This window comes from Pedobacter chinensis (assembly GCF_003339865.1).
Taxonomy (GTDB): Bacteria; Bacteroidota; Bacteroidia; order Sphingobacteriales; family Sphingobacteriaceae; genus Pedobacter; species Pedobacter chinensis.
The window spans coordinates 634,387-749,729 of sequence record NZ_QPKV01000002.1 but is presented as its reverse complement, the minus strand read 5'-3'; the positions used below and the strand labels follow the sequence as shown (position 1 = coordinate 749,729).

Here is a 115,343-nt window from a genome sequence, read left to right as displayed (position 1 = left end):
TGCAGATGCGGAGCATTATGTTTCATTGCACCGATAAAACATGCAGCCCATCCGGCAGCAAACAACTGTTCAGGATTTGTACCCTTTCCATTACTGCCCGGAGCTGAAAGTGCGGTGTCCAAAAGTCCGTCTTCACTTTTAGCAAATCCTTCTCGTCCGCCATTCACATGTACTTTTCCTGTATAAAGAACTTTATTGATTACGATATTCAAGACATTTGCTGATTCTATTACATTTTGATTTTCCATTTTTTTAAAATTTAATTGTGATTATTTATGATTTGATTTTTTTGGATTTTAACATGTTCTTTTTTAGAGATTAATTTGGTTTATCTTAAGGTTTGCCGGCCATCATATTGGCCTGAATAATAGCATCTGCAAAGGCTTTGGGTGCTTCTTGAGGAAGATTGTGCCCAATGCCACCTGGAAGATTATAATGTGCGTATTTCCCTTTAAACTTAACAGCATAAATGCTTGGATCTGCATGCGGTGCGCCATTTTCATTACCCTCAAGTGTAATGGATGGAATGGTTATTACCGGAGCTGTAGCCAGAATTTTTTCGTATTTATCATACTGACGTTCTCCGTCTGAAAGCCCCAACCTCCATCTGTAATTGTCGATGACAATAGCAACATGATCCGGATTGTTTAATTCAACTGCTGTGGCTTCAAAAGTTTGCTCGTCAAATTCCCACTTAGGAGAGGCTGTTTGCCAAATGAGCTTTGCAAAATCCCTTCGGTTAGCTTCATAACCAAGGCGACCGCGTTCAGTTGCAAAATAAAACTGGTACCACCACGATAGTTCTGCTTTTGGAGCAAGTGGTTTCTTGTTGACTTCCTGACTGCCAATCAGGTATCCGCTTACAGAAACCATTGCTTTACATCGCTCCGGCCATAATGCGGCCATAATATTTGCCGTACGTGCTCCCCAGTCGAACCCTCCAATTACAGCATCATTTATTTTCAAAGCATCCATCAGTGCAATAATATCTGCAGCAATTGCCGACTGTTGCCCGTTTCTGGGGGTTTTCGCTGAAAGAAAAGCAGTTGTTCCATGACCTCGCAGATGAGGCACAATTACCCTGTATCCATCAGCCGCAAGCAAACCAGCCACTTCAGCATAGCTGTGGATGCTATAAGGCCAGCCATGCAAAAGAATAACCGGCTGTCCGTTTACAGGACCAACCTCCGCATAGCCTACGTTTAGTACGCCGGCATTAATCTGTTTTATTTTTTTAAAAGATGCAGTTGATGATTTAGTCTTCCTGCTGCCGGTTGAATTTTTTGGTATCTCCCGGGCATTGAGCAGATTTAATCCAACAAATTCTGCTGCAACAACCGTCATGGCGGCCATGCCTAAAAAGCGCCTTCGACTGTAATTAGATTCGTTTTCCATAATTTTAAATCTTTCATAACTAAAGCTGTTGATTCTATATCAATCAGTTAGGTATGACAAAATTAATTAACATGGGTACTGAGGGGAACCTGAATAGGTGTGAACCGGACATAATGATGTTTCAGTTATACATTTCCAGCTTTGACATAGGTTATGGCGCGGGAATGTGATGTTAGGATTTGGTTCTGGTATCCTAACTTTTAATAGCTAAAGCTTTAAGATTATCTTCGATGAGGACTTCGTGGCTCCCGCCCAATGTCATTAGCTTGAGGAAAAAACAAAAATAATTGTCATTTCTGAACGCCTTTAAGCATGCTAGTCAACCTTTTGAGACGCTCGTCATTGCGAACTGAAGCAGCGGCTTGCGAGGTGGAGTGAAGCAATCTTTCCATACTGAACGATTATGCTACAGCAAAGTAGATTGCTTCGTCGTTCCTCCTCGCAATGACGTTTCGGATGATGAACCCGCATAAACGTACTCGTCATTGCGAACTGAAGAAATAGGCAAGTGAAGTAGAGTGAAGCAATCTGTCCAGTATTGTAACTGTAGCAAAATAGATTGCTTCGTCGTTCCTCCTCGCAATGACGTTTCGGATGATGAACCCGCATAAACGTACTCGTCATTGCGAACTGAAGAAATGGGCAAGTGAAGTAGAGTGAAGCAATCTCTCCGGTATTGTAACTGTAGCAAAATAGATTGTTTCGTCGTTCCTTCTCGCAATGACGTTTCGGATGATGAACCCGCATAAACGTACTCGTCATTGCGAACTGAAGAAATGGGCAAGTGAAGTGGAGTGAAGCAATCTGTCCAGTATTGTAACTGTAGCAAAATAGATTGTTTCGTCGTGCCTCCTCAATAACGGAGTTCTGTGGGACGCATGTTGAAAGTTTAAGATAAACTTCGTTGAAACGCTCGTTATTACCTTAACAGCGGAAGCTTTAAGATTTCCGCCTGCGCGGAAATGACGGCAGTGTATTACAGCTCTTTGCATAAAACAAATCCTCGTTACACATTCCCAGGTTCAGGAAATGATGGAAGGAGAAATGTTAAAGCTTTTGCAGAAAATTAATGTACCACTGCTTGAAGAGACACATATCAATGGTTGTTACAGAGCGTTAATTTAGATAGCATATCCAATAAATAATGAGCTATCGGATTGGATAATCGAGCTTTTCTCAAAGACTCATCCCGCCATCCATAATGATTTCGGCACCGGTAATAAAGCTGGCTGCATCTCCTGAAAAGTAAGCGACCATTTTAGCAACGTCTTCAGCTGTTCCTATTTTCTTCAATGGAATCTGATCTATCATCCAGTTATTTACCTCCTGAAGTTGCGTTTCACTAAATCCAACCTTTTTCATGATTTCAGTTTGGGTTGGTCCCGGGCTAACGCTATTAACGCGGATTTTACGTGGTGCCAGCTCAATCGCAGCGATTTTCATCAAGGAGTTGATGGCAGCTTTGCTTGAGGAATAAATAGAAGAGTTTGCGCCGCTCATATTTGCGGTGTTTGATGACAGAAAAACAACTGATGCACCTTCGTTTAAAAGCGGGATAAATTTGCTCAACGTGAAATAAGCTCCTTTGAAATTGACGTTGATGATATTGTCAAAGTTCTGCTCTGTTGCATTTTCAATCATTGTCATTTCAAGCACACCAGCATTAATAAACAATATATCGATTTTGCCATATTTTTTGCTTACCTCATTTGCGAGTTTTTCTATCGCGGCTAACTGCCCCTGATCGGCAACCAGACCGGTAACACCAAGTTCAGCTGCGGCCTTTTGAACGGCATCTGCTCTTCTTCCTGTAATGATCACTTCAGCACCCTGTGCCTTTAATTCCTTTGCAGCGGCATAGCCTATACCACTGTTTCCTCCGGTAACCAGAGCCTTTTTTTCTTGTAGATTAGTCATTTTAAAAAAAAAATAAATTATTGATGCAAAAATAAATCAATATTGATATACTTTTGTAAGTAGTATAACAGAGTATACCAATATGGAAGATGAAAAAAGGAATAAGATAGCCAGTGAAGTGTTGTCAAACCCGCGAAATCAGCAGGAAGAAATACAGGCTTTACAAGACACATTATACGTTCTCGGAGGGAAATGGAAGCTGCCCATCATCAATTCGATTTGCAATGGAAATAAAAGATTCAGGGATATTGAACGAAGCATTCCAGGAATTACCACACGAATGCTTTCCAAAGAGCTAAAGGAGATGAGTGCAAATCAGCTGATCAGGCGAACAGTAATAGACGATATGCCTGTATCAATAGAATATACGGCCACCGACTATTGCAGATCTTTCGGTGATATTATCCTGGAAATGATCAAATGGGGGAAAGCTCACAGATCACGCCTGAAAAGCAACAATGACGATTAATTAATTTAATCTTCTTTAAAAATCATGTGCATAATCATTTTTTTGCGCTCATTTATAAGTGCATTGAAGTCCTTACCGGAGATTTGAAACAATTGCCGGTAGAGCGGTGCCATAATCAACGGATATGACAATAGTGAAAACAGGTTCATCAGGAAATGAATGGGGTTAATTTTTTCAATTGTTCCTTTTTCCATTTCATCCTGTACCTGTTTTAAAAAATTATTAACGGGACCTGATTGGATGTTGTTCATCAATTCCTTTCCCAGCGTATTAATTTCGGTGATCAGGAAAGTTTCCTGGTAGGGGAAAGCAATCATATCCTTCAGAAAAACAGTTATCAGATGATCTATCTTTTCTCTAAAAGGTTTTTCAGACTCCATACATTCATCCAGCCGCTGACTCAGGCCCTGCATGGCTTCCTGAAATACGGCAGCAATCAACAGATCTCTGGAGCGGAAATAGTAATGCAATGCTGTTCTGTTAACTCCTGCTGCATCAGCTATTTCCTGAGTGGTGGCATGAAGCTTGCCTTCAGCAAACAATAATCTTTTTGCGGTGTCTTTAATGAGCTGTTCTGTACCGGTATTTTTAAGTGGCATGTTTTTAAATTGGAGCTTTTTAACTTAAATTAATTCTGCTGTTTATTCCGATCTCACTGGTAAAATACTCATCATGTGAAATAACCAATAAAGTACCCTCAAAACTTTTCACTGCTGAAGTGAGTACCTCAAGGCTTTGTACATCGAGATTATTTGTTGGTTCATCCAGAATTAAAATATCGGGTGCATGATTACTTACCGACATGCAACACAAAGATAGCTTCATTTTTTCGCCACCACTTAATCCCTCACATTTCCTGTCGAATGCTTCCCGGTCAAACTGTGAATAGATCAGCAAAGCCTTAATCTCATGTTCCTCTAATCCGCTGCTATTGTATTCCTGAACCTGTTCATAAATGGTAAGTTTAGGATTAATCATCGTGTAATCCTGATCGAGGTAAAGATAAGAAAATTCCGGGCTCATGTAGTTGCCAGTTGCAAGTTCAAGCTGGCGGGTAATTATTTTTAACAAGGTTGTTTTGCCTGCTCCATTTTCGCCTTCAATTTGTACACGGTCGCCAGACCTGATCTGGAAAGTCAGCCCTTTCCATAAGAATTTGCCATCATAGCCGAAATTTATGTTCTCTGCATCGATCAGAACTTTTCCAGGGTGCAGATCAGAAGATCCGATATTAATCTTTAGTACCTGATATTGTTGAATCTGAGCTCTGGTTTCCCGGATGGTATCTGCCAGGTTGGATATTTTTTCATTGTGTGCATCTAAAACCTTGGCTGTACTTCTTTCTGATTTGCTCTTTAATCCGCCTGCAATAATGCGGGGCAATGAATTGCTCTGTCCGGCAGTTTTGCCCCTCGATTCTTGTTTCTGCCTTTGATAGGCCATATCCTGAGCTTTTTTCTCTGTTTGTTTTAATGTTTTGGATTGTTCATTTAACTGGGCATGAAGTGCATTAACTTTTTCTGCTTTTTGCTGACGATAGAATTCAAAATTCCCTCCGAAAACCTCAATACCTTTTTTACTAAGTTCGAGGGTTTTGTTCATCAGGTTTAACAATGTTTTGTCGTGACTAATTACCAGAATTGTAGCCTTGCTCTGCAGGATGGAAGTATAAAGTTTTTTACGCGTTTTAGCATCCAGATGATTGGAAGGTTCATCCAAAAGAATAACATCGGGGTGATGTATGTCAATGCCTGCAAGAAAGACTTTTGTTTTCTGTCCGCCGCTCAGTGTGCCAAGCGGCTGCTTCGGACCGAAATTTCCAAGCCCCCATTTTTCCAGTGCTTTGTTAACTTTTTCCTCAATTTCCCAATCATCTTCCAGATCGGTAAAATGCTTTGGATCAGCATCTCCTTCCAGAATTGCATGCAACGCATTGATTTTTTGTTCTACTTCCAATGCACCCGCAATTGAAAGATCATCGTATTCGCCCAGGTGCTGAGGAACATACCAGGGCTTTTCGGCATAAAAAATTTCTCCAGAGGTGGGTTGGATTTGACCTGCAATAATTTGAAGCAACGTCGATTTTCCGGCACCATTAATCCCCACCAATGAAGCTTTCTCTCCATCGGCAATTGAAAGATTAAGTTCATGAAAAAGTTCTTCGTTATCCGGATGTATGTAGGAGAGCGATCTGATCGTTATGCTCATCATGTTTTTAATAAAGAAATGAATAATGTTTTTGCAAAAATAAAACATATTATTCATTTTTGTTTAACAAAATTGTTAAATAAAAATATGATTTTTTTTCATGGAATTAATATGGCTTTAAATTGAATATTGTCTGCTTCAGGTTTCAATCTGTCCGGTTCAGGGTTTTGATCGTTTTCCCGATGTATACTTTGATATAATTTCGATTAAAATAATAACATGGATGTACCATGTAAAACTCGTAAAGAAGATTCCGGTTAATCCTGTTATTACTGTATTTTTATATCTGGTTTAACAAAAAAGCCATTATGACAAAAAGCCCTTTAAAAATTTCACCCTCTATTATCTGGATAAGTTCCATTTTTCTGGGGCTTTTATCCTCTGTTCCACAAATTGCGCAGCATCACTTCAATCTCGCAGAAGCTGCCGTTAATGCAGGTATTACCGCAACATTTGCATTGTTGATGTGGTATTTGAACATTTTTATGCTTTCCAGAAAAGTTAAAAGCCCTGTTAAACAAGGGATTTCATATTCAAAACTATTGAAAAGCCTTCTTATTGGTATTTTGGTTATGTTTTGCCTGGCCTGGATACAGCAGCTTATTCTTTCACATATCAATTTTGGCCCTGTAATGTTGATGGTTGAGGTGCGTGGTATACTGATCAATCTCATATTTTATATGTTTCTTCATTTGTTGCAACAGAATTATGAAAATCAGCAGGTAACCATGGAACTGGAAAAAATTAAAAGTGATAGTTTGAGTGCTCAGTATGAGCTGCTCAAACAGCAGGTTAATCCTCACTTTCTTTTCAATAGCCTCAATACTTTAAAGGCCATGGTAGAAACCAACGATCAGGATACGGTCGATTTCATTCTTAAACTCTCCAATTTTTATCGCTATACGCTGGAAAGCCGCAAGCTGGATCTGATTCATGTAGCCGAAGAAATGGAAATACTCAATGCCTATCTGTTTTTGCAAAAAGCAAGATTTGATGGTGGTTTTACTTTTGTCTCCAATTTAAATCAGGAGGTAATGCAAACGCTTATCCCTCCGTTTACACTACAATTGCTGATAGAGAACTGTATTAAACACAATATCGTTTCGCTTGATAAACCTCTTCACATCAGCATTTATTTCAGTGACGGGCAAATCATTGTAGAAAACCCTATTCAACTGAAGGCAGCGGATCACCATTCATTAGGTGTGGGGCTTAAAAACATTGCCTTACGTTATCAGCATCTTTTAGAAAAGCCTATTGAAATAGTCAACGATGGCCAGATTTTTAAAATTAAACTCCCATTAATCCATGAACATTATCATCATTGAGGATGAGCTCAGAACAGCTAAATCGCTCGAAAATATTATTTTAAGCATCCGGCCCGATTCCAAAATAATCGGCCAATATCAAAGTATCGAAGGTTCTGTTAAGGCACTTTCTCAGCAGGATCAGCCTGACCTGATATTTATGGATATACAACTGGCCGATGGTTTATGCTTTGAAATATTTAAGCAGGTTAAAATTAGTAGCCCTGTTGTGTTTTGCACGGCCTTTGATGAATATTCATTGGAAGCTTTCAAACGCAACGGCGTGGATTATGTACTTAAGCCATTTTCCAAGGATGATATTCAATCTGCATTCAAAAAGGTAGATGGGTTGCAAAATTTCTTTCAGCAAAAGATAGTGCCTGATATTGGCAATTTATTGGCAAAACTAAGTTCTCCAGCGGGAAAGGAAAGTTTTCTGGTGTTTAAAAGTCAAAAATACACCACCGTTAAAACGGAAAACATTGCATTCTTTTATATTCATAATGATTCATCAACCATCATGTGTTTTGATCAGCAGGAGTTTGTGCTTAATCAGTCTTTAGATCAGATTACTGCGCTCGTTTCCGCTAAACAGTTTTTTAGGGTCAACCGCCAGTACCTCGTAAATTTCAAAGCCATTAAGGAAATAGAACATTATTTTTTACGAAAATTATTTGTCAGGCTGGTTATCGAAACACCAGATAAATTGCTGATCAATAAAGAAAAAACACCTGCTTTCCTTTTGTGGATGGAGGACAGATAAAAATATCATTCAATAAATAAGTGAAGATTAAAAAGTACGCTGGCCGGTTTGGCTTTAAAACCAATCAGTATACTTATCTACCTGGCCTGAAACTTTTCTCTGTATTGTGTGGGTGTCATTCCAACGGTTTTTCTAAATACTTTTCTAAAGGCTTTGGGATCGTTATATCCGGAGTTGTATATGATCTCTGTCATTTGCTGAGCGGTTTGTTCCAATAATTTTTTGGCTGCCTCTATCCTGGTTTGTTGTAAATATTCAATGGGTGTTATTCCAATTACCTGCTTAAAACGGCGAACAATATTTCTCCTGCTTGAAGGGATGTCTTTAATCATTTCTTCGATTGTGGCTACATCTTGATAATTGCGCTCAATCTTTTCCTGAGCAGAGGCGACCAACTCATCATTATGATGCCTGGTAGGTTGAAATGAGCTAAAGTACGATTGATTGTGGCGATCCATGTCAATAGCAAAAATCTTTGCTGCTCTAATTGCAACATCCTTTCCGCAATGATTTTGTAAAAGGTGTAACAGTAAATGAAATGAAGAGGTTGCTCCACCACTGGTATAAAGTTTACCATCTTGTGTAACTGTTTTATCTGATTTTAAATTAACAGCAGGGAATGATGCAGCAAAAGCACCACAAGCGTCAACATGAGTTGTAGCCACTTTTCCATCCAGTAAACCTGTAGCTGCAAGTAAAAAGGCGCCCGTACAAACAGTGGCAATTTCTGCATTATGCTGATATTGTCTGTTTAACCAGGGGATAAATGCCTGGTTTTCTGCAATGGCGTTTTTAATATCATTGGTGGTAAAAGCAGGGATGAGTATAAGATTATAGGTTTCTTCATTATTGATACGTCTTATTTCATAGTCGTTAAAGAAGCCGTCAATTTGACCATCTAAGCTTAAAAAAGTCAATTTATATGGTGCATTAATGCCACTTTCGGTATGAAACCGGTTTGCTGTTTCAAATACATCAAGAATAGCTGCAACGCTTAATAACTTATATTGTTTGGTTAGTAGAATACCTACTTGTATCATTTGGTTAAGATTTTAGGTATCGTAAATATAGAAAAAATGTCTGAAATGCCCCCCAACATTGACTTTAACAGCAACAGCATTCGCACTAATTATATACTAATTTTAGGTTAGTCAATCAATCTACGGAAATTATGAAAACTGAACCAAAAAGCAGTAAGCTGTATGGAATAATTGTTCTCTATGAAATGCAAACAGATTTTTTAATCAGGGCATTAGATGGGATAGCACAAAAAGATGCTCAAAAAAGATTGGATACAAAAGCCAATCACATCGCCTGGATTACCGGAAGTGTAGTATATGGCCGGTACTATCTGGCCAAATCATTAGGTGTTGAAGTTGAACTCTCTACTATTGAACTTTTTAAAGATAACAGAGGGATTATAGATGATGCAACTTACCCTTCTTTAATTGAATTTAAAAAAGACTGGGAAAAGGTTTCGCCACTTTTACAAGATGCATTGAGCGGTGCAACGGCACAAAAACTAGATGAAAAACTAGAAATGCCTGGAATGGAAATCACTTTATTTGAGATGATCAGTTTTACCAGCTACCGTGAAGCAAATTGCATTGGGCAAATTGCACTATGGAGAAGACTGCTGGGCTACGCTGGAATGAACTATATGTAAAAAGATGGAAAAACCCCTAAAAGATTTAACGCCTGCGCTATCGAAATTTGAAGCACTTTTTAATGATTTTGAAAGCTCCAAAATAAATGCCATTCCATTTGAAGGAAGCTGGACGGCCGGACAACTCATTCAACATATGCTGCTGTCTAACTCAGGTTTTGTTGAAATGATCAATGGACCCGTTGAAGAAACCAATCGTCCGGCAGATTTGATGATCGAAAGGATCAAGAAGGACTTTTTAAATTTTGATATCAAAATGGAATCTCCGGATTTCATTTGTCCTGAAGCCAAAAACTATGATAAAAATGAGTTGCTTCAAAAACTTGACCGGGTTAAAAGAGACATCACTGATGAGGTTACACACTTAGATTTAACCAAAACCTGTACCTCGTTTGAATTACCGGTATATGGCTTTTTAACCAGATTAGAGGCCATTTATTTCGTAATTTATCATACCCAAAGGCATACCAAACAATTAGAGAATATTTATAGTAAATTAGCGTAAAGCAATTGGTTTGTATGAAAAATCCAAAGCTGAATTTATTAGCGCCTTACATTGGAACCTGGAATACCGAAGGAAAAATTGTAAATGGAACTGAAATTATCGGTACTGATGTTTATGAATGGCTAGATGGAGAATTTTTCTTATCTCATAAAGTGGATATCAGCTTGAATAACAAGAAGATAAAATTGTTGGAGATTATTTACTACGATGATTTGGAAGATGTTTTTAGGTCGCAAAGTTTTGATAACAATGGAAATATTTCAATTTCAACAATTAAAATCATTGATGATATTATTCTGATATTTTCGGATGATGAAAGATTTCAGGGGCGTTTTAAATCAAACAGTATTGAAGGCAGCTGGGAAAAACACGATGGCGAAAACTGGTTGCCCTGGATGGATATAAAGCTGGCCCGGAAGGTATAATTGTTAACAGGTACGAGCAGGAATGGAAATCTGTTTACAATAGAATTTTTGTAACTTAATATCAAAATTAATAAGGACTTTTCAATGCATAAAAATTTATTAACTAAAAAAATCACAAGATGAAAATTGCAGTAATCATTATTCGCGTACTTTTAGGCGCTATGTTTCTTTTTGCCTCTGTAACTTATTTTTTAAATATGATGCCGGGAGAACAGCCTGAAATGACAGCAGACCAAACTACTTTTATGGCGGGTGTAACCGCATCAGTTTACTTATTTCCGTTGATTAAAATTACAGAATTAGTAAGCGGAATATTATTGTTAATTGGACGAACAGCGCCTTTAGCGGCTATTATTGTGTTTCCGGTAACCTTAAATATCTTTTTATACCATGCCTTTTTAGGTCCGAAAGAATTGCCAATAGTTACAGTAATGCTGATTTTTAATTTGTTCCTGCTTTATGCATACCGTCAAAAATACTTGCCAATCGTTTCAAAGTAATTTTTTACGAATTTAAAACTTTCTCATACTTTTTCGCTTTATTTAGTGTTTCACTATAAAGGTCAAATTACTATCTTTAGAAACTAACTAGAAAATAAAAAATATGAGAAAGTTCCCATTCTTAATGCTACTTTTTATAACAGTATCATTTTCAGCACTGGCACAAAATAAAGATGCTATTGTTGGTAAATGGCTTAATCCATCCGGAGAAGGACAAATTGAAATTTATAAAAAAGGCGAAAAATATTATGGTAAACTGGCCTGGATGAAAGAGCCAAATTTAGATGGAAAACCAAAATTAGATACTAAAAATCCAAACGAAGCGCTACAAAAAAGGCCATTGCTTAATTTAGAAATTTTAAAAGATTTTGTTTATGAAAGTGGAAAATGGACCGATGGAACAATTTATGATCCTAAAAGTGGTAAAACATACAGTTGCAACATGACTTTGAAAAGTGCTGATGTTTTAAACGTTCGTGGTTACGTTGGTATTTCTCTATTAGGTCGTTCAGAAACATTTAGACGGGTTAAATAACTAAAATGAAAAAATTAATATGGTGCCTTTTACTGGCACCTTTTTTTTGCGCTGCACAATCGTATTCTTTTAATCCCTTAACCGAGAATACTAAAACGAGTTTACGTGGTTTAAGTGTGGTATCTGATCAGGTTACGTGGGTTAGTGGAAGCAATGGTTCGGTTGGTAAAACTACTGATGGAGGCAAAACCTGGCAATGGATAAAGCCCAAAGGATATGAAAAGCTTGATTTTAGAGATATTGAAGCTTTTGACGATAAGCAAGCCATTATTGTAAATGCAGGATCGCCGGCTTACATTTTAAAAACGTTGGATGGCGGCGAAAGCTGGACAGAACACTACAAAAATACTGATACTGCGATTTTTTTAGATGGTTTAGGCTTTTGGGATAAGAACCAGGGAATTATTTTTGGCGATCCGATTCATGATAAAATGCAATTGCTTAAAACGGTTGATGCAGGTAAAACATGGATGGATATTTCCTCAAATCTGAAATTACCATTGGCAAAAGGCGAGGCTGGTTTTGCTGCCAGTGGAACAACCATTAAAACATTAACTGGTGGTAAAGTCTGGATTTCGAGCGGTGGTGCAGTTTCAAATATTTATTACTCGGCAGATTATGGAAAGAGCTGGAAAGTTTTTAAATGCCCGATTTGGCAGGGCGAACCAACAACAGGACCATTTTCAATGGACTTTTACAATGCAAAAAACGGCGTAGTTGTTGGGGGCAACTATGTTCAGGATAAGATAAATACCAATAATGTTTTGATTACCAAAAATGGTGGTAAAACCTGGCAAAAACCTGTTACGCCCGTTTCAGGTTATCGATCGGGAGTAACGTATATTAATGCTAAAACGCTTGTAGCAACAGGAACTTCAGGTACAGATGTTTCCGTTGATGGGGGACAAAACTGGAAGCATATATCTGACAAAAGTTTTAATGCTGTTCAAAAAGCAAAAACAGGCAACATGGTAATCCTTGCCGGAGAGAAAGGATCGGTTTACCAGTTGATTCTTGAATAATTATCTGGTTAATATTGCGAGTTTTCTTTTAAATAAATCAATTGTTCTTTGCCAGGCCAGTTTTGCAGCGGCTTCATTGTATCGGGTTGGCGAGGTGTCATTGTTGAAGGCGTGGTTTACACCATCATAAATGTAAATTTTGTAATCGATTTTATTATCCTTTAGAGCTTGTTCATAAGCCGGAATCCCTGCATTTATGCGTTCGTCCAATCCGCCATAATGTAGCAGGAGGCTGGCTTTAATTTTAGGTACATCAGCAACATTAGCCTGTGCACCATAATAGGCAACAGCCGCTTGTAACTTTGGATCATTTACGGCAAGTTTATTTGCCATTCCGCCACCCCAGCAGAAACCAACACAACCTACCTTGCCATTACCATCTTTTCTATTGCGTAAATAGTCTAGTCCTTTCAAATAATTTTGAAGGTTTTTTTCAGGATCCAGCTTACCAATCCATTCACGACCTTTATCCTCATCAGCAGGGGTACCGCCGAAAGGTGAAAGCGCATCAACACCCAATGCTAAAAAACCTTCGGCTGCCACTCTTTTGGTAACATCGATAATATGTGGGTTTAGTCCGCGGTTTTCATGAATAACCAACACGCAGCCCAATTTTTTCTTGCCTTTCGGTTTTGCTAAAACGGCTTTCATTTCGCCTTCAACACCCTGATAAGTGATGTTTTCAACTTCAATGTCATCACTATCAAAGCCAGCGGCAGCGGCATAATTGTTTTCAAGCATCGGTAAAATGGTCATGGCTAGAGCTGTGCTGCCTGCAAGCACCGCCAGCTTTTTCATGAAATCTTTTCTACTCAGCTGACTATGCGTATATTCATCGTAAAGATTGATAATTTTCTGATCCATGGGATTGATTTATTTATACAAGATAATAAGCTTAATGAGATTTTGTGGTGACGTTGCCTAAAAGTTACAATGAAATTTTCTCTTGGTTTCATTTAATCGTTTTTCAGGATAACAGCAATAATATTACGGAAAGGATATTACCCTGGAAAGATTAGAAAAACTAAAGATTAACTGTTATTTAAGACTACCTTGTAATGTTTAAGCAGGTTGTTTAGATTAATGTTAATTTATTGGAAAAGATATTTGATTGCCTTATTAATAGTTTCATCGAAGATAGGGTTGGTATTGCTGAAGATTTTTTGAGTGTTTCTTTAGCAGCTCATTTGAAAGATAATTTAAAACATTTATTTCATGATCATCAGCTTTTAAGTGCTGGTATTGGCAATGATACTGTGATTACTCAAAATAAATCAATTAGAAGTGATGTGATTTATTGGCTGGATAGAAAGCATAATAATCAATACGAAAATGATTTTTTTGATTTAATGGATAAATTTGTGCTTTATTTAAACAGTACCTGTTATACGGGAATTACCGGTTACGAGTTTCATTATACCCTATATGAACCTGGAACATTTTACAAAAAACATATTGATCAATTTCAAAATAATGGGAGCAGGCAATATTCAATGATCATGTATTTAAATGCAGATTGGCAAATTGAAGATGGGGGAGAACTTTGTATTCATCAACATGAATCACTACAAAATATTTCGCCCAACAACGGCAAAAGTGTGTTTTTTAAAAGTTCTGATTTAGTGCATGAAGTTCTAATTACGCATAAACAAAGAATGAGTATAACCGGATGGTTAAAGGTAAATTAATAATAAAATGGTCTGTGAGTTACAGACGATAGGATAGAGGCATAGGTCAGATAGCTAAGATGTTCTCAGGTGGTTCATTCCCCGCAACGTCCTTGCGAGGAGGAACGAGGAAGCAATCTGTTTTGCCACAGTTACAATACTGGACAGATTGCTTCACTCCACCTCACTTGTCCATTTCTTCAGTTCGCAATGACGGGGCTTCTATGTGGCCTGCAGTGTACTTAACAAGTAATGAATGGTCTGCGATATGCAGGTCATGGAATAGAGGTATAGTCAGATAGCTGAGGTGTTCTCAGGTGTCTCAGGTGGTTCATCATCCGAAACGTCATTGCAAGGAGGAATGACTAAGCAATCTGTTTTGCTACAGTTTACAGTACTGGACAGATTGCTTCACTCCACTTCACTTTGTCCACTTCTTCAGTTCGCAATGACGGGTGCTTCTATGTGGCCTGAGGTGTTCTCAGGTGTCTGAGGTGGTTTCATTCCCCGCAATGTCCTTGCGAGGAGGAACGACTAAGCAATCTGTTTTGCTACAGTTTACAGTACTAGACAGATTGCTTCGCTCCACCTCATTTGTCCACTTCTTCAGTTCGCAATGACGGGTGCCTCTATGTGGCCTGAGGTGTTCTCAAGTGTCTGAGGTGGTTTCATTCCCCGCAGCGTCCTTGCGAGGAGGAACGACTAAGCAATCTGTTTTGCTACAGTTTACAGTACCGGACAGATTGCTTCACTCCATCTCACTTGTCCATTTCTTCAGTTCGCAATGACGGGTGCCTCTATGTGATCTGTAAATCACTAACCATGAACGGAATAATAACTTAATTTTCTTCTGTATATTTCTTGAAGTTATCTAAAATAGATTGCCAGCCATTTTTCTGCATTTCAACTGAATTTTGCTCTTCCGCATCAAAAGTTTCTACAATTCTGGTTTTACCATCATTTTCTTCAAAAGTGATTTTTACTTGCCTGCCATCTGCCATGTTGTATTCTATCAATTTATTTTCTTCTACAGCACTGTACGTTCCTTCAAAATCAAAACCCTCACTTCCATCTTTAGCGGCCATGGTGGTTTTGAACTTCCCACCTGTTTTTAAATCATTATCGGCGTAAGGCACATGCCAATCGCCAGAGGCGAATGTCCATTTTGTTATATGCTCTGGTGCGGACCAATATTGCCAAACCTTTTCTACTGGTGTGTTCACTGTTGTTTCTACTGTAATCGATGTTCTGTTTTCCATTATGATAAGTTTAAATTGTTAATGTAAAATTAGCTGAACTTATTGCAACCAGAAAAGGGTGTATACGACAAATTTGGGGTGCGATATTCCTTTCATCAATCGATTTTCTTCCACAGCAAATCAAAGAATATATTTTATTTAAACCTATAAAAATTGATTCCAAAGACAGTATACTTTCCTATATTCTAAATGATTGAAAACAATTTGAAAAATTTTTGGTTAATAAATTGGTTTCTAAATATTTGAACAGTGTTGATGGATTAGAATAAAAATAAAGAAATGGGAAAAAGTGTTTGTGTGCTTGAAGACGATGAGGGAATTAGAGACGTAATTCTCCTTTTATTAAAAGAAGAAAACTATGATGTGGCAGGTTTTTCGAGTATAGCCGATTTCAACTTAAATGCTAAGAATCTTACTCCGGATTTATTTCTTCTGGATGTGATGCTGCCCGATGGAAGTGGCTTGGATATATGTACTGTGCTAAAAGCATCAGAACATACCAAAAATATTCCAGTGTTAATGATGAGTGCACATGCAAAAATGAGTGAAATCAATGACCACTGTAAAGCCCAGGGGTTTATTTCAAAACCTTTTGATATTTATGATTTGTTAAAACGAGTGGATCATCAAATAAATTTACCTTCTTAAACTTATTTCAGCAGGAATAAAACCATTGAAGATAAATCATCGTACGTATAGCTGAATTCAGTAAATGAACATCAAACATCTTAACTCAAGAAAATGTTAAATACTACCATTACAGCAATACTCGGCGGACCGGAAATGATCATTTTAGGCATAGCCATCCTTTTATTATTTGGTGGAAAGAAAATTCCGGAATTAATGAAAGGATTAGGAAAAGGTATAAAAGAATTTAAGAACGGACAAGAAGGAACGGATGAACCAAAAGTTCAGAAGGAAGCTTAAAAAATACCCTGAAAAACAATCTATTTACCGAAAAACATTAAAGCTTCAGACTAATAATCTGAGGTTTTTTTCATTTTTTAACGGTATCATATCAATTCCTGTAATCAGCAAAGTATTGAACATCAGTGTGAAAAGATAAGTGATCTTAAAATTAACTTTTAGATTACATGAAAAATATCCACTTCACATATTTTTGCCTTCTCCCTAAAGGATGAACTTAAGCGAGTTTTAAATACGAAATGAAATACCTAGTTAAAGAAATAAGTGAAGGGAATTGCGATATTACTTTGTTGCCGGAAAATTTAAGTGACAGAAATCTTTTAATTGAAGCAACAAAACACCAGCCTGAAAATTATAAAGAGACTTTTCAATTTCATTATGAACATGCGTTGAAGAATGAGGTTCATGATCAGGCCGCTTTTATATCATTGAATGAAGAAGAAAGTAATTATCCTAAAAGGGTAAATGTAAATTACCGAATTATATAATACCCATCAGTAGAATCTGAAAAACTTATATTCATCTTGAAAGAGATAAAGAATCAATCTTCAGGTGCTGGCTTTTTATGGATGGTATACATCTTTTTCTCTAACCTACCTGAACAATAGCTCACTGATTTTCAGGTTTGTCGACTGCCATAAAAAATGCTTCGATTCCTTGCTTTTGCCAGAACCTGAAGCAGTTTATTTAACTGAATATACAAAATAAAAATTTCCGGATTTAGGTGTGTTTTGCTCGGAAAGACGAATTTTTGTGTCCTTCTTTTTGTCCGTATTTCCTTTGATTTCAGGTCTAATTATTTGCCGTATTGTACTGATTAAATGTCAATTGAAATCATAATAATGGATTCGTAAATCTCACACGTTTTGTTTAAGATTATAAATATTCCCGTTTTTACTCAAACGATTGCGCAAATATTGCATGGAAAGTTGATTAAAAAATATTTGCCATAGCTTAAAAAAAACATGTATTAACTACGTTTTTGATCTGATTTTTGATGCTTCACTGTGATATATGGCTTTATGGTGTCTGATCGATAATTTTGGTTCAATTTATTAAGCGATTTTATCCATTAATTAACTTTAAAAGTCTTTTAAATATTATTTCAAACGTTTGAAATAATAAATCAAACGTTTGTCTAATAATTGACAGAATAATTTGATTTCCCTTTGTACTATCTTGGCATATCAACAAAATCAACCAACCATCCCAACTAATGAATCAAATAGAAAACCACTTTTCCCATTTTAAACGAAGGGAATAAATCTGACTTTTCGGAGTAAGACTTCGAATATCGACTGCTTTTATAATCTAAAATGAACCAGACTATAGTGTTACTGGCCAGGTGACCTATGTCCAAAAAACTAATTTTAATATGCAAAAAAGAATACTAAAACACTTTGCCTCATTTCTCCTGGTGCTGCTGGTATTTCTGGTTTCTTGTAAAAAGGAACTCAAAACCTCAGACGTTTACATCAAAAAACAATGGAGGGCAGATTTATCTGTCAGTGCCATTGTGCCACAAATTACCGGAAGAACAGATCATGCAGTTGCTTCTATCTATTTGATGGATAATAATGAACTGCATTATTACATCTATTTTGACAAGCCATTAAACAATGGTGATACTCCTGGTAAAGGCAGTATTAACATTGGTGCAGCTGGTACTAACGGCACTTTACTGATCAATCTTGAAACGTCTGCTTTTAATGAAAAACTGGAAAACAACGGTAAAATATCATTAAATACTGAAACGGCTAATGCCTTACTCAATCAAAGCAATCTTTACCTGAACGTTACTTCAAGCCAGCAACCTGCCGGATTGGTTAGGGGCCAGTTATAGATAAAGATCAGCAAATATCCCAAACTAAACTTAATTGATATGATTAAAAAAATAACACTCAATATACTTAACAAAGGATGGATAAAGTTGACCGGCATTTTTATACTGCCTTTTATACCTTACCTTCTCTTTGCACAAGGTGCTGTTCAGTCAAATCAGGATACAGTAACACATAATAGTTCCCGTGTTTTCTCTTCACAGATTGTTGACAATTGGAACAGGACCGCAACTAAAAAATATCAGATTGCGGGAACCTCAACCATATATGGAAAAGATTTAGGAACCACTCCTGTAGCGGATATCAGCAATGTAATGGCAGGCAGATTGCCTGGTTTATATACGATCCAGTCATCAGGAGCCACCGGTTATGATAACGCAAATATCGGATTGAGAGGGCAAAATCCAATTGTAGTTGTGGATGGGGTAGTAAGGTCATTTACATCTTTTAATCCAAATGATATTAAAACAATTACGGTAATGAAAGATGCCCTTTCTACCGCAATGTTCGGTTTAAGATCTTCAAAAGGGGTCATTTATATTACCACTAAAGATCGGGCTGAAAACAAACCCTTCGAAATTAGCTTTGGTGCACAATATGGCCTTTTAAATAATTTAAAGACACCAAATTTTATAACGGGTGCGGCATATGCCAATTTGTATAACGAAGCACAACAGAACACCAATCCGGGTTCTACTCCATTATACAATGCTGCTACCATTAATGCTTACCAAAATGGCACTAATGATCCATTTCTACAGCCCAATACCAACTGGTATGATTTAGTTTATAAGAAGAACAGTGCGCAACAACGTTACCATTTAGATGTTGCCGGAAATTCTAAAACTTACCGTTACTATGTCAGTTTAGAGAATTTTAATCAGGATGGCAATTTCATTACCGATCCGGCAAATGCTTACAACACCAATAATTTTTACAAAAGATACAGCATCAGAACGAATGCCCAAATGGATTTTAATGATGATATAACCGTCATTTTAAATGTTTTTGGTTCTATCGAAAATAATAATGGGCCAGGAAGTATAGCTACCCCGTTGCCGAATTTAGGGGTTTCTTCTATTATGAGCTCCATATTTGCAACTTCTCCATTGGCATACGCACCCCGAAACCCTGATGGAACTTTTGGGGGTACAGCGCAGATCACCAACAATATTTTAGCCAATACCATTAGTACGGGTTATATTCCGGTAGATACCAGAACATTGAGCGCTGATGTTAGCTTAAATTATAAACTCGACGATATTACAAAGGGATTATGGGCTAAAGGTATGCTCTCCATTAATAATTATTATCAGCAATATGCCAGCAGAACCAAAACTTTTGCCATTTATTATCCTACCACGATTGCTGGTGTAACTTCTTATACTAAATCTGGTACTGATGGAAATTTAGAAGCCGGAAAGGCAGCTTATCTGTATAATGGGCAATTGAAGCAAACTTATATTAACTTTCTATTGGGATACGATAAGCAAATCGGCGATCACGAAATTAATTTACTTGCCACTTATAACAATGATAATAGCCTGATCAATTATGTGCAGTTAAATCAGGTTTATAAAAATGCAGGTTTAACAGCCAGCTACAATTACAATAAAACTTACCTGGCAGAAATATCCGGTGTATTTGGCAGCTACAATCGCTATGCTCCTGAAAACAGGTGGAATTTCTTGCCATCATTGGGTTTAGGTTGGTTAATCAGCAACGAATCCTGGTTTAAATCTTCTGCTATCAGTTTCCTTAAATTACGGGGAACGATTGGTCAGACAGCCTGGGCAGATCCAGATAGTTATTACGCATATATTCAGCGGTTTACCACAGGAGCAGCTGGCTACGTATTTGGAACCAGTCTTGCTGGTGTGGCCGGGGCTTCAGAAAGCGGGGTGGCAACCAATTTAGCCAGTGAAAAAGCCTGGAAATATGATTTAGGTGCCGAAGTAGCTTTTTTAGATAATAAATTAAACTTAGGCATCAATTATTATAAAAACCGATATTACGATTTAATAAGAACGCCCGGAAACGGATACAATACCGGAATTTTCGGACAAAGTTATCCATCAGAAAATATTGGTAAAACAAGATTTTCGGGCTTTGAAACCACCATCAATTTTGCCAATGAGAAAGCAAGTTCCTTTAATTATTCACTTGGCCTGAATGTTTCTGTTGAGAAAAGTAAAATATTATCTTATGATGAGCAAAACCTACCATATAGCTGGTTATACAGTGCCGGAACTCCGGTAACGGCTGGAAGAGGTTATGAAGCCATAGGCTTTTATCAGGCAGGAGAAAATGCTGGTAATACGGCTACACTACAGGGCTACACCCCAACACCGGGAGATATCAAGTATAAAGATTTAAATGGCGACGGAACCATTAATTTTTTAGATGTCAAACAAATCGGAACAAATAAACCGAGAGTGTTTTTCGGTCTGAACTTTAATTTAAACTATGAAAATTTTGATTTAAGTGGCTTATTTCAAGGAATTGTAAACAGAGAAGTTCAGCTTAATGCAGCTGCAATGTCGGCCTTTAATAACAGTACAGGGTATGTATTGGATTATACAACAGAAAATCGCTGGACACCACAAAATTCTACATCGGCAACTTTGCCCCGGTTAACCTTAGGCAGCAATACCAATAATACACAGGTTTCTAACTTCTGGTTAAGAAAAGCAAACTATCTGCGATTAAAAAACCTCGAAATAGGCTACAGTATCCCGTCTAAACTAATCAATAAAGCTAAAATCAGTAAACTAAGATTTTTTGTGAATGCTTACAATTTATTTACTGTTTCTCAGCTGGAATATCTTGATCCTGAATCCTTAACATCAGGCTTTACCAATAACAGAATAATTAATGGTGGTGTTACTTTAAAATTATAATAATGAAAAATATTAAAATATATAAACACGCTTCTTTGGCCATTTTATCTGCATTTTTAATTTTTGCAACCGTTGGCTGTAAAAAGCTTATTGATGATACTCCTCCTGCTGAACTGATTGGAGACGATCTAATTTTCGATACCAAAGACTCCTTAGGTGTAAATGCAGAGAAATTCCTGAATAATATTTATGCTGATTTGCCACGGGGATTTAACCGGATCAATGTCAGTTCTCAAGCCTTATTCTCCATTACTGCAAATGTGGGTAACATGCTTGAGGCTGGATCTGATGATGCAGTACCCAATGCCATTACCGATCAGGTGCAATATTTTTCTACGGATGGAATCAGTGCCAGCGTAAACCCTGATAATACCTGGAATGCTAACTATGCTGGTATTAGAAAAGTAAATATTTTTTTAAGCAAAATAGATCGCGTACCCTTATTTACAAAAGGCTTAAAAGATCGCTGGAAAGCAGAAGCAAGAGCTTTGAGAGCTATGTTTTACTTCGAATTACTTAAACGTTGGGGCGGCATACCTTTAATTGGAGATAAAGTGTTTGCAACTTCTGAACAAATCAATCTGCCAAGAAATAGTTATGCCGAAGTTCAGGCATATATTTTATCAGAATTGGATGCTGCAATGCCTTATTTGCTAACGGCCAATGCAAGTTCAAACGGAACTTTTGCAGCCAATAATTATGGCCGATTTGGCAGGGGAGCGGCCATGGCCATTAAGTCCCGCTTACTTTTATATGCAGCGAGTCCGCTAAACAATGCGACTAATGATCTTTCTAAGTGGTCTGCCGCGGCGGTGGCAGCAAAGGCTGTTATAGATAGTGTAAGTGCGGGTAAATTTATATATGCTTTACACAATACGGCAAGTACCGCGCACTATAGCACAACAACTTTAGCAGGAGTAACAACAACAGCCAACTTATCTGCTTATGTAACATCAGTTAACAAGTTTTTAAGTATTTTCTCTACGGCTTCCAATAATGAAATTATTCTGCCCTACATGTCTGCCACAAATACAAGTGTAGAAACCAATAATGATCCTGTTGGATACACGCGGGCGGGAGCTGGTAAAACAAACCCAACCCAAGAATTGGTTGATGAGTATGAAATGACCAATGGAAAGATGATTGGCGAAACCGGGTCAGGTTATCTCGCAACCAATCCATACTACGACAGAGATCCCCGTTTTCCATCAACAATTATATATAACGGTCTTTATTGGTTAAACAGACCTGTACAAACTTATGATGGAGGATTAGACAGACCTTTTGGCTACGGATTAAGAAACAGCGGCGAAACCAGAACAGGTTATTACCTCAGAAAATTTATGACCAGTAACTCATCGGCTACCAGTTTTACAGCGACCAACCACATTTTCCCAATTTTCAGATATGCAGAAATTCTGTTAAACTATGCAGAGGCGCAAAATGAAGCTGTAGGTCCGGATAACACTGTTTATTCAGCCATAAATGCAATACGGGCAAGAGCGGGTATGCCTAATCTTCCAGCCGGGTTAAGCCAGACTGATATGAGAACCAGAATCAGACACGAACGCAGAGTGGAAATGGCATTTGAGGAACAGCGTTTTTGGGACATCAGACGATGGAAGATTGCCGAAAATGTTTTAAATGGAACGTTACATGGCATTAAGGGCACACTGTCCGGATCAGCAGTTAACTATCAAACCGTTGATGTTATTCCTGTAAAATTTAATGCCGGTAAAATGTACAGATATCCAATTCCATTTAATGAGTTGGTTTCAAATCCATCCATGACTCAAAATCCAAATTGGTAACATTTAAAAGAAATCAAATGAAAAAAATTATATACAGTTTATTGTTTTTGATTTTTACGATAAGTTTTAATAAAGCTTTCTGCCAATCGGAACAAGTGATTACGGGGATAGTTGGGGATAACATTGGTCCCATTCCTGCTGCAAGTGTTTATGAAAAAGATTTTAACTCAAATGGTGTTAAAACCGATGAACAGGGAAGATTTACCTTGAAATTAAAAGGAAGTAACCGCATTGTTATTGTTACATCAGTAGGTTATTTATCCAGAGAAATCAATTTCGGGAATAAAACCAATATGTCAATTACCTTAACCGAAGATGCAAAAGGCTTAGAAGAAGTGGTTGTTTTAGGGGTAGGTCAGATAGGAAAAAAGGTAACCAATACAGGTGCTACCAGTACAATTTCCGGTGCTCAGATCAGACAAAGTCCTTCTGCAAGTTTACAAAACTCTCTGGCAGGCCGTTTACCTGGTTTCTTTTCGCAACAGCGTAGCGGGCAACCTGGCAGAGATGGTGCAGCTTTTCAAATCAGAGGTATTAACTCTTATGCAGGTGGTAGTAGCCCTTTGATAATCGTTGATGATGTGGAATACACTTTAGATCAGGTAAATCAACTGGATCCAAACGAAGTGGAAAGTGTTACCATTTTAAAGGATGCATCAACAACTGCAGTTTATGGTGTACGCGGTTCAAACGGCGTGTTGATCATCAGAACAAGAAGGGGTAATCCGGGTAAACCAGAACTTAACTTTAAAAGTGAAACTGGTTTACAGCTTCCTACCCAAAGGCCGGAGGTAAATAATGGTTATACCACATTAAGTTTATTAAGAGAACGCTTAATTGGACAATATGTTGGAACAACGGTAACCCCCGAAACCGGCGAGTACGCAAGGTTTTATGCAAACAACGCTTTATCACACTATCAACTGAATGATGATCCGTACAATTACCCTAATGTACAATGGTGGGATGAGGTAATGCGCAAGGTTAGTGTCCAGAACAGATTGAACTTTGATGTAAACGGAGGAACCAATAATGCCAAGTATTTTATCAGTTTAGGCTACCTGTCGCAGGGAGGTTTATTTAAAGAGTTTTCTAAGGATCAGGGGTATGAATCCAACTATACCTATAACCGTTATACTTTCAGGTCCAATGTAGATTTAAAGCCAACCAAAACCTTAAAAATCAGAATTGATTTATCAGGTAGATTTGGTGTAACCAATGAACCAAATGATAAACCATGGAATGGTGGGGGTACCACTTTTCAATATCTTTGGAACGGAGAGCTGAACTCCTTCTCGTATCCGGTTTACTGGGCTAATGGCTTAATTGCCAGCTCTACCAACCCATCAGCGATAAAGCCGAATCCTATAGCCAATTTAATGTACGCAGGTTATAACCGTAGTTACACCAATAACCTGAATATGGTTACGGAAATTAATCAGCAACTGGATTTTATCACCAAAGGATTGGCTGTAAACGGTTTGGTATCTTATGCAACAGATTATAATTTTGGAATCAATTTAACGAGAAACTCATCAGAGATTTTGGCTTACACTTACAATCCGGTAACCAAAGCTTATGATCCGGTAGTTACAGGCTTGTACCGCATGGGGCCAATGACGAGAAGCTCTTCCAATTCGCCCATGTCTAAAAACCTAAGCCTGCGTTTCAACCTTAATTATGCAAGAAGTTTCGGTAACCACAACGTAACGGCATTAATTCTTGCTACAGAGGCCAGATACAACAAAGATCCAAGCTCAGGCGCTATTGTAACCGAACCTTTCAATATTCGTGGCTTGACCGGAAAAGTTACCTACGATTATAAACAGAAATATTTAATTGATTTTAGTGGTGGATATAATGGATCAGACCGATTCGTTTCAGATAAAAAATATCAACTATTTCCCGCTGTTGGGGCAGGGTGGAACATTAGCGAAGAACCATTTTTTAAGAACAATATCAAATTCATCGATCTTTTCAAAATCAGAGGATCTTATGGCTTGACCGGAAATGACAATATTGGAACGAGCACTTATATTTATGTAAAAAGCTATACAAATCCTTCGGGAGCTTCTTACGTATTTGGCGAAAATCCGGTTAGCTACACCGGTATAACAGAACCAACTTTGGGTAATAACAACATTACCTGGATGGTAACCCGTGATGCAAACATTGGTATGGAATTGAAGATGTTTAAGGGAAGATTTTCAATGGAACTTGATTTCTTTAAGAAAAAAACAAAGAATATCTTTACTACACCCGGATCTATTCCAAGTACTTTTGGAGCAAGCTTACCACCATATAACTTAGGTATGCAAGAGAACAAAGGCTTTGAGGTGAACCTTACCTATAATGACCGGGTAAGCTCTAACTTAACTGTTTTTGCAAATACCAACCTAAGCTTCGCCAAAAACAAGGTTACTTACAGAAATGAGCCAGACTATCCTTATCCATGGTTAGCACAAACAGGCCAAACAGCCAACCCAATATTTGCTTACACTTTTGATGGCTTTTACCAAACGCTTGATGAGTTGTACAATGCGCCTAAAATGGCAACAGCGGTACCACTGAGAAACCTGTTTTTAGGCTCTGTTAAATTAAAAGATTTAAATGGTGATGGCATTATAGATGCAAATGACCGTGGATACATCGGTACGAATTATCCTTTTTATACTGCAGGCTTTAGCTTCGGCTTCTCTTATAAAGGAATCGATGTGTCTACACTGTTTCAGGGAGCTTTTGGAAACTTTCTCAGTATGAACAGGGGTTCTATTAGTTATGCGAGGCCAGAGCGGGTTTCCGTACCCCTGAATTCGGCGAGATGGACCCCAATAACCGCCGGCGATGCCATGTTTCCTGATCTTTCAGGGAATTCACAAAACACCGTCGAATCAACATTCTGGTATAAAAAGGGCGATTATATCCGTTGGAAAAACGTTGAGATAGGTTACAGGTTTCCATCTGCAATCTATAAAAAGATAAGATTGAACAGCTTAAGGGTTTATGCGAATGGCTACAATATGGGCTTGCTTTACACTAACCTCCCTGCAGCAATAGATCCTGAATCTGTAGCATCTACCAGTGTTGGAGAATATCCACAGCAACGTGTATTTAATTTTGGAATTCAATTTGGCTTATAAATTTTTTGGAATGAAAAATAGATATTTTATAATCGGAACTTTGATAGCCATGGCTGCTATGGTTTCCTGTAAAAAGAATGGATTATTGGATCCTAAAACCGAGCCATTATCAGAGGATAAAGTTTTTGCAGATAGTGCATTGACGATCAATTTTTTAAACCCCATTTATGCCGCAACTGGGATGGATGTTCATCCTCAGCGAAATGACCTGGTAAGCAACGCCGGTGCCAGTGATAATAATGCCAGTTTAGAAGAATTTACAACCAATTGCCGGTCAGGTTATGGTGGGTTAACCACTTTTTTACAAGGAGCCTCGAGTCCTTCAAGCGGTCCATTTTTTGCGACTTATGCAGCATATTATCAAAAAATAAGGCTTGCCAATAAATTCATGAGTAACCTGCCTAAGGCACCGCTTTCTGCAGCTAAAAAGAAAACTTTAAATGCCGAAGCCAGATTTTTGAGAGCATTTTACTATCAGGCATTGGTAAGATTATATGGTGGGATACAATTAATGGGCGATGATGCAAGCGATGAATTCCCTACTTATGAGTACAAGCGAAATACATATAAAGAATGTGTAGATTATATCGCATCAGAATACGATCAGGCAGCAGCAGATCTGCCTTCATCTTTAACGCTTGATGCAGTAGACTACGGAAGAGCTACATCAGGAGCTTGTAAAGCGTTAAAAGCCAGGTTATTCATTACGGCAGCTAGTCCGCTGTTTAACGGCAGTCCGGTATCAACTAATCCTTCTGTTGCTTCATTGGTGGCTTATTCGGTTACATACGATCAAAATTTGTGGCAAAAAGCCGCCGATGCCTGCAAAGCTGTAATTGATTTGCCAGAATATGCCCTCGTAATTGATCATACTTTACCTGCATACCCGGGTAATGGCTTTTGGAAAATGTTTGTTGAAAACAGAAAAAACACTGAATATATATTCGCTTATAACATTGCCCGGGGAAAAACAATTGAAAATTATTGGTTTCCATGGAGCTTGACAGGAAGAGGTAGCGGAACCACCTACAGCAATCCATCGGAGAATATGGTTAGAAGTTTTGGGATGAGAAATGGTAAGGCCATTACTGACCAGAATTCTGGATATGTAGCGTCAAATCCCTATGTGAACCGCGATCCACGATTTTATTATTCTATTATTTATGATCAGGCACAGGTATCCGACAGGGTCTCAAATGTAATGAAACCCGTTACCATTCAAACTCAAAGATCAACCAATTTGCCCATTGAAGATGGCATTGCACAGTATAAAACAGTAACAGGTTACTATAACCGTAAAATGTGTAATGACAGATTGCCTTATAATAGTTTAAATGTTGACCGGGCTTATCCAATAATCAGGTTAGCAGAAATTTATCTGGGTTATGCGGAAGCGTTAAATGAAACAGGGCAGGTTGAGCAAGCTGTAACCTGGGTAAATAAAATCAGGGACAGGGCAGGTATTTTACCCGGGGCAGACAACAGGTATGGAATTCCCGCAGGAATAAGCAAAGAGAGCTTAAGGGATATAATCAGAAACGAATATAAGGTAGAACTTTTTCAGGAAGGTCACTTTTATTACGATACAAGAAGATGGAAAACGGCAGAACAAACCGAATCGGAAGGAATACTTGGGATGAGGGTTTACAAAGAACAGAATGGCACCACCAATATGGAAACCTTCGTTACACTGACAACCATTTTTATTGCGCCGCAAATGTATTTCGTTCCGCTGCCAACTGCCGAAATTTCAAAATCAAAAGGTTTGTTGATTCAAAATCCAGGCTGGTAATTAAGTTAAAATTAGTTAATGATTAGTTATAAAAATCTGGTTTAAGTTAGTGTCCTGGATAGGCGCTAACTTAATACCAGTGTTGTTTTGCCTTTTTAGAAACAAAAATATTGACTGAAACATCCTTATTTTTTTAGTTGAGTTAGCGCCAACCTGGCTGCCTGTTTATGTAAAGCAGGCAGCAATTGGGTTGGAAATACTGGTGTTAAAAGCCAGCGCCAAACTCATTACAAAATAAATTAAATTTTTTAAAATGCCTTCCACACGTAAAGCCATATCTGCATTAACCCAGCTCAGAAAATCAATTGATATCCGAACACTGGAGCCTATTATATTTTACTCCGGGAAAAATGATGAATTACACATTCACTTAAGTAAGGAAGATAGGGGAGAACTGATCATTAAATCGCTTTCTAAAAAAATGATCACGGTAAGAGAAGTGACTTTGCTTGAGAATGATAGCAAACTATCGTGGAAACAGAATTTTAAAGGCCTGAAAATAATTGTTCCCACATCTATCGATGAAGAATTAAATGACCAACAAGCAATTATAAAAATTAAATTTTAAAGGTTTACCCTCAGCAAATGAACTAAAAACAAAAATCAACTATGAAAAACAGAAGAAACAAATTTAGATTGCACTTTTACTGATATTAACTTTGACAGTTCATTTGTAATGTGGCTGGCAAAGTTTTAACCAAAAAACATTTTTTTTAATCTTTTAATTAAAAGACAAACGTTTGATTTCAATTGTATCAAAATCTATGGAAAAAACTGATTGTTCTTCTCTGTAAATTGAGCAGAAATGGTTTGAAGTTGAAACTTAATGCGTGATAATAATCTAAAAAATGCATCAAAATAACACAAGTGAAATATTATAAAAATGAAACAAAGATCCTTAAACCTATTTAAAAAATTAAGTCTGCTTAGCTTGCTTGCAATCGGCCTCGGTGGAAGTTCAGCAATCGCGCAACAAACACCCGCAATCGATACGATTCCGTTAAAATACGGATCACATAGAACGGGAAATCGTACAGATTCAGTTATGCAACGCTGGAGAAGTTATGCTCTTGGGCAATTTATTCACTGGGGAGTGTATGCAATACCTGGCGGACATTGGGAGGACAAGAGCTATAATGGTGCTGCAGAATGGATTCGGTCGTGGTCTGGAAATACTGCTCCGAATGATTGGAAAAACACCTATGATAACCTGTATAAACAATTTAATCCTACAGATTTCAATGCTGCAAAATGGGCAAAACAGGCTAAAAATATGGGCGCAAAATATGTGATTTTTACTACCAAACATCATGATGGATTTTGCATGTGGCCAAGCAAGTACACCGATTACACCATCAAAAACACGCCCTACAAAAAAGATATTGTGAAACAGGTGGTAGATGCCTATAATGCAGAAGGTGTTGATGTTTACCTCTATTTTTCTATCATAGATTGGAACCATAAAGGATACCGTTCTGGCGTTCCTAAAACGCCTGCCGATAGTGTGGCTTATGAAGATTTCAAAAAATTTACCCGCAATCAACTGATCGAACTGCTAACCAAATACCCTACTGCTAAAGGCCTTTGGTTTGATGGCACCTGGGATGCCGCCTGGGTAAAACAAAGCAAATTTGCCGACGATTTAGAAAAAGAACTCAGAAAACTTCGTCCAGGGCTTATTATTGGAAGCCGTTTCAGGGCCGATGAATACGGTAAACGCCATTTTGATAGCAACGGAAAAATGATGGGTGATTATGAGCAAGGCTGGGAACGCAAATTACCGGCAAGTATTGACGTGGTTAAGGGGCGGGATTGGGATTGCGTGATGACCATTCCACCAAACCAATGGGGATACAACTCCGACTGGAAATCATCATACATTAAAACCGCAAATGATTTGACCAATATGTTACTTCATGCTGTCTCTATGAATGGTAATCTGGTGGTTAATTTCGGACCCGATGGAAAGGGGAATATCAGAACCGAAGAAGGACAAACGGCCGAAAAACTGGGGGAATGGGTAAAGCAAAATAGTGAGGCCATATATGGCGCAAGATACTCCGGACTTCCAAAACCTGAATATGGCTATTATACCAAAAAAGACAATAAACTTTATTTAACAGTTTTTAATAGCCCTGTTAACCATATCTTACGACTCCCTATACCACGTTCTTATGCACAGAAACCTATAAAAGCAATTTTAGGTAATCAGCAATCTTTACCTCTTGTGGTAACCGATATGGGAATGAGCGGAGATGCTAACCTATACTATGATATCACTTTACCAGAAGGACAAAACTTAAATCAACCTTTTGTGATTACGATTGAATTAAACCAGTCGAAAGGCGAAGGCAAATCTTTTGGAGAAGCAAAAACATAGCTTATAGTTAAGTGATCAGAAATGATTTCAGGCATTAAAGTGTTTGCGATAATAACCATTCGGGAATAGGCTGATTTCAAAAAATAAAATATAAAGGAATAACAAAGATTAAATAATGAAGAATAAGATTAGCTTGATGAGTGTTTTAATGGTTTTGTTCAGCTTGGGGATAACAAAAGCACAAGAGGCAAGAAAAGTCATGAACTTTAATACCAACTGGGCTTTTAAGAAAACCATCGATACCATTACTAAAACCAATGATTGGGAAAAGGTTGTGTTGCCACATACCTGGAACGCGGTTGATATGCAGTTAAGCAAAAATTTTTACGAAGGAGAAGGCCAGTATAAAAAGGAAATTGTTTTTGGTGAGGAATGTCAAAATAAACGTTTGTTTTTGCGCTTTGAAGGTGTAGGCTCAGTTGCCCAGGTTTATGTAAATGATAAGCTGGTTGGTACTCACAAAGGATCTTATAGTGCATTCTGTTTCGATATAACCTATGCTGTTCAATTGGGCAAGTCAAACACAATTCTGGTAAAAGTTAATAATAAGGCCAGAAAAGATGTACTTCCTGTAAATCATTTTCTTTTCGGTATTTATGGAGGAATTTATCGCCCTGTAGAGTTAATTGTTACCAATAAGATTAATATTTCTACAACAGATTACGCCTCACCCGGGGTATATATATCACAAAAAAATGTAACGAAGGAAGCAGCCGATATTAATATCGCTTTAAAACTTGAAAATATTTCTACAAGGGCAGAAGATATTACAATTAAAAATACCATATATGATAAAACCGGGAAGGTTGTGCTGGAAAAATCCAGCCAACACCGCTTGCTTACTCAGGGTCGCCAGCAATTTACTCAAGATTTAACGGTGCCTCATCCTATCCTTTGGGATGGATTTAACAACCCTTATCTGTATAAGATAGTAAGTCGTGTGATGAAAGATAATATAGTGATGGATGAGGTTAGCCAGCCGCTTGGCTTAAGGAAATTTGAATTGGTGGCAGGCAAAGGAATGTTTCTTAACGGGAAATCTTATACCATGAATGGTGTTTGCCGTCATCAGGATAGGTGGCAATACGGCAATGCACTCAGTAATGCGCATCATAAAGAGGATTTGGATCTGATAAAAGAAATGGGCGCTACCACTATTCGTTTTGCACACTATCAGCAGGCAGAGTATTTGTACTCGCAATGCGATACCATGGGCTTTGTAATCTGGGCAGAAATTCCATTTGTGAATACTTATACCAGTGAAGAAGGCGACAATGCTAAACAACAGCTTCAGGAATTGATTTTACAGAATTATAATCATCCATCTATTTATGTGTGGGGATTACACAATGAAGTTTATGGCAAAACGCCAGCTGATTTTCCGGCTGTATTAACCAGGGAATTGAATGATTTAGCAAAAAGACTCGATCCATACCGCTATACCGTTTCTGTTAGTGGCTATGAAGAAATGAACCGGCCAACGAATCTGAATGCAGATATTCAGGGGATTAACCATTATTTTGGCTGGTACGATGGAAAGATAGATGATATTGAAAGATGGGCATCGGGAATGGAGAAAAACTATCCTGAAAACCTGTTGATTCTTTCTGAATACGGTGCTGATGGAAATGTTTTACAACAGCAAGAGCAATCAACATTGCCTGAAAGCTGGAATTATACTTCTCCGCAATATCCCGAAAACTACGAAACTAAAACCCATGAAAAACAGTGGCCGGTAATTGCTAAACATCCGATTATCTTAGCCTCTTATGTATGGAATATGTTTGATTTTGCCACGCCAATGTGGAACAGGGGGAGTATGGCAGCAAGAAATATGAAAGGCCTCGTTACTTTTGATCGTAAATTGAAGAAAGATGCTTTTTACTGGTACAAAGCTAACTGGAGTAAGGAGCCCGTGTTATACATTACCGAGCGCAGAACGATAAAACGCAAAAACAGCATAACTCCGGTTACGGTTTATTCCAATCAGGGAGCGCCTGAACTTTTCATCAACGGGAAAAAACTGAGCACTAAACCCGAGTTGAGAGACGGGCATATTCAATATGTTTTTGAAAACATTAATCTAAAAAAAGGTAAGAATTCCATTAAGGCCACTTTAAAAAAGAATGGCAAGAATTATACAGATACTATTAAGTGGGAATATTCAGTTGAAAAATAGAATTTATATATAAATGCATGATTCCCACCCGATGTCATATTTAACCAAAGGTGAGTTTGGATAAGAGATAATGACACCTCTTAGAGGTTAAAATCGTTAAATTCATCAATTTTTTATCATCGACCACGCTAACATTGACATATTTTTGTGATTTATTGTTAATTAAGATTTTAACTTAAGTTTTAAAGAAGCAATATCCCGCAGATTTAAGAAGATTACGTGAGTTTTATTTTGATCTGCGTAATCATCGGCATCTGCGGGAAATATCTGAAGAGTTCCAACGTCATTGATATTGATTTTTATGAAATAAGACTGCCAGTGATAAGCTTTATAGAGCGGCCGTCATTGAGGAGGGGAAAGACGAAGCAATCTGTTTGCTGTCAAAAACCCATTATAGTACTGAAAGATTGCTTCACTTCGTCTAATAGCCCTTCCTTTAGTTCGCAATGACGGGTGTTTCAAACCTAACGAAGTTTTGCCGGATTGCGGGTTGGGGAAACTTCGTCAGTGTGATCATAATTAAGAATAACAGTCACCGGAGGCATATCGATAAAGCAATCTTTTTGTATTTGCATCTTCATTACTCACATGCATGCAAGATTGCTCGTTTTACTTGCAATTGACGAGCAAGTTTCCTTTGACTTAATGACATTGGTAAAATAGAGATCTTTCTATTTGGGGAAAAAAAAATGCCATTAATAGATTATCGTCCTCGTTTTTAATAATGATATTTGAAGACGGCGATTTAATCGCCTAAGTAATTCATTTTAATTTTTTATTTCAACCAATTAAATAAATTCCTGTTGATATTTTAAGGGTGTTTTGCCAATGATATCTTTAAAGCATTTGTGAAAGCTGGCAAAATTGTGGAATCCGCTTTCATAACAAATCTCCTTTACACTCATGCTGTTTTCAATAAGCAGTTTGCAAGCCTGACCAATCCTGATTTCATTAGTAAACTGAGTGTAGGTTTTTCTGCTTCTGGATTTAAAAAATTTGCAAAAGGAATTAGGACTGATCTTGGCTATTTCAGCAATTTCATTTAACTCTATTCTCTTTTTATAATTACTAATGGTGTAATTATATATAGCCTGAATGCGGTCTTTCTCTGCATCCTGAAAGTTGCATTGAAATCCCAGCGAAGCGAGATAGTTAATCTCTTTGCACTGGCTTATAGCAAGCAAAGCTTCTAACAGAAGCAAAATTCTCTTCACGCCACTGCTTTCAACAATCTCAACAATCAGGTTGGCCACAACTTTTTTAAACTTTCCGTTGATCTGCATGCCTCTTTTAGCATTCGCTATAACTTTCTTAATCTCCATATTTTCAGGAAGATTTAAAAAATCATTACCCCAAAATAACTCTTCAAAATGAACAACATACACATCTGCAGTTAATTGACCGGAGTGTTCAAAATATTCATGATCGAAACGCCAGTAGTGGGGCAGGTTACTTCCTACTAAAACCACTTCGCCATCACTAAAATTCTTAATATTATCGCCAATGAATTGCGTTCCTTTTCCTTTTTTTAAATAAATTAACTCCAGGGCAGAGTGATAGTGCCATCGGTTATTCACGTTTGGCATCATATCTCGCCGGGCACTAAAAGATTGTGCAGATGTAGGAGACACTTTTAATAAGTGAGGTTTCATAAATGGAATTACTGAATTTGAAAACTAACTTAAATTGCAATAAATATTATAAAAAATAATATAATATCCAATTTAGCTTAATAATTTGATGATAACGTAAACATTTAGCTCCGATTTAAAAGTTTTATTTGTATGTAGAACCAGTATTGTATTTCACGGGAGTTTGTTTATTTATGCTTAGTGCATAAATCAATTTCATTCTCTTTTTGAACTGACAGTATTTTAATGATATAAACGGCCAACATGGGCAGCGTTGGTTACAGAAGCAAATGGCTTTAACAGTTAAATATCATTTTACATTAAGAAAAACCAAAACCGATTAATCGATGAGCCATACAACAACTGAAAAATTCAGTCTAAGTCCTAATCAAAGCCGACCGGGTAATTATTTATTTCCACTTATTTTAGTAACCAGCTTATTCTTTTTCTGGGGTTTTGTACATAATCTGGATCCCATACTTATCCCGCATTTACGTAAAGCTTTTAAACTCAATGATCTTGAATCATCATTTGTGGATTTTTCTATATTCATTGCTTATTTTGCTATGGCCTTGCCTGCAGGTTATGTAATGAAGCGTTGGGGATATAAAAGTGGTATTATTTTAGGGTTAGTGCTTTTTGCCATAGGTTCATTCCTGTTTATTCCCGCTGCTGATACGAAAGTTTATATTTATTTTCTGGGTGCTTTATTTATTATAGCCTGCGGTTTAGCTTTTTTAGAAACAGCAGCGAATCCATACGTAACTGTACTTGGTCCTCCTGAGTCTGCTACACAACGCTTAAATTTTTCTCAGTCATTCAATGGTTTGGCAGCTTTCCTTGCTCCCATAATTGGATCAAAATTTATTTTTACCGGTTCAACTGAAACCGAGGCGCAAATTAATGCAATGTCGCAAGAAGCATATAATAGGTATGTTACTGCAGAAGCCGCAAGCGTAAAAGGGCCATATACTTTTTTAGGTATCGCCATTGTGCTCGTTATCATTTTGTTTGCCTTTACTAAACTACCCGATATAAAATCAAATGAAACAGAAGAAAAATCAAGCATTGCTGATGCGCTTAAGTTCAGGCAACTGAGATGGGGTGTAATTGCTCAGTTTTTTTATGTAGGTGCGCAGGTATGTATATTAAGTTTCTTTGTGCGGTTTGTTGGAGTATCTGCAGGAATTAGTTTAGCATCTGCTGCCTGGTATTCTGGTATAGCCGGGCTGGCTTTTATGTTAGGCCGGTTTGCCGGTACTTTTTTTATGCGGTATATGGCACCTAATAAATTGCTGATGTGCTACGCCTTAATGAGTGCGCTCCTGACGCTGATTTCCATATTTGCACATGGATTAATAACCGTATATGCACTTATCGGAACAGCCTTTTTTATGTCTGTTATGTTTCCCACAATATTTTCTTTAGGAATACAGGGACTTGGAAAGGACACCAAAATTGCTTCTTCCCTGATTGTGATGTCTATTGTTGGTGGAGCTTTTTTGCCACTTTTATTGGGTTATATATCAGATGTTTCGGGAAGTATTCAGTATGGATACGTAGTACCGTTATTTTGTTTTTTAGTCGTTTTTTATTTTGGTAAATCAGGATATAAACCATCGCAAAATTAGCTTATCATGAAAAAAGTGATTAAAATAAATAACAACGACAATGTTTTGGTTGCCTTAACAAACTTAAATAAGCATGAGGTGATCAGCTATGAAGGTAACAACTATACACTGCAAAATGATGTACCTGCAAAGCATAAATTTTTCATGCAGGATATGCAGTATGGATCTGAGGTTATTATGTATGGCGTACTGGTTGGTAAAACACAGTATGATTTAGGCGCTGGAAGTATAATGAATACAGAAAACACCAAACATGCAGCCGAGCCGTATGTATATCGTAAAGTGGATTACAAGTGGCAGGCTCCTGATGTAAGCAAATTCCAGGATCGTACATTTAAAGGTTATCATAGAAAAAACGGACAGGTTGGAACGGCAAATTATTGGCTTTTTATTCCCACTGTTTTTTGCGAAAACAGAAATCTGGACATTATAAAAGAAGCGCTCTATAATGCTTTAGGTTATGCTGTTGATGATAAATATAAACATTACGCCAATGAACTGGTAAATGCTTTGAAGAATGGAGAGAATATTAAGGATGTGTCTTTTGATCCACTTCATGATGCTAAAGCATCGAGAATTTTTAAAAATATTGATGGAATAAAATTTCTTAATCACAGCGGTGGTTGTGGTGGAACAAGGCAAGATGCAGAAGTGTTAAGCCATTTGCTGGCTGCCTATGCAGATCATCCTAATGTGGCGGGTATTACACTCCTAAGCCTTGGTTGTCAGCACTTACAGGTAAGTGATTTTAAGAAAGATTTACTGGCCAGAAATCCTTTATTTGATAAACCATTACTGGTTTTTGAACAGCAGCAAACTGAAAGTGAAGAAGAGTTGGTAAGGCAGGCGATTCAGCAAACTTTTGAGGGGTTAATGGCTATTAATGAAATAGAAAGAACGGAAGCACCACTTCGTAAATTATGTGTTGGTGTAAAATGTGGTGGAAGCGATGGTTTTAGCGGTATTTCAGCTAACCCGGCAGTGGGACATTGTGCAGATTTACTGGTGGGGCTTGGTGCCAAAGTTTTACTGGCAGAGTTTCCTGAATTATGTGGTGTGGAGCAGGAAATAATCGATCGTTCCATTGATCAGCCAACCGCAGAAAAGTTCATTCGTTTAATGACAGAATATGATGAATTAGCTCATAAGGTTGGATCAGGTTTTTATATGAATCCTTCGCCGGGAAATATTAAAGATGGATTAATTACCGATGCCATTAAATCTGCCGGAGCAGCAAAAAAAGCGGGAAACTCACCAATTGTTGATGTACTCGATTATACAGAGCCTGCAACAAAAGCAGGTTTGAGTTTAGTATGCACACCAGGAAATGACGTTGAAGCCACAACCGGTAAGGCTGCGGCCGGTGCAACGTTAATCTTATTTACTACAGGTTTAGGTACGCCGACTGGTAATCCGGTTTGTCCGACCATCAAAGTAGCTACCAATACCGCATTGGCACAAAGAATGGCCGATATTATTGATATTGATACTGGCCCCGTTATCCGTGGTGAAAAAGATATTACCGAAATGGGTGAAGATATTCTGGAATACTGCATTAAAGTAGCAAGTGGAGAAGAGGTGCCCAAGGCTGTTCAGCTAAATCAGGATGATTTTATTCCCTGGAAAAGAGGAGTAAGTCTTTAATTTCAATAAGTTTTACTAAAACAACTGTTCATTTAAGCTGAGAGACACTTGGAACAGCATGAACTGGCTATACAATCTCTTTCTATAAATGATGGTAATTAACAAAACAATAGAATATGAATCTTGACTTAAAGGATAAGGTTATTTTAGTTAGCGGGGGCGCAAAAGGCATAGGTGCAGCCATTGTAAAGATGTTGGCAGCAGAACAAGCCTTTCCAATTATCATTGGCAGAAACCAAACTGACAATGAGAAACTATTAAAAGAAATTAGGTTATTAAATTATAATGCAGATTATCAAACAGCAGAACTGACACAACCAGGTAGCTGTAAAATCGTAGTTGATGATGTGTTAAAGAAGTATGGAAGGATAGATGGTATTGTTAACAATGCAGGTGTGAACGATAGCATAGGGCTTGAAACTGGAAATGATGAAGATTTTATAGCATCATTGCATAAAAATTTAGTACATTATTACTCATTGGTTCATCATGCATTGCCCGCACTTAAAAAAAGTAAGGGCACAATTGTAAATATTGGAAGTAAAACAGCTGATACGGGACAAGGTGGAACATCAGGATATGCAGCCGCAAACGGTGGACGCAATGCACTCACACGTGAATGGGCTGTTGAATTATTGCCTTTTGAAATTAGGGTAAATGCAGTCATCGTAGCAGAAGCCATGACCCCACTGTATCAAAAGTGGTTAGATACTTTTGATGATCCGGAGGGAAAATTGAAAATGATTACTCAAAAAATTCCTTTGGAGAAACGGATGACAAAAACAGAGGAAATTGCAAATATGGTGGTATTTTTGTTGTCAAAACGTTCAAGTCATACCACAGGGCAGTTAATTTATGTGGATGGAGGATATGTACACTTAGACAGGGCAATAACTTGATCAATGAGTAAGATTTTAAATATTGCCTGAGCTTAAATCTTGTATCGGCTTTATGATTATTGTTATCTTTACATTTAAACCAATAGCTAATGGAATCTAATCAAATTGCATTTATCAAACCAAAGATGGGAGAACTGCAATTGATATAATTCCTTTTTTTAAAGGTCGCTTCAGGCATGTTGTTAACCTGTATTAATTATGCTATGAGAGAGTTAAAAGTTGCCATTGTTGAGCTGCCCAACATAACTTGTGTAATAATGGTGCCGATCACTTTCCTGGCAATTAATTGCCAGGATATTTCCTCTGCTAAATCAAATCCTAATAAAGCCTTAAAATATGAATAAGTACATCCTCATTTTGTTGTTCAGCTGCGTATGCCCAGCAACAGTAGCACAAAGTCAACCCGCATTTGATGGGCCATCCTGGAAACCACCTTATTACCTGGAGCTGGATGGATGGGGGATCGAACGTTTTCTGATCCCGATTGATTTTGCACCGTCTATCAAATACTCTGGTGTTGAAGATGTCCGTTTTACAAGAGGCTGGGGAGATGAAAAAAGTCCTGAGTATTGGTCTTATGCATTCCTATGGTTACTGGATGGTAATCCAACTCAAACTACAGCAATCATCCAGAAAAACCTCAACGTATATTATGATGGGCTAGTGGGCAGAAATATTACCAAACGGAATATTCCAAAATCATTGGTTATCAAAACCCAAACCAAACTGCGTGCAATAAAAACAGAAAAGGGAGATCTTCAAACCTTCGCAGGCACTATTAACATGCTGGACTATATGGGGCAGAGGCCGATCATACTTCAGGCGTTAATCCACGTTAAAAAATGTCCGGGAAGTTCGAAAACCATTGTTTTTTATCAGGTTTCACCAAAGCTGGTTACTGATCCTGTCTGGATAAAACTGAAGAGTTTGTGGGCAGGATTTAAGTGTACGGTTTAATTATTTTCGGAAAAGTCTCAATGCTGCGAATTGTACATATGTGGTTATAGCTTTAGGTGGGTTTATTGTTTAAATCAATTATACCGATCTTCTTTATCCTTTCCGATAGGTTACTGCAATTTTAGCTTTTTTCTGCTGGTTATTCTTTGGCTTCATGTTTCCCAATATATCCTGCTGCGTTAGATTTGGTTAAAAACCATCATTTCTGATGGCTTAGTTCGATTTTGTTTATTGCACTGACGAAGCTACAAATCACGAACCATTTTGAAAAAGATTTGAAACTATTAGCTGAATAATACCAAAGAACGCACATTTTTAAAGGGCGACGGTAAATTTATTACATCGTTTTAATTTGATAATTATTGATCAAACTATATCAAGAGAGTTATTGGATCGTTAAAGGAATAGCGTTGTGATGTGTAAAAATGGATATTGTTAGTGGTATGCAATGATCCTATCTTTACATTTAAACCAAAAGCTATATGGAGCCAAATCAAATTATCATTTATAAAACCAAGGATGAAGAAACTGCAATTGATGTAAAACTTGAAAATGAAACGATTTGGCTGACCCAAAACCAGCTTGTCGAACTTTTCCAGAGCAGTAAGGCAAACATTAGTGAACATATTAAGCATATTTTCGAATCTGGTGAGCTGGATAAGGAATTAACTGTTCGGAAATTCCGAACAGTTAGGGAAGAAGGAGAAAGAAGCGTAATGAGGAATTTGGACCATTATAATCTAGATTTGGTAATATCAGTAGGATATCGAGTTAATTCATTAAGGGGTACTCAATTTCGGGTCTGGGCAAATAAAGTATTAAAGGAATATTTAATTAAGGGCTATTCAATAAACGAGAAAAGGTTAAAGGAACAGGCAGAGCAGTTGGCAAGTTTAAAAAATACTGTAAATTTATTGAGTCACGTGCTGGAAAGTAAGGAGCTTAGTTCAGACGAAGCAACTGGTTTGCTAAAGGTGGTAACCGATTATTCCTACGCGTTAGATATTCTGGACAAATACGACCATCAACAACTAGCCATCGATGGTACTACATCAGAGGAATTGTTCATAATCGATTATGACGAAGCGATGAAAGCTATTCGTAATCTTAAGGACAAATTTGGTGGAAGCTCTTTGTTTGGGAATGAAAAAGATGCATCGTTTAAGGGTTCTATCGGAGCCATTTACCAAACATTTGGAGGGATAGATGTATACCCAAGTGTTGAAGAAAAGGCCGCAAACTTGTTATATTTTGTGGTTAAAAATCATTCTTTCTCTGATGGGAATAAACGTATCGCAGCTTATCTATTTGTATGGTTCTTGGATAAGAACAAAATCTTGTATAGAAATGACGGGTCTAAACGCATTGCTGACAATGCATTGGTTGCATTGACTTTAATGATCGCAGAAAGTAAACCTGATGAAAAGGATATGATGGTTAAGGTAATTGTAAATCTGATTAATTCGAATAACTAAATACAAAAAAAGCCATCATTTCTGATGGCTTTAGTTCGATTTTGTTTATTGTACTCGGGGCGGGAATCGAACCCGCACGCCTTTGAAAGCACAGGATTTTAAGTCCTGCGTGTCTACCAGTTCCACCACCCGAGCAGGTGATTAACCTTTTAAAATAAAATGCCTTCTGGTAGGAAGGCATTTGGAGCGAAAGACGAGATTCGAACTCGCGACCCCGACCTTGGCAAGGTCGTGCTCTACCAACTGAGCTACTTTCGCAATTTACACATTGACTGTGTTTCCTTGGGGCTGCAAATATAGAAATTAATGTTTCAGTTTCAAAAATATTTAAAAAAAAATAATTGTAATGTGAATTTGGATCAAACGGCACAAAATCGATTTTGAACTTATAAAGAAGCCATCAGAAATGAAGGCTTTAGCTCGATTTTGTTTTTGTGCTTAGGGCAGAAATCGAACTTTGCCACTATGTTTTCGAAATCAGCCAATTTAAAATTCTTTTAGTAGAAGTAGTCATTTCTCTATCCAGGAATTTTCCAAAATAATTCACTATTATTGGTATGATAGTTAATGATTTTAACGTTTTTCTTCTCATCCACTCTGGTTTCGAATTTATCTATTACTGGATCTTTACTGCCAACAGGTAACAATTCCACATATAGCATTGTCTTTCCACTGGTTATAGTTTGGGAGTTAAATTCACTTTGCAATGGGCAAATAAGCCTGTACAGGTTTTTTGCCATAAAAGTGTATAAATAATCTTTGATATTAGTGGGAACGTGATGATAATTGGCATCTTCATTAAGCTTTAATGGCAAACCACTGATTAAACGCTCACGCACTTCTGCGATGCTTAATAAATTGTTGTTTTCGTCACTAACATATGCATTATCTTGCGGGTCCATATAAATCCATTTTTTCAATGATGGTATGAAAACACTATTAATAACATGCCCTCCGTCAGAATCCGGATAATGTCCGGAAAAACAAATTACACTTCTTGATTTATAACCCATAGCAAGAAAAATCTCATTCATAGCTATAGACAAAGGATAGCATCCATGATTTTGCTTTTTTTCTCTATAGCTGTCGATTATACTTATGGCATTTAAAGGATCAATATTTAAGTCATCATTATGAGGAACTTCATTATGAAACCATTTTAATAAATGTTTTGCGCGCTCCACATCTGTTCCAGCTCCTGCAACTGCATCTAGATTATATTTCTCTCTTATCTTTTTTAATTCCGGCGAATTTGCATCTTGATATCCGAAATCAGGAAAAGTCTGAACTTGTGCCTTATTGTATTCTTTGCCCGCTTGCAACTCTTTAACTTCTGGAGTTACAGATTGAGCTGAAACTCCTTCTGAAATAATCATACCCAGTATGAAAAATATTGTGATATTTAATTTCTTCATTATATTGCTGTATTTTATTAAGTCGTGCAAATACTATGATTTATCATACAGAGAATCAGTATCGCAGATATGAAGATTGGTAATGAATTTATAATATTATATTAATTTGTTTATCAGGCAGCAGTGCGTCTTTTCAGTTCATGTGCCTGTAGTCGGAGGGTGATTGCCCGGTCTTATTTTTAAAAATCTTTGTAAAATGGGACGGGTGTTCAAAACCCAGTTCAAAGGCAATTTCACTGATGTTTTTTTCGGTACTCCACAACAATGATTTCGCCCTGTCTATCAGTTGCAGATGTATGTGTTCAATGGTGGTTTTGTCCGTATATCTATTGAGCAGATCGGAAAGATAATCAGGGGAGAGATTCAACCGGGACGCAAAGTACTTTACATCAGGAATTCCCTCGTCGATAAGTGAATCCTTTGAAAAGTATTCCAACAGCAGGCTTTCAAAGTTCTGTACCAGATCATGGCTGGGTTTGGAACGGGTTAAGAACTGCCTGTCATAAAATCGCGTACAGTAATTGAGAAGCAATTCAAGGTTGTTTACGATCAGTTCCTGCGAATATTTGTCGATGTTTTGCGAATACTCCGCTCTGACATTATCTGCACAATTGCGCAAAGTCTTCTTTTCATCTTCGGACACATGGAGCGCTTCACTGGCATCATAGTGGAAAAATGAATACCCGTGTATTTTTTTGCCCAGTCCGCTCCGGTAAAGCAAATCAGGATGGAAATACAGTGCCCAACCATCATCAAAGGAAATGTACCGTTTCGTGGTTACCACCTGCCCCGGCGCAGTAAACACCAGTGTTCCCTGGTCGAAATCGTAATTTGAGCGTCCATATCCCATTGATCCTTTTAACTGTTTGAGATATACGGAATAAAATCCTAGCCGGAAAGCAGTCTCTTTTTCAGGAAAGTTATCCCTGCTGATCTGCGCAAGCTGGATAAAAGAGACCAAAGGGTGTTTCGGCGGCTCGCATCCGTAAAGCGTGTGTATATCATGGATGGTATTGATATCGATGAATGATTGTTGCATTTTATGGTATATTTGACTTATGTAAATTTACTAAGAAAAGAATTTAAACTTTGATTATCCTGCCATTAACAATTCCCAGTAATGCCCTTTCATAAGCTGTTACCACTTTGCTGGCCTCTACGGGAATAAAACCTGGAAAAAAATCATGGTAAGTTTCCGACTCTGTTAGTACTGTTGGGCTGATACAATTTATACGAATGCCTCGCGGCATTTCATGTGCTGCTGACTTTACAAAACCTTCAACGGCTCCGTTAATCATTGTACCAATAACACCTCCCAGGATGGGTTCATCTGTTAAAACACCTGATATTAGTGCAAATGCACCCCGGTTGGCAATATAAGGCAATGCTGTGCGCACGAGATTTACCTGTCCCATCATCTTATTGGCAATGGAGAAGTTGATGCTTTCATCTGTAATTTGTTCAAGCGGGAGTGCAATCACATCTCCAGCTGCATTGGCCACAGCATCAAAAGTGCCTATATTCTTAAAGAGCAATTCCAGGCTTGCCCGATCTGTAATGTCAGCCCTGTAATCTCCGGAGGAACGGGATACCCGTATGACTTTATGGCCGGTTTGCTCAAGCCTCATTGACAGATGTGCACCTATGGTGCCGCTGGCTCCTATAACGACGATTGTATGTTTCATTGTTGTTTTTTTAAGTGAAATTTTCTGTTGTTTTAACTATTAAAGAATTGTAAATATTGTCGAGGCCACGGTACCTCTGCAGGGTTAAATAAATAATCCGCCTGATACTTCGATGCGCTGCGCGTTCACAAATCGACTATCGTCTGAAAGGAGTGAGGCAACAAAGGCACCTACATCGTCTGCTACTCCAAGGCGACCTAACGCAGTCATAGAGGCAATCTGATTGCAGTGGCTTTCATCGCCTTTCCCACCACCAAATTCGGTATCAATAGCGCCGGGTGCAACGCTGTTCACACGAATTTTTCTTTCCGCATATTCTTTAGCAAAATAGCGGGTCAAGCCTTCTGTTGCCGCTTTAAGTGCTCCATAAACAGCAACACCAGGAAAAGCAAATCGCGCAAGGCCCGAAGAAATATTAATGATCTGGCCGCCATCACTAATTAATGGGATAAGTTTTTGTGTTAGGAAAAATACACCTTTAAAATTCGTATTTACAAGTTCATCAAATATGTCTTCGGTAGTGTCCTTGATGAGTGTTCTTTGTGCTATGCCCGCATTATTTACCAGGTAATCGAAGTTGTCCCTGTTCCATTCTTTGGCAAGTACTTGGGAAACCTGCGCGGTAAAATTGCTGAAGGAAGCGGTTTTGGAACTGTCCAGTTGCAGTGCGACCGCTTTGCCACCATTGTTGTTAATGGTATTGGCAACTACATTTGCCTGATCGGAGTTGTTGTTGTAAGTGAGGATAACGTCAATTCCACGCTCAGCTGCATTCAATGCAATGCTTTTTCCTATTCCACGACTGCCGCCAGTTATCAGGGCGATTTTTCTTTTTTTGTTTTCTATTTCCATTTCTATGTAGTTTTAAATTACATAGCAAAGTTCAGCAGAACTGCATGAGCCGACTTATATATTTCCGGTTGGCTTTTATACATTTCCGAGAAATTATAGATTTAATATCTTGCACGATTTAATTCTGGATAATTATGAAATTTCTCAGGTAAGTCAGGTAGATCAGGGGAAAGTTATTGCAGAAGAAATCATTTTTAATCTGCTGTACTAATATCGTACCTAACAAAAAAGCCATCATTTCTGATGGCTTTAGTTCGATTTTGTTTATTGTACTCGGGGCGGGAATCGAACCCGCACGCCTTTGAAAGCACAGGATTTTAAGTCCTGCGTGTCTACCAGTTCCACCACCAGAGCAGGTAATTAACCTTTTAAAATAAATGCTTTCTGGTAGGAAAGCATTTAGAGCGAAAGACGAGATTCGAACTCGCGACCCCGACCTTGGCAAGGTCGTGCTCTACCAACTGAGCTACTTTCGCATTCACAAAACATATATGTTGTTTCGTTTTGGTGATGCAAATATAGACAGATTTCTATTTCTGTCAAGAGATTTTTTATTAAAAATTTAATATTTAATTTAAATTGCTGGCTTTCAGTGCAAGTAAAATTAAATCAGTTTCAAATCCTCTTCCCTGCAGGTAGTTCATTAACTTCATTTTTCTTTTTAATGGATTGGATTCGTTCAAAGTTTCGGCTTTTTTAACTGCTAATGCCGTTAAGGTTTCAAGATAATCATCATCATCCAAACTATATAATGCCTTCTGTAAAAGTTTATCTGTCACTCCTTTCAATTTTAAGCCTTGCTTTATTTTGGCCCGGCCCCATTTTTTGACGTTAAATTTTCCTGATGCATATGATTTTGCAAAACGTTCTTCATTTAAGAAATTATTCATGATCAGCTCTGACAGAATTTCTTCCAATTCATCTCCTCTAATTCCCCATTCCACCAGTTTATATCGAACTTCTTTTTGCGAACGTTCCTGGTAAACGCAAAAATTTTCAGCCTTGGCTAATGCCTGTTTTTTATCTAATATTGCTGCTTCTTGTTTACCACTTTTCATAATTATTTATTGAACTTCGTAAAAATAAAAACGATTACCGTATTTTTCTGAATATAATAAAATGCTGAACCCGATATATACCATTTCCAAAATAGCGGATATTTTAAATGCTGAAGTAAAACTATTTGATGCACAAACTATTATACAATATTTGGTTATTGATAGTCGCTCGGTTTTAGTACCTGAAAATTCTTTGTTTTTTGCCTTGTCCTCTCATCGCGATGGTCATGAATTTATAAAAGATGCTTATTCAAAAGATATCCGGAATTTTGTGATCAGTGAGAAAAAATACATCGAACAGTATACCGATTGTAATTTTATAGTGGTGGATAACGTTCTCAAATCTCTTCAGAAATTAGCAATAGAGCATAGAAAGCATTTTGATTTAAAAACCATCGGTATTACCGGAAGCAATGGTAAAACGATTGTTAAGGAGTGGTTATATCAACTTCTGGCTACAGATTTTGATATTGTTCGCAGCCCGAAAAGTTATAACTCACAAATTGGTGTTCCACTTTCCGTTTGGCAAATCGACTCCAATAACACCCTCGGAATTTTTGAAGCTGGTATTTCGGCAGTGAATGAAATGGAAGACCTCGCTAAAATCATTCAACCCCAAATAGGCATTTTAACCAATATTGGAGAGGCTCATGCCGAAGGTTTTAGCTCTAAAAAAGAAAAGCTTATTGAAAAATTAAAGCTTTTTAAAGATGTGGAATTGCTGATTTATTCGCCGGAATATGTAACTGAAATCAATTTCAAAAAATTGCCGGGAAAGAAACACTTTAGCTGGAGTAGCAGGCAAGCCGCTGATTTACGAATTATTGCAGTTGAACCTATCGAGGGAAATTGTTATTTAAGAGCGATTTATCAAGACAGAGAAATAGAATGTATGCTGCCTTTTAAAGATAAGGCGTCTATAGAAAATGGCATGATTTGCTGGGCAACATTACTTGCGCTGGGTTATTCACCTGAACAGGCAGACACACGTTTAGAGAAATTAAGCCATGTAAGTATGCGTTTAGAGCTGAAGAACGGTATCAACCAATGTTCAATCATAGATGATTCTTATAGTGCTGATATTTCATCACTGGCAATAGCACTCGATTTTCTAAATCAACAAAATCAGCATCCTAAGAAAACTGTAATTCTTTCTGAATTATTCGAAACCGGGCAGGACGATTTGGATTTATATACAGAAATTGCCGATTTGCTGGCACAAAAGAAAGTAAACCGCCTGATTGGAATTGGAACTCACCTTTCCCGTTATGCTGAATTGTTTAAGTGTGAAACGCAATTTTTTGAAGATACAAATGCCTTTATTGAGGCTTTTCCGGGTTTACAATTTAATCATGAAACGATATTGGTTAAAGGAGCAAGGCGTTTCGGGTTTGGCAGGATCAGTAAGTTGCTTACCCAGAAAATCCACGATACTGTTTTGGAAATTGATTTAAACGCCATGGCGGGGAATCTACAATTTTATCGTTCTAAAATTAAACCGGGAGTTAAAATAATGGTAATGGTTAAGGCTTTTTCATACGGCAGTGGTAGTTTCGAAATCGCAAATCTTTTGCAATTTCATAAAGTTGATTATTTAGCTGTAGCCTATGCAGATGAAGGTATTGCCTTGCGAAAGGCCGGTATTACTTTGCCAATCATGGTCATGAGTCCTGAAGAATCGGCATTTGATGCGATTATTAAGCACAACCTTGAACCTGAGATTTACAGTCTGGAAATTCTGAACAGCTTTCTGAATGCGCTTAGCGATTATCGTTTCGATTATCCGATCCACATTAAAATTGATAGCGGTATGCATCGTTTAGGTTTTGATCAAAAGGAAATTGATCAATTGGCAGAACTGTTAAAAGATGCTCAACGATTAAAGGTTCAAAGCATATTTTCTCATTTGGTGGCTAGTGGAGAAGCTGAACATGATGGTTTTACACAAAAGCAGATTGAAAAATTTAAAGAAACAGCCAATTTGTTAATTGCTGCTTTGGGTTACAAACCTTTACTACATATTGCGAATACTTCGGGAATTAGTCGCTGGCCAGATGGACAAATGGACATGGTTCGCTTAGGAATTGGCTTATATGGTTTTGATTCGGCTCTTGTACATAACCGTGGATTGCAAACCGTGATGGTTTTGAAAACAACAGTAACACAGATTAAAACCCTGGAACCAGGAGAAACCGTTGGTTATAGCAGAAGCGGAGTAATGCCTGATGGCGGCAAAATTGCAACTGTTAAAATCGGATATGCCGATGGATATGGTCGTGCCTTTGGAAATGGGGTAGGCAAAATGCTTATTAATGGCCATTTGGTACCAACAATTGGCTCAATTTGCATGGATATGACCATGCTCGATATTACAGGAATTGATGCCAAACCAGGCGATGAAGCAATCGTTTTCAATCACGAGCATACGATCATGCAATTAGCCAGCGATATTAATACCATTCCTTATGAAATTCTGACTAATATATCTCAAAGAGTAAAAAGAGTTTATTTTTATGAATAATTTTCCTGGCTGATTTTGTATCATTATTATCATCAGTTCATTTGTTGGGGCACTTAACAGGATAAATCAGTAAGCAGATGAAATACTGAACTTTTCTAAGCAATTAAACAGTTAAGCAATTAACCAAATTTTAGGTAAATTTGCAGCATGAACAAAGTCGGGAAAGCCATTTTAAACTATTTGATTAAAGGTTTATTAATTGTTGTGCCCATAGCAGTGAGCATTTTTATTGTAGTTTGGGCCGTTACTACCGTTGATAGCTGGTTAAATGTCAATAACATATTAGGCGTAAACCCTCAAACCGGCGAAAGCAGAAACATTCCAGGTTTAGGTTTGCTAACCGTTATTACAATCATTTTGCTTGCAGGGATTTTTGTAACCAATTTGGTTACCGAACCGATGTATAACTGGTTTCAGCGTTTGATGCACCGGCTACCGCTGTTCAATTTTATCTATTCTTCAATTAAAGATTTAACGGAAGCATTTGTAGGCGATGAAAAGAAATTTAATCACCCGGTGTTGGTCGAAGTGGAAGGAGGGCTGAAAAAAATTGGATTTTTAACTCAAAACGATCTGCATAAACTTAATTTGCCTGATGAAGTTGCTGTGTATTTTCCATTATCTTATTCCTTTGCAGGCCAGCTTTGTATCGTAAAGAGAGATAAGGTTGAAGATTTGAATATGAGCGCTGCTGATGCCATGAAATTGGTTGTTAGTGGTGGCGTTAGTGGATTATAAATTGTTAAAATGATTCAGATATACCATAATATAATATGCCGAGAAATTTACCATTAAGGCTTTAAGAAAAATTAAGGCAAATGAGCTTAACTTCTCAATGGTTACAAGAAAAAAGGCCTGACATAAAGGGATTTTACCCCATAATATGCCGAGAAATTTACCATTAAGACTTTAAGAAAAATTAAGGCAAATGAGCTTAAATGTTCTTAACTTCTCAATGGTTACAAGAAAAAAGGCCTGACATAAAGGGATTTTACCCCCTAATATGCTGAGAAATTTACCATTAAGGCTTTAAGAAAAATTAAGGCAAATGAGCTTAACTTCTCAATGGTTACAAGAAAAAAGGCCTGACATAAAGGGATTTTACCCCATAATATGCCGAGAAATTTACCATTAAGACTTTAAGAAAAATTAAGGCAAATGAGCTTAAATGTTCTTAACTTCTCAATGGTTACAAGAAAAAAGGCCTGACATAAAGGGATTTTACCCCCTAATATGCCGAGAAATTTACCATTAAGGCTTTAAGAAAAATTAAGGCAAATGAGCTTAACTTCTCAATGGTTACAAGAAAAAAGGCCTGACATAAAGGGATTTTACCCCACAATATGCCGAGAAATTTACCATTAAGGCTTTAAGAAAAATTAAGGCAAATGAGCTTAAATGTTCTTAACTTCTCAATTGGTTACAAGAAAAAAGGCCTGACATAAGGGATTTTACCCCATAATATGCCGAGAAATTTACCATTAAGGCTTTAAGAAAAATTAAGGCAAATGAGCTTAAATGCTCTTAACTTCTCAATGGTTACAAGAAAAAAGGCCTGACATAAAGGGATTTTACCCCATAATATGCCGAGAAATTTACCATTAAGGCTTTAAGAAATTAAGGCAAATGAGCTTAAATGTTCTTAACTTCTCAATGGTTACAAGAAAAAAGGCCTGACATAAGGGATTTTACCCCATAATATGCCGAGAAATTTACCATTAAGGCTTTAAGAAAAATTAAGGCAAATGAGCTTAAATGCTCTTAACTTCTCAATGGTTACAAGAAAAAAGGCCTGACATAAAGGGATTTTACCCCATAATATGCCGAGAAATTTACCATTAAGGCTTTAAGAAAAATTAAGGCAATGGAGCTTAAATGTTCTTGACTTCTCAATGGTTACAAGAAAAAAGACCTGACATAAGGGATTTTACCATTAAGGCTTTAAATTAAGGCAAACGAGCTTAATGCTCTTAATTTCTTAATGGTAGAGATAAAAAAATGACTCAATTTAAGTTTTGATAATGAGATTATTGTTTCTCCGAAGATCAGAATGATTGGGAAATTCTTTCTTGTACCAACCCTAAAAAATATTCCTGACAAACGATAAAAAGATCACAAAGAATACAAAAGCATAAAGAATTCTGGAATAATATTCCCGAATAAATAAACCTGTAAATATTAAAATATCATCATTCACATTGGTGTGAATAAGTCCGCTCGTGGTAGATGAGTTATAGATTATCTGTTTATCCGCCCGATTATTTAATGACCATCTGCTCAACCAGCTATTTTGAAAGCTCCAATCAAACTGGGCTCCTGATGTGAAAATAACCCTCGCTTTAATGGCTAACCAATCATATCGAATTACGGCCAAAACTTCATTCTGGTTATTTAATATTTTAGTTTCCGGGTTGCTATATCCTTCACTTCGTAAAAGGTAAATTCCACCTTGCGTTGTAGCAATGGCAGAATTTTTTAATGAACTAAAATTCAGCGAAAATTTTAAAAAACCATCTCCAAATACCTGATAATTGCTATCAAATAACCCTTTTCTCCAATTTAATATTTTCTCCATTTCAGAAGGTTGTGTATCAAAAATTAATTAGTGATGTCTTGTTGTATTTTATACCATAACCAACACAAGCATCTTAAATAAACATGTTATAAAAAACAGTTAAATTTTATATAAATCGATTATTTTCAGTCAACGAATTTTACCATTTGAAATACGTTATATTTTAGATGATGGTTTTTGCCAGTTGTTACAGCAAAAAATAAAGACACAAAAAAAGCGCCCGCGAAAACAAGCACTTTGGTGTTATTTTTTTCAATGTTAATGTCTTAAACCAGTAAATTCGAGAATACTCGTTAGAAGTTCGGTTTAAGTACATATTTATTATAGAATCTGAAAATATGTTCTGCGGCCTCTTCAGCAGTATCTACAAGGCGGAATAAGTTCAAATCTTCCTCATGGATATTATGTTCTTTCTGTAACATGGTACCTTTAATCCAGTCAATTAATCCACTCCAATAATCGCTGCCCACCAAAACAATCGGGAAACGGGCAATCTTACCGGTTTGAATAAGGGTTAAAGCTTCAAAAAGTTCATCCATGGTGCCAAAACCACCAGGAAGTACCACAAATCCCTGGCTATATTTCATAAACATCACTTTGCGCACAAAGAAATAATCAAACTCTAATAATTTATTATGATCGATGTATTTATTGTGGAACTGCTCGAAAGGTAGTTCGATGTTTAAACCAACAGATTTACCTCCATTGGTATGGGCACCTTTGTTACCAGCTTCCATAATACCTGGCCCGCCACCGGTAATTACACCGTAACCCCGATCGGTTAAAAGCTTGCCACATTGTTCTGCTAATTGATAATATCTGTTCGTTTGTGCCGTACGGGCAGAACCGTAAATGGTTACACAAGGACCAATTTTCGCCAGTTTTTCAAAACCATCTACAAACTCGGCCATTATTTTAAAAATTTGCCAGGAATCAGTTACCTTAATTTCCTGCCAGTCTTTGTTTTCAAAAGCACTTCTGATTTTTTCTTCACTCGTCATATATACTGTATTCTAATATTAAAATCTGGTTTGCGCATCAGTTTTTTTACTGATGAAAAGCAAGCCAATAAATGTGATTAAACCGTTAATCAAAATCAGTTCAACACTAAAAACGTAGCCACCTAATAAAACAGTTGAATACGATGAAAGCAAGTAACATAAAAAAGGTGATAAAATGCAAACAATTGGCACTAATTTGTCATGCAAACCACGGTTTTTTACAAACAATCCAAAACTATACAAACCTAAAAGGGGCCCATAAGTATAGGATGCAATGGTAAAAATTAAACTTACAACGGATGAACTATTAAGTATATTGATTACAATAATTACCAAAAACATTAAAATAGAGAAGGCCACATGAACAGTGTGTCGTTTTTTTACAGCATCTGCAGCATTTACATTTTCGGCTTTGTTCATGCCTAAAAAGTCTACGCAAAAAGAAGTGGTTAATGCAGTAAGAGCCGAATCGGTAGTAGCAAATGTTGCAGCGGTTAAGCCCAGCATAAATATAATTGCCGGAATTGCCCCCAAGCTGTTTAAAGCAATTTCAGGGAATAATAAATCAGTTCGTGGTTTTGAGGTAATGTGATCTAATGGAATTTCAACGCCGTTTTTTGCGGCAAAAATATACAACAGAGCACCAACACTTAAGAAAAATACGTTTAAAATGACAAATACTCCTGTAAAAGTAAACATGTTTTTTTGAGCTTCCTTGATGGTGCTCATACTCAGGTTTTTTTGCATCAAATCCTGATCTAACCCTGTCATGGCAATGGTAACAAAAATACCCCCTATAAACTGTTTACTGAAATTGAATTTATTGGTCAAAAAATCATCCCAAAAGAATATTTTAGAGTAACTGCTGTTTTTAACAGTTTCAAAGGCTTCGGGAATATTGAAATTCAGGCTGTTACAAATGAAGTAAATGGTCAGGAAAACCGAAAGCACCAGGAAAAATGTTTGAAGTGTATCGGTTATGATAATGGTTTTTAATCCGCCTTTAAAAGTATATGACCAAATCAGTGCCAAAGATATCAGCACTGTTAACCAAAAAGGCACACCATAATTATCGAATATGAAGCGTTGTAAAACAATTACAACTAAATAAAGCCTCGTTGCAGAACCAAGCGTACGGCTTAATAAAAATATCGATGCAGCAGTTTTGTAGCTATAATAACCTAAACGTTGCTCAATGTAACTGTATATGGATGTTAATTTCATCCGGTAATACAACGGCAATAAAACAGTCGCGATGATAATAAACCCCACTGCATTACCCAGAACGAATTGAAAATATTGAAATTGATTTCCTGCCGGTGCTCCAACCTCTCCCGGAACAGAGATAAATGTTACACCGGAAAGCGCGGTTCCAATCATTCCGAAGGCAACCAGATACCATTTTGAGTTTCGGTTGGCAATGAAAAAAGTAGAGTTGTCTGATGATTCTTTGGAGGTAACAAATGAGATAATGATCAGCAATAAAAAATAGCCGATTAAAAAACATAATAGAATGGTTGGTGACATAGTTTTATTTTAAGCTGCTAAATGTAAGAAATTACCTACTAATGTCAATAGTTCATTTGTTAGTAGTTCATTAGTCATTGGTTCAATAGTTCATTTGTCTGGGCGCCTAACCCAATGAACAATTGAACCAATGACTAATGAACATTTTTACATATTTTTGCGATATGAATTTTTCATCCAAACTGCTTGAAGATGCGGTAAACGAATTTTCTAAATTACCTGGTGTTGGGCAGAAGACTGCATTGAGATTGGTTTTACACCTTTTAAACAAGGAACAAGAAGAGGTAAACCAGTTTGGAAATACTTTAATCAAGTTAAAACAGAAAATTAAAAACTGCAACATTTGCTATAACATTTCTGATCATACCATTTGTGAAATCTGTACCTCACATAAACGGGACAAAGAAACCATTTGTGTGGTAGAAGACACGCGGGATGTGATGGCAATTGAAAATACTGCTCAATATTTTGGCGTTTATCATGTTTTAGGCGGTTTAATTTCACCAATGGATGGCATCGGGCCAACAGATTTATATATTGATGGTTTGGTTCAACGCGTTTCGGCTGGCGATATTAAGGAAGTTATTCTGGCTTTGAGCCCAAATATGGAAGGCGATACCACACTCTTCTATCTTTACAAAAGATTGAAAGAATTTAATGTCCCGATTACCACGATTGCAAGAGGAATTGCTTTTGGTGGCGAACTGGAGTATACCGATGAAATTACTTTGGGCCGATCGATAATTACCCGGGTTCCTTACGAAAACGCAATGATGAAATAATGGCTAAGCGGATTGTCGTTTTCTTTTCGTTAATGATTTTGAGCTTTATGGTGCAGGCTCAGGTTAAAATTCATTCGCATAACGATTATACACATCCAAAACCTTTCTATGATGCTATTGAGAATAAAGCATTTTCTATAGAAGCAGATGTCTTTTTAGTAAAACACACTTTAATTGTGGCACATAGCAGAAAAGAAATCAAAGGCAAAAATACATTGGAGAAGCTTTATTTGAAACCCATTCGGGCATTATCTAAAAAAGATAAATATTATACTTTTCAATTAATGATTGATTTTAAGGATAATTTTGATTTAACTTACCCTGTATTGCTTAAGGCTTTGAAAAAGTATAAGAACAGTTTTGAGAAAAATGGGATGAAGATTTCTGTTGTAATCAGTGGTAATCGGCCGGCAGATTCCACTTTTCATCAATACAAAGAACTGTTTTTTGATGGTTTACCCAACCATCAGTATCCATCAGAAGATTTAAATAAAGTGGTAATGATCAGCGATAATTTTGCCACTTACTCTAAATGGAAAGGTGTAGGCGAAATTTCTGATCAGGATAAAGAAAAATTGCAGAAAGTAATCAATGATGCACATCAAATAGGAAAACCATTTAGATTTTGGAATGCACCCGATTATGAGGCCTGCTGGGAGTTACTTTGCAGCTTAGGTGCAGATATCATCAATACAGATCAGGTTGCCACAGCAACAAACTATTTTAAAACAAACTAATAGTATCTGGTCTTGCTACTGGATACTTACTACTCGATATTATAAAATGAACTTAAAAGGTAAAGTAATCATCATCACAGGCGCATCAAGCGGAATTGGTAAAGCTTGCGCTGAAGAATTTGCTAAACGAGGCGCAAACCTGGTTTTGGCGGCTCGTCAATATGTTACGTTATGCGAAATCACGGCCGATTTGGAAAAGAAATACGGCATTAGGGCAATTGCGGTTCAGGCAGATGTTAGTAAAGAGACAGATTGCGAATTGATTATTAAGCAAACGCTGGTTTCTTTTAATAAAATAGATATACTGGTTAATAACGCTGGTTTATCTATGCGGGCTTTATTCAATGATTTGGATTTATCGGTACTTAAGAACCTGATGAATGTAAATTTCTGGGGAACGGTTTATTGTACTAAATACGCCTTGCCTGAAATTTTAAAAACCAAAGGAACAATAGTTGGAATTTCATCAATAGCCGGTTACAGGGGCTTACCGGGAAGAACCGGTTACTCGGCGTCTAAATTTGCAATGAACGGTTTTATGGAATCATTACGTACTGAGCTGCTTAAAACGGATGTAAATGTATTGGTCGCTTGTCCTGGATTTACAGCTTCAAATATTCGTGTAGCAGCATTATCCAAAGATGGTGCCGCTCATGGCGAAACCAGCATGGAAGAGGGTAAAATGATGACTTCTGAAGAAGTAGCAGGCATTATTGCTAATGGTATAGAGAAACGCAAACGTACCCTGATTATGACAGGTCAGGGAAAACTGGCCGTTTGGATGAATAAATTGTTTCCGGCTTTTGTTGATAAAAAGGTTTTTAATTTATTCGCTAAAGAAAAGAATCCATTGATTAAAGCTTAAATCTATTGAACAGTGATTTCTTTAGAAAAGCCATTATTTTTAGAAAGATCTTGGAATTATAAAAAAGTATATCAATATTTGTTCTGTACAAACATGATGACTAAAAACTTAAATAACAATTGGTGGTGGCATAACGAAATTCGTTAGGCAAATTCTATTGTTATATATTTTAAAATATTTTTATACAAACGAAAAGGATTGCCCAAAAAGCAATCCTTTTTTTATGCAATTTTTTAAACAATGCTCCGGTTCGTGTCTCACGAAACGAGACAGAAACATTAGCCGGTTCATGGAAACATGAACCTGAATTGAACACATTAACATGAAAAGAATATTAAATCATTTATTCGAAAATAAGAGTTTCAGTAGGGAAGAGGCGAGAAATATCCTGATTTCGATTACGAAAGGCGAATTTAATTCATCGCAGATTGCTGCATTTATTACCGCTTATGCCATGCGCAACATCACTGTTGATGAGTTGCAGGGTTTTCGTGATGCAATGCTCGATTTAGGTATCAAAGCAGATTTGGCCGGGTATGATTTAATCGATTTATGCGGTACCGGAGGAGATGGTAAGGACACATTCAATATTTCTACGCTTTCCTCTTTTGTGGTGGCAGGAGCCGGGTATCAGGTAGCAAAACATGGTAATTACGGCGTTTCATCAGGTTGTGGTTCATCAAATGTGATGGAATATTTAGGTTATGATTTTACTAACGATCAGGATGTTTTAAAACGAAACCTGGATGTAGCCGGCATTTGCTTTTTACATGCTCCTTTGTTTAATCCTGCAATGAAAATTGTGGCACCTATACGTAAAGAATTAGGCGTAAAAACTTTCTTCAATATGTTAGGTCCAATGGTTAATCCATCACAGCCAAAATACCAGATGGTTGGTGTTTTCAGCCTGGAACTGGCCCGTTTATACAATTATTTATATCAGGATACCACTAAAAATTACACCATTGTTCATGCGCTTGAAGGTTATGATGAAATTTCTTTAACCTGCGATGTAAAAACCTTTAACAATAAAGGTGAAAGCATTTTAACCCTGAATGATATGGGTTTTGAAAAGGTTTCTGTAGATGAGATCAAGGGGGGAGATACAGTCGAATCATCTGCTAAAATATTTATGAATGTTTTAAACGGAGAGGCAACTGATGTACAAAACAATGTGGTTTTATGCAATTCTGCGCTGGCCATCAGAACCATTAAACCTCAGCTTTCTTTTGCAGATTGTTATTATGAAGCTGAAGAATCGTTGGCGAGTAAAAAAGCATTGGATAGCTTTAAAAAATTAATTGCTTAATGAACGGATTAAAACTTAAAGTTTGCGGAATGCGACTGGCAGCCAATATTGCAGCCGTAGCAGCATTAAAACCAGATTATTTAGGTTTCATCTTTTATGAAAAATCACCAAGATTGATTAGTGATGTTTCTGCAGAATTGATTAAATACATCCCATCGGAAATTAAAACAGTTGGGGTTTTTGTTGATGAAGATTTAGTGCTTGTTAAGAAAAAGATAAATCTATATCAATTAAAATCTGTTCAGTTACATGGAACGGAATTACCCGAATATTGTATGGATTTAAAATCAGAATTCAGTGATTTAGAAGTAATCAAAGCTTTTGGCATTGATGAAGATTTTGATTTCTCTCTTTTGAGCACTTACAAAGATGCTGTTGATTACTTTTTGTTTGATACTAAAACCAAAGCTCATGGTGGTTCCGGGAAAACTTTCGATTGGAAGATTTTGGAAAAATACACATTAAACAAGCCTTACTTTTTAAGTGGAGGTATTGATTTGGAACACGCACCAGCGATAAAAGAAATTAATGATGAACGTTTATATGCTTTGGATATTAACAGCAGATTTGAAACAGAACCTGGCGTAAAAGATGCAGAGAAGATTAAGAGATTTATTAGAAAAATTGGTAGGTAAAACATAGCCCATGATTTCAATCATGGGGAGAATTAGAGTCGGTTTTAACCGATAGGTTTGATAAAAAAGATATGAAATACAAAGTAAATGAAAAAGGATATTACGGAGATTTTGGAGGAGCGTACATCCCCGAAATGCTTTATCCGAATGTTGAGGAATTACGTCAGAATTATTTAAAAATCATTGCAGACCCTGATTTTCAAAAGGAATTTCATCAGTTATTGAAAGATTACGTGGGTCGCCCTTCTCCATTATATTTGGCAAAACGCTATTCAGAACGTTATGGAGCTAATATTTTCCTGAAACGTGAAGATTTAAACCATACCGGCGCACATAAAATCAATAACACCATCGGACAAATTCTTCTTGCTGAAAAACTGGGTAAGAAAAGAATCATTGCCGAAACTGGGGCGGGGCAACATGGTGTGGCCACGGCCACCGTTTGTGCTCTGCGTAACTTAGAGTGTGTGATTTATATGGGAGAGGTTGATATTGAGCGGCAAGCGCCAAATGTGGCGCGCATGAAAATGTTGGGCGCAAAGGTTGTCCCTGCAAGTTCTGGTAGCAAAACCCTGAAAGATGCCACTAATGAGGCCATGCGTGATTGGATTAACAATCCGGTTGATACCCATTATATTATCGGTTCGGTGGTCGGGCCACATCCTTATCCTGATATGGTGGCAATTTTTCAGTCCATTATTTCAGAGGAAACCAAAAAGCAGCTTTTAGAACAAACCGGAAGCGATCAACCCGATTACGTTCTGGCTTGCGTAGGTGGTGGAAGTAATGCAATGGGCATGTTTTATCATTTTATGGATGATGAAAATGTTAAACTGATTGCAGTGGAAGCCGCAGGAAAAGGTGTTTCCAGCGGATTTTCTGCCGCAACAACTTATCTTGGCAAAGAAGGTGTTTTACATGGAAGCAGAAGTATTTTAATGCAAACGCCAGACGGGCAGGTTGTAGAACCACATTCAGTTTCTGCCGGATTGGATTATCCTGGTATTGGTCCGCAACATGCACATCTGTTTAAAACCGGCCGAGGGAAGTACGTTTCCATTACCGATGAAGAAAGTTTAGAAGCCGGATTGCTTTGCACCAAGTTAGAAGGCATTATTCCTGCAATTGAAAGTGCACACGCATTGGCATATTTAGAGAAAATGGAATTTAAAGGAGGCGAAAATGTGGTTATTTGCCTTTCGGGCAGAGGTGATAAGGATCTGGATACTTACATTAAATATTTTAATTTATAGAAAAGTCGTCATTGCAAGGCTCGAAGCAATCTAACTTATGGATCATGATTCCTAACAAGTGTTGTAGGATTGCTTCGTGCCTCGCAATGACGAAAAGAATAAAAACATGAATAGAATCAAACAACTCTTCGAAACGAAGAAAAATATATTGTCAATTTATTACACTGCCGGTTATCCAAATTTAGGCGATACCATTCAAATCGCAGAAGCTTTGGAAAAATCTGGTGCAGATATGCTGGAAATCGGATTTCCGTATTCTGACCCCGTTGCTGATGGTCCGGTTATTCAGGCGAGTAGCAAGCAATCGTTAGATCAGGGTATGACATTGAAATTGCTTTTTGAGCAATTGAAAGATTTGCGTAAAAACGTAACCATTCCTGTTTTATTAATGGGCTATGTTAACCCGGTTTTGCAATTTGGGGTAGAAAATTTCTGTAAAGCTTGTGCCGAAGTTGACGTAGATGGCTGTATTGTACCTGATTTGCCAATGGTTGAATATGAAGAATTTTATAAAGGCTGTTTTGAAGAACACAACCTAAGCAACGTATTTTTAATTACACCTCAAACGGCCGATGAGCGCATTCAAAAGATTGACGGATTAACCAATGGATTTATTTATTTGTTGTCTTCTTCGGCAACAACAGGTAAAAATCTGGAGGTGGGGAATACCACAGAAACTTATTTCAGCAGAATCAAGAATATGAACCTGAAAAATCCAACGATGATTGGTTTTGGAATTAGTGACAAGCAAACTTTCGATAAAGCATGTGCTTATGCAAATGGAGCTATTATAGGTACAGCTTTCGTTAAAGCCATCGCCGATGGAAATTTAGAGGAAAGTGTAAGCAACTTTATGAAGAAATTTAAATAATAACTTGTATGTCAGGGCTATGCCTATGTCATCCTTGTTAGTGGGAATCTTAAAGCTTTAGCCATTAAATCTCTTTAGGCCGCTGAAAATACTTCATAGTATTCCGCTTCGCTACAGGCCAGGACGACAGCCTTGCAAAGGTGGTCGTCCTGGAAATTAAATCCTCATTTCCCTTAGCAGAAAATTTAATTTGTTAGCTTACCTTTGCACTGCTAACTGATATTAAATTATTCCATCTTGATTAATCGAGGCAAAAAGGCTATTGCATTAAATGTTACTTATTTTTTTCTTGGAGAATATTTTTCTGATGCGCTGCGTACAACTTTAACCATTCTATTTCCAATCGTTGTATTCTTTTATTTCGGCAATCAGGAAGCAGCCACAGGAATTGGGGTAGGAGCTTTACTGATCAGCCTTACTGATCTCCCTGATAACAGATTAAATAAACTCAAAACTGCAATAATCAGCATAATCGTTTTCTTTTTTACCACACTGTTGGTTTCCCAGGTTTTAGATTACCCGGTTTTATCGGCGGTAATGATCACGTCATTGGCTTTTGCTTTATCGCTGCTGGCCGTTTATGGCCAAAAAATGGGATTGATCGGTACGATGGCACTAATTGTATGTGCTTTTGTAATGGGACTTCATCCTGAAAGGCCACTCTATTTTAGTGGTTATATGCTAGTTGGAGGTATTTGGTATTATGTTGTGAGCCTTATTCAAACTTTGATCAGGCCTTATCGCTCGCTTAATCATGCAATTTTTGAATGTTTAATTGCCAGTGCCGCATTTCTAAAGGCAAAAGCTAAAAATTACGATCCTTCCATACCATTTGATCATCAGCAAAAAGATATTATCAAGTTACATATTCGTGTGAATCAAAAACATGAACTGATACGGAATTTGTTGTTGACTGATCGTTATGCCATGAATCCCGATAATAAGAAAGGACAAATTCTTTTAAAACGTGCAGGCCTACTTATTGATCTTTATGAACAATTAAATGCGGTTCATTTTGATTATGAATTCGTTAGAAAATCTCTGGCAAATGGCCCGGGTTTACAACTTATTGCAAATCTGATCAGATTTCTTGCAGAAGAGATCGAGGATTTGGGAAAACATGTGCGATCGATTCAAGATTCTGATCCGGAATTTACCTCCCATTCAAAATACAGCAATGACCGGGGACTTTTACTTTCAGAGATGACGTATTTGAGTACTGACCAATCTGAATTTATTAGAAATATAGTCGCCAATATCGATGATATTGCCAGCATTATTTTATCCATCCGTAAAAATGAATGGCCGGGTAAACAAAGTTTGAAAAATCGTGAAGAAATATCTTATCCGCTGTTTGTGAGTTCAGATCGTTTTTCGCTAAAAGATCATCTCAGTTTAAAATCGCCTATTTTTAGGTTTTCGCTACGAATGGCAATCTGTTTTCTTTTTGGTTTTATACTGATCTGGCAGCTAGCCCCGAGTAAATATAGTTATTGGCTTTTTTTAACCCTGGTTATTGTGGCCCGGCCAAAGTTTTCAATTACCTGGAAACGCAATTTTCAGCGTTTAAAAGGTAGTTTGGGCGGAGTTATCATTGGTTTATTTTTAATTTTTTTTATCAAAAGTCCAGTGGTTTTGCTTAGCATTGCAGCCATTTGTTTGCTGGGCTTTTATGCATTTAACCGAATAAACTATACTATAGGCGTTTTGTTCATCACACCAGCGGTTATTTTAACACTTGGAAGCTATCATGGTCACTTCGACCATATTGTACACGACCGGATTTTGTTTACCATAATTGGCTGCGGAATCGCTATTCTTGCCACTTATATTTTCCCAATACGGGATAGTAAACAGCTTGGAGGAAAAATTAGAGAAGCCACAAATTCAAGTTTGAATTATTTTCTCATTGCAATTGCTAAACCCAGTAAGCATGATGAAAATAAAGCAAGAATGGCCAGAAAAAATGCCAATCTAAGTCTTTCGGATTTGTCTGAATCCATAGAATCAGCAAGCCAGGAACCATGGCAATCAAATATAAACTTGAAGAGTTTATATGAATTGCAGGTTATTATTTACAAGATCAATGCAATGATTACATCAATATATCTCGCAACTGACATCGCAGAAAACAGAGAGGACGATTTTTTAATAAAAAGCATTGTTACAAATTTACAGTTGAAAAATCAAACCGGTTTTCTTTCAGTTGAAGATGATTTAATAAAATATAAATCCCTTAAAAATCAATCATATAATCTGTTTCAGCAAAAATTAAAAGACATTAATGCTCTATCTTTCGATTTAACAAAACAGTATGATTCTCTGAGATGATATAAGAAATCTCCCATAATTTACTCCATAGTTGATTCGATACAGGTCTGGTTCCTATTATTAAGACATGAGGATGATTAAACTTTTTGCTGATTAACATACTGTGACGTAACTTTAAATTAACTAAAAATAAAATATATGAATACTGAAAAAGCCATTCTGGCCGGCGGTTGCTTTTGGGGAGTTGAAGAGTTAATTCGCAATCTTCCGGGCGTTGTTTTAACTGTTGTTGGATATACCGGAGGCGATGTTCCTAATGCAACTTATCGTAACCATGGAACCCATGCTGAAGCTATCGAAATTGTATTTGATCCTGAGAAATTATCATACCGTAAACTACTTGAATATTTCTTTCAAATTCACGACCCAACCACAAAAAACAGACAAGGAAATGATGTTGGAACATCTTACCGTTCGGCTATTTTTTATGAAAATGATGTTCAAAAAGATACTGCAAATCAACTAATCGGAGAACTGGAAAGCACGGGTAAATGGCCTGGTAAATTTGTAACTGAAGTTGTTCCTGCCGGCGATTTCTGGAATGCTGAGGAGGAACATCAGGATTATCTTCAAAAATATCCCTACGGCTATACCTGTCATTTTGAAAGACCCGATTGGAAATTGGATTAAACCGTTTAAGGAAGTTTGGTTTGCTTGCTTTTGCCGGCATTCATGCAGCTTATAGGTTAGGGATTTACTTCGTAGCTGCTTCGCAGTCTTCGTTGCACTCAAAATGACAAAACCCATTTAACCACTGTCATTCTGAGCATAGCGAAGAATCTGCAAGCGATAAAGCGCAAACTTTAATACAGCATTGATCGCCTTAAAACAAAGTCAGTGGTAAACCAGGTGCAACACCTTTAGGCTATAGATTCTTCGTTGCACTCAGAATGACAAAACCCGAATATACTTGTCATTCTGAGCATAGCGAAGAATCTCAAAGCGATGAAACACAAACTTTAATACAGCACTGATCGCCTTAAAACAAAGTCAGTGGTAAAGTAAGTACAATGCTTGTAGGTTAGGGATTTACTTGGTAGCTGCTTCGCGGTCTTCACTGCGTTCAGAATGACAAAACCTGTTAACCACTGTCCAGTGCTCATCGAAGATAATCTTAAAGCTTTTGTTAGTTGATTCCACCATGTTAAAATATCCTATCTTTGAACGATTGTTTAATGGCTAACATTGGAAATATCATTTGCATTCTTTTTCCATTTCGTAAAGAAGATAAATTAAATTTTCCTGACCAAAATATTACCCGGCGTTCAGCATGCATTTATGTATGGGTAATATTAAACCTGAGCCGGATTGATTTTCTGTACCTTCTTTTTATAAGACCAATAAAAAACAATTGGATAGACAAATAGGTTGAAAAGTGTATTGGTAATCAATCCACCAATCACAACGATTGCTAGTGGTTTGGAAGCTTCAGAACCAATTCCCGTTGATAATGCAGCAGGCATTAAACCGATCGCAGCCATCAATGCGGTCATTAATACAGGTCTAAATCTGCTGGCAATTCCATCACGCATGGCATCGGTAAATGTCCAGGTTTGGTGGTGCTTTAAATCGGCAATGTTTGCTTTAAAGCGGGTAATTAAAATCACTCCGTTTTGAACGCAAATACCAAACAAAGCAATAAAGCCGATACCTGCAGAAATGTTAAAGTTTACGCCAGAAGCCAGTAAGGCTAAAATTCCTCCAATCATGGCAAAAGGCACATTATTTAATACTAATAAGGCATCTCTGATGTTTCCAAACAGTACAAACAGAATGAAAAATATCAATAACAAACTAACCGGAACAGCCTGCGACAATCGGGCAATGGCTCGTTGTTGATTTTCGAAATCTCCTGCCCAATCCAGTTTGTACTCTTTCGGGAGTTTTATTTGCGCATTTACTTTTTGTTGTGCCTCTGCAATTACGCTCCCCATATCTCTGCCACGGATAGAGAATTTTATTGCCCCGTAACGTTTGTGTTTATCGCGGTAAATCATGCTTGGCCCGGTAATTTTTTTAATGCTTGAAATTTCTCCCAATTGAACATTTGAGCCCGATAGTGTTGGAATCCGGAGTTTACTGATCGAGCTTTCATCATTTCTAAAATCTTCAGGATAACGGATAATCAAATCAAACTTTCTTTCTCCTTCATAAATTTGGGTAGCAGCTTTACCGCCGATGGCCATTTCAATTACGGCATTAGCATCAGCAGTACTTACGCCATAAAGCGCCATTTTCTTCTGATCGAGGTTAATTTGTAACTCTGGTTGGCCCAGATTTCGTAAAATTCCCAGATCTTCGATCCCTTCAACGGTTTTTAAAATGCGCTCTATTTTTTCTTCTTCCTGCTCTATGAATTCGAAATTTTCGCCAAACATTTTTACCACAATCGATCCTTTAACTCCTGAAACGGCTTCTTCCACATTATCAGAAATGGGTTGTGAAAAGTTTAAACTAATTCCGGGAAAGCTTTTTAATTTTTCCTGCATACGCTCAATAAGCTGCTCTTTGCTTTGTTTGCGTTTCCATTCCTTGCGCGGGTAAATATCTACATGAAATTCCATGTTGTAAAAGCCTGTTGCGTCTGTTCCATCATTTGGCCGGCCAGTTTGCGACATCACTTGTTTCACTTCTTCAAAGCTCAAAAAGATTTTGCGCATATCGTTTGATAATTTTTTGGTTTCATCCAAAGAAATACTCAACGGGCCTGTTGCTCTCACATAAATTGAGCCTTCATCAAGGCTTGGTAAAAACTCCGTTCCTAAAAATTTAAAACTGAACACGCCTAAAATGAGCACAATAATCGATATGGAAAATACCAGTTTTTTCTTACTGAAACAGCTATCGTAAAATTTTAAAGTGGCTTTTGTTATCCACTCCAAAAAGATGTTATGTTTTTCTTTTACATCCTTTTTTAAAAGCACACTTGCCATTGCAGGAACGAGTGTGAAAGTTAAAATAAGAGCACCCAGGAGGGCGAAACTTAATGTCCATGCAAGCGGAGAGAACATTTTACCTTCTACTTTTTCGAAAGTGAAAATTGGTAATAAACCTGTAATAATAATTAATTTAGCAAATAGAATTCCCTTTCCATTCTCCATGCAAGCTTTTTTAATAAAGCCGAGCTTGCTCATTTTATTAAATCGATCCATCCCGAATTTCTTGGCTTTCATATCCAGTGCAACGAAAATTCCTTCAACCATTACCACAGCTCCATCGATAATGATACCGAAGTCAATTGCTCCCATTGATAGTAAGTTGGCAGGCATTCCTTTCAACTTCAGGCAGATAAAAGCAAAAAGTAGTGCCAGTGGAATAATGATGGAAACGATGAGTGTGGTTCGCCAATCGGCCATGAAAAGAAATACAATTAAGGTAACAAATAAAATTCCCTCGAGCATATTGCCCATTACAGTATGCACTGAATAGTTTACTAAATCTTCGCGATCGTAAAAAGGGTTTATTTTTACATCATCAGGTAAAACATTGCTGTTTATTACGTCGATTTTTTCTTTTAAACGGGCAATTACTTCACTCGGATTGCCACCTTTGCGCATCACTACAATGCCTTCCACCACATCAGGGTCCCTATCTCTTCCAACCTGCCCTAATCTCGGTAATGCTGATTCTGTAACTTCAGCAATGGTTTTTACATATATCGGTGTTCCGTGAAAATTATCAATGACAACATTTCTGATTTCATCAATGTTGTTGAGCACACCAATTCCACGAACAACATAAGCCTGTCCGCTTTGAACAATTACATCGCCACCAACATTTATATTGCTCTTGGAAACTGCTTCGAAAAGCTCGGTTGCGGTAACGCCATACTGAATTGATTTTTGAGGATCGACCGTAATCTGGTAAGTTTTAACTTCTCCGCCAAAACTAACCACATCGGCAATGCCAGAAACAGACAATAATTCTCGTTGAATAACCCAGTCTTGCAGGGTTTTAAGTTCACGAACAGACTTCTTATCGCTGGTTAAAGTATATCTGAAAATTTCACCCGTTGGTCCGTAAGGTGGCTGCACTTCGGGTTGAATCCCTTCAGGAAGATCTGCTTCATTGAGGTGGTTATTTACCTGTACACGAGCTTCGGCATAATCCACATCATCTTCAAAGCTCACTTTAACAATTGATAACCCAAATAAAGAAGAAGAACGGATACTGGTTCTTTTTTCAGTCGGGTTCATTGCAATTTCCAGCGGCCGGCTCACAAACTTCTCCACCTCTTCGGCACTTCTGCCCGGCCATTGTGTAATAATGGTAATATTCGTATTGGTCACATCAGGAAAAGCATCAATTGTGGTGTTTTTGAAACTTAAATAGCCTGCCAGAATGAGAATAAAAGTGGCGAAAAAGATAAAATATTTGTTTTTCAGCGCAAAGCCGATAATGCTTTTGATAAATTTATTCATGATGAAAATCTAGTAGATGAAAGAATATTACTGTGTTTTTAAGTTTTCGAATAAGAAAACCTGTTTCGATGCAATTACGCGATCGCCAGCTTTTACCCCTTTGCTGATGTATATTTTATCAGCAGTTTTTCTGCCGATCTCTATTTGCTGAATGCGAACTTTATTGTCGGTTCCTAATACCAGTACATAGTTTTTGTTTTCATCAAAAATTATGGCTCTTGAATTTACCACGGGAAGATCAATGCCTGAGCTTGCTGAAACTTTTACGGTTCCAAGCATTCCGGGTTTTAACAGGAAATCAGGATTTGGAATCACAACTCTTGCATTCATCACTTTGCTGTCCTGATCAATAAGGTTATAAATCTTATCAATTTTGCCTTTGAAAACCTGTTCAGGATAGGATAGGGTAGATAGATTAACTTCATCACCTGCTTTAACACGGGAAATATCCGATTCGTAAATATTGATCATTGCCCAGACATTCGAAAGATCGGCTACGGTAAATAAACTTTTATCATTATCGCTGCGTAACTGCATATTATCGGTAACATTTTTTTCGATAACAAAACCACTTAACGGAGATTTTATCGCGTAAAGGCCAGTGTTGCTTCCACCATTTATTTTCAAAACCGAATTGGCTCTTTTTAACTCTGCTTTTTTAATTTGATAATCATTTCTGGCTTCTTCTAACTCCTTAGCCGATGATAATCCGCTTTCATAAAGCTGTTCAGCTTGTTTTAAAGAGCGATCGGCCGTTTTAAGTTCTGCATTTGCCGCAATGACTTCCTTGTCAAAACCAGCCATTTCTGCACTCGTTACGGTTGCCAAAGTTTGTCCGGCCTTTACCTGATCTCCTAATCGCACATTTACGCGGTTAACCGATCCGCTTACCATAGGAAACAGTTCCGATTTACGATCTTCATTGGCTGTGATTTTTGCTGAAAAAATAATATCTGTTTTACCGTTTGCTTGTTGTACAGTATCAATTAAAAGCCTGCTCAGCAAAGAGTCTGTTATGGTAAATTTTTCCGGAGTGGTTTCAGTTTTATTGCGATTACAGCCAAATCCTAAACTTATTGAAGAAATGATTAATCCCCTGATGATATTCCTGTGGATGGTTTGCATAATTGATTATTTGAAAATGTTAGAACCTGTTACATAGTTTAGTTCTGCTCTCGAACTCATTCTTTCGAATTGTAGTTTATTCATTTGAAGAATGTTTTGCTTATAAGATTCGTAGAGGTCGAGAAATTCGATCAGGCTGATGTTTCTTTCCTTGAAATTTTTGATCAGACCAACAATTAATTTATCGAAATCGTGACTAAAAGCCGGATCTATTTCCGCATATAATCTTTCGTTCCTGATTGCTGTTCTATAGCTGTTAAAAACCTCATTTGATAATAGAAGCTCTTGCTTTTTGACGTTGCTCGTTGCAGCATCAATACCAATTTTTGCCTTTTTAATTTCCCCCTGGTTTCGGTTAAAAAGTGGAACCGGAATTTTTAAACCCAAACCCGTATATTTTTCGGGATAATTTCCTTTTAAATCATAACTGAGTGATATTTCAACATCAGGAATAGCCATTGCTTTTTGCAGTTTAAGATTCAGTTCATTGTATTCGAGATCTGTTTTTGCCAGTTTTAAATCAGCTCTGTTTGTTCTGGCAGAATCCAGTAGATTGGCATAAGGGATTTTATCTACCATGATATTTTGATCATCATTTGTTGGTAAAATCAATGATAAACTGGCTGCAGGTGCTAAGCCACAAAGCAATTTTAGGTCTTTGTAATGATCTTCCAGCTCATTTAATACGCTGGCTTGCTCGGCTTTAAGACCAATTATTAACGATTTAATTCTAATCACATCTTTTAAAGCGACATTGCCCATTTTTAATTGAACATTATATGCTTTTAAGAGGCTTTCGGTTGATTTAATCTGATCTTCATAAACTTTAACCGATCGATTTGAAAAATAGGCTTTATAGAAAGTGTTGCGCAATTCGAATTTTAAGGTGCGCATTAAGTCGAAGTATTCTAATTCAGCAAGTTTTATTCCTGTTTGAGCAAGTTTAATGTTCTTGTTGCGCTTGCCGGCAAGTTTAATCAGTTGTGAAATGGAGCCTGCAAATTGTCCGTATTCGTAAGAGGTTTGAAGAAACTTTTTTGTTTCATGATTATAAAAAAGATTCTCATATTCCAATTCCGGATTATCAAACAGCTTTGCTGTGATCACTTCAGCTTTTGCAAGATCAATTTGATAGTTACCTGCAATTAATTCGAAATTATTCTTTAGAAAAAGTAACTCAGCCTGTTTTAAATCTAGTTTTAATGAATCACTCTGTGCAAAGGTTGCTTTGGCTGAAATAGCCATTAAAAGAAGCAGTAACTTACCTATTCTTATCATGCGGCAAAGCTATCTTTGCCGAATTAAACGCGAATTAAATCGAAATTAAAAGCAGATTAAAGTTTGGGTATCACAACGGTAAAGGTATTCTCAAGCCCAACAGAAAGTGAAATTTCTATTTTCCCTTTAAATAAACTGATGATTTTCTGAGCCATGTACAAGCCCATTCCTTCTCCTTTTTGACCAATTTCCGCTGAGCGGGTATAAAATGGTTTAAATACTTCTTCCTGCTCTAGAAACGGTATTCCCGGACCCTGATCGCTGATTTTGATCAGAAAACTTTCATTTGATTGTTCTAATCTGCAAATCACTTTTTGATTTTCAGAAAATTTAAAAGCATTTGAAACAATATTATCTAAAACAATTTGCAGCAAAATGGCATTAGCTAAAACAGTTGGTTTCACGTTGCTTTCCAGGCTGCTAAAAAACTCCAGTTCAAGATTTTTTTGCTCTTTCCATTCTGATTGAATTTTAATTAATAATTCATCCAAACGAATAGGAGAGAGCTGGGAATTAATAAGCTCAAGATCCATTTTTGCCAGCGCAAGCAATCCGGTAATGATGTGTTCCATCCTTTCGGCATCATCCAAAACAGAATGAATGACTTTTTGATAGGCTACCTGATCGCGATCTTTAGATAAAGCCAGCTCAGCAGTCATCATCATCCTGGTCACTGGCGTTCGTAATTCATGCGAAGCATTGGCAACAAATGTTTTTTGCAAAATAAAAGCCTGTTCAAGCTCATTCATCAAATGATTAAAGCTTTTGGCAATCAGATTAATTTCATCTTTTGTGTCATTTTCCTCTACTCTGAATTCCATGTTTTGAGAGCCGATTTGTTTTACCTCCAGCATGAATTTTTTTAATGGTTGCAACATCTTTTCCGCAATCCATCTGCTCAGTAACAGTACAATAAAGGAAATGATCACAAACACAAAAATCATGATCCTGAGCAGCTTAGTTAACCTGTTATGTGAGCCTTGATCGGTTGCAGAAGCCAGAATGACGAAATCGCCCTGATTATCTTTATAATAAATCCCAACAACCTGCCTCTGGCCATCTGAATATTTTAAATGTTTACGTTTTCTAACCTGCTCAATGGTAGATTTTGTCCAGTATTGTGCAGAATCGCCAATAAAAGTTGCCTGATTTTTATAATCATAAATTCTGGTTATTTCGCCACTTAGTTTTTGCAAATATTGGTGGCGAACATCGTTTAAGGCATCTCTGCTAATTTCATCGGCTTCTAAATACAGTTTAGCCGTAACCATGGTTCTATCTGTCAGGCGTTCAAAAAAATCTGCTTCCAAAAATTTCATGAAAGTAAAATATATCATGCATAGCACGGCGAAAAGCATGGAAGTACTAATCAGTGTAAAATAAAGTGCTATCCGGTCTTTTATTCTCATTACTTTAAAATATACCCCATGTTTATTTTGGTGTGAATCAATTTGCGGTTAAAGCCTTTTTCTATCTTTTTTCTCAGGAAGTTAATATAAACGTCGATTACGTTTGTGCCCGTATCAAAGTGGATATCCCAAACTTGTTCAGCTATAAACTGCCTGGACAGTAATCGATTGGGGTTACGCAGGAAAAGTTCAAGCAAAATAAACTCTTTTGCGCTTAATTCGATGTTTATTCCGGATCTGGTTACTTCTTTACTACTGGTATCCATGTATAAATCTTCAAAACTAAGCTGATGATTTGAAGCGCTGATTACCGGAGGTTGTCTTCTCAATAATGCAGAAACACGAGCCAGAAGTTCTTTTAAGTGAAACGGCTTGACCAGATAATCATCAGCTCCGGCATTCAGTCCGGTAACTTTATCATCAACTGTACCCATCGCTGTAAGCATTAAAATAGGAATTTGAATGCCCTTTTCGTGAAGCCCCTTGCAAACTTGTATGCCACTCAGACCTGGCATCATGATGTCGATGATGAGTAATTCGAAGTTGCTGGTTGAAAAGCAATCGAACGCATCTATTCCATTAAAAACGGTTTGGACCTGATAGCCATTCTCCTCCAAAGCAGATTGTAAAAGATCGGCAATCTTTACATCATCTTCAGCTACTCCTATTTTAAGCATGTAGCAAAAATAAATATCTCATCTTAAATCGAGATTAAAATGATCTTATTGATCAGGGCTTTAAGTTTGGAATTAAATTAAGAAAGGCTTGAAAATTAGCATTGTATTTCTTCTTGTCCAGTTTAAAATAGAATGCACCTTTTTTTGAACCCGATTTATCTTTTTCTGCTAATTTAATCAGTAATCCGGTTGAACTTATTTTTCTGCTGAAATTTCTCGTATCTATTTTAGTATCGTTAACCTCTTCGAAAAGGATTTGCAATTGCGGGATGGTAAATTTTTTGGGCAACATCTCAAATAAAATCGGATGTAATGCTGCTTTATACCGTAGTTTTTTTCTTGCATCAGCTACCATTTGGTCATGGTCGAAAATGAGTTTTGGTCTGTCATTAATTAAAAACCATTCGGCATGATAATCATCGCTTAGTTGTGTTTGGTATTTATTAATATCAATTAATGCGAAATAACCAACAGATAAAGTTCTTTCTATAGGATCTCGCTGTGGTTCTCCATAAATTTGAAGCTGCTCTAAATAAATACCTTCTAAACCAGTGTTTTTTTTCAACACACGATTAGCAGCATCATCAGGACTTTCTTGTGCGCCAACAAATCCACCTATCAAACTCCATTTATTTATTTCGGGCTCTAAACCTCTTTTTACCAATAATATTTTCAAATGCTCGCCATCAAATCCAAATACAATGCAATCTACAGCAACTAAATAATGTGGTTGACCAGAATATTCTATCATTTTTATTCGATTAAGCGTTCTTGAAGATTTCATTTTTTACGAAAATAGTAATTATAAATAAATAAATTATTAAATGTCATTTTGACATTTAATAATTTATTTATAGCTTTGCTCAACGCCATTCTAATCAAAGACAGGTAATAATCAAATATAATGAGCAATACATTCGAACTCGATTCAAATCCACATACCCGGTTAAATATTTTAACAGGAGAATGGGTACTGGTATCTCCGCACCGTACAAAGCGGCCATGGCAGGGGAAGGTAGAAGATGTAAGTCCGGATAATCGCCCGGAATACGATCCGAAATGTTATTTATGCCCGGGAAACGATAGGGCAGATGGCGATGTAAATCCAGATTATACAGAGAGTTTCGTTTTTAAAAATGATTTTTCTGCACTGTTGGAAGACACTCCTTTAGCTAATTTCAATGAAGATGATTTACTGGTAGCCAACAACCAAAAAGGGCTTTGCAAAGTGATTAGTTTTAGTCCGAAACACAATTTGACACTACCTGAAATGGCGTTGAGTGATATCGAGAATGTAATATCATTGTGGCAAAAGGAATTTAATAATCTGGCAGAGAATGAATGGATTAAATACATTCAGATTTTCGAAAATAAAGGCGAAATAATGGGTTGTAGTAATCCGCATCCACATGGGCAAATCTGGGCACAAAGCGATATCCCAATGGAAATTATAAAGGAAACCGAGCGACAAAAAAGTCATTACGCGGTACACCGTAAAAGTTTGCTTTCTTCATATCTTGAACTCGAACTTAAAAAACAAGACCGAATAGTTTATGAAAATGACCACTTTGTTGTTTTAGTTCCCTTTTGGGCAGTTTGGCCTTATGAAACCATCGTTATCTCTAAAAGACATGTAACCAGCATTAAATTTTTTACCGATCATGAAAAGAAATCGCTGGCTGATGCGATTAAGATCCTAACGGTTAAATACGATAATCTCTTCGAAACCGCTTTTCCTTACTCTGCAGGTATGCACCAATCGCCGGTAAATCACGGAGATCATCCTGAGTGGCATTGGCATATGCATTTTTATCCACCCTTATTGCGTTCTGCAACAGTTAAAAAATTCATGGTTGGTTATGAAATGTTGGCTAATCCACAAAGAGATATCACACCGGAGTTTGCAGCAAACAGATTGAGAGAATTACCATCAGTACACTATAAAAATAAATAAAACTCTGATTTAGATTATGGATATAAAACGTTTAAAGGCCACGTTTAAAAATATTTTTAAGGCTGATCCAATTTTAGTAAAATCGCCTGGCCGTATAAACATTATTGGTGAGCATACTGATTACAATGATGGTTTTGTGATGCCAGCAGCAATAAATAAGGCTATTTATGTGGCTGTTTCTAAAAGAGACGATAATGAAATTCATCTTTACTCAGAAAGTTATCAGCAATTTCATACTTGTTCTATAACAAACATTTTGAAATCAGAAAAGGGATGGGCAAATTATGTTCTTGGAGTGGCTGATCAGTTACAGAAAAGAGGATATCATTTTTCAGGTTTTAATCTTTATTTAGATGGAAATGTGCCTCTTGGTGCTGGTTTATCATCTTCTGCTGCGCTTGAATGTGCAACGGCCTTTGCCATTGATCATTTAAATAATCTTGGTATTGCCAAAATGGATCTGGCTTTAATTGCTCAAAAAGCAGAGCATGTTTTTGCTGGTGTTAATTGTGGTGTCATGGATCAGTTTGCATCGGTTTTTGGTAAAAAAGATCAGGCGGTTTTGCTTGATTGCAGATCTATGCAATATCAATACATTCCCTTAAAATTGGATGGTTATAAGCTTGTTTTGTTCAACACTAATGTTAAACATTCTCTTTCTGATTCTGCCTACAACGAAAGAAGATTTCAATGTGAGCAAGGCGTAGCCTGGGTAAAAGAATATTTTCCGGATGTAAACAGCCTACGTGATGTTGATTTGATCATGCTAGATGAAGTTGTAAAACCGAAAGATACGGAAGTTTATCAAAAATGCCGTTATGTTGTTGAGGAGATTGAGCGGGTTGGCAAGGCCGCTGAAAAACTAAAAAGTGGAGATTTAACAGCTTTAGGGCAATTGATGTTTGCAACCCACAAGGGCTTAAGTCAAGCTTACGAGGTAAGCTGCAATGAACTGGATTTTTTAGTTGATTTTGTTAAAAATGTTGATGGCGTACTGGGTGCACGGATGATGGGTGGTGGTTTTGGCGGCTGTACCATTAATATTGTTAAAGACGAAAAAATTGCAGACCTGATTGAAAAAATCACACTTTCTTATCACAAGGAGTTTAATTTAAACCTTGATTCTTATGTGGTTGAAACCGATAATGGATCAGAATTAGTGCTTTAATAAAAAGAAATGATCTAAAGGGATGAAGATTGGCTTGATCCCTTTATTGATTTTTCGTATCTGAAGTCAATTTTTTAACCAACCATGGAAGCGTTAATCCCTGACCAATTAAGGTAAATAATACCACTACAATTGATATAAAAATTATAGCATTTCGTTGAGGAAAAGCTGTGCCATTTTTTAATGTAATTGGTAAACCAATCGCTATTGCCAATGAAACTATTCCCCGCATTCCAGACCAGCTGATGATTAAACTGTTTTTAAAATCCAATAATGCATCCTCAGAGACCCGTTTATTCCCTTTATTAAATGCATTTTGAAGATTCCGTTTTTGCAGAAAAACATTCATGATCCGGAGTAATAACGCAACAATGGTAATCACAAATGAATATCCGATATATGCCACGATATCGCTGCTTTCGAAACTCTTATAAATGTACGGAAACTGTAAACCGATAAGAATAAATATTAATCCATTTAAAAGGAAAATAATAATGTCCCAAATGTTTTTAGATTGATTTCTAAGCTTTTCGGGAAAAACCTTGTTACTGAATCTCGAAATTCCTAAACCTAACATTACCACAGCAATCACGCCAGAAACATGAACTTCTTCGGCGATCAGGTAAGTAACAAATGGCATAAGTAACATAAAGCTAATCGTGGCCAGGCTATTCTGTTGAATTCTCTTGATAATAAAGGCCAGAATTTTTGCCATGAACATTCCAACCAAAAAACCACCTGCCATCAATATGACAAATTCAAGCGATGCTTTCCAGAAAACAAATGCTGTTCCGGTAACAGCTGCCACGGCAAATCGATAAGCAACTAATGCCGATGCATCGTTTACCAAACTTTCGCCTTCCAGAATGGTATTGGTTTTATGAGATAAACCTAATCCTTTGGTAATGCTCATGGCTGCAACGGCATCAGTAGCAGAAAGTATGGCGCCCAAAACAAAAGATAGCGGCCAGGACATTCCCGGAATTAAATAGTGAGCCGTAACACCGATACCAAGTGCAGTGATAAAAACCAGCGAAATGACCAGCGTAGAAATGGTATTGATATTGGTTTTAAAATCTTTAAATGAAATATTAAAAGCAGCATCATACAATAAAGGAGGTAAGAAAATCAAAAATATAATTTCAGGATTGATATCAATAGGTGGTAAAGATGGGATAAAACCAACAGCTATTCCTGCAATGATTAATAAAACGGGATAAGGGATTTTAATTCGATCGGCTATGGCTGAAAGTCCGATCATTATCGCCAAAATAAATATAATGATACTATAGTTTTCCATATTGAAATAAAGGCTTACCGGGTATCACAAATTTTATCGTAACGAGCTGTATATTTCGTTAAATTCTGGTAAATGTAACTTAACGCTGCATTCTTGGACGTTTACCTTTGTGCGGTTGCGCAGATTTAGGTTTAAAAACTTTTTTAGGAGCCGATTCTTCGCACAACTTAACGGTAATGATATTTCCCTTAAAACCTTCTCCATTTAGCATAGAGATAATATTGTTTGCGTCGGCAAGGCTCGCCACTTCTATAAAAGCGTAACCTTTACATTTTCCTGTTGCCCTGTCTCTAACAACTTTAATTGTTTCAATTTTACCATGGAGGCTCACAAAAATTGCCAAGTCCATTTCCTGAATATTGTCTGCAAGACCACCTACAAAAAGCTTAACCATAAAGAGAAAGTTACTTTAGGAAAATTTACGTTTTTAAACTTAAAGTTTAATAAAATACGATAATATAAATAATGCTGCAAAATAAACATTATAATACCATAAACAAATCAATTATAACTAATAAGTTTTAAAATGAATAAAAATTGATTTTTATTAAATGATTTATAGGTTAAACTACTTAATCTTAAATATAATTTATTTGGTAAAACGTTTTATGTTGTTATATTATATCCTATTTTTATGAGAGATTCATAGATCCATTAATTTTCTAACCAATATGATTTATAAACGCTTTAAAATTTCAATAATAATTTCAGCGATTGCTTCATCTCTGTATGCTCAGGATAAACCATTCGATTTCAATAAGGCTCCTTTAAAACAAAATGTTTATGTGCAATTGCCATTGGGCAGTATCAAAGCCCGGGGTTGGTTATTAAAACAATTAGAACAACAACGTGATGGTGCAACAGGGATGGCAGAAGAATTATATGCAGAAAAAGATAATCTTGGAAAAGATACAGATTGGTTGGGTGGAACAGGGAATAGCTGGGAACGTGTTCCTTATTATGTAAAAGGATTGGTTGCCTTAGCATACACGCTTAATGATGAGAAATTAAAGGAAAAGGCAAAAAAATATATCGATTGGACATTAAACAATCAACAACCTAACGGTTTGTTCGGCCCGCAGAAAATGAAAGATTGGTGGCCGCGAATGCCGATGATGTATGCATTGCAAAGTTATTATGAAGCAACAAAAGATAAAAGGGTAATTCCTTTTCTGTCAAAATATTTCAAATATGAATTGGCAAATCTTGATGCTGATCCACTGAATGAGTGGGGAAAATCAAGAGCGGCTGATAACATGGAAATTGCGATTTGGCTTTATAATAAAACAGGAGACCGGGATTTGATCAGGCTGGTTGAGAAGTTAAAGCAACAGGCATATCCGTGGATTGATATCTACACCAATAACCAATTCTATTTTTTTGGCGATGACTTTCAGCCAAAACACATGGTTAATGTAGCACAAGCTTTAAAATTCCCAGTTGTATATGCTCAGATTAATGATACAAAAGCTAATCTTGATGCTTTTACCAAAGGCATTAAACATATTATGCATGATCATGGTCAACCACAGGGATTAGGCTCCGGAACTGAGTTTCTATCTGGAAGAAGTTCTACCGGAGGTGTGGAAACCTGTACAGTTGTAGAATGGATGCAAAGTTTAGAAACGGCTGCTAAAGTTATCCATCAGGCAAACATAGGCGACCAGCTGGAGAAAGTAGCATTTAATGCCTTACCAGCTCAATTTAGCAGGGATTTTAAAAATCACTCTTATTATGCTTTGCCAAACCAGGTATTAAGTGTAAATGGCGGTCAGGGTTTTAATCAGGATTATGGTTCGGGCCTGATTTCCAGTCCGTATTCTGGTTACGGATGCTGCAGGTACAATATGCATATGGGCTGGCCATATTTTGTGAAAAACAGTGTGGTAGCCACACCTGATCAGGGCCTGGCATTAATTACTTATGGCCCAATGGAAATAGAAACTTTGGTTTCGGGTAATGAAAAGATTAAAATAGCCGAAGAAACCAATTATCCTTTTGATGAGCAAATTACACTGAAAATATCGCTGGCCAAACCCACATCGTTTCCATTTACGTTTCGCATCCCAACCTGGTGTATCCAGCCAACCATTAAAGTAAATGAAAAAACTTTGAAAGGAGTCAAAGCCGGAGAAATGTTCAGGATTGATCGTCAATGGGCAAACCAGGACGTACTGGAACTGAATTTTCCAATGGAAATCAGCACCAGAAATCAAGTTAATAATTCCATAAGTATTGAGCGTGGACCGATTGTTTATGCTTTGGAAATTAAGGCAAAAAACAAATTGATCAAAACGCATACTGTAAAAGGATTTGCTGATTATGAAATTCTTCCGGAATCTCCCTGGAACTACGGTTTATTGTTAAATAAGGGAAAGCTGAATAAATTGTTCAGTGTAGTAAAATCTACCATGCCCGAAAATCCGTTTGTTGCCGAAGTTGCTCCTATAAAACTTAAAGTTCAGGCAAAAAAAATCCCTTCATGGAGTTTAACCTATAACCAGATCGCTGCTTTTGATGTTCCATTTAGTCCGGTGGTATCAAACGAAAAACCAGAAGAAATTATGCTGGTGCCTTTTGGATCTGAAAATATACGTTTAAGTTGCTTTCCAACCATTGGCAATTCAGAAAAAATACACGGCAGTTTATCAGAGAATTTTGATAACGGGATTCCACCAAACTGGGTATTTTATGGCGGAGGCTGGTTTTGGAAAGATGGAGCTGTAAATGCTTCATCAAACGCAGGCTCTGGCGGTTATGGAATAAATGGTTCAAAATATGTAGCCAACAATACTGATTTTCATGATTTTACCTATCAGGCGAATATTAAAATAACCACTGATGGAGATGCAGGCTTGATCTTCAGGGTTACCAAACCAGCAATCGGACCTGATGCATATCAGGGGTATTACGTTGGATTAAGTGCTTCGGGGAAAGAAATTCAAATTGGAAAAGCAAATGGTAAGGAATGGACAGTACTTGATCGAATTAATTATCCTGTAGAGATGAATAAAGTTTATGAAATAAAAATTATGGCTAAGAATAATAAAATTGATATTTTTATTGATGATTTTACAAAGCCGCTTCTCACGGTTAAAGATGATCAATATCAAAGCGGAAGCATAGGTTTTAGAACTTATAAAGCTTTGGCAACTTTCGATTCTGTAAAGATTAACAGTCTTTAACAAACTGGAAAGGGCATTTAAAACATTACGGCAAGGAATTTGTTTAAAATTAAGCTAAAAAAAATAAGATTATGAAACTTTATAAATCAATCCCAATAATGCTCTTTTCAATTGTTCTTATTTCTGGTTGTGTGAGCAATAAGAAATATACTGAACTTCAGGATACTTACTCAAAGTTGAGAGAAAGGAATCAAGAGCTTAGTAATAAATACCAGGACAGCCAGCGCGAACTTTCAGGCGCCAGCAGTAGGGTTAAAAGTTTAGAAGAACAAATTTCTTCAGAAAGGGCAAATGTTTCTGCACTACAGGATGCTTTAAATAAATGTTTAAATTCGAGTAACCAGGGTAATGTTAACATTTCTAAACTGGTTGATGAAATCAACAGTTCAAACAAATACATTAAACAATTAATTAATGCTAAAAATAAAAGTGATTCGCTTAATATGGTGTTAACTAATAATTTGACCCGTTCTTTAAGTAGAGAAGAATTAAGTGAGGTTGATGTTCAGGTATTAAAAGGAGTGGTTTATATCTCACTAGCTGATAACATGCTTTACAAATCTGGTAGTTACGAAGTAAACGATAAGGCTGGCGAAACATTAAGCAAAATTGCTAAAATCATTAAAGATTATAGTACTTATGATGTATTGATTGAAGGTAATACTGATAACGTACCAATTTCACAAACCAATATTCGTAATAATTGGGATTTAAGTGCTTTACGCGCATCATCTGTTGTTCAGGTATTACAAAACAAGTATGGAGTTGATCCTAAGCGATTAACTGCGGGCGGCAGAGGTGAATTTAATCCGGTTGCTGATAATGCAACTACTGCTGGTAAGGCTAAAAACAGACGTACACAAATTATCATTACGCCTAAACTGGATCAGTTTATGGATTTGATTGGCAAGGCGCCTGAAACTTCACAGCAATAAAACTAAAATATAATTTTAAAAGGGCCTGTATCAATTACAACATGATCAGGCTCTTTTTTTAAGTCCATTAGTAATGAGAGCGATTTTATCGCTGTTTGATAAATAATAACGAACCTCACATCGAAATATAGCGTTTGGCGCAGATATAGGAAGTAGATTTTTTCGAAAAATAAAACAAAAACATAAATGCTATGATTATTATAAAAACAGTAGCATTATTATGGATATAAAAGAATTTATTCCTGAACAATTGGTTGGGCAACAAACAGATGCGGTTGAGCAGCGTAGTTTCTCTAACGAAACAGAAGCTAAAGAATTTTATCAACTTGCTAAAAGCCGAATGTTAAATGTTGGTCAATGGCATCAGATTTCTAAGATGGAGGCCAGTGTTTTCAATCTCCTTGATTCTGATGGAAAGCAGGTAAACCGAAACGTAAAAGTTGGCGATTTTGTCAGCATAGATATTCCAGGGCCCGGTACAAAAATTGGTAACGGTAATGATTATATAAAGGTTGAGCATCTGGAAGAAATTAGTGATGGCGAGGATGAGTCTGTTTTTTATATGAGATTTCGTCCATCTGCGCCGCCCGGAAAACCACGCGATAAAACAGCACATTTCTTTAAGGCTGATGCCACATCAACTTTTATGGTTACCAGAAAAGCGAAAACGGTTTCTGCTGAAGTTCATGGGCGTAATGAAATTCCGAATATGAGTACAGATAAATTAATTGATAAAGCCAGAAATACGATAATTGCAGTGTCAGGATTCCTTGGCATATCGGTATTGCAATGGAAATTGCTTGTAAAAGGTGTGTTAAGTTAGCCTGAAAGCTCCAACTGACTAAACGCTCAGTTATAAATCGCTGCCATCTTTAGCATACATTTTCAAGTATTTTTTAAGCATTTCACGGGCTACATGGATTCGTGTTTTTACCGTTCCCAGCGGTATCTGTAACTCATCGGCAATTTCATGATACTTAAAACCTTCAAAATATTTAATAAATGGAATGCTATAAGCCTCCGGTAAATGATCAAGCGCTTTTTGAATATCATCAACGATCATTTTACTCACACTTCCGTTTTTTTCTGCACTGAGTAATAAATTGGCCGAAGAAATGTCGTCATCCTGCGTAATTAAGATTTTGGCTTTCGTGTTTTTTCGATAATTATTAATGAATGTATTTTTCATAATCACAAAGAGCCAGCCTTTGAAATTCGTTCCTTCTTCAAAATTCTGGTAAAACCTAATCGCCTTTAACATGGTGTCCTGAACAAGATCATTCGCATCTTCTACATCTTTTGTGAAATTTAAGGCATGCAATCTAAGTGATGAAGAATGGCTGTTAACCATGTTGTTAAATTCAATTTGAGTCATGATATTTCTGGTTAGGATGATGACCTGAATTTCAACAAATGTTATACCAATTGAAGGGGGTTGGTAAGGGGAAATGCTTTCTTAAAAGCATATAAACATGTTTAAGCTCATGTAGGCTTATATTTAATTAGCACGGTAATATTTTCGTGAATTGCATTTTTCAGTATTTATACTCAATTAAATTCCTGCTGTTTTTGGCAATATTAACTATCTGCTCCTATTTTAATACAGTGCAGAATGATGCGCTCTAAATTTTAAATCAAACATTTTATAATGTTTTCCGCTTATTCTTAAATAAAAATTAAATTATGGAAGAGTTAATTGATCTGTTAAATCTTTTCTTAGGAAAAAGAGTTGAAAGCATTAAGCAAAAAGGGCCTGCTGAAATAGAAATTACAGTAAATAAGATAGAAGATGTGGAAGGTTTATCTGAAGAATTAAAAGCCCATATTGTAGAAATCATTGATGAAAATACTTTAGCTAAAATAAGTTTTGTAACATCTGATGGTCAGGAGATTGATAGCTTTTCGCTGAATCAATAGTTGAAAGATTAGTTTTTAAAAACGCTTGATATGGATGCTGAATTCTAAAACCTTTTGATTTTGATTATTGTTTCAGTTAAATAAACACGAGGTATTATGGCAAAATCTGACAGTAAAAAAGGTAGCGATGAAGATAAAGCAATTGCCGCTGTTGGCGCTAAAAGTGAGTTTGAAAAAAATAAATCAGCTAATAGTGGAGAAAATGAGAGGCAAGTGAAAGAAGAAATGAACATTAGAATGAATAAGGCTAAAAATAAAAAGTAAAAATTATGGCTTTTTACAGGTTAACATTCTTATTTATCGCAATTGTAACCTTATCCGCTTGCAAAAACGACGGTTTAAGTGATTATAAAATTGAAAATACCACATTTGTTTCTACAGTAAATTCCGAATTGATTTTTCAGCAACAGCTTAATCTGGAGTTACAAAAAAACGCGAACGATAATCATTTGGTTAATCTGGGGTTAAAAAGGACAAGAAATTTGGAAAACTATTTATCCGAACTAAAATCTCTAACCCTTGACATTGATTGGCAGATGGTAATGCTTTCTGATCAACAGAAAAATAAAATTGAACAATTACAAAAATCAACCTCAGATTACAAGATTAATTTGTTCTCCATGCTGGTAGAGAGTGATCAGAATATGATCGGCTACCACGTAAAAGCGATAAATCCAGAAGGTTTAAAAAATACCGATGTAAGAATATGGGCAGAGAATAAGGTAAATTATTTACAACAGAATTTAAGAGAAACGCAGGAGCTTAAGCCATAGATTATGGAAATTGACATTCGGGAGCGAAAGATAGGTTTAAGGTTTTTAGATTGCGGTAAAGCTGAAATTTGGCTTTGGGCACCATACGTAATAGCTGTATCGGTATTGCTTCCTGATCAGGATTTGAAATTGCCAATGCTTAAACAAGAATTTGGTTATTGGTTTCTTCAAACTGATCAAATCAGAGAAACATACGAATATGGTTTTGAAATTTCACATTCAGATGAAACAACGCAAAATCAATCAGAAATAAAACAATTAAGAAGAGCTGATCCTGCATCGGTTTTTCAAAAAAATGGCGTTAACGGTTATTCAACAGCACTAAATTTAAAATCGTTTAATTGGACTGATCAAAACCGGAAGGGTATGTGTTTAGCTGATTTCGTTATTTATGAGCTGCATACCGGAACTTTCACGCCAAATGGAGATTTTGCATCCATTGAACAAAAACTGGATTATTTAGTTGATTTAGGGATAACAGCCATTGAAATTATGCCTGTATCTCAATTTCCCGGAGGCAGAAACTGGGGCTATGATGGCGTTTATCCGTTCGCGGTTCAAAATACTTATGGCGGACCAATGTCCCTGCAACATTTGGTAAATGCCTGTCATGAAAAAGGCCTGGCCGTAATTTTGGATGTGGTTTATAACCACATGGGGCCGGAAGGAAATTATTTTAACGATTTTGGACCCTATTTTACCAATAAATATCAAACACCATGGGGCAATGCTATAAATTTTGATGATGCTGACTGCGATCCTGTGCGTCATTATTTTATCGAGAATGTATTAATGTGGTTTCGGGATTTTCATATCGATGCGCTAAGATTAGATGCTGTTCATGCCATTAAAGATTTTAGCACGAAACATATTCTTGCCGAAATAAAGCAATACGTTGCTCAACTTTCTGCATGGAGTAAAAGAAATCACTACCTCATCGTTGAACTTGATTTAAATGATAATAAATACATCAATCCTTTAGCAGAAAAAGGCTATGGCATGGATGCGCAATGGATTGATGAGTTTCATCATGCACTGCGGGTAACTGCAGGGCAACCACAACAAGGTTATTATTCAGATTTTAATGGTATTGAAGATTTGGCAAAGTCTTTTCATGATGCTTATGTGTATGATGGGCAATATTCTCCTCACAGGAAGAAAAAGTTCGGTATAAAAGCTACTGAGAATGAAGGAGAGCAATTTGTGGTTTTTTCTCAAAATCACGATCAGGTCGGGAATCGTATGCTTGGCGAGCGAACCAGTAAGTTAGTGAGTTTTGAAATGCTGAAGCTTATGGCCGCTGCAGTGATATGCAGCCCTTTTCTACCACTAATTTTTATGGGAGAAGAATATGGAGAAACAAATCCATTCCAGTTTTTTATAAGCCATAGCGATAAAGATTTAGTTGAAGCAGTAAGAAAGGGAAGAAAAGCAGAGTTTGCCGCATTTCATGATGATCAGAATATACCAGATCCTCAAAGTGAAGAAACCTTTAATCGTGCCAAGTTAAACTGGGATAATTTAAAAAAGGAAAAGCATCAACTCCTGTATACTTATTATAAATCAATTATCAAGCTGCGCAAATCATTGCCCGCCTTGTCAAAGCTCAACCGAAATCATTTAAATGTCGATGTATTTAAAGATCAGAATTGCTTGATTCTTAATCGCTGGGAAGAAAAACAAAAAATAATCTGTCTGATGAATTTTTCCAGACAACAACAGATTTTGTGTGTCACAAATACATTCGATCACAAATTAATATTTAATTCTGCGGCTCAGGAGTGGGGTGGTAAAGATGAAAATTGCAGCACTTTTCCTAAAAATGATATTTCTATTTCTCCTGAATCGATTCTAATTTTTATAGCGCCAAATGTTTAAGCCAACTTCTACTTATCGTATTCAATTTCATAAAGATTTTAATTTTAAATCACTGGATAAGATTTTACCTTATTTAAAAAAACTTGGTATTGATACGATTTATGCCTCTCCCATATTTGAGGCGGTTAATGGCAGTACTCATGGTTATGATATCGTAAATCCTCATCGTATAAATCCTGAAATTGGCACAGAAAAAGAATTGCTGGCCATTTCAAAAAAATTAAAGGCTGCGGGAATAAATTGGTTACAGGATATTGTTCCAAATCACATGGCCTTTCATCAGGAAAATAAATGGTTAATGGATGTATTGGAAAAAGGAGTGGAATCTTCATTCGCATCATTTTTCGATATTGATATTTCAAATCATCAACAGCTGATGGTCCCGTTTTTAGGCGATGATTTAACTGAAGTAATTGATCAATCGGAGCTAAAGATCGTACAGATTAATAAAAAACACTATCTCAGTTATGGTGGAGCAAACTGGCCGTTGCGCTTGTCATCTGAGAAAAAACTTAAGAGAAAGAGTTTAAAGGAAATTAATGATAAAACAATCATAAAGGAAATTGCAAATGAACAATTTTATCGGCTTTGCAACTGGCAGGAAACCAATAGCACTATAAATTATAGGCGCTTTTTTACTGTTAATAGTTTAATTTGTTTAAACATTCAGGATGACGAGAATTTCAATCTTTATCATGAATATATATTGGAACTGGTTCAAAAAGGTGTGTTTCAAGGCATAAGAATTGATCATATTGATGGGCTTTATGATCCGAAACAATATTTAGATCGCTTGCGCAAAGCTGCGGGTGATGATATTTATATCGTTGTCGAAAAGATTTTGGAACTTAATGAACAGATGCCAGATGATTGGAATGCACAAGGTAATACAGGCTACGATTTTTTGGCCATGATGAATAACCTGTTCACAAATCAATCGACCAAAAGAAATTTCGATCATATTTATAAAAAAATCACGGGTAAGGATTTAGATCCTCAAATGCTTATTAAAGAAAAGAAAACCGCTATTCTTTTTGACCACATGCAAGGTGAACTTAATAATCTCCTTGAATGGTTTATCTCTTTGAATTTGGCGCCAAAAGATGAAATTGAAGCCATTGGAAAAGAGCAGTTAAAAACCGGAATTGGAGAAATGCTCATCCAAATGCCTGTTTACCGGTATTACAATTATGATTTTCCATTGGCTCAGGATGATCATGTAAAGTTAAAAACCTTGTTAAGTGGAATTAATAAGAATAAAGTTGCTGAGTTTTTAAAAAAGATTTTTCTTGAAAAACCAAAGAGAGGCAATAAACTTTACAATCAAAAATTAACCAGATTTTATCAAAGGTTAATGCAATTTACAGGGCCTTTAATGGCAAAAGGGGTGGAAGATACAGTAATGTTTACCTATAACAGATTTGTAGGGCACACTGAAGTTGGAGATGCTCCGGATGCCTTTGGTTTAAGTGTAGCCGAATTCCATGCAAAAATGATAAACCGCCAATTACACTGGCCGCTTTCATTGAACGGCAGTTCGACCCACGATACGAAAAAGGGGGAGGATGTTAGGGCACGATTAAATGTATTGACTGATCTTCCTAATGAATGGGCACAGGTAGTAAACAATTTTATAGCTGTAGTTGAAAAATTAAAGAAGGATAATAACACTTTCAGTGATGTACATAAAAATGATTCCTATTTAATTCTTCAAACGATTTTAGGAGCCTTGCCAATGCCTGGAGAAGAGGAAGATAATCTTCCTGGACGCCTGCAGCTATATATTGAAAAAGCCTTAAGAGAAGCTAAAAAACGATCAGACTGGGCTGAACCCAATGATGATTATGAACGATTGGTAAAAGAATTCGCAGCTAATTTGTGGAGTGAAAGAGGAGAGAATTTCAGCATCATTACAGAATTTTTGAATAGAATAGCAGATTTTGGCATCATAAATAGTTTAGCACAGCTTGTGTTGAAGTTCACTTGTCCTGGTATTCCCGATATTTATCAGGGCACAGAACTTTGGGATTTAAGTTTAGTTGATCCCGATAACCGAAGGCCTGTAGATTATCCTAAGCGCAAAAAATTTCTTGCAGATACTCAATCGGTTGAAGTGTTGTGGAATGAACGTTATTCTGGCAAAATAAAGCTATGGCTAACCAGACAGTTAATTAACTTCAGGAAACAAAACGCCGATGTTTTTATATCCGGTGATTACATTCCTTTGGAAATTAAGGGAGTTTATGCTTCAAATGTGTTTGCTTTTGCAAGGAAACATCACGATCACTGGATTTTTATAGTTGTGCCGCTGGGCATGGCAGCGATAGCGGGCAATGAAAAAGTTAACAAATTTGACTGGCTCGACACTCAGGTTATCCTTCCTGAAAAAGCACCAACAACCTGGAGTAATGTAATATCAGGCAAAAACGATGTAAAGGATTTTCTAAATGCAGGGATATTATTAAATCAGATATTCGATGAAATTCCAATTGGAATACTTGAATCGAAAACCAGAGAAAATCAAAGATCTGCTGGTATTTTAATGCACATTACATCACTGCCATCTAATTACGGAATTGGAGATTTTGGTTCTGAAGCCATGCAATTCATTGACTTTCTTAAGGAGACAAATCAAAGCTATTGGCAGTTATTGCCACTCAATCCAACAAAAGCAGAGAATGGTCATTCTCCTTATTCAAGCAACTCTGCCAAAGCGGGAAATGTATTTTTAATTGCTCCTGATGGATTGGTTACCCGCGATTTATTGACAGAAAAAGATTTGGTTTTGGCCAAATTACCCGTAGATGATAGAATTGACTTTCAAAAAGTAGAAAAACTGAAGGGTAACTTGCTTAAAAAGGCGTATAAAAACTTTATTAAATCGAAAGATTCAGGACTTCTGAATGAATATTATCAATTTTGTGAGCAGGAGAGAAATTGGCTGGACAATTATGCAATTTATTGTGCCATTAAAAAGAATCATCAGCATTTAGAATGGTACAAATGGCCTCGTGAATTCAAAATAAAAGATCATAAAACAATTTTATCATTTGCTGAAAAACATTTTTCGGAGATTGATGAATTTAAATGGCAGCAATTTGTTTTTTTCAAACAATGGGTCCAGTTAAAAGAGTATGCAAATCAGAATGGAATCAAAATTATTGGCGATCTTCCTTTTTATCTGGATTACGATTCAGTTGAGGTTTGGTCGCAACCTGAGCTTTTTAAGCTTGATAAAGATTTGAAACCAACTCAAATTGCAGGAGTTCCACCAGATTATTTTAGCGAAAAAGGACAGCTCTGGGGAATGCCGGTTTTTAACTGGCAGGAAATGAAGCGTAATCGTTACGATTGGTGGATAAAGCGTTTAAAGAAAAACATGGAAATGTTCGATTTATTGCGCCTCGATCATTTCAGGGCATTTTCATCGTATTGGGCAGTTCCCGCAGAGAATGATGACGCCATAAATGGGACATGGCAAAAAAGCGTGGGTGCTGATTTTTTTAAAACAATACAAAGCGAGTGGCCCGAATTGCCTTTTATTGCTGAAGATTTAGGAGAAATTACCGAAGATGTAGAAATATTGAGAGATCGGTTTAAACTACCTGGAATGAAAGTACTACAATTTTCTTTTGGAACCGATCTGGTTTCGTCGCCTCATATCCCTCATAATTTTAATACGAAAAATTGTATGGTTTATACAGGAACACATGATAACAATACACTAAAAGGATGGTTTACTCAGGAAATTGATGATCTGACAAAGCAAAGAATAAACAAATATATAGGGAGTGAAGTGAATAAAGACAACATTCATCAAAAAATGATCAGGCTTGCATATTCCTCATCTGCAGAAATAGCCATTATGCCAATTCAAGATGTTTTAGGCCTCTACGGAGAAACAAGGATGAATACTCCAGGAAATGCACAGGGCAATTGGTTATGGCGGTTAAACACAGCAATGCTACCCCCTGTCAAAAAATGGCTAAGTGAAATGGTTGAAGTTTACGGAAGGATGAAATGAATTGTTTCTTTAAAAAAGATATTTCAATTACTATACCACGAAACGTTTATTCTCATTTCGGCTTAAATAATCAGAAATCTCATTTAATGCAACGCATCTGGTAGCTCTTATTGCTGATTTTAATACTTCGATTGTCACACCGAGTCTGTTTGTCCAGTAATTGCAATCTTTTTCTTCTGAAATATCAATTATTTCATTTTTTTCTATGGTGTTTTGGGCTTTATTGTTCATAATAAATGTTTTTAGGTTATTATAACAATTAAATGGGAGGTTTTAGTGGTTATTTAGAATTACTAATCTAAATATACAAATAATTTAAACATTTCAAGATTTATTTGTCTATGAATCAGTTTTTTTACATAATATTATTGGTGTCATTTTGATTATACATTACTTTAAAAACCAAAAAGAGCTATATGTTGTGTTAAAAAAATAACTTTGTATGTTTAATTATACTTATTTAAGTATAATTGCTAAGTTTTATACGCAATGATATAAATGAGCCAACAAAGAAAAGGAGTGGTTGCACATATTGATATTGAGCAAAACAGCGGAATTATTATCGATGAAAATTGTCAGGATATTTACTTTTCTTTCAAGGATCTTCTAAGTTCTGTCACGATTAATTCATGGGTTTACTTTGAAATCGTATTAAGTGATAATGGGTTAATCGCTACAAATATTGTCGCTATTTAAGATTATCTTTTCCACTATTATTATAATCTATTTATTTATATGTTTAATCTACTTCGTTGTTAATAATATGAGGCATTTTTTAATTTTAGTTATTCAGAGATTTTAATCTTTGAATACGGGAATGGTATCTTTTGCTCAGGATTGAAAAAATGGTACTGATGGCGATTAATTAATCGCAATTATCTGTTCACAGATAAATAGTCTTAGTTATGATAAAGAGGCTGTCTCATAAAGGCAGCCTCTTTTTATGTGGACGATTTATGCACGGATTCCTTGTCCATATACAGTTTCTTGCTGAAGTACCAAACCATCCATGCCTTTGGAAATTCAATTTCGAAATATAAATGTTTGGAGGTGTTATCTTAATCGTTTTACGCCGCTTCAACTTTCAGAAAAGTAATATTTTATAATTCATATAGGTAAATGCTAATCCCATTACAGTAAAGCTGACTTCAATTGCTTTAAAAGAGCGATATGAATGTTTTTCCTGGTTTGTGTTCATACTGCCCAGCTTGCCACCTATGCATTTTTTTTATAATTTGCGTCATTTTTATAGTCTGTATATCCGATTTAGTTAATGAACAATAATGAGCTGGCCACCAAGCCACACTACCCCATATTAGATGGTCTTCGCGGTGTCGCAGCCATAATCGTTGTAACATTTCACCTAACCGAGCCACTGGCTACTGGTCATTTAGATAATCTCGTCAATCACGGTTATCTGGCTGTCGACCTTTTCTTTTTACTATCGGGTTTCGTGATCGGCTATGCTTATGACGACCGCTGGGATAAAATGACCACTGGCAGTTTTTTCAAACGTCGCATCGAACGTCTTCAACCAATGGTGGTTTTAGGGATGACCCTCGGCGCTATCGGATTCTATTTTACAGATTCTACGTTATGGCCGCTTATTCATACCATTCCTGTGTGGAAAATGCTGCTGGTAATGCTGATCGGTTATACTATTCTTCCTGTACCATTGTCGCTTGATATACGTGGATGGGAAGAGATGCACCCCCTGAATAGTGTGGGATGGTCACTGTTCTTTGAATATATTGCCAACATTCTTTATGCTGTCTGGATCAGGAAATTTTCCAAAACAGCATTAAGTATCTTAGTCGGCATCGCTGCTATCGCACTCGCACATCTGGCTATTACTAATGGTGACGTTAGTGGTGGCTGGACACTGAATGTGGAACAAGTACGCATAGGGTTGACCCGTACCATGTACCCTTTCTTTGCCGGTCTGTTGCTTTCACGTATAGCAAAACCAACCCGAATAAAAAATGCTTTTTTCTGGTGCAGCCTTTTATTGGCCGTTGTACTTTATATGCCGCGCATTGGCGGCGCTGGGAATGTTTGGATGAACGGAATTTATGAATCTGTTTGCATTATCATTGTTTTCCCGCTTATCGTATACCTTGGCGCCAGTGGTGTGATGCAAACACAGAGAGAAAACAGGATATGCAAATTTTTGGGTGATATATCCTATCCACTTTATCTGGTACATTATCCGCTGGTGTATTTTTACGTTGCATGGATCAGCAATCATAAAGGCATAACGATTGTGCAGGCGTGGCCCTATGCATTGCTCATTTTAATAGGTGGAATAGTTTTGGCCTATGCAGCATTAAAATGGTACGACGAGCCTGTTCGCAAATGGCTGCGAAAAAAGCTTACATAGAATTTCAAATCCTTCCGGACATTGAACCTTATTCTTACCAGGATATGCAGTGATTTATAAGTTTTTGAAATGATAAGCTTTTTATAGCCACGACAAGGTTGAAATTGAAATGGGATTAATTGCTTAGCACATAATTTGATTAAAAAATGCAGCTTAAAAGATTGCTTTTGACGTTTTTAGTCTTTTAAAAATCATTCAGAACAATCAATCCCTGATAAAATGCACTCCAAATAAGAATAGGTTATCTCTTTTCGAGGCAGCATGTTTTAATCTCGATATTAAATAGTGATATGGCGATGGACTGTTGGAATATCTTAATTATAATTCAAATTTTCATATATAAACAAATAGGAAAAAACAATTTTTACGAATTGATGTTTTGTAGGTGTTCAATAATATCTAATTTAAAGGCTTGAAATATTAAATATTTGCAAATCCTTAATTGATTATGAATCCTGAAAGACTTTATACTGAAGATAAATGGTTGGCCTATAATGGGTTTTCCCCACTAATAACAGTCTTTCGTTCATTTCATGAGCTTACTCCAGAGATAGAGCAAATTATAAACACCCAAACCTTTCCGGTACTTTTCAGGAAAAATAAATTTATTTCATCTCCGCTGCACCGCAACAAGTTTATATTTCTTTTGCTCAAAGGCGTGGCAAGAGGCTACATGAAAGATGGAAACAAAGAAATAACCACCTGGATTGCAAAAGAACATGAGCTGGTAGGTAATATCAGGAATTTATGGGATGAAGATCAACCCACTGAAGATTATGTTCAGGCGCTTGAAGATGTTGTGGCCATTGCTGTTCCACATTCCATGTCGAGGCATCTTTATAATAACTTCAGTATTGCTAATTATGTAGGTAGAAAAATGACAGAGTTACATTATCTTCATGCCTGCGAGCGAGCTTATATTTCCAGATTACAATCTGCAGAAAGCAGGTATCTGCGTTTTACCCGTTCCTATCCCGAGCTTGTAAATAGAGTTCCTCTTAAATATATTGCTTCTTTTCTTTGCATGCGCTTAGAAACGTTAAGCCGCATAAGGTCTAAATTGATTGTTAAATAAAGGTTTCTTTCTGCGCCCTGCTACGCATTCATCACTATTCAATAAAAGAATACCTTAAAATAATTCGGATTAACAATCGCCTTAACTCAAAACATAATTTATAAGGATTTTATACCCGAATCCAGGTAGCAGTAATTATATTCATGTATTTAATTATTTGATTTTAAATGTGTTATATCCTTTTTTTAAAATGTGAATATAATATGTTCGCTGTTTAAAAATCAACATTTGTTACAGATTTAGAATCAATTTTTATATCCTTTTGGGTGGCAAATCTCTAAAATTGTTTGTGTTAAATCATCTATCGGTTTAACACATAAACTAACCACTTATAAACTTATTCCATTTATGAAAAGAAGCCAATTGCGCATGCTCATAGACTGTCTTGCTAAAGAGCAATTTAACCATCCATTTATTAACCAAAACCAAATGTAAACTAATTATGAAAAAAGAAACTTTACTTAATCTATTTCATATTTATCAGGTAAGTAATTTAAAGAGAATACTTGTTTTTTCGCTGATATCGACAGCAATGGTATCTCCAAATTATGCCTCAGGGATAAATAAAACCGCTTTTAAAATTGGAGCGGAAAAATCAGATATTCAAATTACAGGAACAGTAAGGGCATCAACAGGAGAAACACTGCCTGGAGTTTCTGTAAGTGTAAAAGGTGGTAACAAAGTGGTAATGACCGATGCAAGCGGAAAATATAGTATTTCCGTTCCCGAAAACGCCACACTTGTTTTTAACTATGTCGGATATAATGCCAAAGAAATATTGGTGGGATCTAATCCGGTAATAAACGTTACACTTGAACCATCAAACACTGCGTTGGATGATGTTGTGGTTATTGGCTACCAAACCATCAGAAGAAAAGATTTAACAGGTGCAACAGGTTCTGTTAATACCGGTAATACAGAAAAATTGGTAACCCGGTCTCTGCCAGAAGCGCTTCAAGGCCAAACACCAGGTGTTGCTGTAAGAAATGGCGGTGCACCAGGGCAGGAGGCTGTTGTAAATATTCGTGGTTTGGCAACTTTTGGTAATGCAAATCCACTATATGTTATCGATGGAATGATTGCCGACCCGAATACCACAGTCAGCCCTAATGATATAGAAGATGTTCAAATCTTAAAAGATGCCTCAGCCGCTGCAATTTATGGTTCAAGAGCTGGTAATGGTGTTATTTTAATTACGACTAAAAAGGGAAAAGAGGGACCGGCCACAATATCGATAACATCAAGATACAGTGTTTCTCAGGTTCCGAAAACCTATAATATGATGGATGCTGCGGAATATGCTGCAACCAACACCAGGGCTTATCAGGCTTCAGGTATGGCTATTCAACCTGGTGTTGCCAACTACAATGGAAGAATAAATACAGATTGGATTGATGAAACCCTTAGAACGGGATCTGTTCAGGATTACAATGCCAGTATTTCGGGTGGTGGTAATGGCTCCAGATATTTAATTTCTGGCGGTTACTTTAAAGATAAAGGTGTATTAATTGCAAGAGAATTTGAGCGTGCATCTTTCAGGGTAAATACAGAAACCACTAAAGGCAGGTTTAAATTCGGCGAAAATCTGGCCATTTCTTCTTCTACAGCCAGAGCTCCATTTCAGGGAGGGGCTTTTGCAGGCAATCCATGGTATGATATGTTTACCAGCGTTCCATTAATCCCTGTTCAGGATAATTCCTTAATCAGCACGAACAATCCAGGCGGTTGGGGCTATGGATCGAATGCAAGTATCAATACTTTTTCCCGTAACCAAATAGCCATAGCAAACATCACTTCAGTAAAGTCAAATTTTGCCAAGATACTGGGAAATGCCTACATCGATTTTAAAATCATTGAAGGTTTAAACTATAAATTCAATGCCGGTATTGAAACGAGTTTCGATAAAAGCAAATCAGTAAGGAAAGATGGTTCCTGGTATCAAAATCAATCCCCGGATTTTAGCCAGTTGAGTGATAATCGCTCTCAGTTTCTGAGTTATCTTCTCGAACATACTTTAAATTACAATTACAATATCGGTAAACATCGTATTAATGGTGTGGTTGGTTATACTGAACAAACCACTCAAACTGATAATACTTTTGGCAGCGGTATTAGGCTTGCGCAATTTGGAGGCGATTATTTTACAACGCTGACTTCAACTGCAGGCGATGGCCGTAACTCATCCGGAACATTATTTAAAAGTTTATTGAATTCTTATTTAGGTAGGTTAAACTATACTTATGCCGATAAATATTTGCTCACATTTACCTTCCGTGCCGATAAAGATTCGCGTTTCTCGCCTCAATTCAGAACAGGTTATTTCCCTTCGGGCGCTTTAGGTTGGAGGATTTCAGAGGAAGAGTTCTTTAAAGTGGATTGGGTTTCTGATTTAAAACTTCGTGGATCGTATGGTGCATTGGGAGTTAATACATTAAGTCCATATCAATATATTGGTTTCTTAAATCAGGCTCCGGATGCAATATTTGGCACAGGCCAAACAACTAATGCTGGTGCAATCCAGGCCAAACTGGCTTCAGGAGATTTAAGATGGGAAAAGAAAAAAACAACTAACCTCGGTTTTGATGCATCTCTTTTCAGGGATCAGTTTACCGTTAATTTTGATGTGTTCAGATCTGTATCTGAAGATGTTTTGCTTAGCCAGCCTTTACCAGGTTATCTTGGAAATTTACAAGGTGATCCTATTGTTAATATCGGTTCGATCCAAAACAAAGGTATCGAGCTGAACCTTGGCTACCGGCCAAAATTAGATGGTGCTTTTAAATGGGATATTGCAGGAAATATTAGCGTGGTAAGAAACAAAGTATTGGAGTTGGGTAATTTAGGAATCGATTTAGATACCGGACTGCCAAAAAATTACATCCAATCGGGTAATACCAGAACACAGGTTGGCCGTTCAATCGGCGAATATTATGTGTTAAAAACCGACGGTATTTTTCAAAACCAAGCAGAAATCAATGCACACAGAGCACAAAGTGCCTATGCTAAACCTGGCGATATTCGTTATGTAAACACCATTGATGGAGGTACAAATGACGATATTAACGATAAGGATCGCGTTTTTGCCGGCTCTCCTTTTCCAAAGTTCACTTCGGGTTTACAGTTTAATGGCAGATATCAGGATTTTAGCCTTTCCATACAGCTTTATGGTGCATTCGGACAGAAATTATATAATGATGTGTTAAGAGAGCTTGACAGTTATGGTAACTCCAACTATAGAAGAGATATCAATCCATGGACACTTGCAAATACAGATACCACTTTTCCGAGATTGGGCTATCAGTTTGCAGCTAACGACAGAGGTATAAATGAAAATGCAAGGGGTAATACGGATCGTTGGATCGAAGACGGTTCATTTTTGAGGTTGCGTAATGTGGAACTGGGATATAATTTTCCGTCAAAACTGATCTCGAAAGCGAGTATCAGCAGTGCCCGTTTATATGTGAGTGGACAAAACTTATTTACCATTACCAAATACAAAGGTCTTGATCCTGATGTTGTTGGCGCAAATCCTAATCTTGAGCCAGGCGTGGATAATGGAAATTATCCATCATCAAGAATTATTTCATTTGGTTTAAGTGTAGGATTTTAATTATTAATAAAAAGAAAATCATGAAAAAATATATAGTCATATTAGCTGCAACTTTTATTGCCATTTCCGGCTGCAAAAGAGATTTTGATGCTGTTAATCCGAATGCACCTACCATTGCTAGTTTTTGGAAAACCAGTCAAGATGCAACAAAGGGAATTAATGCGGTTTACAGCACTTTTTATCGTACAGCAAGTTTATATTCCCGTTGGATGTTTTACCATGGCATATTAAAATCTGATGAAGGTTTTGGTTCCGGAGGAGACGGTGGATTAAACAACCTGATGCGTTTTAATCAAACCAATTATAATGATGGCCTGACAGCACAAACCTGGTCTACCTTATATGTAGGTATTTTCAGAGCAAATCAGGTAATTGCCAATGTACCTGAAATTAGTATGGATGAAACAACCAAAAGAAGAATTATTGCTGAAGCAAAGTTTTTGAGGGCATTGTTCTATTTCAATCTTACGCTTTATTACGGCAGGCCGCCATTAATGTTGTCTCCATCGCAACCAAAAGATGTGCCTGAAAATGCCACAACAGAACAGGCTTATGCTCAGGTTGCCAAAGATTTAAATGAAGCGATAGCAGATTTACCAGTAAGTTATCCTGCTGCAGACTTAGGAAGAGCTACTAAAGGAGCAGCGTATGCATTATTGGGAAAAACTTATCTTCAGCAGCGCATGTATCAACAAGCGGCTGATGCGTTTGCTTATTTGGTAACCGGTGCCGGTAGTTCTACCTATAGCTTAACAGCCGATTACCGTGACAATTTTATCATTACCAGAGAAAATAATAGTGAATCTGTTTTTGAGATACAGTTTAGCGAAAATCAATCTGAAAGTACTGATGATGATGTAGATGAAACCAGAATAAATAACACAGGTACATCGATTTCTCAATTTTTTGCTCCTCCGGGAGTTGGTTTTTCTGATGGGGCAGCTCGTAGGTGGTTAATTGACGAGTTTTTACAGGAAAAAACAGTAGCAGGTGCTCAAGACCCCCGTTTGGCCGTTTCATTTATTTTTAATAACGCTGATCCTGCCGGCCCGACAGCAACAATGGTTTACGGACAAACATTTGCCAGTCGTTATGGTAACGGGCCAGATGCAAATGGTGTTTGGTTTCGTAAATTGTTAAACGATCATTGGAAAAACCAGGAAGGTTTCCGTTCACCAAATAACTATCGCTTAATTCGTTATGCAGATGTGTTACTAATGTATGCCGAATGTTTAAATGGTTTGAACAGAACTGCTGAGGCTTATCCTTATGTTGATAGAGTACGGCAAAGAGCAGGCCTGGCTACCCTAACTGCAACTAAACCTGGTTTATCTCAAACACAGTTTTTAACACAGTTAAAGCACGAGCGCTTAACGGAACTGGCAGGTGAAGGCTGGCGCTGGGCAGATTTAGCACGTTGGGGAGACTTAAGTCCAGCTTTAGCGAGCAGAGATGCTGATTTTACAGGCTTTATTGTTGGAAAACATGAACTTTACCCTATTCCGCAGAGCGATATAGATTTGAATTCCAACTTAACACAAAACCCTAAATATTAACAATAAGGTTAGCAGAGTTTTCTTTGCTAACCTTATCCAAAACATATATCTATGATGAACAATCAAATATTTGAACAATTGAAATGTTACCGTTTGATTTTCAGTATGATGATGATCTCTGTGATCTTATCATGTGGAAAATCAAGTAACCCGACACCAATAAACCCTGTTGATCCGCCTGTAACAGTAAGCACTTTCTCCAATCCGTTAATGAATGGGGCTGATCCGTCAGTTTTTCAAAAAGATGGCGTTTATTATTATCTGCAAACCAATGGAAGTTCAATTAATTTGTGGACAACCACTGCCATGTCTAAGCTGGCTTCGGCAACTCCTAAAACCATATTTACTCCAGCAGCAGGGGGCCAAAACTCCAGAAATGTTTGGGCGCCGGAAATGTTTTATTTGGACGGCAAATGGTACATTTATTACACAGCTGGAAATGGAACTGATATTAGTCAGAGAACCTGGGTTTTGGAAAATAGCAGTGCAGACCCAACAACAGGAACCTGGGTAGATAAAGGCAAAATATTTAGTCCCGATGCCGATTTTTGGGCAATTGATGGTACTGTTTTCGAATTTAACGGAAGCAGATATTTCCTTTGGTGTGGAAGACCCGATTTAACAAATGTTAATTTGACACAAAATATTTACATCGCTAAAATGACAAATCCTTATACCTTAGAGGGTGTGGCAACAAAATTAACGGAGCCGGAATTTAGCTGGGAAAAAAATGGATTTGGTGTAAATGAAGGACCTGAGGTATTGGTTTCTCCCGATAATAAGCCGTTTTTAATTTATTCAGCAAGTTATTGTGGTACCGATGATTATGCCCTTGGAATGATGAGCCTGAAAGCCGGAGGAAATCCTTTAGTAAAAGCAGATTGGACAAAATCAGCACAACCAGTATTTGTAAAGCAGCCTCAAAACAACGCATTCGGTCCTGGGCATAATTCATTTTTCAAATCACCTGATGGAAAAGAAAATTGGATTATTTACCACGCTAACTCGGCCACAAATCAAGGCTGCGCAGATAAAAGAAATATTAGGATGCAAAAATTCACATTTAAGGCAGATGGTAGCCCGGATTTTGGAGAGCCGGTAGCAACCGGATTGCAAATCACTAAACCTTCAGGAGAAAAATAAGATGACAAAAAAGAGAATCCTCCTAAAAATTACGTTAACATTTCTGGCGATTTTTAGTGTTTACCTTGGTTCAGCACAAACTTTTACAAACCCCTTATTGCCATCAGGAGCTGATCCATGGAGCATTTATAAAGATGGATATTATTATTATACCCATTCCATGCAGAACAAATTGGTCATCTGGAAAACGAAAAATTTAGCTGATTTAAAAACAGCAGAGAAGAAAACTATTTTTGTTCCGCCTGCAGATACACCTTATTCAAAAGAATTGTGGGCACCCGAAATTCATTTTATTAAAGGTAAGTGGTATGTTTATTTCGCTGCAGATGATGGAAATAATAACAATCATCGTATGTATGTGTTGGAAAACTCCAGTAAAGATCCACTAAATGGAGAGTGGATTTTTAAGGGTAAAGTTGGAGATGCAACTGATAAATGGGCAATTGATGGTTCTGTGTTTACTTATAAAAACAAACTTTATATGGTTTGGGCAGGATGGGAGGGAGACATCAACCAAAAACAAGAGATTTATATTGCCAAAATGAAAAATCCATGGACAATTGATGGGGAAAGGCATAAAATATCTTCGCCACAATTTGATTGGGAAAAACATGGAGATTTAAATGATGCAGGTAATCCGCCACATGTTGATGTAAATGAAGGTCCCCAAATTTTAATGAATAAAGGTAAAGTTTTCCTGATTTATTCTGCGAGTGGTTGTTGGACTGATTTTTATGCACTGGGCATGCTCACATTAAAAGGGAAAAATATTTTAGATGTATCATCATGGGAAAAAAGTAATCAGCCTGTATTCAGGCAATCTCCTGAAAACGGTGTATATGCCCCCGGCCATAACTCTTTTTTTAAATCTCCGGATGGCAAGGAGGATTGGATTCTTTATCACGCAAACTCAGGACCGGGGCAAGGTTGCGGCGGGCAGCGTTCGCCAAGAGCACAAAAATTTACATGGAATGCTGATGGTTCTCCAAATTTTGGGATACCGGTAAAAACCGATCAGGAACTTAATATTCCATCAGAAAAAAAATAACCACATCAACAAGCTCAGATATTATATAAAGATTCATTATGAAAAAATATTTCAATTATTTGCTATTGATCGGTATGATCATTACGGCATCTGCAAGTGCTCAAAATACAACTCCAATAGTAGGAAAGGTATGGTCGCTGGAAAAGGCGAATGCCTGGTATAAGCAATATAAATGGATAAATGGTGCAGATTTTTTGCCTAGCACCGCCATTAATCAATTGGAAATGTGGCAGGCTGATAGCTTTGATCCGGAAACTATTGATAAAGAACTTGGTTGGGCAGAAAGCATTGGTTTTAATACCATGAGGGTTTACTTGCACAGTTTGGCCTGGGAACAGGATAAAGAAGGTTTTAAGAAAAGAGTGGATCAGTACCTGGCTATTGCTGATAAACATAAAATCAAAACCATTTTTGTGTTTTTTGATGATTGCTGGAACAAACAGGCAAAAATCGGGAAACAACCAGAACCAAAACCAGGTATTCATAATTCCGGATGGGTTCAAGATCCTGGCGATCCGAATTCTAAAGAAGAGGCAAACTTTCCAGCACTGAAAAAATATGTTAAAGATGTGATGAGTCGTTTTAAAACTGATAAGCGCATTCTTTTGTGGGATTTGTACAATGAGCCAGGTAATTCTGGAAAATTAACAAGTTCCTTACCTTTATTAAAAAGTGTGTTTACCTGGGCAAGATCGGTTAATCCGGAGCAGCCAATTAGTGCCGGCCTTTGGGCTTGGGATTATAAGGAATTAAATGCTTTTCAGGCGCTAAATTCAGATGTGATCACTTATCATGATTATGAAGAACCACAATGGCATCAAAGAGTGATTGAAATGCTAAGATCTCATGGCAGACCAATGATTTGTACAGAATATATGGCCAGAACCCGTGGCAGTCGTTTCGAAAATGTAATGCCATTGTTAAAGAAAGAAAATGTTGGTGCCATAAACTGGGGTTTAGTAGATGGTAAATCAAATACAAAATATGCCTGGGATACACCTTTGAAAAACGGAGAAGAACCAAAAGAATGGTTTCACGATGTTTTTCGTAAAGATGGAACACCATATAAAAAAGATGAAGTTGATTTAATAAAAAAACTAAATGATATTAAATAGTGATTCAGCTGTATAAAGATCACTATATTGTGTTACCTATCTAGCCATTTATGATGATCAAAAAATTAAGCAGGGCAATAGCCCTGTTGCTTTTTTTTAGCTTTTTTATAACACCAATAACCGTTGCCCAAAAAATATTTTTCAGGCATTACACGGTAACGGATGGCTTATGTGCAAATACCATTTGGGATATTGAGCAAGATGATCAGGGCTATATGTGGTTTGGTACCAAATATGGGCTAAGTAGATTTGATGGGTATAGTTTTAAATCTTTTCAATACCAAAAGGGAGTTTCAGGAAGTTTAGGAAATAATTTCATTAGGAAAATATTCAAATATGATGCAAAAACCTTTTGGATAGGTACTGATGAGGGCATTTACATCTTCAATCTGGAAACTGAAAAATTTACACTATTTGCTCCACTCAAAAATTTTTTTATTAATGATGTTATAAGGTCAAGAAATGGAAATATCTGGATAGCAACAAAAGAAAATGGTGTGTTTTGCTTTCAACCCGAAACAAAAAAACTCAGAAATTTTTCCATTTCATCAGTTCCGAAAATATCATCAAATGAAGTTTCTAAAATATTGCAGGATGATGCAGGGCATATCTGGGTTGGAACATATGGAAAAGGCATTGATGTTTTAAATCCGGTAAATAATCAGATACGCCGGTATAACTCATCTTCTTCTGATAATAAACTTTCCAGTAATGTAATTCTGGACTTATATAAAGATGCTAAAGGCGACATTTGGATTGGAACAATGGCAGGTGGTTTGAATGTTTGGAATAAGCATTCAGATCGTTTTACAGTTTACCAGAAATCTTCAGGAAATTCCATTAGCGATAATATTGTCAGGGCAATTTACGAACCAAAACCAGGATATATTTGCTTAGGAACAGAAAAGGGCCTAAATATTCTTGATCGGCAAAGCAATCGTTTTACGGTTTATCAGAACAAAAACAACGATCCTTTTAGTATTAATGATGATGCGGTTTACAACGTTTTTAAAGATAGGGAAGGTGGTATTTGGGTTGGAACTTATTTTGGTGGCTTAAACTATTACCATGAAGGGAGTTTAGGTTTTGAATTTTACTATCCATCAGGGGTAAAGAATTCACTATCGGGAAATGCAGTAAGTGCTTTTTTGGAAACCTCACCAGGAAATATGTGGATTGGCACTGAAGATGGTGGTTTAAATTATTTCAACTCCACAGATAAAACATTTAAAAAATTCCCTTTTTCAGCTAATCAGGATAGTCTTTCTTATCATAATATTCACGCCCTTTACCAGGATAAGTCTGGTCATATCTGGATTGGCATGTACACTGGTGGAGTAAATGTTTTGAATCCTGTCACCGGAAAAATAAAACGATATAAAAGCGATCCGAATAATCCCAATACGCTCAGCGATAACAGTGTTTATTCCATTGAAGAAGACCGGCAGGGAAGAATTTGGGTTTCTACCATTTCAGGTTTAAATCTTTACGATAAGGAACAGGATAAATTCATCAGAATCAAGGGTAAAAACCTCGATAAAAGTTGCATTTATCAGGTTTATCAAGATAAGGATAGTATCATCTGGATAGCAACTTATGATAATGGTTTGATTAGAATGGATAAGAAAAATCATCTTACCCAATATGCATATTCTAAAAAACCAGGCTCAATTAGCTCCAATAAAATTATCTGCATACTGGATGATGATGAAGGTAATTTATGGTTAGGTACCGATGGTAGCGGACTAAATGTTTTAAACAAAAAAACTGGAAAATTTAAAGTTTATGATGATGAAAACTGGATAAAGAGTGCAGTGGTTTACGGGATCATTAAGGATAATTCCGGGAAAATGTGGTTTTCTACCAATAACGGAGTATTCGAATTTGATCCTAAATCAAAAGGTAAAAGGAGCTTTGGGAAGTGGGATAATTTACAAAGTCAGCAATACAACTACAAAGCTTACTATAAAGATTCATCAGGTAAATTGTATTTTGGAGGGATTAATGGATTTAATGCCTTTTATCCAAACCAGATTAAAAGCCCCGCTTCCACACCCCGGGTTTCGTTTACCAATTTTCAACTTTTCAACAAGGATCTGGATCTTAGTGATGAAAATAGTCCTTTGAAAAAATCGATCAATTATACTCAGCAAATTGTTTTAAAGCATGACCAGTCTGTTCTGAGTATTGAATACGCATCACTAAGTTTTATTGCCCCTAATAAACTCCAGTATGCTTTTAAAATGGAAGGCTTTGATCAAAACTGGAATAATGTGGGTAGCCAGAGAAAAGCTACTTATACCAATCTGCCGGCAGGCGACTATAAATTTGAAGTAAAGGTAACTGATGATTTAGGGGGAGATGGTGGTCAGGTTTCCAGCATTCAGATCAAAATTCTTCCACCATTTTATAAAACAATCCCTGCATATATCTTTTATTTTATCATTCTGGTTGTGATAATCGTATTGTTGCGACGATATATTTACAATAAAGAACGCAAACGGAATGAAATAAAACTGGAACGATTAAAAAATAAGAATGAACAAGATTTTTATAAACAGAAGATCGAATTTTTCACTGCAATGGCGCATGAAATTCGCACACCTTTATCTTTGATCATCGCACCATTGGAAAAACTTCTTTCTAAAAAAGAAAGAGATCCGGAAAGTTTGGATCAATTGCAGGTAATGGAAGAAAATTCTGATCGTTTGCTTACACTGGTTAACCAGTTACTCGATTTCAGGCGCATTGAAAGCGATATTTTCGAGATACATCCCGAACCCATTGAGTTAATATATTTAATTAATAGTATTCGTGACCGTTTTTCTCCGATTGCAATTAAAAAAGGACTTGAATTTTCAGTTAACAGTAAATTTAAAAAGTTAGATGTCAACGCAGATCCCGAAGCATTAATGAAAATTTTGAGTAACCTCCTGATCAATGCCTTCAAGTTTGCAAGAAAGAAATTGGAGATTAAAATTAATGATCTCTACTTAACTGCTACAGGAGAGGAAATGATTTCCATAAGTGTACAGGATGATGGGATCGGGATTCCAAAATATCAGATGGATTCTATCTTCAAAAAATTCTTCAAAGTTTCAACAGAAGAGCATCAATATAGTAATCTGGGCGGAACCGGAATCGGCCTTGCCTTGGCAAAATCGCTTAGCGAAAAACATGGTGGACTTTTAGCCGTGGAAAGCGAAGAAGGGGTAAAAACGGTCTTTACGGTACTCATTCCATTTAAACAAAATGAACTGACTTCAACCATTGATCTGGATGAAATTATTGAAGAGAATGAAGGACAGCAAACAGTACTTGTTGTAGAGGATGACCAGTCTTTATTGGATTTTCTGTCCAAAAGTTTTGCCGCTGAAGGATATCATACCTTAAGGTCTAAAAATGGCAAAGAAGCTTTAAAGCAATTAGACAAATATCAAGTTGATATTGTAATTTCTGATGTAATGATGCCTGTAATGGATGGGATTGAGTTATGCAAAACCATCAAAAACGATATCAACTATAGTCATTTGCCAGTGGTGCTGCTTACCGCGAAAACAAATACTGATGCCGAAATAGAAGGACTGGAGAGTGGTGCCGATGCTTATATTTCCAAGCCGTTTAAATGGAAACAACTTTCCCTAATCATTAAAAACTTACTGGAACTGCAATTCAATTTAAAACAACGTTTTGCTCAGAGCCCTTTTGAAGGAACGGATATTCTGATTAGTGGTAACAGAGATAAGAAGTTTCTGGATAAGATTACGGCGATCATTGAAGAAAGAATCTCTGATCCTCAGCTATCTATAGAAGATCTGGGTAGAGAGGTGGGGCTCAGTAGGTCGAGTCTGTATAAAAAGATCAAAGCTAAAACAGGTCATGTGCCCAATGAGTTTGTACGGTTGATCAGGTTGAAAACTGCAGCGAAGTTATTGGTGCAACAAGAATATACCATATCTGAAATTGGTTATATGGTGGGATTTAATTCACATTCATATTTTAGTAAATGTTTTTATACGCAATTTCACTTAACACCAACAGAGTTTTCTGAACAATATAAAAAGAATAATGTGACTGAAAAAAGCTAACACTTTTTAATAGAGAAAGCTTTAAGATTTCCACCTTCGCGGGAAAGACGTGTGAGGTTAGATGGATATTCCATATTTCTCACACATCTTCCGGATGGATTAACCATCCGGTTATTTCTCACTTGGAGGTTTATACACCACTTCTACTTGACGGAGAATTTTAATGTATTTAACATGTTCATGCTTACGTTAAGTTAATTTTACGATACGGTAATTTGTTGGATTTAGCATGCTGTTGTTTGTTTTTTTATCACTTTAAAGAATAAAAATGCTTTTAAATAATAGATTTTTCAATTGATAATTGGGTTTTCTTAGCCATTTCTTTAGATAAATTCTATATTTTTTTTGTTTTTGATTAAAAATAAATAACTGTAAATCAGATGTTTGTAGTTTTTATAAAGAATAAATGATCTATTTAGCCGATTTAACACTTCTCCGTTATCTTTTTTTAAAAAAATATATATATTTGTTCTTACCCTTTCGAGGGTATGTTTTTCATAGGTAGATGTAGGGTCAGAACTTTGTTCTGGCCCTTTTTTTATGATTAAACTATATATAAAAGCTATTTTTGTTTTATGATTAAAAAGAAAGTGATTGTTGCAGTAACGGGGGCAAGTGGTTCTGTCTATGCAAAAGTTTTATTTGATCAGTTGGTAAAATTGAGGGATCAGATAGAGGCGGTTGGAGTAGTAATGAGTGATAATGCTAAAGAAGTTTGGCAATTTGAGCTTGGCAATCAAAACTATAACGATTTTAAAGGCTTTACTTTTTATAATAAGAATGATTTTAATGCGCCTTTTGCTTCAGGATCGGCAAAATACGATACCATGATCATTGTTCCATGCTCAATGGGTACTTTAGGCCGTATTGCACATGGAATATCGAACGATTTGATTTCAAGGGCGGCAGATGTAGTATTAAAGGAGCGAAGAAAATTGATTGCTGTGGTAAGAGATACACCTTTTAGTCTAATCCACATCAACAACATGAAAACCGTTACCGAAGCCGGAGGAATTATTTGTCCGGCAAATCCATCCTTCTACAGTTTGCCCAAAACCATAGAAGAAGTTGCCGGAACTGTAATTAGTCGTGTGCTGGATTTGGCCGGATTTGAACAAGAAAGCTATCGCTGGCAAGAGCAGTGATTTTCTGTTCAAAATTAACTGTGTTGAAATTTCCAATTAAAATTCAGTATTGAATTTGTTATCTCACTGTAATTTGTGCATTGTAAAGGCGTCAAACGCCTAACTCCAAAGTAATTTTGTATCTTTGCAGGCTCAATGAAAAAGGTCGCATTTTATACATTAGGTTGTAAACTCAACTTCTCTGAAACTTCAACAATCGGACGATTATTTACCGATGCAGGTTATGCAGTGGTAGAATTTCAGAATCAGGCTGATGTATATGTGATCAATACTTGCTCTGTTACCGAACATGCTGATAAAAAATGCCGTAAGGTTGTTAAAGAGGCTTTAAAATATTCTCCAAATGCTTTTGTGACCATCGTCGGTTGTTATGCTCAATTAAAACCACAGGAAATTGCTGAAATTGAAGGTGTTGATATGGTTTTAGGCGCTGCAGAAAAATTCAGAATTGTAGAATACATTACCGATTTAACGAAGCAGCCAAAAGCTGTTGTTCATCAACAGAGTATTGAAAAGGTAAACCATAATTTCATTGCATCATATTCAATTGGCGATAGAACGCGTACTTTTTTAAAAGTTCAGGATGGTTGCGATTATCCTTGTACCTATTGTACCATTCCTTTAGCACGTGGTGCAAGCCGTAGTGATACCATTGAAAATGTGGTTAACCGTGCAAAAATGATTGCAGAAAGTGGTGTAAAAGAAATCGTATTAACCGGTGTAAACCTTGGTGATTTCGGTATTCGCAATGGTCAACGGGAAGATAAATTTTTTGATTTGGTTAAAGCACTGGATGAGGTAGAGGGAATCGAAAGAATTCGTATTTCTTCAATTGAACCCAATTTGTTGAGCAATGAAATTATCGAATTTGTATCAACCTCTAAAAGATTTGTTCCTCATTTTCATATTCCTTTACAATCAGGTTCTGATAAGATTTTAGGTTTAATGCGTCGCCGTTACCGTAGAGATTTATATGTGGAACGTGTTGCCAAAATTAAAGAAGTAATGCCAAATTGTTGTATTGGAGTTGATGTTATTGTAGGTTTTCCGGGTGAAACGAAAGAGGATTTTTTAGATACTTACCAATTCTTAAATCAGCTGGATATTTCATATCTACACGTATTTACTTATTCAGAGCGTGAATTAACCGTGGCGGCCGAAATGAAAGGTGTGGTTGCCGGGAGCGAACGGAACGAACGAAGTAAAATGCTGCATATCCTTTCCGATAAAAAACGTAGAGCGTTCTACGAATCTCAAATTGGCAGTGAAGCTGAAGTGTTATTTGAAGCCGATCAAAAAATGGGTTATATGCATGGTTTTACCAAAAACTATGTAAAAGTTAAGGCTAAGTATGATCCGCTTATGGTTAATGAGCTTAAAGCTGTGAAACTTTTGGAAATTACTGCGGACGGAGAGGTGGAAGTAGCTGAGTTGGAAACTGCTTACGCATACCACTAAATTTCGTTTTTATTTAATGAAGGCATTTATGTTTAGTGTTTTATCCGTTGTGCTTAATTACCACGTCCTGCTGAATTTGTTTTTACAAGTGTAAATAATTGCCTTATAAGTCATGCAGCTACTTCTTGGTCAGCATCTTTATTATTTATAATCCTTATCATGTAATTTGTACAAATACTTCAGACTCAGAACTGTCTACTTAAGACTTCTTATATAGCTTTCAGCTTTGGTCTTTCTTTCCTATCTTCGCAACAAATTACTTTTATGTTTCCTACCGTTTCACATTTTTTAGAATATTTATTTGGCGTTAATCTGCCTTTACCTTTTAACACTTTTGGCGTTTTTGTTGCTCTTGCATTTGTGGCGGGGTATTGGGCTTTTACCAAAGAATTGAAACGTAAAGAGGCTTTGGGCATTCTGCATCCCATCAAAAAAACGATCATTGTTGGAAAACCAGCAACTACTTCGGAGCTGATTTTGAATGGACTATTCGGTTTCATCATCGGTTATAAACTGGTTTATGCATTGGTAAACTATTCGTTGTTTGTAAATGATGCACAATCAATTTTAATGTCGTCAAAAGGAAACATCATTGGTGGTTTATTCTTCGCGGGTTTATTTGCCTATTGGGATTACAAAGAAAAAGACAAGCATAAATTAACTAAACCAAAAGAAACACAGGTAACCGTTCATCCTTATCAATTAATGAGCAATATTGTGGTTTGGGCGGCCATTTGGGGGTTTTTAGGAGCTAAGTTTTTTGATAACCTGGAATATTGGGATGATTTTGTACAACATCCAATCGAAAGATTGCTGTCATTTAGTGGTTTAACTTTTTATGGTGGTTTAATTTGTGGTGGAGCTGCAGTGCTTGTTATTGCTAAGAAAAATGGGATTAAACCATTGCACATGCTGGATGTTGGTGGCCCGGGTATGATGCTTGCTTATGCTGTTGGCCGCATTGGTTGTCATTTGGCCGGAGATGGTGATTGGGGCATTGTAAATCCTAATCCAAAACCTTTTTCATGGTTGCCAGATTGGTTGTGGTCATACAAATATCCAAATAACGTTGTAGGTGAAGGAATCCCAATTCCGGGTTGTCCTGGTAAATTTTGCAATGAATTAGCACAAGGGGTTTATCCTACGCCAATTTACGAGGTAATTATTTGCTTGCTGCTTTTCGCTTTTCTGTGGAGCATCAGAGATAAAATAAAAGCACCAGGGTTAATGTTTGGTATTTACATGATATTAAATGGCATCGAGCGTTTCTGTATTGAATTGATTCGGGTAAATTCTAAATACCATGTTTTTGGTTTGTCATTTACACAAGCAGAAATGATTTCTACTTTTTTAGTAATTGGTGGCATTGCGTTAAGTGCTTATGCTTTAAGAAATAAGAATAACTTAGCCTAAGTTCATCGGTTTATAAATTCATTTTAAATCCAACAACATTCACTGAGGTTTGTTAAATAGCTATGAATTACGAATTACTGTGCAATAAGGTGATTTCGATTGTAAAGCTTACCGGAAACTTTATCCGTAAGGAATCTTTGCAGTTCGATGCCAATAAGATTGAATATAAGGGCTTAAATGATATGGTTTCTTATGTTGATAAAACAGCAGAACAGAAACTGGTACAAAATCTCGAAAAATTAATTCCCGATGCGGGTTTCATTACAGAGGAAAAAACCATAAACCGGGAAGGAAAAATCTATAAATGGATTATTGATCCTTTGGATGGAACAACCAATTTTATACATGGTATTCCTGCTTACGGCATCAGTGTAGCCTTATATGAAGGTGGTTTACCTGTGATGGGTGTGGTTTATGAATTAAATAGAGGCGAGATGTTTTATTCATATAAAGGTGGAAGTGCTTTTATGAATAAGAAGGAGATTCATGTTTCAGTAAATCCTGATTTAAAATCGAGTTTATTGGCAACGGGTTTCCCTTACTATCAATTTGATAAACAGCCTCAATATTTAAAGCTTTTAGAAGAGATGATGCAAAAGAGTCACGGTGTTCGTCGTATCGGAGCCGCCGCTGTTGACTTGGTTTATACTGCGTGTGGTCGTTTCGATGCTTTTTTTGAATACAATCTACAACAATGGGATTTTGCAGCAGGTTGCTTTATTATACAGCAAGCAGGCGGAGAAGTTTTTGATTTTTCAGGTGGAAATGATTATTTCAATAAAAGAGAGATATTGGCTACCAACGGAAAACTAACTGCAGAGATGCTAGAGGCAATTAAGAGGTATTTCGGGTAATTTCATTTTAACCGCAAGGTACAATTTTAACCTAAAGTACAATTTTAACCGCAAAGTTCGCAAAGTGAAGGCGCAAAGAACGCCAAGGCTGATACGCAATAAATAACCACAGAGTACACCAAGTAAAGGCACAGAGGGCACTAAGCTTTATGTTTTTCTTTGCGTTCTCTGTGAAAATCTTTGTGCTCTCTGTGGTAAAAAAGGCTTTGCGTCTGCATAAATTCGGAAGGACGACCGCTATGGTTTGGCGCAAAAGCTTAATGTTCTTCATTTCTTACTGGTAAAAACCGCTATATTCTCTGCGTAAACTTTCTTTGCGTTCTCTGTGAAAATCTTTGTGCTCTCTGTGGTAAAAAGGCTTTGCGTCTGCATAAATTCGGAAGGACAACTCCTATGGTTTGGCGCAAAAGCTTAATGTTCTTCATTTCTTGATGGTAAAAACCGCTATATTCTCTGCGTAAACTTTCTTTGCGTTCTCTGTGAAAATCTTTGTGCTCTCTGTGGTAAAAAGGCTTTGCGTCTGCATAAATTCGAAAGGACAACTCCTATGGTTTGGCGCAAAAGCTTAATGTTCTTCATTTCTTACTGGTAAAAACCGCTATATTCTCTGCGTAAACTTTCTTTGCGTTCTCTGTGAAAATCTTTGTGCTCTCTGTGGTAAAAAGGCTTTGCGTCTGCATAAATTCGAAAGGACAACTCCTATGGCTTGGGCAAAAGCTTAATGTTCTTCATTTCTTACTGGTAAAACCGCTATATCCTCTGCGTAAACTTTCTTTGCGTTCTCTGTGAAATCTTTGTGTTCTCCGTGGTAAAAAAGGCTTTGTGTCTGCATAAATTCGAAAGGACGACCGCTATGGTTTGGCGCAAAAGCTTAATGTTCTTCATTTCTTAATGGTACCCCCCCTATATTCTTCGTAAAACTTTGCGTTTAATTAAAATAAATTGCTGTTGAACAAAAAAAGTCCTGATTTTCATCAAGACTTCTTCAATTATGTACTATGAAAAATGCGCTATTATAATGCTTCAGAAACAACTTCCGTAACTTCCGGAACCATTCTTTGTAAAAGGTTTTGAATACCAGATTTAAGCGTGATGGTAGAAGACGGACAACCACTGCAAGAACCACGTAACTCCACGGTAACCACTCCTTCATCAAAAGATTTGTAAGTAATTGCACCACCATCCTGTTCTACAGCCGGGCGAACATAATCATGTAAAATCTGTTGGATCTTAATTTCCGTTTCCGAGCCTTCAAATGCTGGGGCTTCTTCTGCTGTTGCTTCCTTAATTTTTAATTCAGATTCTACAGCACCTTTAACAAATTCCTTTAAGATTGCTTCAACATCAGCCCAATCTGCATCATCTGTTTTAGTGATGGTTACAAAATTGCTGGCGAAAAATACACCAGAAACAAAGTTGAACTTAAATAACTCTTTCGCAAATGGAGAATGCTCAGCGCTTTCTTTAGTGGCGAAATCTTCACTTCCGTTAATTAACAGCTTGTTAACCATGAATTTCATGGTAGCTGGATTAGGGGTTTGTTCTGTATATACGTTAATCGTCATGTCTTATCAATTTGAATAAACAAAATTAACAATTAGTCGCTAATAAAACTTTTGTGAGCTGTCTGTTTAGCGTAAATTTAATTTGACTAAAAGACGCCTGTATAATTAAACGGTGTAATTGTTCTCAATTGTATTTTTACTGCTTCAGAAACAGCTAATCCTTCAATAAAATCGGCAATACTTGTTGCGTTTATTTTTGAATTTGTTCTGGTCAGTTCTTTTAAGGCCTCATAAGGATTTGGAAAGTTCTCTCTGCGTAAAACTGTTTGGATGGCTTCGGCAACAACAGCCCAGTTATCATCTAAATCGGCGTGTAAAGCAGATTCATTTAATAAAATTTTATTCAACCCCCTTAGTGTAGCATTAATTGCAATTAAGGTATGTGCTAATGGAACACCAATATTTCTCAATACAGTTGAATCTGTTAAATCGCGTTGTAAACGAGAAATAGGCAGTTTCGCAGCAAAGAATTCGAATAATGCATTGGCAATGCCTGCATTACCTTCGGCATTTTCAAAATCAATTGGATTTACTTTGTGTGGCATTGCCGATGAACCAATCTCGCCGGCTTTAATTTTTTGTTTGAAATAATTCTTGGAAATATAAGTCCAGATGTCTCTGTCTAAATCAATAATGATATTGTTAATTCGTTTCAAAGCATCACATTGTGCAGCAAATTGATCGTAATGCTCAATTTGAGTAGTATGTTGTGCTCTGCTCAGGCCTAAAGTTTGATTGACAAATTGGTTGGAAAAATCTACCCAGTTTATCTGTGGATAGGCGATATGGTGAGCATTGAAATTTCCAGTTGCTCCGCCAAATTTAGCACTGTTTGGAATTGCCTTCAAACTTTCTACCTGAATATTTAATCTTTCGGCAAAAACCAGAAACTCTTTTCCTAATTTAGTTGGAGAGGCAGGCTGACCATGAGTATGCGCCAGCATTGGAATGTCTTTCCATTCGGTAGCCAAAGCATTAATTTTTTCAATTAATGATGTAATTGCCGGGTAATAGCTGTCATTTAAAGCTAATTTAACGGAGTAAGGAATCGCAGTGTTATTGATGTCCTGAGAAGTTAAACCAAAATGGATAAATTCTTTATAATCCTGAAGGGATAACTGATCAAATTTACTTTTAATAAAATACTCTACAGCCTTAACATCATGATTGGTGGTTTTTTCTGTTTCCTTAACTTCCAAAGCATCAGTTTCCGAGAAATTTTCATGTATTTTACGCAGATCAGCATAAAGGTTTTTATCAAAATTTTCTAAACCTGGCAAATTAATTTCGCATAAAGCAATGAAATACTCTATTTCTACAAAAACACGGTATTTGATTAATGCTTCCTCAGAAAAGTGAGCAGCTAAATTTTCAGTTGTTTTTCTGTAACGACCATCAATAGGTGAGATTGCTTGTAGCGAAGTTAATTTCATTTATGCAGATTATAATTTTGCCGCAAATTTACGATAATTGATGGATTTTTGGGGCAATTAGAGCAGATAAAAACAAAAAAGGCTTTAGGATTACCTAAAGCCTTTTAGTGATGTAGAAAACGACTAAATTTTTGTAGCAGTATCAATAACTGTTGTATCAGTAAGTGTAGTATCAGCAATTGTAGTGTCAACAATTGTAGTGTCAGTAACCGTAGAATCAGCACCATCAGCTTTTTTATCTGAACTACAAGCTACCATAGCTAAAGATAAAGCAAGACTTAAAAATCCTAATTTGAATGTGTTTTTCATGTTTTTTGTTTTGTATAGAAGTTTTTAATGGGTTAATTATTAATTAATACGTTTTATAACGAAAAGTAACCCAATAAAAAAGGCTTTAATTTTTGTTAAAGCCTTTTTTATGTGAAAACCTAAAATAAATTAGTGTTTTACTTCTTCTTTAGTAGTAGTAGATTTAACTGTTGTATCTTTTATAGTAGAATCTTTAACTATAGTATCAACATCAGTTGTATCATTAATAATTGTTGATGAATCTGTTACAGTTGTATCAGCACCATCAGCTTTTTGATTAGAACCGCAAGCAGCAATTGTTAGTGATAAAGCTATGGCTAAAAAGCCTAATTTGAATGCATTTTTCATTTTAATATTGTTTTAGGGTTAATATATACTATTAATACCCAGAAACTTGAAAAGTAACCCAATGAAAAAATAAGTTATAAAAAAAAAGACTTTAAGCGAGCTTAAAGTCTTTTTTTTATAACGTAAAGTTAAATTAGTGTTTAACTTCAGTTTTTTCTGTAGTTACAGCAACTGTAGTATCTTTTACAGTAGAATCTTTAACAACAGTATCAACATCAGTAGTGTCAGTTACGATAGCTGAAGAATCAGTTAAAGTAGTGTCAGCACCATCAGCTTTTTTCTCTGAGTTACAAGCAACAACTGATAAAGATAAAGCTAAAGCTAAAAAGCCTAATTTGAATGCATTTTTCATTTTGAAGTTTTTTTAAGTAATTAATTTTACATTTAATACAGGAAACTTAAAAAGGTAACCCAAAAAAATAAAAAAAATAAAAATGGCCCTGAAAATACTTTTCAGGGCCATTTTTATTATGAATAAGATTTAAACTAGTGTTTAACTTCTTCAGTAGTAGTTGTAGTAGTTACAGTAGAATCTTGAGCTGCAGTATCTACAGAAGTAGTATCAGTTACGATAGTAGAAGAATCAGTTAAAGTAGTATCAGCACCTTCAGCTTTTTTCTCTGAGTTACAAGCAACAACTGATAAAGATAAAGCTAAAGCTAAAAAGCCTAATTTGAATGCATTTTTCATTTTTTGATTTTTTTAAGTAATTGAGTAATTAATTTTCTTGTTAATGCCGCAAAGGTAAAAAGGTAACCCATTAATTTAAAAAAAACAGAAGATTTTTTTCTTTCTCTTTTGGGTTACCCTTTATGTTAAGATTGTATTAAGCAATCATAGCGGCTATAAATATTTTTTTGTCTAATATTGGGTTACTATTTTTAGAAAAATGTATTAACTAGTGAATAACAGTTTAAAGAGTTCAGTTCCAACAGATAGAGAAGTTATTTTAGGTGTTTTAAATAACTCGGCAGATACACTTAACAAGTTATACAAGGCTTATTATGCAATGGTTTTGCAGTTTATTCTTAATAATAATGGAGATGAGGACGATGCAAAAGATGTTTATCAGGAGGCTATAATAATTCTTTATAACAAAATCAGGGAAGGCAATTTTGAATTGAGCAGTAAACTTAAAACATATATTTATTCAGTTTGCAGGCGAATTTGGCTTAAAAAGCTAAGTCAAAACAGTAAAAAAGCAGGTAGCATAACTGATTATGAAGATGTGTTGATAGTTGAAGAGGATGTAGAAGAACATGAAGAAAAAGATCTTCAGTTTGTTAAAATGCAATCTGCACTTGATCATCTTGGTGAACCCTGCAAAACCATTATTCAGGATTTTTATATCCACAATTTATCCATGCAGGATATTTGTGAAAAGTTTGGTTATACCAATACTGATAATGCAAAAACACAGAAATATAAATGCCTGCAAAGGTTAAAGAAAATATTTTTTCAACCATAATAATTGAAATGAGAAACGATTTGGAGTTAGATGCAATTATTGAAGATTATCTTTTAGGTAAACTTAATCCGCATGAAACTGAGGCTTTTGAACAATTGCGTCGTAATGATCCCGCTGTAGATCATAAAGTGGTTTCACATAAATTCTTTTTGGAATCTATGGAGATGTTTGCTTCACAATCCCGTTTAAAAGAACAGTTAAATCACATACATGCAGAAATTGATGTAGAAAGCCTGGCTGCTGATTTAAGGCCTCATCCATCTCGTGTGATTCAGTTATGGCGTAAACATAAATCTGCAATTGCTGTTGCTGCATCATTCCTGGTTTTATCTTTTGTTTCGGTTTATTCTATTCAACACAATAGCAAGCAGGAAGAACGTTACAGAAACATGAGCAGAGAGCTTTCGCGTGTTAAAAACTCTACCAATAACTTAATCAGGACTATAAAATCAAACGCATCGTCTGATACACCTTCTAAAAGTACCAATCCTGGTAACTTTGGAGGAACAGGCTTTGCTATTTCTACAAATGGTTATATTTTAACCAATCTTCATGTTATCAATGGTGCAGATTCTTTATATGTTCAAAATAACAAGGGTGAATCTTTTAAAGTAAAATCAATTTACACCGATTCTCAAAACGATATCGCGATATTGAAAATCAGTGATAAAAATTTCAGTCATCTTTCATCTATCCCTTATACAATTAAGAGAAGTACCAGTAGCATTGGAGAAACGGTTTATACTTTAGGTTATCCGAAAGATGATGCAGTTTTAGGAGAAGGCTACGTGAGCTCTAAAAATGGATTTATTGGTGATACCACTCAATATCAGGTTTCAATTCCGGTAAACCCTGGCAATAGTGGTGGTCCGCTTTTAGATGACAACGGTAATCTTGTTGGTATCATCAGCGGAAAACCTGATCAAACAGAAGGTGCAGCATTTGCCATCAAATCTAAATATATTTTAGAAGCGATGAGAGCTATCCCTCAAGATTCGTTAGGAGCGAACAAGTTGTCTGCCAGTAAAA

General features: G+C 36.7%; 95 protein-coding genes and 4 tRNA genes (2 of these 99 only partly in view). 62 read left to right on the top strand and 37 right to left on the bottom strand.

The window, feature by feature from the left end; translation table 11 throughout:
• The 3 genes from DU508_RS04520 to DU508_RS04510 all read right to left on the bottom strand — a co-directional run.
• A protein-coding gene (locus DU508_RS04520) for an organic hydroperoxide resistance protein (protein WP_199562639.1) crosses the window boundary here: on the bottom strand, window positions 1–248 show its 5' portion. Its footprint begins 211 nt before the window's first position; 248 of the gene's 459 nt are visible here — the first part of the coding sequence; it begins with the start codon at window positions 246–248; the stop codon falls past the left edge of the window.
• A gap of 85 nt (window positions 249–333) precedes the next feature.
• Window positions 334–1,395 carry an alpha/beta fold hydrolase gene (locus DU508_RS04515; RefSeq protein ID WP_115401622.1) on the bottom strand — a complete coding sequence of 354 codons (1,062 nt, stop codon included), beginning with the start codon at window positions 1,393–1,395 and terminating at the stop codon, window positions 334–336.
• Between the two features lie 1,176 nt (window positions 1,396–2,571).
• Entirely contained in the window at window positions 2,572–3,312 is a 741-nt protein-coding gene (locus tag DU508_RS04510; RefSeq protein ID WP_115401621.1) for an SDR family oxidoreductase, read from the bottom strand.
• Window positions 3,313–3,394: 82 nt separating this feature from the next.
• Between DU508_RS04510 and DU508_RS04505 the strand changes: the two genes are divergently transcribed.
• On the top strand, window positions 3,395–3,781 hold the full coding sequence (locus tag DU508_RS04505) for a winged helix-turn-helix transcriptional regulator (RefSeq protein WP_115401620.1): 387 nt from the start codon (window positions 3,395–3,397) through the stop codon (window positions 3,779–3,781).
• A gap of 5 nt (window positions 3,782–3,786) precedes the next feature.
• Here the strand turns inward: DU508_RS04505 and DU508_RS04500 are convergent, their stop codons facing one another.
• The gene (locus DU508_RS04500; RefSeq protein WP_115401619.1) at window positions 3,787–4,380 is read right to left on the bottom strand and encodes a TetR/AcrR family transcriptional regulator; all 594 of its coding nucleotides are present in this window, start codon (window positions 4,378–4,380) and stop codon (window positions 3,787–3,789) included.
• A 19-nt stretch (window positions 4,381–4,399) separates the two neighbouring features.
• Window positions 4,400–5,992, bottom strand: coding sequence for an ABC-F family ATP-binding cassette domain-containing protein (locus DU508_RS04495; protein ID WP_199562638.1), 1,593 nt, complete (start codon window positions 5,990–5,992; stop codon window positions 4,400–4,402).
• A 305-nt stretch (window positions 5,993–6,297) separates the two neighbouring features.
• On the opposite strand from DU508_RS04495, the gene DU508_RS04490 reads away from it, so the two are divergent.
• Both DU508_RS04490 and DU508_RS04485 read left to right on the top strand, forming a co-directional pair.
• Window positions 6,298–7,317, top strand: coding sequence for a sensor histidine kinase (locus DU508_RS04490; RefSeq protein WP_115401617.1), 1,020 nt, complete (start codon window positions 6,298–6,300; stop codon window positions 7,315–7,317).
• Window positions 7,298–8,059: a LytR/AlgR family response regulator transcription factor gene (locus DU508_RS04485; protein ID WP_115401616.1), complete on the top strand. Its 762-nt coding sequence runs from the start codon at window positions 7,298–7,300 to the stop codon at window positions 8,057–8,059. Before DU508_RS04490 ends, DU508_RS04485 begins: the two co-directional genes overlap by 20 nt.
• Window positions 8,060–8,136: 77 nt before the next feature.
• Here the strand turns inward: DU508_RS04485 and DU508_RS04480 are convergent, their stop codons facing one another.
• Window positions 8,137–9,099: a GlxA family transcriptional regulator gene (locus DU508_RS04480; RefSeq protein WP_115401615.1), complete on the bottom strand. Its 963-nt coding sequence runs from the start codon at window positions 9,097–9,099 to the stop codon at window positions 8,137–8,139.
• A 131-nt stretch (window positions 9,100–9,230) separates the two neighbouring features.
• Here DU508_RS04480 and DU508_RS04475 point away from each other — a divergent pair, with 131 nt between their 5' ends.
• The 6 genes from DU508_RS04475 to DU508_RS04450 all read left to right on the top strand — a co-directional run bounded on the left by DU508_RS04475 (window position 9,231) and on the right by DU508_RS04450 (window position 12,712).
• The gene (locus DU508_RS04475; RefSeq protein ID WP_115401614.1) at window positions 9,231–9,725 is read left to right on the top strand and encodes a DinB family protein; all 495 of its coding nucleotides are present in this window, start codon (window positions 9,231–9,233) and stop codon (window positions 9,723–9,725) included.
• Between the two features lie 4 nt (window positions 9,726–9,729).
• The gene (locus tag DU508_RS04470) at window positions 9,730–10,230 is read left to right on the top strand and encodes a DinB family protein (RefSeq protein ID WP_115401613.1); all 501 of its coding nucleotides are present in this window, start codon (window positions 9,730–9,732) and stop codon (window positions 10,228–10,230) included.
• Between the two features lie 14 nt (window positions 10,231–10,244).
• Window positions 10,245–10,655: a hypothetical protein gene (locus tag DU508_RS04465; protein WP_115401612.1), complete on the top strand. Its 411-nt coding sequence runs from the start codon at window positions 10,245–10,247 to the stop codon at window positions 10,653–10,655.
• 119 nt (window positions 10,656–10,774) lie between these two features.
• Window positions 10,775–11,155, top strand: coding sequence for a DoxX family protein (locus DU508_RS04460; RefSeq protein ID WP_115401611.1), 381 nt, complete (start codon window positions 10,775–10,777; stop codon window positions 11,153–11,155).
• Window positions 11,156–11,258: 103 nt separating this feature from the next.
• Window positions 11,259–11,690, top strand: a complete 432-nt coding sequence (locus DU508_RS04455) for a DUF2147 domain-containing protein (protein WP_115401610.1) — start codon at window positions 11,259–11,261, stop codon at window positions 11,688–11,690.
• Between the two features lie 5 nt (window positions 11,691–11,695).
• Entirely contained in the window at window positions 11,696–12,712 is a 1,017-nt protein-coding gene (locus tag DU508_RS04450; RefSeq protein WP_115401609.1) for a WD40/YVTN/BNR-like repeat-containing protein, read from the top strand.
• Here the strand turns inward: DU508_RS04450 and DU508_RS04445 are convergent, their stop codons facing one another.
• Window positions 12,713–13,576: a dienelactone hydrolase family protein gene (locus tag DU508_RS04445; RefSeq protein WP_115401608.1), complete on the bottom strand. Its 864-nt coding sequence runs from the start codon at window positions 13,574–13,576 to the stop codon at window positions 12,713–12,715. It abuts the gene before it with no gap.
• A 230-nt stretch (window positions 13,577–13,806) separates the two neighbouring features.
• Between DU508_RS04445 and DU508_RS04440 the strand changes: the two genes are divergently transcribed.
• Window positions 13,807–14,400 (top strand): 2OG-Fe(II) oxygenase, encoded by a 594-nt coding sequence (locus tag DU508_RS04440; protein WP_115401607.1) that lies wholly within the window; start codon window positions 13,807–13,809, stop codon window positions 14,398–14,400.
• A gap of 818 nt (window positions 14,401–15,218) precedes the next feature.
• Here the strand turns inward: DU508_RS04440 and DU508_RS04435 are convergent.
• Window positions 15,219–15,638 carry an SRPBCC family protein gene (locus DU508_RS04435; protein WP_115401606.1) on the bottom strand — a complete coding sequence of 140 codons (420 nt, stop codon included), beginning with the start codon at window positions 15,636–15,638 and terminating at the stop codon, window positions 15,219–15,221.
• A gap of 279 nt (window positions 15,639–15,917) precedes the next feature.
• Here DU508_RS04435 and DU508_RS04430 point away from each other — a divergent pair, with 279 nt between their 5' ends.
• The 11 genes from DU508_RS04430 (at window position 15,918) to DU508_RS04380 (ending at window position 32,608) form a co-directional block, all read left to right on the top strand.
• Window positions 15,918–16,286 (top strand): response regulator, encoded by a 369-nt coding sequence (locus tag DU508_RS04430; RefSeq protein ID WP_115401605.1) that lies wholly within the window; start codon window positions 15,918–15,920, stop codon window positions 16,284–16,286.
• Window positions 16,287–16,379: 93 nt separating this feature from the next.
• Window positions 16,380–16,565 (top strand): twin-arginine translocase TatA/TatE family subunit, encoded by a 186-nt coding sequence (gene tatA, locus DU508_RS04425; RefSeq protein WP_115401604.1) that lies wholly within the window; start codon window positions 16,380–16,382, stop codon window positions 16,563–16,565.
• A 239-nt stretch (window positions 16,566–16,804) separates the two neighbouring features.
• Window positions 16,805–17,053, top strand: coding sequence for a hypothetical protein (locus DU508_RS04420; RefSeq protein WP_115401603.1), 249 nt, complete (start codon window positions 16,805–16,807; stop codon window positions 17,051–17,053).
• A gap of 887 nt (window positions 17,054–17,940) precedes the next feature.
• Window positions 17,941–18,408, top strand: coding sequence for a CHRD domain-containing protein (locus DU508_RS04415; RefSeq protein WP_115401602.1), 468 nt, complete (start codon window positions 17,941–17,943; stop codon window positions 18,406–18,408).
• A gap of 39 nt (window positions 18,409–18,447) precedes the next feature.
• Window positions 18,448–21,306, top strand: a complete 2,859-nt coding sequence (locus DU508_RS04410; protein WP_115401601.1) for a SusC/RagA family TonB-linked outer membrane protein — start codon at window positions 18,448–18,450, stop codon at window positions 21,304–21,306.
• A 2-nt stretch (window positions 21,307–21,308) separates the two neighbouring features.
• Entirely contained in the window at window positions 21,309–23,117 is a 1,809-nt protein-coding gene (locus tag DU508_RS04405) for a RagB/SusD family nutrient uptake outer membrane protein (protein ID WP_115401600.1), read from the top strand.
• A gap of 17 nt (window positions 23,118–23,134) precedes the next feature.
• Window positions 23,135–26,257, top strand: coding sequence for a SusC/RagA family TonB-linked outer membrane protein (locus tag DU508_RS04400; RefSeq protein ID WP_115401599.1), 3,123 nt, complete (start codon window positions 23,135–23,137; stop codon window positions 26,255–26,257).
• Window positions 26,258–26,267: 10 nt separating this feature from the next.
• Window positions 26,268–28,049 (top strand): RagB/SusD family nutrient uptake outer membrane protein, encoded by a 1,782-nt coding sequence (locus DU508_RS04395; RefSeq protein WP_147273588.1) that lies wholly within the window; start codon window positions 26,268–26,270, stop codon window positions 28,047–28,049.
• Window positions 28,050–28,302: 253 nt separating this feature from the next.
• Entirely contained in the window at window positions 28,303–28,617 is a 315-nt protein-coding gene (locus DU508_RS04390) for an alpha-L-fucosidase C-terminal domain-containing protein (protein WP_115401597.1), read from the top strand.
• 315 nt (window positions 28,618–28,932) lie between these two features.
• Window positions 28,933–30,429, top strand: a complete 1,497-nt coding sequence (locus tag DU508_RS04385; RefSeq protein ID WP_115401596.1) for an alpha-L-fucosidase — start codon at window positions 28,933–28,935, stop codon at window positions 30,427–30,429.
• A 115-nt stretch (window positions 30,430–30,544) separates the two neighbouring features.
• Entirely contained in the window at window positions 30,545–32,608 is a 2,064-nt protein-coding gene (locus DU508_RS04380) for a glycoside hydrolase family 2 protein (protein WP_115401595.1), read from the top strand.
• 788 nt (window positions 32,609–33,396) lie between these two features.
• Here the strand turns inward: DU508_RS04380 and DU508_RS04375 are convergent.
• A complete protein-coding gene (locus DU508_RS04375) occupies window positions 33,397–34,260 on the bottom strand; it encodes an AraC family transcriptional regulator (RefSeq protein ID WP_115401594.1) in 864 nt (287 codons plus the stop codon).
• 326 nt (window positions 34,261–34,586) lie between these two features.
• Between DU508_RS04375 and fucP the strand changes: the two genes are divergently transcribed.
• From fucP to rhuM, 5 genes are all read left to right on the top strand, one after another.
• Window positions 34,587–35,870, top strand: coding sequence for an L-fucose:H+ symporter permease (fucP, locus tag DU508_RS04370; protein ID WP_115401593.1), 1,284 nt, complete (start codon window positions 34,587–34,589; stop codon window positions 35,868–35,870).
• 6 nt (window positions 35,871–35,876) lie between these two features.
• A complete protein-coding gene (locus DU508_RS04365; protein WP_233509391.1) occupies window positions 35,877–37,514 on the top strand; it encodes a UxaA family hydrolase in 1,638 nt (545 codons plus the stop codon).
• A 116-nt stretch (window positions 37,515–37,630) separates the two neighbouring features.
• Complete coding sequence (locus DU508_RS04360; protein WP_115401591.1) at window positions 37,631–38,413, top strand: L-fucose dehydrogenase; 783 nt, start codon at window positions 37,631–37,633, stop codon at window positions 38,411–38,413.
• 336 nt (window positions 38,414–38,749) lie between these two features.
• Window positions 38,750–39,370, top strand: coding sequence for a hypothetical protein (locus DU508_RS04355; RefSeq protein WP_115401590.1), 621 nt, complete (start codon window positions 38,750–38,752; stop codon window positions 39,368–39,370).
• 482 nt (window positions 39,371–39,852) lie between these two features.
• The gene (gene rhuM / locus DU508_RS04350) at window positions 39,853–40,845 is read left to right on the top strand and encodes a RhuM family protein (RefSeq protein ID WP_115401589.1); all 993 of its coding nucleotides are present in this window, start codon (window positions 39,853–39,855) and stop codon (window positions 40,843–40,845) included.
• 51 nt (window positions 40,846–40,896) lie between these two features.
• Here the strand turns inward: rhuM and DU508_RS04345 are convergent.
• The 9 genes from DU508_RS04345 to DU508_RS04305 form a co-directional block, all read right to left on the bottom strand.
• Window positions 40,897–40,980 (bottom strand) — tRNA-Leu (locus DU508_RS04345).
• Window positions 40,981–41,027: 47 nt separating this feature from the next.
• Window positions 41,028–41,103, bottom strand: a tRNA-Gly gene (locus DU508_RS04340).
• Between the two features lie 260 nt (window positions 41,104–41,363).
• A complete protein-coding gene (locus DU508_RS04335; protein ID WP_115401588.1) occupies window positions 41,364–42,260 on the bottom strand; it encodes a transglutaminase domain-containing protein in 897 nt (298 codons plus the stop codon).
• A 133-nt stretch (window positions 42,261–42,393) separates the two neighbouring features.
• Complete coding sequence (locus DU508_RS04330; RefSeq protein WP_115401587.1) at window positions 42,394–43,299, bottom strand: helix-turn-helix domain-containing protein; 906 nt, start codon at window positions 43,297–43,299, stop codon at window positions 42,394–42,396.
• 43 nt (window positions 43,300–43,342) lie between these two features.
• The gene (locus DU508_RS04325) at window positions 43,343–43,945 is read right to left on the bottom strand and encodes a short chain dehydrogenase (RefSeq protein ID WP_115401586.1); all 603 of its coding nucleotides are present in this window, start codon (window positions 43,943–43,945) and stop codon (window positions 43,343–43,345) included.
• An 84-nt stretch (window positions 43,946–44,029) separates the two neighbouring features.
• Entirely contained in the window at window positions 44,030–44,797 is a 768-nt protein-coding gene (locus DU508_RS04320; RefSeq protein WP_115401585.1) for an SDR family NAD(P)-dependent oxidoreductase, read from the bottom strand.
• Between the two features lie 270 nt (window positions 44,798–45,067).
• Window positions 45,068–45,151, bottom strand: a tRNA-Leu gene (locus DU508_RS04315).
• A gap of 49 nt (window positions 45,152–45,200) precedes the next feature.
• Window positions 45,201–45,273: transfer RNA gene (locus tag DU508_RS04310), tRNA-Gly, on the bottom strand.
• 93 nt (window positions 45,274–45,366) lie between these two features.
• Window positions 45,367–45,855, bottom strand: coding sequence for a regulatory protein RecX (locus tag DU508_RS04305; protein WP_115401584.1), 489 nt, complete (start codon window positions 45,853–45,855; stop codon window positions 45,367–45,369).
• Between the two features lie 61 nt (window positions 45,856–45,916).
• On the opposite strand from DU508_RS04305, the gene DU508_RS04300 reads away from it, so the two are divergent.
• Both DU508_RS04300 and DU508_RS04295 read left to right on the top strand, forming a co-directional pair.
• The gene (locus DU508_RS04300) at window positions 45,917–48,376 is read left to right on the top strand and encodes a bifunctional UDP-N-acetylmuramoyl-tripeptide:D-alanyl-D-alanine ligase/alanine racemase (protein ID WP_115401583.1); all 2,460 of its coding nucleotides are present in this window, start codon (window positions 45,917–45,919) and stop codon (window positions 48,374–48,376) included.
• A gap of 147 nt (window positions 48,377–48,523) precedes the next feature.
• On the top strand, window positions 48,524–49,114 hold the full coding sequence (locus DU508_RS04295; RefSeq protein WP_115401582.1) for a DUF502 domain-containing protein: 591 nt from the start codon (window positions 48,524–48,526) through the stop codon (window positions 49,112–49,114).
• Between the two features lie 1,342 nt (window positions 49,115–50,456).
• Here the strand turns inward: DU508_RS04295 and DU508_RS04290 are convergent.
• The 3 genes from DU508_RS04290 to DU508_RS04280 form a co-directional block, all read right to left on the bottom strand.
• Window positions 50,457–50,951, bottom strand: a complete 495-nt coding sequence (locus DU508_RS04290) for a hypothetical protein (RefSeq protein WP_115401581.1) — start codon at window positions 50,949–50,951, stop codon at window positions 50,457–50,459.
• Between the two features lie 293 nt (window positions 50,952–51,244).
• On the bottom strand, window positions 51,245–51,952 hold the full coding sequence (locus tag DU508_RS04285; RefSeq protein WP_115401580.1) for an LOG family protein: 708 nt from the start codon (window positions 51,950–51,952) through the stop codon (window positions 51,245–51,247).
• Between the two features lie 18 nt (window positions 51,953–51,970).
• Window positions 51,971–53,479, bottom strand: a complete 1,509-nt coding sequence (locus tag DU508_RS04280; protein WP_115401579.1) for a sodium:solute symporter — start codon at window positions 53,477–53,479, stop codon at window positions 51,971–51,973.
• Between the two features lie 164 nt (window positions 53,480–53,643).
• Here DU508_RS04280 and recR point away from each other — a divergent pair, with 164 nt between their 5' ends.
• From recR to msrA, 9 genes are all read left to right on the top strand, one after another.
• Window positions 53,644–54,261, top strand: coding sequence for a recombination mediator RecR (recR, locus tag DU508_RS04275; protein ID WP_115401578.1), 618 nt, complete (start codon window positions 53,644–53,646; stop codon window positions 54,259–54,261).
• Entirely contained in the window at window positions 54,261–54,998 is a 738-nt protein-coding gene (locus tag DU508_RS04270; protein ID WP_147273587.1) for a phosphatidylinositol-specific phospholipase C/glycerophosphodiester phosphodiesterase family protein, read from the top strand. The genes recR and DU508_RS04270 overlap by 1 nt, the downstream gene beginning before the upstream one ends.
• Before the next feature lie 46 nt (window positions 54,999–55,044).
• Window positions 55,045–55,863, top strand: coding sequence for an SDR family oxidoreductase (locus tag DU508_RS04265; protein ID WP_115401576.1), 819 nt, complete (start codon window positions 55,045–55,047; stop codon window positions 55,861–55,863).
• 322 nt (window positions 55,864–56,185) lie between these two features.
• The gene (gene trpD / locus DU508_RS04260) at window positions 56,186–57,172 is read left to right on the top strand and encodes an anthranilate phosphoribosyltransferase (RefSeq protein WP_115401575.1); all 987 of its coding nucleotides are present in this window, start codon (window positions 56,186–56,188) and stop codon (window positions 57,170–57,172) included.
• Entirely contained in the window at window positions 57,172–57,807 is a 636-nt protein-coding gene (locus DU508_RS04255) for a phosphoribosylanthranilate isomerase (RefSeq protein ID WP_115401574.1), read from the top strand. The genes trpD and DU508_RS04255 overlap by 1 nt, the downstream gene beginning before the upstream one ends.
• 71 nt (window positions 57,808–57,878) lie before the next feature.
• On the top strand, window positions 57,879–59,060 hold the full coding sequence (trpB, locus tag DU508_RS04250) for a tryptophan synthase subunit beta (protein WP_115401573.1): 1,182 nt from the start codon (window positions 57,879–57,881) through the stop codon (window positions 59,058–59,060).
• Between the two features lie 106 nt (window positions 59,061–59,166).
• The gene (gene trpA / locus DU508_RS04245) at window positions 59,167–59,931 is read left to right on the top strand and encodes a tryptophan synthase subunit alpha (protein WP_115401572.1); all 765 of its coding nucleotides are present in this window, start codon (window positions 59,167–59,169) and stop codon (window positions 59,929–59,931) included.
• A 237-nt stretch (window positions 59,932–60,168) separates the two neighbouring features.
• Complete coding sequence (locus DU508_RS04240) at window positions 60,169–62,262, top strand: FUSC family protein (protein ID WP_115401571.1); 2,094 nt, start codon at window positions 60,169–60,171, stop codon at window positions 62,260–62,262.
• Window positions 62,263–62,400: 138 nt separating this feature from the next.
• On the top strand, window positions 62,401–62,892 hold the full coding sequence (msrA, locus tag DU508_RS04235; protein ID WP_115401570.1) for a peptide-methionine (S)-S-oxide reductase MsrA: 492 nt from the start codon (window positions 62,401–62,403) through the stop codon (window positions 62,890–62,892).
• Window positions 62,893–63,554: 662 nt separating this feature from the next.
• On the opposite strand, the gene DU508_RS04230 is transcribed toward msrA, so the two are convergent.
• From DU508_RS04230 to DU508_RS04205, 6 genes are read right to left on the bottom strand one after another with little or no spacing between them, the layout of a single operon-like run.
• Window positions 63,555–66,683 (bottom strand): efflux RND transporter permease subunit, encoded by a 3,129-nt coding sequence (locus DU508_RS04230; protein WP_115401569.1) that lies wholly within the window; start codon window positions 66,681–66,683, stop codon window positions 63,555–63,557.
• A 27-nt stretch (window positions 66,684–66,710) separates the two neighbouring features.
• Window positions 66,711–67,808, bottom strand: coding sequence for an efflux RND transporter periplasmic adaptor subunit (locus DU508_RS04225; RefSeq protein WP_115401568.1), 1,098 nt, complete (start codon window positions 67,806–67,808; stop codon window positions 66,711–66,713).
• Window positions 67,809–67,814: 6 nt separating this feature from the next.
• Window positions 67,815–69,086 (bottom strand): TolC family protein, encoded by a 1,272-nt coding sequence (locus DU508_RS04220; protein ID WP_199562637.1) that lies wholly within the window; start codon window positions 69,084–69,086, stop codon window positions 67,815–67,817.
• A gap of 56 nt (window positions 69,087–69,142) precedes the next feature.
• Window positions 69,143–70,495 carry a sensor histidine kinase gene (locus DU508_RS04215; RefSeq protein WP_115401567.1) on the bottom strand — a complete coding sequence of 451 codons (1,353 nt, stop codon included), beginning with the start codon at window positions 70,493–70,495 and terminating at the stop codon, window positions 69,143–69,145.
• Window positions 70,495–71,172: a response regulator transcription factor gene (locus tag DU508_RS04210; protein ID WP_115401566.1), complete on the bottom strand. Its 678-nt coding sequence runs from the start codon at window positions 71,170–71,172 to the stop codon at window positions 70,495–70,497. The genes DU508_RS04215 and DU508_RS04210 overlap by 1 nt, the downstream gene beginning before the upstream one ends.
• A 52-nt stretch (window positions 71,173–71,224) precedes the next feature.
• Complete coding sequence (locus DU508_RS04205) at window positions 71,225–71,956, bottom strand: NUDIX hydrolase (protein ID WP_233509390.1); 732 nt, start codon at window positions 71,954–71,956, stop codon at window positions 71,225–71,227.
• Window positions 71,957–72,076: 120 nt separating this feature from the next.
• On the opposite strand from DU508_RS04205, the gene DU508_RS04200 reads away from it, so the two are divergent.
• The gene (locus DU508_RS04200; protein WP_115401565.1) at window positions 72,077–73,126 is read left to right on the top strand and encodes a UDP-glucose--hexose-1-phosphate uridylyltransferase; all 1,050 of its coding nucleotides are present in this window, start codon (window positions 72,077–72,079) and stop codon (window positions 73,124–73,126) included.
• A gap of 16 nt (window positions 73,127–73,142) precedes the next feature.
• Window positions 73,143–74,294, top strand: coding sequence for a galactokinase (locus DU508_RS04195; protein ID WP_115401564.1), 1,152 nt, complete (start codon window positions 73,143–73,145; stop codon window positions 74,292–74,294).
• 43 nt (window positions 74,295–74,337) lie between these two features.
• Here DU508_RS04195 and DU508_RS04190 read toward each other — a convergent pair whose 3' ends face one another.
• Both DU508_RS04190 and DU508_RS04185 read right to left on the bottom strand, forming a co-directional pair.
• Window positions 74,338–75,594: a Na+/H+ antiporter gene (locus DU508_RS04190; RefSeq protein WP_115401563.1), complete on the bottom strand. Its 1,257-nt coding sequence runs from the start codon at window positions 75,592–75,594 to the stop codon at window positions 74,338–74,340.
• Between the two features lie 79 nt (window positions 75,595–75,673).
• Window positions 75,674–75,988, bottom strand: a complete 315-nt coding sequence (locus tag DU508_RS04185; RefSeq protein ID WP_115401562.1) for an RNA recognition motif domain-containing protein — start codon at window positions 75,986–75,988, stop codon at window positions 75,674–75,676.
• A 277-nt stretch (window positions 75,989–76,265) separates the two neighbouring features.
• On the opposite strand from DU508_RS04185, the gene DU508_RS04180 reads away from it, so the two are divergent.
• From DU508_RS04180 to DU508_RS04170, 3 genes are all read left to right on the top strand, one after another.
• A complete protein-coding gene (locus DU508_RS04180) occupies window positions 76,266–78,779 on the top strand; it encodes a beta-L-arabinofuranosidase domain-containing protein (protein ID WP_115401561.1) in 2,514 nt (837 codons plus the stop codon).
• A gap of 71 nt (window positions 78,780–78,850) precedes the next feature.
• The gene (locus tag DU508_RS04175; RefSeq protein WP_115401560.1) at window positions 78,851–79,714 is read left to right on the top strand and encodes an OmpA/MotB family protein; all 864 of its coding nucleotides are present in this window, start codon (window positions 78,851–78,853) and stop codon (window positions 79,712–79,714) included.
• 220 nt (window positions 79,715–79,934) lie between these two features.
• A complete protein-coding gene (locus tag DU508_RS04170; RefSeq protein WP_115401559.1) occupies window positions 79,935–80,537 on the top strand; it encodes a hypothetical protein in 603 nt (200 codons plus the stop codon).
• A gap of 30 nt (window positions 80,538–80,567) precedes the next feature.
• On the opposite strand, the gene DU508_RS04165 is transcribed toward DU508_RS04170, so the two are convergent.
• The gene (locus DU508_RS04165; protein WP_115401558.1) at window positions 80,568–81,089 is read right to left on the bottom strand and encodes an RNA polymerase sigma factor; all 522 of its coding nucleotides are present in this window, start codon (window positions 81,087–81,089) and stop codon (window positions 80,568–80,570) included.
• A gap of 308 nt (window positions 81,090–81,397) precedes the next feature.
• Between DU508_RS04165 and DU508_RS04160 the strand changes: the two genes are divergently transcribed.
• From DU508_RS04160 to treY, 5 genes are all read left to right on the top strand, one after another.
• A complete protein-coding gene (locus DU508_RS04160) occupies window positions 81,398–81,631 on the top strand; it encodes a hypothetical protein (RefSeq protein ID WP_115401557.1) in 234 nt (77 codons plus the stop codon).
• A gap of 96 nt (window positions 81,632–81,727) precedes the next feature.
• On the top strand, window positions 81,728–81,895 hold the full coding sequence (locus DU508_RS23770) for a hypothetical protein (RefSeq protein ID WP_158542123.1): 168 nt from the start codon (window positions 81,728–81,730) through the stop codon (window positions 81,893–81,895).
• A 5-nt stretch (window positions 81,896–81,900) separates the two neighbouring features.
• Window positions 81,901–82,404 carry a hypothetical protein gene (locus tag DU508_RS04155; RefSeq protein ID WP_115401556.1) on the top strand — a complete coding sequence of 168 codons (504 nt, stop codon included), beginning with the start codon at window positions 81,901–81,903 and terminating at the stop codon, window positions 82,402–82,404.
• A gap of 3 nt (window positions 82,405–82,407) precedes the next feature.
• Complete coding sequence (gene treZ / locus DU508_RS04150) at window positions 82,408–84,282, top strand: malto-oligosyltrehalose trehalohydrolase (RefSeq protein ID WP_233509389.1); 1,875 nt, start codon at window positions 82,408–82,410, stop codon at window positions 84,280–84,282.
• Window positions 84,275–88,306: a malto-oligosyltrehalose synthase gene (gene treY / locus DU508_RS04145; protein ID WP_115401554.1), complete on the top strand. Its 4,032-nt coding sequence runs from the start codon at window positions 84,275–84,277 to the stop codon at window positions 88,304–88,306. The genes treZ and treY overlap by 8 nt, the downstream gene beginning before the upstream one ends.
• Window positions 88,307–88,336: 30 nt before the next feature.
• Here treY and DU508_RS04140 read toward each other — a convergent pair whose 3' ends face one another.
• Window positions 88,337–88,537 (bottom strand): DUF3606 domain-containing protein, encoded by a 201-nt coding sequence (locus DU508_RS04140; protein ID WP_115401553.1) that lies wholly within the window; start codon window positions 88,535–88,537, stop codon window positions 88,337–88,339.
• A gap of 267 nt (window positions 88,538–88,804) precedes the next feature.
• Here DU508_RS04140 and DU508_RS04135 point away from each other — a divergent pair, with 267 nt between their 5' ends.
• The 13 genes from DU508_RS04135 (at window position 88,805) to DU508_RS04075 (ending at window position 109,191) form a co-directional block, all read left to right on the top strand.
• On the top strand, window positions 88,805–89,002 hold the full coding sequence (locus tag DU508_RS04135) for a hypothetical protein (protein WP_115401552.1): 198 nt from the start codon (window positions 88,805–88,807) through the stop codon (window positions 89,000–89,002).
• A 577-nt stretch (window positions 89,003–89,579) separates the two neighbouring features.
• Window positions 89,580–90,686, top strand: coding sequence for an acyltransferase family protein (locus DU508_RS04130; RefSeq protein ID WP_115401551.1), 1,107 nt, complete (start codon window positions 89,580–89,582; stop codon window positions 90,684–90,686).
• Window positions 90,687–91,134: 448 nt separating this feature from the next.
• Window positions 91,135–91,761 (top strand): Crp/Fnr family transcriptional regulator, encoded by a 627-nt coding sequence (locus DU508_RS04125; protein ID WP_115401550.1) that lies wholly within the window; start codon window positions 91,135–91,137, stop codon window positions 91,759–91,761.
• 442 nt (window positions 91,762–92,203) lie between these two features.
• On the top strand, window positions 92,204–95,371 hold the full coding sequence (locus DU508_RS04120) for a SusC/RagA family TonB-linked outer membrane protein (RefSeq protein ID WP_115401549.1): 3,168 nt from the start codon (window positions 92,204–92,206) through the stop codon (window positions 95,369–95,371).
• 20 nt (window positions 95,372–95,391) lie between these two features.
• On the top strand, window positions 95,392–96,927 hold the full coding sequence (locus DU508_RS04115) for a RagB/SusD family nutrient uptake outer membrane protein (protein ID WP_199562636.1): 1,536 nt from the start codon (window positions 95,392–95,394) through the stop codon (window positions 96,925–96,927).
• Between the two features lie 51 nt (window positions 96,928–96,978).
• Complete coding sequence (locus DU508_RS04110; RefSeq protein WP_233509388.1) at window positions 96,979–98,070, top strand: glycoside hydrolase family 43 protein; 1,092 nt, start codon at window positions 96,979–96,981, stop codon at window positions 98,068–98,070.
• 1 nt (window position 98,071) lies between these two features.
• A complete protein-coding gene (locus tag DU508_RS04105) occupies window positions 98,072–99,118 on the top strand; it encodes a glycoside hydrolase family 43 protein (protein ID WP_115401547.1) in 1,047 nt (348 codons plus the stop codon).
• A gap of 38 nt (window positions 99,119–99,156) precedes the next feature.
• The gene (locus tag DU508_RS04100; RefSeq protein WP_115401546.1) at window positions 99,157–100,233 is read left to right on the top strand and encodes a cellulase family glycosylhydrolase; all 1,077 of its coding nucleotides are present in this window, start codon (window positions 99,157–99,159) and stop codon (window positions 100,231–100,233) included.
• 50 nt (window positions 100,234–100,283) lie between these two features.
• Window positions 100,284–104,321, top strand: coding sequence for a hybrid sensor histidine kinase/response regulator (locus tag DU508_RS04095; protein ID WP_115401545.1), 4,038 nt, complete (start codon window positions 100,284–100,286; stop codon window positions 104,319–104,321).
• A 575-nt stretch (window positions 104,322–104,896) separates the two neighbouring features.
• Window positions 104,897–105,466 (top strand): UbiX family flavin prenyltransferase, encoded by a 570-nt coding sequence (locus DU508_RS04090; protein WP_115401544.1) that lies wholly within the window; start codon window positions 104,897–104,899, stop codon window positions 105,464–105,466.
• Window positions 105,467–105,601: 135 nt separating this feature from the next.
• On the top strand, window positions 105,602–106,924 hold the full coding sequence (gene mtaB / locus DU508_RS04085; protein WP_115401543.1) for a tRNA (N(6)-L-threonylcarbamoyladenosine(37)-C(2))-methylthiotransferase MtaB: 1,323 nt from the start codon (window positions 105,602–105,604) through the stop codon (window positions 106,922–106,924).
• 264 nt (window positions 106,925–107,188) lie between these two features.
• Complete coding sequence (locus tag DU508_RS04080; RefSeq protein ID WP_115401542.1) at window positions 107,189–108,337, top strand: prolipoprotein diacylglyceryl transferase; 1,149 nt, start codon at window positions 107,189–107,191, stop codon at window positions 108,335–108,337.
• A 62-nt stretch (window positions 108,338–108,399) separates the two neighbouring features.
• Window positions 108,400–109,191, top strand: a complete 792-nt coding sequence (locus tag DU508_RS04075; protein WP_115401541.1) for an inositol monophosphatase family protein — start codon at window positions 108,400–108,402, stop codon at window positions 109,189–109,191.
• 1,013 nt (window positions 109,192–110,204) lie between these two features.
• Here DU508_RS04075 and DU508_RS04065 read toward each other — a convergent pair.
• The 6 genes from DU508_RS04065 to DU508_RS04040 all read right to left on the bottom strand — a co-directional run bounded on the left by DU508_RS04065 (window position 110,205) and on the right by DU508_RS04040 (window position 113,536).
• A complete protein-coding gene (locus DU508_RS04065) occupies window positions 110,205–110,756 on the bottom strand; it encodes a NifU family protein (protein ID WP_115401539.1) in 552 nt (183 codons plus the stop codon).
• A gap of 86 nt (window positions 110,757–110,842) precedes the next feature.
• Window positions 110,843–112,189 (bottom strand): adenylosuccinate lyase, encoded by a 1,347-nt coding sequence (gene purB, locus DU508_RS04060; protein WP_115401538.1) that lies wholly within the window; start codon window positions 112,187–112,189, stop codon window positions 110,843–110,845.
• Between the two features lie 123 nt (window positions 112,190–112,312).
• Window positions 112,313–112,498 (bottom strand): hypothetical protein, encoded by a 186-nt coding sequence (locus tag DU508_RS04055; RefSeq protein ID WP_115401537.1) that lies wholly within the window; start codon window positions 112,496–112,498, stop codon window positions 112,313–112,315.
• A 129-nt stretch (window positions 112,499–112,627) separates the two neighbouring features.
• The gene (locus tag DU508_RS04050; RefSeq protein ID WP_115401536.1) at window positions 112,628–112,846 is read right to left on the bottom strand and encodes a hypothetical protein; all 219 of its coding nucleotides are present in this window, start codon (window positions 112,844–112,846) and stop codon (window positions 112,628–112,630) included.
• 133 nt (window positions 112,847–112,979) lie between these two features.
• The gene (locus tag DU508_RS04045; protein ID WP_115401535.1) at window positions 112,980–113,198 is read right to left on the bottom strand and encodes a hypothetical protein; all 219 of its coding nucleotides are present in this window, start codon (window positions 113,196–113,198) and stop codon (window positions 112,980–112,982) included.
• 134 nt (window positions 113,199–113,332) lie between these two features.
• A complete protein-coding gene (locus DU508_RS04040; protein WP_115401534.1) occupies window positions 113,333–113,536 on the bottom strand; it encodes a PG1828 family lipoprotein in 204 nt (67 codons plus the stop codon).
• Window positions 113,537–113,747: 211 nt separating this feature from the next.
• Between DU508_RS04040 and DU508_RS04035 the strand changes: the two genes are divergently transcribed.
• Both DU508_RS04035 and DU508_RS04030 read left to right on the top strand, forming a co-directional pair.
• On the top strand, window positions 113,748–114,314 hold the full coding sequence (locus tag DU508_RS04035) for an RNA polymerase sigma factor (RefSeq protein ID WP_115401533.1): 567 nt from the start codon (window positions 113,748–113,750) through the stop codon (window positions 114,312–114,314).
• 8 nt (window positions 114,315–114,322) lie between these two features.
• A protein-coding gene (locus DU508_RS04030; protein ID WP_115401814.1) for a S1C family serine protease crosses the window boundary here: on the top strand, window positions 114,323–115,343 show its 5' portion. 86 nt of this gene lie beyond the right edge of the window; only the first 1,021 of its 1,107 coding nucleotides appear in the window; the start codon lies at window positions 114,323–114,325; the stop codon falls past the right edge of the window.

Bases quoted from the DNA above. Each gene is read 5' to 3' on its own strand.
- DU508_RS04485 (WP_115401616.1), top strand. From the start codon at position 7,298: ATGAACATTATCATCATTGAGGATGAGCTCAGAACAGCTAAATCGCTC.
- DU508_RS04270 (WP_147273587.1), top strand. From the start codon at position 54,261: ATGGCTAAGCGGATTGTCGTTTTCTTTTCGTTAATGATTTTGAGCTTT.
- DU508_RS04355 (WP_115401590.1), top strand. From the start codon at position 38,750: ATGAATAAGTACATCCTCATTTTGTTGTTCAGCTGCGTATGCCCAGCA.
- DU508_RS04255 (WP_115401574.1), top strand. From the start codon at position 57,172: ATGAACGGATTAAAACTTAAAGTTTGCGGAATGCGACTGGCAGCCAAT.
- DU508_RS04050 (WP_115401536.1), bottom strand. From the start codon at position 112,846: ATGAAAAATGCATTCAAATTAGGCTTTTTAGCCATAGCTTTATCACTA.
- DU508_RS04300 (WP_115401583.1), top strand. From the start codon at position 45,917: ATGCTGAACCCGATATATACCATTTCCAAAATAGCGGATATTTTAAAT.
- DU508_RS04395 (WP_147273588.1), top strand. From the start codon at position 26,268: ATGAAAAATAGATATTTTATAATCGGAACTTTGATAGCCATGGCTGCT.
- trpB (WP_115401573.1), top strand. From the start codon at position 57,879: ATGAAATACAAAGTAAATGAAAAAGGATATTACGGAGATTTTGGAGGA.
- DU508_RS04405 (WP_115401600.1), top strand. From the start codon at position 21,309: ATGAAAAATATTAAAATATATAAACACGCTTCTTTGGCCATTTTATCT.
- DU508_RS04360 (WP_115401591.1), top strand. From the start codon at position 37,631: ATGAATCTTGACTTAAAGGATAAGGTTATTTTAGTTAGCGGGGGCGCA.
- DU508_RS04295 (WP_115401582.1), top strand. From the start codon at position 48,524: ATGAACAAAGTCGGGAAAGCCATTTTAAACTATTTGATTAAAGGTTTA.
- DU508_RS04335 (WP_115401588.1), bottom strand. From the start codon at position 42,260: ATGAAGAAATTAAATATCACAATATTTTTCATACTGGGTATGATTATT.
- DU508_RS04185 (WP_115401562.1), bottom strand. From the start codon at position 75,988: ATGGTTAAGCTTTTTGTAGGTGGTCTTGCAGACAATATTCAGGAAATG.
- DU508_RS04325 (WP_115401586.1), bottom strand. From the start codon at position 43,945: ATGAAACATACAATCGTCGTTATAGGAGCCAGCGGCACCATAGGTGCA.
- DU508_RS04045 (WP_115401535.1), bottom strand. From the start codon at position 113,198: ATGAAAAATGCATTCAAATTAGGCTTTTTAGCTTTAGCTTTATCTTTA.
- DU508_RS04140 (WP_115401553.1), bottom strand. From the start codon at position 88,537: ATGAACAATAAAGCCCAAAACACCATAGAAAAAAATGAAATAATTGAT.
- tatA (WP_115401604.1), top strand. From the start codon at position 16,380: ATGTTAAATACTACCATTACAGCAATACTCGGCGGACCGGAAATGATC.
- fucP (WP_115401593.1), top strand. From the start codon at position 34,587: ATGAGCCATACAACAACTGAAAAATTCAGTCTAAGTCCTAATCAAAGC.
- DU508_RS04080 (WP_115401542.1), top strand. From the start codon at position 107,189: ATGTTTCCTACCGTTTCACATTTTTTAGAATATTTATTTGGCGTTAAT.
- DU508_RS04445 (WP_115401608.1), bottom strand. From the start codon at position 13,576: ATGGATCAGAAAATTATCAATCTTTACGATGAATATACGCATAGTCAG.
- DU508_RS04305 (WP_115401584.1), bottom strand. From the start codon at position 45,855: ATGAAAAGTGGTAAACAAGAAGCAGCAATATTAGATAAAAAACAGGCA.
- DU508_RS04155 (WP_115401556.1), top strand. From the start codon at position 81,901: ATGGCTTTTTACAGGTTAACATTCTTATTTATCGCAATTGTAACCTTA.
- DU508_RS04230 (WP_115401569.1), bottom strand. From the start codon at position 66,683: ATGAATAAATTTATCAAAAGCATTATCGGCTTTGCGCTGAAAAACAAA.
- DU508_RS04075 (WP_115401541.1), top strand. From the start codon at position 108,400: ATGAATTACGAATTACTGTGCAATAAGGTGATTTCGATTGTAAAGCTT.
- DU508_RS04120 (WP_115401549.1), top strand. From the start codon at position 92,204: ATGAAAAAAGAAACTTTACTTAATCTATTTCATATTTATCAGGTAAGT.
- trpA (WP_115401572.1), top strand. From the start codon at position 59,167: ATGAATAGAATCAAACAACTCTTCGAAACGAAGAAAAATATATTGTCA.
- DU508_RS04165 (WP_115401558.1), bottom strand. From the start codon at position 81,089: ATGACTCAAATTGAATTTAACAACATGGTTAACAGCCATTCTTCATCA.
- DU508_RS04100 (WP_115401546.1), top strand. From the start codon at position 99,157: ATGAAAAAATATTTCAATTATTTGCTATTGATCGGTATGATCATTACG.
- recR (WP_115401578.1), top strand. From the start codon at position 53,644: ATGAATTTTTCATCCAAACTGCTTGAAGATGCGGTAAACGAATTTTCT.
- DU508_RS04450 (WP_115401609.1), top strand. From the start codon at position 11,696: ATGAAAAAATTAATATGGTGCCTTTTACTGGCACCTTTTTTTTGCGCT.
- DU508_RS04195 (WP_115401564.1), top strand. From the start codon at position 73,143: ATGGATATAAAACGTTTAAAGGCCACGTTTAAAAATATTTTTAAGGCT.
- treY (WP_115401554.1), top strand. From the start codon at position 84,275: ATGTTTAAGCCAACTTCTACTTATCGTATTCAATTTCATAAAGATTTT.
- DU508_RS04430 (WP_115401605.1), top strand. From the start codon at position 15,918: ATGGGAAAAAGTGTTTGTGTGCTTGAAGACGATGAGGGAATTAGAGAC.
- DU508_RS04320 (WP_115401585.1), bottom strand. From the start codon at position 44,797: ATGGAAATAGAAAACAAAAAAAGAAAAATCGCCCTGATAACTGGCGGC.
- DU508_RS04475 (WP_115401614.1), top strand. From the start codon at position 9,231: ATGAAAACTGAACCAAAAAGCAGTAAGCTGTATGGAATAATTGTTCTC.
- DU508_RS04040 (WP_115401534.1), bottom strand. From the start codon at position 113,536: ATGAAAAATGCATTCAAATTAGGCTTTTTAGCTTTAGCTTTATCTTTA.
- DU508_RS04290 (WP_115401581.1), bottom strand. From the start codon at position 50,951: ATGGAGAAAATATTAAATTGGAGAAAAGGGTTATTTGATAGCAATTAT.
- DU508_RS04400 (WP_115401599.1), top strand. From the start codon at position 23,135: ATGAAAAAAATTATATACAGTTTATTGTTTTTGATTTTTACGATAAGT.
- DU508_RS04135 (WP_115401552.1), top strand. From the start codon at position 88,805: ATGAGCCAACAAAGAAAAGGAGTGGTTGCACATATTGATATTGAGCAA.
- DU508_RS04175 (WP_115401560.1), top strand. From the start codon at position 78,851: ATGAAACTTTATAAATCAATCCCAATAATGCTCTTTTCAATTGTTCTT.
- rhuM (WP_115401589.1), top strand. From the start codon at position 39,853: ATGGAGCCAAATCAAATTATCATTTATAAAACCAAGGATGAAGAAACT.
- DU508_RS04480 (WP_115401615.1), bottom strand. From the start codon at position 9,099: ATGATACAAGTAGGTATTCTACTAACCAAACAATATAAGTTATTAAGC.
- DU508_RS04190 (WP_115401563.1), bottom strand. From the start codon at position 75,594: ATGGAAAACTATAGTATCATTATATTTATTTTGGCGATAATGATCGGA.
- DU508_RS04420 (WP_115401603.1), top strand. From the start codon at position 16,805: ATGAAATACCTAGTTAAAGAAATAAGTGAAGGGAATTGCGATATTACT.
- DU508_RS04210 (WP_115401566.1), bottom strand. From the start codon at position 71,172: ATGCTTAAAATAGGAGTAGCTGAAGATGATGTAAAGATTGCCGATCTT.
- DU508_RS04225 (WP_115401568.1), bottom strand. From the start codon at position 67,808: ATGCAAACCATCCACAGGAATATCATCAGGGGATTAATCATTTCTTCA.
- DU508_RS04215 (WP_115401567.1), bottom strand. From the start codon at position 70,495: ATGAGAATAAAAGACCGGATAGCACTTTATTTTACACTGATTAGTACT.
- DU508_RS04065 (WP_115401539.1), bottom strand. From the start codon at position 110,756: ATGACGATTAACGTATATACAGAACAAACCCCTAATCCAGCTACCATG.
- DU508_RS04095 (WP_115401545.1), top strand. From the start codon at position 100,284: ATGATGATCAAAAAATTAAGCAGGGCAATAGCCCTGTTGCTTTTTTTT.
- DU508_RS04385 (WP_115401596.1), top strand. From the start codon at position 28,933: ATGAAACAAAGATCCTTAAACCTATTTAAAAAATTAAGTCTGCTTAGC.
- DU508_RS04465 (WP_115401612.1), top strand. From the start codon at position 10,245: ATGAAAAATCCAAAGCTGAATTTATTAGCGCCTTACATTGGAACCTGG.
- DU508_RS04055 (WP_115401537.1), bottom strand. From the start codon at position 112,498: ATGAAAAACACATTCAAATTAGGATTTTTAAGTCTTGCTTTATCTTTA.
- DU508_RS04365 (WP_233509391.1), top strand. From the start codon at position 35,877: ATGAAAAAAGTGATTAAAATAAATAACAACGACAATGTTTTGGTTGCC.
- DU508_RS04285 (WP_115401580.1), bottom strand. From the start codon at position 51,952: ATGACGAGTGAAGAAAAAATCAGAAGTGCTTTTGAAAACAAAGACTGG.
- trpD (WP_115401575.1), top strand. From the start codon at position 56,186: ATGAAAAGAATATTAAATCATTTATTCGAAAATAAGAGTTTCAGTAGG.
- DU508_RS04265 (WP_115401576.1), top strand. From the start codon at position 55,045: ATGAACTTAAAAGGTAAAGTAATCATCATCACAGGCGCATCAAGCGGA.
- msrA (WP_115401570.1), top strand. From the start codon at position 62,401: ATGAATACTGAAAAAGCCATTCTGGCCGGCGGTTGCTTTTGGGGAGTT.
- DU508_RS04330 (WP_115401587.1), bottom strand. From the start codon at position 43,299: ATGCAACAATCATTCATCGATATCAATACCATCCATGATATACACACG.
- DU508_RS04500 (WP_115401619.1), bottom strand. From the start codon at position 4,380: ATGCCACTTAAAAATACCGGTACAGAACAGCTCATTAAAGACACCGCA.
- DU508_RS04470 (WP_115401613.1), top strand. From the start codon at position 9,730: ATGGAAAAACCCCTAAAAGATTTAACGCCTGCGCTATCGAAATTTGAA.
- DU508_RS04495 (WP_199562638.1), bottom strand. From the start codon at position 5,992: ATGATGAGCATAACGATCAGATCGCTCTCCTACATACATCCGGATAAC.
- DU508_RS04515 (WP_115401622.1), bottom strand. From the start codon at position 1,395: ATGGAAAACGAATCTAATTACAGTCGAAGGCGCTTTTTAGGCATGGCC.
- DU508_RS04380 (WP_115401595.1), top strand. From the start codon at position 30,545: ATGAAGAATAAGATTAGCTTGATGAGTGTTTTAATGGTTTTGTTCAGC.
- DU508_RS04280 (WP_115401579.1), bottom strand. From the start codon at position 53,479: ATGTCACCAACCATTCTATTATGTTTTTTAATCGGCTATTTTTTATTG.
- DU508_RS04105 (WP_115401547.1), top strand. From the start codon at position 98,072: ATGACAAAAAAGAGAATCCTCCTAAAAATTACGTTAACATTTCTGGCG.
- DU508_RS04435 (WP_115401606.1), bottom strand. From the start codon at position 15,638: ATGGAAAACAGAACATCGATTACAGTAGAAACAACAGTGAACACACCA.
- DU508_RS04455 (WP_115401610.1), top strand. From the start codon at position 11,259: ATGAGAAAGTTCCCATTCTTAATGCTACTTTTTATAACAGTATCATTT.
- mtaB (WP_115401543.1), top strand. From the start codon at position 105,602: ATGAAAAAGGTCGCATTTTATACATTAGGTTGTAAACTCAACTTCTCT.
- DU508_RS04160 (WP_115401557.1), top strand. From the start codon at position 81,398: ATGGAAGAGTTAATTGATCTGTTAAATCTTTTCTTAGGAAAAAGAGTT.
- DU508_RS04220 (WP_199562637.1), bottom strand. From the start codon at position 69,086: ATGATAAGAATAGGTAAGTTACTGCTTCTTTTAATGGCTATTTCAGCC.
- DU508_RS04115 (WP_199562636.1), top strand. From the start codon at position 95,392: ATGAAAAAATATATAGTCATATTAGCTGCAACTTTTATTGCCATTTCC.
- DU508_RS04390 (WP_115401597.1), top strand. From the start codon at position 28,303: ATGCCTTCCACACGTAAAGCCATATCTGCATTAACCCAGCTCAGAAAA.
- DU508_RS04130 (WP_115401551.1), top strand. From the start codon at position 89,580: ATGAACAATAATGAGCTGGCCACCAAGCCACACTACCCCATATTAGAT.
- DU508_RS04505 (WP_115401620.1), top strand. From the start codon at position 3,395: ATGGAAGATGAAAAAAGGAATAAGATAGCCAGTGAAGTGTTGTCAAAC.
- DU508_RS04510 (WP_115401621.1), bottom strand. From the start codon at position 3,312: ATGACTAATCTACAAGAAAAAAAGGCTCTGGTTACCGGAGGAAACAGT.
- DU508_RS04090 (WP_115401544.1), top strand. From the start codon at position 104,897: ATGATTAAAAAGAAAGTGATTGTTGCAGTAACGGGGGCAAGTGGTTCT.
- DU508_RS23770 (WP_158542123.1), top strand. From the start codon at position 81,728: ATGGCAAAATCTGACAGTAAAAAAGGTAGCGATGAAGATAAAGCAATT.
- treZ (WP_233509389.1), top strand. From the start codon at position 82,408: ATGGAAATTGACATTCGGGAGCGAAAGATAGGTTTAAGGTTTTTAGAT.
- DU508_RS04490 (WP_115401617.1), top strand. From the start codon at position 6,298: ATGACAAAAAGCCCTTTAAAAATTTCACCCTCTATTATCTGGATAAGT.
- purB (WP_115401538.1), bottom strand. From the start codon at position 112,189: ATGAAATTAACTTCGCTACAAGCAATCTCACCTATTGATGGTCGTTAC.
- DU508_RS04125 (WP_115401550.1), top strand. From the start codon at position 91,135: ATGAATCCTGAAAGACTTTATACTGAAGATAAATGGTTGGCCTATAAT.
- DU508_RS04180 (WP_115401561.1), top strand. From the start codon at position 76,266: ATGATTTATAAACGCTTTAAAATTTCAATAATAATTTCAGCGATTGCT.
- DU508_RS04415 (WP_115401602.1), top strand. From the start codon at position 17,941: ATGCAAAAAAGAATACTAAAACACTTTGCCTCATTTCTCCTGGTGCTG.
- DU508_RS04375 (WP_115401594.1), bottom strand. From the start codon at position 34,260: ATGAAACCTCACTTATTAAAAGTGTCTCCTACATCTGCACAATCTTTT.
- DU508_RS04170 (WP_115401559.1), top strand. From the start codon at position 79,935: ATGGATATAAAAGAATTTATTCCTGAACAATTGGTTGGGCAACAAACA.
- DU508_RS04200 (WP_115401565.1), top strand. From the start codon at position 72,077: ATGAGCAATACATTCGAACTCGATTCAAATCCACATACCCGGTTAAAT.
- DU508_RS04110 (WP_233509388.1), top strand. From the start codon at position 96,979: ATGATGAACAATCAAATATTTGAACAATTGAAATGTTACCGTTTGATT.
- DU508_RS04460 (WP_115401611.1), top strand. From the start codon at position 10,775: ATGAAAATTGCAGTAATCATTATTCGCGTACTTTTAGGCGCTATGTTT.
- DU508_RS04205 (WP_233509390.1), bottom strand. From the start codon at position 71,956: ATGAAATCTTCAAGAACGCTTAATCGAATAAAAATGATAGAATATTCT.
- DU508_RS04410 (WP_115401601.1), top strand. From the start codon at position 18,448: ATGATTAAAAAAATAACACTCAATATACTTAACAAAGGATGGATAAAG.